The sequence below is a fragment of the Pseudomonas sp. C9 genome (assembly GCF_002000165.1).
GTDB lineage: Bacteria > Pseudomonadota > Gammaproteobacteria > Pseudomonadales > Pseudomonadaceae > Aquipseudomonas.
Window position 1 is genome coordinate 5,163,822 of record NZ_MPAK01000001.1, and the last position, 115,343, is coordinate 5,279,164.

General features: G+C 58.3%; 103 protein-coding genes and 5 pseudogenes (1 of these 108 only partly in view). 47 read left to right on the plus strand and 61 right to left on the minus strand.

The genetic code is table 11. The annotated features are described in order from the left end of the window. Positions 1-1,666, plus strand: the 3' portion of a protein-coding gene (locus tag BMS17_RS24175; RefSeq protein WP_077431940.1) for an alkyl/aryl-sulfatase. 371 nt of this gene lie to the left of the window's left edge; only the last 1,666 of its 2,037 coding nucleotides appear in the window; its start codon lies off the left edge, out of view; it ends in the stop codon at positions 1,664-1,666. Between the two features lie 218 nt (positions 1,667-1,884). On the opposite strand, the gene BMS17_RS24180 is transcribed toward BMS17_RS24175, so the two are convergent. The 7 genes from BMS17_RS24180 to BMS17_RS24210 form a co-directional block, all read right to left on the minus strand. Then, complete coding sequence (locus tag BMS17_RS24180) at positions 1,885-2,286, minus strand: hypothetical protein (RefSeq protein ID WP_077431941.1); 402 nt, start codon at positions 2,284-2,286, stop codon at positions 1,885-1,887. A 132-nt stretch (positions 2,287-2,418) separates the two neighbouring features. After that, on the minus strand, positions 2,419-2,991 hold the full coding sequence (locus BMS17_RS24185; protein WP_077431942.1) for a chorismate mutase: 573 nt from the start codon (positions 2,989-2,991) through the stop codon (positions 2,419-2,421). A gap of 154 nt (positions 2,992-3,145) precedes the next feature. After that, positions 3,146-3,574 carry a nuclear transport factor 2 family protein gene (locus BMS17_RS24190; protein ID WP_046030371.1) on the minus strand — a complete coding sequence of 143 codons (429 nt, stop codon included), beginning with the start codon at positions 3,572-3,574 and terminating at the stop codon, positions 3,146-3,148. 2 nt (positions 3,575-3,576) lie between these two features. Then, positions 3,577-4,284: an SGNH/GDSL hydrolase family protein gene (locus BMS17_RS24195; protein ID WP_046030586.1), complete on the minus strand. Its 708-nt coding sequence runs from the start codon at positions 4,282-4,284 to the stop codon at positions 3,577-3,579. Positions 4,285-4,517: 233 nt separating this feature from the next. After that, positions 4,518-5,405, minus strand: coding sequence for a DUF2950 domain-containing protein (locus BMS17_RS24200; RefSeq protein ID WP_046030369.1), 888 nt, complete (start codon positions 5,403-5,405; stop codon positions 4,518-4,520). Between the two features lie 26 nt (positions 5,406-5,431). Beyond that, on the minus strand, positions 5,432-6,949 hold the full coding sequence (locus tag BMS17_RS24205) for a DUF3300 domain-containing protein (protein WP_046030366.1): 1,518 nt from the start codon (positions 6,947-6,949) through the stop codon (positions 5,432-5,434). Positions 6,950-7,166: 217 nt separating this feature from the next. Then, positions 7,167-7,628, minus strand: coding sequence for a hypothetical protein (locus BMS17_RS24210; RefSeq protein ID WP_046030365.1), 462 nt, complete (start codon positions 7,626-7,628; stop codon positions 7,167-7,169). Positions 7,629-7,739: 111 nt separating this feature from the next. Between BMS17_RS24210 and BMS17_RS24215 the strand changes: the two genes are divergently transcribed. Both BMS17_RS24215 and BMS17_RS24220 read left to right on the plus strand, forming a co-directional pair. Then, positions 7,740-9,098 carry an MATE family efflux transporter gene (locus tag BMS17_RS24215; RefSeq protein ID WP_077431943.1) on the plus strand — a complete coding sequence of 453 codons (1,359 nt, stop codon included), beginning with the start codon at positions 7,740-7,742 and terminating at the stop codon, positions 9,096-9,098. Positions 9,099-9,192: 94 nt separating this feature from the next. Further along, positions 9,193-9,855 carry a phosphoribosyltransferase gene (locus BMS17_RS24220; RefSeq protein WP_046030362.1) on the plus strand — a complete coding sequence of 221 codons (663 nt, stop codon included), beginning with the start codon at positions 9,193-9,195 and terminating at the stop codon, positions 9,853-9,855. Positions 9,856-9,861: 6 nt separating this feature from the next. Here the strand turns inward: BMS17_RS24220 and BMS17_RS24225 are convergent, their stop codons facing one another. After that, on the minus strand, positions 9,862-10,605 hold the full coding sequence (locus tag BMS17_RS24225; RefSeq protein WP_046030360.1) for an SDR family oxidoreductase: 744 nt from the start codon (positions 10,603-10,605) through the stop codon (positions 9,862-9,864). 205 nt (positions 10,606-10,810) lie between these two features. Between BMS17_RS24225 and BMS17_RS24230 the strand changes: the two genes are divergently transcribed. Next, complete coding sequence (locus tag BMS17_RS24230) at positions 10,811-11,380, plus strand: YceI family protein (RefSeq protein ID WP_139348147.1); 570 nt, start codon at positions 10,811-10,813, stop codon at positions 11,378-11,380. 98 nt (positions 11,381-11,478) lie between these two features. After that, complete coding sequence (locus tag BMS17_RS24235; RefSeq protein ID WP_046030358.1) at positions 11,479-12,606, plus strand: diguanylate cyclase; 1,128 nt, start codon at positions 11,479-11,481, stop codon at positions 12,604-12,606. A gap of 12 nt (positions 12,607-12,618) precedes the next feature. Here BMS17_RS24235 and BMS17_RS24240 read toward each other — a convergent pair whose 3' ends face one another. The 3 genes from BMS17_RS24240 to BMS17_RS24250 all read right to left on the minus strand — a co-directional run bounded on the left by BMS17_RS24240 (position 12,619) and on the right by BMS17_RS24250 (position 17,363). Further along, positions 12,619-13,104, minus strand: a complete 486-nt coding sequence (locus BMS17_RS24240) for a DUF3592 domain-containing protein (protein ID WP_046030355.1) — start codon at positions 13,102-13,104, stop codon at positions 12,619-12,621. A gap of 167 nt (positions 13,105-13,271) precedes the next feature. Next, positions 13,272-16,670: an Ig-like domain-containing protein gene (locus tag BMS17_RS24245; protein ID WP_077431944.1), complete on the minus strand. Its 3,399-nt coding sequence runs from the start codon at positions 16,668-16,670 to the stop codon at positions 13,272-13,274. Between the two features lie 252 nt (positions 16,671-16,922). Further along, positions 16,923-17,363: a hotdog fold domain-containing protein gene (locus BMS17_RS24250; RefSeq protein WP_077431945.1), complete on the minus strand. Its 441-nt coding sequence runs from the start codon at positions 17,361-17,363 to the stop codon at positions 16,923-16,925. Between the two features lie 165 nt (positions 17,364-17,528). Here BMS17_RS24250 and BMS17_RS24255 point away from each other — a divergent pair, with 165 nt between their 5' ends. The 12 genes and pseudogenes from BMS17_RS24255 (at position 17,529) to BMS17_RS24310 (ending at position 30,657) form a co-directional block, all read left to right on the plus strand. Further along, the gene (locus tag BMS17_RS24255) at positions 17,529-18,164 is read left to right on the plus strand and encodes a TetR/AcrR family transcriptional regulator (protein WP_077431946.1); all 636 of its coding nucleotides are present in this window, start codon (positions 17,529-17,531) and stop codon (positions 18,162-18,164) included. Positions 18,165-18,189: 25 nt separating this feature from the next. After that, positions 18,190-18,900 (plus strand): annotated as a pseudogene (locus BMS17_RS24260) (GNAT family N-acetyltransferase). A 319-nt stretch (positions 18,901-19,219) separates the two neighbouring features. Next, the gene (gene mqo, locus BMS17_RS24265; protein ID WP_077431947.1) at positions 19,220-20,866 is read left to right on the plus strand and encodes a malate dehydrogenase (quinone); all 1,647 of its coding nucleotides are present in this window, start codon (positions 19,220-19,222) and stop codon (positions 20,864-20,866) included. Positions 20,867-21,281: 415 nt separating this feature from the next. After that, positions 21,282-22,973, plus strand: a complete 1,692-nt coding sequence (locus tag BMS17_RS24270) for an arylsulfatase (RefSeq protein ID WP_256577264.1) — start codon at positions 21,282-21,284, stop codon at positions 22,971-22,973. 293 nt (positions 22,974-23,266) lie between these two features. Further along, complete coding sequence (locus BMS17_RS24275) at positions 23,267-23,617, plus strand: metalloregulator ArsR/SmtB family transcription factor (RefSeq protein WP_046030337.1); 351 nt, start codon at positions 23,267-23,269, stop codon at positions 23,615-23,617. A gap of 68 nt (positions 23,618-23,685) precedes the next feature. Continuing rightward, entirely contained in the window at positions 23,686-24,690 is a 1,005-nt protein-coding gene (locus BMS17_RS24280) for an ArsJ-associated glyceraldehyde-3-phosphate dehydrogenase (RefSeq protein ID WP_046030336.1), read from the plus strand. Between the two features lie 11 nt (positions 24,691-24,701). Then, positions 24,702-25,931 carry an organoarsenical effux MFS transporter ArsJ gene (gene arsJ, locus BMS17_RS24285; RefSeq protein ID WP_046030334.1) on the plus strand — a complete coding sequence of 410 codons (1,230 nt, stop codon included), beginning with the start codon at positions 24,702-24,704 and terminating at the stop codon, positions 25,929-25,931. Between the two features lie 124 nt (positions 25,932-26,055). Then, entirely contained in the window at positions 26,056-26,460 is a 405-nt protein-coding gene (locus BMS17_RS24290) for a DUF6632 domain-containing protein (RefSeq protein ID WP_046030332.1), read from the plus strand. 452 nt (positions 26,461-26,912) lie between these two features. Beyond that, a complete protein-coding gene (locus BMS17_RS24295) occupies positions 26,913-27,191 on the plus strand; it encodes a DUF2790 domain-containing protein (RefSeq protein ID WP_046030330.1) in 279 nt (92 codons plus the stop codon). A gap of 280 nt (positions 27,192-27,471) precedes the next feature. After that, complete coding sequence (locus tag BMS17_RS24300) at positions 27,472-28,125, plus strand: hypothetical protein (protein ID WP_046030328.1); 654 nt, start codon at positions 27,472-27,474, stop codon at positions 28,123-28,125. Positions 28,126-28,208: 83 nt separating this feature from the next. Beyond that, positions 28,209-28,415, plus strand: coding sequence for a co-regulatory protein PtrA N-terminal domain-containing protein (locus BMS17_RS24305; protein WP_046030326.1), 207 nt, complete (start codon positions 28,209-28,211; stop codon positions 28,413-28,415). Between the two features lie 838 nt (positions 28,416-29,253). After that, positions 29,254-30,657, plus strand: a complete 1,404-nt coding sequence (locus BMS17_RS24310) for an MFS transporter (RefSeq protein ID WP_046030324.1) — start codon at positions 29,254-29,256, stop codon at positions 30,655-30,657. Positions 30,658-30,930: 273 nt separating this feature from the next. Here the strand turns inward: BMS17_RS24310 and BMS17_RS24320 are convergent, their stop codons facing one another. Beyond that, a complete protein-coding gene (locus BMS17_RS24320) occupies positions 30,931-31,950 on the minus strand; it encodes an AbrB family transcriptional regulator (protein WP_077431949.1) in 1,020 nt (339 codons plus the stop codon). Between the two features lie 205 nt (positions 31,951-32,155). Here BMS17_RS24320 and BMS17_RS24325 point away from each other — a divergent pair, with 205 nt between their 5' ends. From BMS17_RS24325 to BMS17_RS24345, 5 genes are all read left to right on the plus strand, one after another. Further along, positions 32,156-33,154, plus strand: coding sequence for a bile acid:sodium symporter family protein (locus tag BMS17_RS24325; RefSeq protein ID WP_077432219.1), 999 nt, complete (start codon positions 32,156-32,158; stop codon positions 33,152-33,154). Between the two features lie 34 nt (positions 33,155-33,188). Next, entirely contained in the window at positions 33,189-33,647 is a 459-nt protein-coding gene (locus tag BMS17_RS24330) for a metallophosphoesterase family protein (RefSeq protein WP_046030321.1), read from the plus strand. A gap of 168 nt (positions 33,648-33,815) precedes the next feature. Further along, the gene (locus tag BMS17_RS24335) at positions 33,816-35,060 is read left to right on the plus strand and encodes a DUF2235 domain-containing protein (RefSeq protein ID WP_046030581.1); all 1,245 of its coding nucleotides are present in this window, start codon (positions 33,816-33,818) and stop codon (positions 35,058-35,060) included. Positions 35,061-35,109: 49 nt separating this feature from the next. After that, a complete protein-coding gene (locus tag BMS17_RS24340; protein ID WP_046030319.1) occupies positions 35,110-37,332 on the plus strand; it encodes an AAA family ATPase in 2,223 nt (740 codons plus the stop codon). Further along, positions 37,325-38,134 carry an HNH endonuclease gene (locus BMS17_RS24345; RefSeq protein WP_052961885.1) on the plus strand — a complete coding sequence of 270 codons (810 nt, stop codon included), beginning with the start codon at positions 37,325-37,327 and terminating at the stop codon, positions 38,132-38,134. Before BMS17_RS24340 ends, BMS17_RS24345 begins: the two co-directional genes overlap by 8 nt. 179 nt (positions 38,135-38,313) lie before the next feature. Here the strand turns inward: BMS17_RS24345 and katG are convergent, their stop codons facing one another. Continuing rightward, complete coding sequence (gene katG, locus BMS17_RS24350) at positions 38,314-40,569, minus strand: catalase/peroxidase HPI (protein ID WP_077431950.1); 2,256 nt, start codon at positions 40,567-40,569, stop codon at positions 38,314-38,316. A gap of 410 nt (positions 40,570-40,979) precedes the next feature. Next, on the minus strand, positions 40,980-41,435 hold the full coding sequence (locus BMS17_RS24355) for a glycine zipper 2TM domain-containing protein (protein WP_046030315.1): 456 nt from the start codon (positions 41,433-41,435) through the stop codon (positions 40,980-40,982). A gap of 179 nt (positions 41,436-41,614) precedes the next feature. Here BMS17_RS24355 and BMS17_RS24360 point away from each other — a divergent pair, with 179 nt between their 5' ends. Then, positions 41,615-42,340 carry a DUF2238 domain-containing protein gene (locus BMS17_RS24360; protein WP_077431951.1) on the plus strand — a complete coding sequence of 242 codons (726 nt, stop codon included), beginning with the start codon at positions 41,615-41,617 and terminating at the stop codon, positions 42,338-42,340. On the opposite strand, the gene BMS17_RS24365 is transcribed toward BMS17_RS24360, so the two are convergent. Further along, entirely contained in the window at positions 42,258-43,118 is an 861-nt protein-coding gene (locus tag BMS17_RS24365) for a CAP domain-containing protein (RefSeq protein WP_077431952.1), read from the minus strand. The genes BMS17_RS24360 and BMS17_RS24365 overlap by 83 nt on opposite strands. A 219-nt stretch (positions 43,119-43,337) precedes the next feature. Between BMS17_RS24365 and BMS17_RS31075 the strand changes: the two are divergent. Further along, positions 43,338-44,093 (plus strand): annotated as a pseudogene (locus tag BMS17_RS31075) (MCP four helix bundle domain-containing protein); the annotation flags it as partial. A 132-nt stretch (positions 44,094-44,225) separates the two neighbouring features. Continuing rightward, positions 44,226-44,951: a methyl-accepting chemotaxis protein gene (locus BMS17_RS31080; RefSeq protein ID WP_371916737.1), complete on the plus strand. Its 726-nt coding sequence runs from the start codon at positions 44,226-44,228 to the stop codon at positions 44,949-44,951. Between the two features lie 63 nt (positions 44,952-45,014). On the opposite strand, the gene BMS17_RS24375 is transcribed toward BMS17_RS31080, so the two are convergent. The 3 genes from BMS17_RS24375 to BMS17_RS24385 form a co-directional block, all read right to left on the minus strand. Further along, a complete protein-coding gene (locus tag BMS17_RS24375; protein ID WP_077431953.1) occupies positions 45,015-45,455 on the minus strand; it encodes a hypothetical protein in 441 nt (146 codons plus the stop codon). Positions 45,456-45,559: 104 nt separating this feature from the next. Next, entirely contained in the window at positions 45,560-47,242 is a 1,683-nt protein-coding gene (ilvD, locus tag BMS17_RS24380) for a dihydroxy-acid dehydratase (protein WP_046030308.1), read from the minus strand. Between the two features lie 66 nt (positions 47,243-47,308). Further along, positions 47,309-48,205, minus strand: a complete 897-nt coding sequence (locus tag BMS17_RS24385) for a LysR family transcriptional regulator (protein WP_046030574.1) — start codon at positions 48,203-48,205, stop codon at positions 47,309-47,311. Between the two features lie 130 nt (positions 48,206-48,335). On the opposite strand from BMS17_RS24385, the gene BMS17_RS24390 reads away from it, so the two are divergent. Further along, positions 48,336-49,679, plus strand: a complete 1,344-nt coding sequence (locus tag BMS17_RS24390; protein ID WP_046030307.1) for an MFS transporter — start codon at positions 48,336-48,338, stop codon at positions 49,677-49,679. A gap of 134 nt (positions 49,680-49,813) precedes the next feature. Here the strand turns inward: BMS17_RS24390 and BMS17_RS24395 are convergent, their stop codons facing one another. The 6 genes from BMS17_RS24395 to BMS17_RS24420 form a co-directional block, all read right to left on the minus strand. Continuing rightward, entirely contained in the window at positions 49,814-50,662 is an 849-nt protein-coding gene (locus BMS17_RS24395; RefSeq protein ID WP_046030306.1) for a hypothetical protein, read from the minus strand. Positions 50,663-50,814: 152 nt separating this feature from the next. Next, complete coding sequence (locus BMS17_RS24400) at positions 50,815-51,474, minus strand: metalloregulator ArsR/SmtB family transcription factor (protein ID WP_046030305.1); 660 nt, start codon at positions 51,472-51,474, stop codon at positions 50,815-50,817. A gap of 18 nt (positions 51,475-51,492) precedes the next feature. Next, entirely contained in the window at positions 51,493-52,122 is a 630-nt protein-coding gene (locus BMS17_RS24405) for a hypothetical protein (RefSeq protein ID WP_046030304.1), read from the minus strand. 127 nt (positions 52,123-52,249) lie between these two features. Then, entirely contained in the window at positions 52,250-53,308 is a 1,059-nt protein-coding gene (locus tag BMS17_RS24410; RefSeq protein ID WP_077431954.1) for an acyltransferase, read from the minus strand. A 75-nt stretch (positions 53,309-53,383) separates the two neighbouring features. Further along, the gene (locus BMS17_RS24415; protein WP_046030302.1) at positions 53,384-53,617 is read right to left on the minus strand and encodes a hypothetical protein; all 234 of its coding nucleotides are present in this window, start codon (positions 53,615-53,617) and stop codon (positions 53,384-53,386) included. 137 nt (positions 53,618-53,754) lie between these two features. After that, on the minus strand, positions 53,755-55,233 hold the full coding sequence (locus BMS17_RS24420; RefSeq protein WP_077431955.1) for a family 16 glycosylhydrolase: 1,479 nt from the start codon (positions 55,231-55,233) through the stop codon (positions 53,755-53,757). Positions 55,234-55,256: 23 nt separating this feature from the next. Between BMS17_RS24420 and BMS17_RS31085 the strand changes: the two genes are divergently transcribed. Further along, positions 55,257-55,304 carry a hypothetical protein gene (locus BMS17_RS31085; RefSeq protein WP_371916738.1) on the plus strand — a complete coding sequence of 16 codons (48 nt, stop codon included), beginning with the start codon at positions 55,257-55,259 and terminating at the stop codon, positions 55,302-55,304. 8 nt (positions 55,305-55,312) lie between these two features. Here BMS17_RS31085 and galE read toward each other — a convergent pair. The 13 genes and pseudogenes from galE to rfaH form a co-directional block, all read right to left on the minus strand. Beyond that, a pseudogene (galE, locus tag BMS17_RS24425) lies at positions 55,313-56,317 on the minus strand (UDP-glucose 4-epimerase GalE); the annotation flags it as partial. A 29-nt stretch (positions 56,318-56,346) separates the two neighbouring features. Next, the gene (locus tag BMS17_RS24430; protein ID WP_077431957.1) at positions 56,347-57,765 is read right to left on the minus strand and encodes an oligosaccharide flippase family protein; all 1,419 of its coding nucleotides are present in this window, start codon (positions 57,763-57,765) and stop codon (positions 56,347-56,349) included. Positions 57,766-57,778: 13 nt separating this feature from the next. Further along, positions 57,779-58,732: a glycosyltransferase family 2 protein gene (locus BMS17_RS24435; protein WP_046030298.1), complete on the minus strand. Its 954-nt coding sequence runs from the start codon at positions 58,730-58,732 to the stop codon at positions 57,779-57,781. Positions 58,733-58,747: 15 nt separating this feature from the next. Next, on the minus strand, positions 58,748-60,061 hold the full coding sequence (locus tag BMS17_RS24440) for an O-antigen ligase (protein WP_046030297.1): 1,314 nt from the start codon (positions 60,059-60,061) through the stop codon (positions 58,748-58,750). Then, complete coding sequence (locus BMS17_RS24445) at positions 60,058-61,170, minus strand: glycosyltransferase (RefSeq protein ID WP_046030296.1); 1,113 nt, start codon at positions 61,168-61,170, stop codon at positions 60,058-60,060. The genes BMS17_RS24440 and BMS17_RS24445 overlap by 4 nt, the downstream gene beginning before the upstream one ends. Then, the gene (locus tag BMS17_RS24450; protein WP_046030295.1) at positions 61,167-62,249 is read right to left on the minus strand and encodes a glycosyltransferase; all 1,083 of its coding nucleotides are present in this window, start codon (positions 62,247-62,249) and stop codon (positions 61,167-61,169) included. The genes BMS17_RS24445 and BMS17_RS24450 overlap by 4 nt, the downstream gene beginning before the upstream one ends. A 2-nt stretch (positions 62,250-62,251) precedes the next feature. Continuing rightward, positions 62,252-62,956: a WecB/TagA/CpsF family glycosyltransferase gene (locus tag BMS17_RS24455; protein WP_077431958.1), complete on the minus strand. Its 705-nt coding sequence runs from the start codon at positions 62,954-62,956 to the stop codon at positions 62,252-62,254. A 13-nt stretch (positions 62,957-62,969) separates the two neighbouring features. After that, the gene (locus tag BMS17_RS24460) at positions 62,970-64,310 is read right to left on the minus strand and encodes a UDP-glucose/GDP-mannose dehydrogenase family protein (RefSeq protein ID WP_077431959.1); all 1,341 of its coding nucleotides are present in this window, start codon (positions 64,308-64,310) and stop codon (positions 62,970-62,972) included. Between the two features lie 30 nt (positions 64,311-64,340). Further along, positions 64,341-65,732: an undecaprenyl-phosphate glucose phosphotransferase gene (locus BMS17_RS24465; RefSeq protein WP_046030291.1), complete on the minus strand. Its 1,392-nt coding sequence runs from the start codon at positions 65,730-65,732 to the stop codon at positions 64,341-64,343. 180 nt (positions 65,733-65,912) lie between these two features. After that, positions 65,913-68,225: a polysaccharide biosynthesis tyrosine autokinase gene (locus tag BMS17_RS24470; RefSeq protein ID WP_046030289.1), complete on the minus strand. Its 2,313-nt coding sequence runs from the start codon at positions 68,223-68,225 to the stop codon at positions 65,913-65,915. A 2-nt stretch (positions 68,226-68,227) separates the two neighbouring features. Next, the gene (locus tag BMS17_RS24475; protein ID WP_046030287.1) at positions 68,228-68,761 is read right to left on the minus strand and encodes a polysaccharide biosynthesis/export family protein; all 534 of its coding nucleotides are present in this window, start codon (positions 68,759-68,761) and stop codon (positions 68,228-68,230) included. Between the two features lie 12 nt (positions 68,762-68,773). After that, on the minus strand, positions 68,774-69,958 hold the full coding sequence (locus tag BMS17_RS24480) for an outer membrane beta-barrel protein (protein ID WP_371916711.1): 1,185 nt from the start codon (positions 69,956-69,958) through the stop codon (positions 68,774-68,776). A gap of 13 nt (positions 69,959-69,971) precedes the next feature. Beyond that, positions 69,972-70,508, minus strand: a complete 537-nt coding sequence (rfaH, locus tag BMS17_RS24485; RefSeq protein ID WP_077431960.1) for a transcription/translation regulatory transformer protein RfaH — start codon at positions 70,506-70,508, stop codon at positions 69,972-69,974. Positions 70,509-71,117: 609 nt separating this feature from the next. Here rfaH and BMS17_RS24490 point away from each other — a divergent pair. Next, positions 71,118-72,095 (plus strand): NAD-dependent epimerase, encoded by a 978-nt coding sequence (locus tag BMS17_RS24490; protein ID WP_077431961.1) that lies wholly within the window; start codon positions 71,118-71,120, stop codon positions 72,093-72,095. Between the two features lie 2 nt (positions 72,096-72,097). On the opposite strand, the gene BMS17_RS24495 is transcribed toward BMS17_RS24490, so the two are convergent. Beyond that, positions 72,098-72,997: a bestrophin family protein gene (locus BMS17_RS24495; protein ID WP_077431962.1), complete on the minus strand. Its 900-nt coding sequence runs from the start codon at positions 72,995-72,997 to the stop codon at positions 72,098-72,100. 113 nt (positions 72,998-73,110) lie between these two features. Beyond that, positions 73,111-73,899, minus strand: coding sequence for an alpha/beta hydrolase (locus BMS17_RS24500; RefSeq protein ID WP_077431963.1), 789 nt, complete (start codon positions 73,897-73,899; stop codon positions 73,111-73,113). A gap of 132 nt (positions 73,900-74,031) precedes the next feature. On the opposite strand from BMS17_RS24500, the gene BMS17_RS24505 reads away from it, so the two are divergent. After that, positions 74,032-74,976 carry an aldo/keto reductase gene (locus BMS17_RS24505; protein ID WP_077431964.1) on the plus strand — a complete coding sequence of 315 codons (945 nt, stop codon included), beginning with the start codon at positions 74,032-74,034 and terminating at the stop codon, positions 74,974-74,976. Here the strand turns inward: BMS17_RS24505 and BMS17_RS24510 are convergent. After that, a complete protein-coding gene (locus tag BMS17_RS24510) occupies positions 74,973-75,641 on the minus strand; it encodes a glutathione S-transferase family protein (RefSeq protein ID WP_046030271.1) in 669 nt (222 codons plus the stop codon). The two genes, BMS17_RS24505 and BMS17_RS24510, sit on opposite strands and share 4 nt — an antisense overlap. 137 nt (positions 75,642-75,778) lie before the next feature. Here BMS17_RS24510 and BMS17_RS24515 point away from each other — a divergent pair, with 137 nt between their 5' ends. Beyond that, positions 75,779-76,150: a nuclear transport factor 2 family protein gene (locus BMS17_RS24515; protein ID WP_077431965.1), complete on the plus strand. Its 372-nt coding sequence runs from the start codon at positions 75,779-75,781 to the stop codon at positions 76,148-76,150. Positions 76,151-76,186: 36 nt separating this feature from the next. Here BMS17_RS24515 and BMS17_RS24520 read toward each other — a convergent pair whose 3' ends face one another. Next, a complete protein-coding gene (locus tag BMS17_RS24520; RefSeq protein WP_046030268.1) occupies positions 76,187-77,578 on the minus strand; it encodes an aldehyde dehydrogenase family protein in 1,392 nt (463 codons plus the stop codon). A gap of 100 nt (positions 77,579-77,678) precedes the next feature. Here BMS17_RS24520 and BMS17_RS24525 point away from each other — a divergent pair, with 100 nt between their 5' ends. Further along, positions 77,679-78,557 (plus strand): LysR family transcriptional regulator, encoded by an 879-nt coding sequence (locus BMS17_RS24525; protein WP_046030266.1) that lies wholly within the window; start codon positions 77,679-77,681, stop codon positions 78,555-78,557. 120 nt (positions 78,558-78,677) lie between these two features. Here BMS17_RS24525 and BMS17_RS24530 read toward each other — a convergent pair whose 3' ends face one another. Continuing rightward, on the minus strand, positions 78,678-79,589 hold the full coding sequence (locus BMS17_RS24530) for a LysR family transcriptional regulator (RefSeq protein ID WP_077431966.1): 912 nt from the start codon (positions 79,587-79,589) through the stop codon (positions 78,678-78,680). A 146-nt stretch (positions 79,590-79,735) separates the two neighbouring features. On the opposite strand from BMS17_RS24530, the gene BMS17_RS24535 reads away from it, so the two are divergent. Together BMS17_RS24535 and BMS17_RS24540 are read left to right on the plus strand one after the other, a co-directional pair. After that, positions 79,736-81,037 (plus strand): FAD-binding oxidoreductase, encoded by a 1,302-nt coding sequence (locus BMS17_RS24535; RefSeq protein WP_077431967.1) that lies wholly within the window; start codon positions 79,736-79,738, stop codon positions 81,035-81,037. 39 nt (positions 81,038-81,076) lie between these two features. Continuing rightward, on the plus strand, positions 81,077-82,165 hold the full coding sequence (locus tag BMS17_RS24540; RefSeq protein ID WP_046030261.1) for a polyamine ABC transporter substrate-binding protein: 1,089 nt from the start codon (positions 81,077-81,079) through the stop codon (positions 82,163-82,165). A 39-nt stretch (positions 82,166-82,204) separates the two neighbouring features. On the opposite strand, the gene msrA is transcribed toward BMS17_RS24540, so the two are convergent. The 13 genes and pseudogenes from msrA to BMS17_RS24600 all read right to left on the minus strand — a co-directional run bounded on the left by msrA (position 82,205) and on the right by BMS17_RS24600 (position 95,911). Further along, positions 82,205-82,714: a peptide-methionine (S)-S-oxide reductase MsrA gene (gene msrA / locus BMS17_RS24545; protein ID WP_046030259.1), complete on the minus strand. Its 510-nt coding sequence runs from the start codon at positions 82,712-82,714 to the stop codon at positions 82,205-82,207. Between the two features lie 39 nt (positions 82,715-82,753). Then, positions 82,754-83,206: an Ohr family peroxiredoxin gene (locus BMS17_RS24550; protein WP_077431968.1), complete on the minus strand. Its 453-nt coding sequence runs from the start codon at positions 83,204-83,206 to the stop codon at positions 82,754-82,756. 84 nt (positions 83,207-83,290) lie between these two features. Continuing rightward, a complete protein-coding gene (locus BMS17_RS24555; RefSeq protein WP_077431969.1) occupies positions 83,291-83,743 on the minus strand; it encodes an Ohr family peroxiredoxin in 453 nt (150 codons plus the stop codon). 526 nt (positions 83,744-84,269) lie between these two features. Further along, entirely contained in the window at positions 84,270-84,689 is a 420-nt protein-coding gene (locus tag BMS17_RS24560) for an organic hydroperoxide resistance protein (protein WP_077431970.1), read from the minus strand. Positions 84,690-84,903: 214 nt separating this feature from the next. After that, positions 84,904-85,281 (minus strand): DUF6124 family protein, encoded by a 378-nt coding sequence (locus BMS17_RS24565; protein ID WP_077431971.1) that lies wholly within the window; start codon positions 85,279-85,281, stop codon positions 84,904-84,906. Positions 85,282-85,866: 585 nt separating this feature from the next. After that, positions 85,867-86,262 (minus strand): DUF6678 family protein, encoded by a 396-nt coding sequence (locus BMS17_RS24570; protein ID WP_077431972.1) that lies wholly within the window; start codon positions 86,260-86,262, stop codon positions 85,867-85,869. Between the two features lie 452 nt (positions 86,263-86,714). Next, positions 86,715-88,570 (minus strand): annotated as a pseudogene (gene acs / locus BMS17_RS24575) (acetate--CoA ligase). A gap of 78 nt (positions 88,571-88,648) precedes the next feature. Then, a complete protein-coding gene (locus BMS17_RS31090; protein ID WP_371916739.1) occupies positions 88,649-89,362 on the minus strand; it encodes a methyl-accepting chemotaxis protein in 714 nt (237 codons plus the stop codon). A gap of 144 nt (positions 89,363-89,506) precedes the next feature. Beyond that, a pseudogene (locus BMS17_RS31095) lies at positions 89,507-90,532 on the minus strand (cache domain-containing protein); the annotation flags it as partial. Positions 90,533-90,648: 116 nt separating this feature from the next. Continuing rightward, on the minus strand, positions 90,649-92,169 hold the full coding sequence (locus BMS17_RS24585) for an aldehyde dehydrogenase family protein (RefSeq protein WP_077431973.1): 1,521 nt from the start codon (positions 92,167-92,169) through the stop codon (positions 90,649-90,651). A 75-nt stretch (positions 92,170-92,244) separates the two neighbouring features. After that, on the minus strand, positions 92,245-93,072 hold the full coding sequence (phnX, locus tag BMS17_RS24590) for a phosphonoacetaldehyde hydrolase (protein ID WP_046031519.1): 828 nt from the start codon (positions 93,070-93,072) through the stop codon (positions 92,245-92,247). 39 nt (positions 93,073-93,111) lie between these two features. Beyond that, positions 93,112-94,455 carry an MFS transporter gene (locus BMS17_RS24595; RefSeq protein WP_046031518.1) on the minus strand — a complete coding sequence of 448 codons (1,344 nt, stop codon included), beginning with the start codon at positions 94,453-94,455 and terminating at the stop codon, positions 93,112-93,114. Between the two features lie 295 nt (positions 94,456-94,750). Beyond that, positions 94,751-95,911, minus strand: coding sequence for a 2-aminoethylphosphonate--pyruvate transaminase (locus BMS17_RS24600; protein WP_077431974.1), 1,161 nt, complete (start codon positions 95,909-95,911; stop codon positions 94,751-94,753). 224 nt (positions 95,912-96,135) lie between these two features. Here BMS17_RS24600 and BMS17_RS30135 point away from each other — a divergent pair, with 224 nt between their 5' ends. The 3 genes from BMS17_RS30135 (at position 96,136) to alr (ending at position 98,973) form a co-directional block, all read left to right on the plus strand. Continuing rightward, the gene (locus tag BMS17_RS30135) at positions 96,136-96,390 is read left to right on the plus strand and encodes a hypothetical protein (RefSeq protein WP_139348121.1); all 255 of its coding nucleotides are present in this window, start codon (positions 96,136-96,138) and stop codon (positions 96,388-96,390) included. A 97-nt stretch (positions 96,391-96,487) separates the two neighbouring features. Next, positions 96,488-97,792 (plus strand): D-amino acid dehydrogenase, encoded by a 1,305-nt coding sequence (dadA, locus tag BMS17_RS24605; protein ID WP_046031517.1) that lies wholly within the window; start codon positions 96,488-96,490, stop codon positions 97,790-97,792. 107 nt (positions 97,793-97,899) lie between these two features. Further along, complete coding sequence (gene alr / locus BMS17_RS24610) at positions 97,900-98,973, plus strand: alanine racemase (RefSeq protein ID WP_046031516.1); 1,074 nt, start codon at positions 97,900-97,902, stop codon at positions 98,971-98,973. Between the two features lie 113 nt (positions 98,974-99,086). Here alr and BMS17_RS24615 read toward each other — a convergent pair whose 3' ends face one another. Both BMS17_RS24615 and BMS17_RS24620 read right to left on the minus strand, forming a co-directional pair. Beyond that, positions 99,087-100,478, minus strand: coding sequence for an FAD-dependent oxidoreductase (locus BMS17_RS24615; protein ID WP_077431975.1), 1,392 nt, complete (start codon positions 100,476-100,478; stop codon positions 99,087-99,089). Positions 100,479-100,523: 45 nt separating this feature from the next. After that, the gene (locus BMS17_RS24620; protein WP_046031514.1) at positions 100,524-100,874 is read right to left on the minus strand and encodes a RidA family protein; all 351 of its coding nucleotides are present in this window, start codon (positions 100,872-100,874) and stop codon (positions 100,524-100,526) included. Positions 100,875-101,021: 147 nt separating this feature from the next. On the opposite strand from BMS17_RS24620, the gene BMS17_RS24625 reads away from it, so the two are divergent. From BMS17_RS24625 to BMS17_RS24675, 11 genes are all read left to right on the plus strand, one after another. Then, positions 101,022-101,897 carry a LysR substrate-binding domain-containing protein gene (locus BMS17_RS24625; RefSeq protein ID WP_046031513.1) on the plus strand — a complete coding sequence of 292 codons (876 nt, stop codon included), beginning with the start codon at positions 101,022-101,024 and terminating at the stop codon, positions 101,895-101,897. Between the two features lie 310 nt (positions 101,898-102,207). Next, positions 102,208-102,984 (plus strand): transporter substrate-binding domain-containing protein, encoded by a 777-nt coding sequence (locus BMS17_RS24630; protein ID WP_077431976.1) that lies wholly within the window; start codon positions 102,208-102,210, stop codon positions 102,982-102,984. 64 nt (positions 102,985-103,048) lie between these two features. Further along, the gene (locus tag BMS17_RS24635; protein ID WP_027923846.1) at positions 103,049-103,726 is read left to right on the plus strand and encodes an amino acid ABC transporter permease; all 678 of its coding nucleotides are present in this window, start codon (positions 103,049-103,051) and stop codon (positions 103,724-103,726) included. Next, the gene (locus BMS17_RS24640) at positions 103,723-104,457 is read left to right on the plus strand and encodes an amino acid ABC transporter ATP-binding protein (protein WP_077431977.1); all 735 of its coding nucleotides are present in this window, start codon (positions 103,723-103,725) and stop codon (positions 104,455-104,457) included. Before BMS17_RS24635 ends, BMS17_RS24640 begins: the two co-directional genes overlap by 4 nt. Positions 104,458-104,477: 20 nt before the next feature. Continuing rightward, on the plus strand, positions 104,478-105,713 hold the full coding sequence (locus BMS17_RS24645; protein WP_046031509.1) for a cysteine desulfurase-like protein: 1,236 nt from the start codon (positions 104,478-104,480) through the stop codon (positions 105,711-105,713). 36 nt (positions 105,714-105,749) lie between these two features. Beyond that, complete coding sequence (locus BMS17_RS24650) at positions 105,750-106,619, plus strand: MurR/RpiR family transcriptional regulator (protein WP_077431978.1); 870 nt, start codon at positions 105,750-105,752, stop codon at positions 106,617-106,619. A gap of 54 nt (positions 106,620-106,673) precedes the next feature. Further along, positions 106,674-107,570 (plus strand): allantoinase PuuE, encoded by an 897-nt coding sequence (locus BMS17_RS24655; RefSeq protein ID WP_046031507.1) that lies wholly within the window; start codon positions 106,674-106,676, stop codon positions 107,568-107,570. 180 nt (positions 107,571-107,750) lie between these two features. Beyond that, a complete protein-coding gene (locus BMS17_RS24660) occupies positions 107,751-108,884 on the plus strand; it encodes an aminotransferase class V-fold PLP-dependent enzyme (protein ID WP_077431979.1) in 1,134 nt (377 codons plus the stop codon). Positions 108,885-108,998: 114 nt separating this feature from the next. Beyond that, the gene (hydA, locus tag BMS17_RS24665; RefSeq protein WP_046031505.1) at positions 108,999-110,435 is read left to right on the plus strand and encodes a dihydropyrimidinase; all 1,437 of its coding nucleotides are present in this window, start codon (positions 108,999-109,001) and stop codon (positions 110,433-110,435) included. Further along, entirely contained in the window at positions 110,432-111,178 is a 747-nt protein-coding gene (locus tag BMS17_RS24670) for a 2-keto-4-pentenoate hydratase (protein WP_077431980.1), read from the plus strand. The genes hydA and BMS17_RS24670 overlap by 4 nt, the downstream gene beginning before the upstream one ends. 395 nt (positions 111,179-111,573) lie before the next feature. After that, a complete protein-coding gene (locus tag BMS17_RS24675; RefSeq protein WP_221174460.1) occupies positions 111,574-111,735 on the plus strand; it encodes an efflux RND transporter periplasmic adaptor subunit in 162 nt (53 codons plus the stop codon). 45 nt (positions 111,736-111,780) lie between these two features. Here BMS17_RS24675 and BMS17_RS24680 read toward each other — a convergent pair whose 3' ends face one another. Genes BMS17_RS24680 through BMS17_RS24695 form a run of 4 tightly spaced genes read right to left on the minus strand, consistent with a single transcriptional unit; the run spans position 111,781 to position 114,836 of the window. Further along, the gene (locus tag BMS17_RS24680; protein WP_046031503.1) at positions 111,781-112,545 is read right to left on the minus strand and encodes an ABC transporter ATP-binding protein; all 765 of its coding nucleotides are present in this window, start codon (positions 112,543-112,545) and stop codon (positions 111,781-111,783) included. Between the two features lie 17 nt (positions 112,546-112,562). After that, complete coding sequence (locus BMS17_RS24685; RefSeq protein ID WP_046031502.1) at positions 112,563-113,273, minus strand: ABC transporter permease; 711 nt, start codon at positions 113,271-113,273, stop codon at positions 112,563-112,565. Next, the gene (locus BMS17_RS24690) at positions 113,270-113,998 is read right to left on the minus strand and encodes an ABC transporter permease (RefSeq protein ID WP_077431981.1); all 729 of its coding nucleotides are present in this window, start codon (positions 113,996-113,998) and stop codon (positions 113,270-113,272) included. Before BMS17_RS24690 ends, BMS17_RS24685 begins: the two co-directional genes overlap by 4 nt. Positions 113,999-114,053: 55 nt before the next feature. Then, positions 114,054-114,836 (minus strand): transporter substrate-binding domain-containing protein, encoded by a 783-nt coding sequence (locus BMS17_RS24695; RefSeq protein WP_077431982.1) that lies wholly within the window; start codon positions 114,834-114,836, stop codon positions 114,054-114,056. Positions 114,837-115,343: the final 507 nt, after the last annotated feature.

Genomic DNA, 115,343 nt, shown 5'->3' on the forward strand with positions numbered 1-115,343 from the left:
GAACATGGCCTATGGTTTGTACGAAGTGGTGCCGGACAAGATCTATCAGGTGCGCGGCTTTGACCTGGCCAACATCACCTTCATCAAGGGCGATACCGGCTGGATCGTCTTCGACACCCTGATGTCCAAGGAAACCGCCAAGGCCGCCTTGGATTTCATCAACGAAAAAATCGGCAAACGCCCGGTGGTCGCGGTCGTCATTTCCCATTCCCATGCCGACCATTTTGGCGGCATCCGCGGTGTCGTCGATGAGGCGGATATCCGCAGTGGCAAGGTTCCGCTGATCGCCCCGAAAGGTTTTATGGAGCATGCCGTGGCGGAAAACGTCTACGCCGGTAATGCCATGAGTCGCCGCGCCTACTTCCAGTATGGTTTGATGTTGCCGCACAGCCCCAATGGCCATGTCGACATGGCGATTGGTAAAAATGCCTCCATTGGCAACATGGGCCTGATCGAGCCCAATCGCTACATTGAAAAAGATTTCGAGACCGTGACCATTGACGGTGTAGAAATGGAATTCCAGAGCACCCCCGGCACCGAAGCCCCGGCGGAAATGAACACCTGGTTTCCGCAATTCAAAGCGTTCTGGGCCGCCGAAAATATTGTCGGCACGATCCATAACATCTACACGTTGCGCGGTGCGCTGGTTCGCGATCCGCTGGTGTGGTCGAAGAACATCAACAACGCCTTGTATCGCTACGGGCAACAGGCCGACGTCATGTTTGCCGCCCACAGTTGGCCACGTTGGGGCAATGAGCGAATTCAGGACGTCATGCGCGCACAACGCGATGCTTACGCCAACCTGAACAACGCCGTACTGCATGCTGCCAACGAAGGCGTCACCATCAACGAGATTCATAACGTCTACACGTTGCCCGACAGCCTTAAAAACAACTGGGCGACTCATAGCTATCACGGTTCGGAAGAGCACAACAGCCGGGCCGTAATCAACCGCTACCTGGGTTACTGGGATGCCAACCCGGCCACGCTGATGCCGCTGTCACCGAAGGATTCGGCGCCGCTCTATGTGGAAATGATGGGGGGCGCAGACAAGATCATGACCAAGGGCAAGGCCTTGTTCGATCAGGGCAAATACCGCGAAGCATACGAAATCCTCAATAAGCTGGTGTATGCCGAACCACAAAACACCCAGGCCAAGGACTTGCTGGCGGACGTCTATGAACAGGTTGGCTATCAGAAGGAAAGTGCCGGTGTACGCAACAGTTTCCTTGCGGCTGCGAATGAACTACGCAATGGCATGCCCAAGGGCGTACCGCCAAAAACCGCCGGGCCAGACATGATCCGTGGCATGAGCACGGAGTTGTGGCTTGAGTACCTTGGCATCGCCCTGGACGGCAGCAAAGTCGCGGACCAACACTTCGTGATGAATCTCAAGACGCCCGACAACGGGGAAGAGTTTGTGGTGGAGTTGAGCAATTCGACCCTGACTAACATCAAGGGGCAGCAAGCCAAACATCCTGATCTGACAATTACCCTTGATCGCGCTGTGCTCGAAGGTGTGATGGCAAGGCAAACCAGCCTTGCTCAACTCGTTGCGAGTGGTAAAGCCACCCTCGAAGGCGATCACAAACCCTTCCAGCAGTTGATGGCCGCCATGACGCCGTTTACCCCAGACTTCGAACTGCTGCCGGGCACCAAACAGTAATCGGTTTGGATTTATGGATCGTTGGATCGTTCCTACGCTCTGCGTGGGAATGCCTCGACGGACGCTCCGCGTTCGGCTTTGGAGGGACGCGGAGCGCCCCGGGCTGCATTCCCACGCAGAGCGTGGGAACGATCAGAACGCGAGATTTGTCTCGTGCACGAAAAAGCCCGGCTGATAAGGCCGGGCTTTTCTTTGAGTACCGCGGTAGAACCCCGCATTTATGCAGCGCGGCTTTCGATCAGACGGTCGGAGCCACCTTCGGCAACGCGGTTTTGCATCAGACGGTCGGAACCATCAGCGGCAACGCGGTTTTCGATCAGACGGTCGGAACCACCTTCGGCAACGCGGTTTTGCATCAGACGGTCGGAACCATCAGCAGCGACGCGGTTTTCGATCAGACGGTCGGAGCCATCAGCGGCAACGCGGTTTTCGATCAAACGGTCGGAGCCATCAGCGGCAACACGATTCTCGATCAAACGATCCGAACCCCCTTCAGCCACACGGCTTTCAATCAGACGATCCGAGCCGCCTTCAGCGACGACAGGTTGAGCAGAGGCAGCGGCAAAAGCGTTAACTGCGAAAACCGAGAAAGCGATGCTGAGAAGGGTTTGGCGTTTCATGATTGTGTGCTCCGGGGTGTAGTTGTTTGGTCTGGAGCCGATGTTACGCCGCGGATTTTTTAAGAGAACTTCATTGAGTTAATGGTGACTATTGACGCAAGCAATGGTTGCCTCAAATCGTCGGTTACCCGGTCATTGAGCCACGACACACAACTCGCCAGTGGCGCGGATCAGAGCCTGTCCATGCAGTTGATCCTTGATCAGGCCCGCTCGCTCGATCCCCAGCCAGTCCGGGCAGTCGGGGTCATTGCGATAGGGCACGAAGTCGGCGTATTGCTGCAACAGGCGGTTTTGCAGCTCATCCAGCCGAGGCCTGATTTGATTGACGAGGTCCGGCCGAGGCGTGTCCGGTGCCCTGTCCGCCGCGCGCCATTGAGCGAGCAGGCCGTACTGCACCAGTTTGTTGGCTTCGATCTGCGCGGCGATCAAGTCGGCGACGTCCTGCGGGTTCAGTTTCTGGCTTTCGGCCGTCTTCCTGGCACTGTCGATGACCTGAGCTTCCCGGGCCGTATCCTGGATCGGTTTGCGACTGTCCCATTTGGTCAGTGCCACGAGGTCCGCAATGTTCAAGCGCTCATTGATCGTCTCCAGCAGCGGTAACAAGCTGGCAGGTGCCGGCGATGGCGTACCGGCCTGGGCGCCGCAAGCGAGTGAGCCGAGCAAGGCAGCGGTCAGCAGTTGCGGCAAGCGAAGGGCGTGGAGCATGGGCAAACCTCATTGGGCGCAGGATTCACAATCAGGACTTATGTAACACAGGTTCGGCAGCCGCTTTAAGTGGGGTCTGAATTTTTTTGCGCACGAAAAAGCCCGGCGTGTCAGGCCGGGCTTGCTGTCGATTACCCCAACGCCTCGCCAACGATCAGCCTTTACTGGCCGCCAGATAAGCACCCAGGCGCTGTCCCATTTGCTCGCCCAAGGCCTGCAAACCGCTCAGGGGCCGGACCATCACCTCAAACTCAACGATTTTCCCCTGTTCGTTGAACCGGATCATGTCGATGCCCTTGATCTGTTTTTCGCCAACCTTGGCGCTGAACTCCAGAACGACGTTCAACCCGTCCGCCGTCGACAGTTCGCGGTGGTAGGCAAAGTCCTCAAAGACCTTGACGACCGTGTTGAGAATCATCGAGACCACGGCCGCGCCCGGATAAGGCGTGTGCGCCATCGGCGAGCGGAACACAGCATTGGCGTCCAGCAAACCGGGCAGGGTACTCAAGTCCCTCGTGCGGATCATGTCGTGCCATTGCTTCAAGGAATCAGCGGCGTTGGGGTGCAGGTTCAGTTCGGACATTTTTACTCCTGTATTTTTATTGTGTGTTCTGCGACATGGAGGGGCGCGGATTGGCGCCGTTGTTGGTCAATGACCACCGCCGCATCCTGCGCCCACTGACTGTATATCGCAGGTCCCGGATGGAAACCATCCCGCGCCATCGAACCGGCCACGGGGGCCAACCGGGTGGTCAGCAGTGTGCATCCCTCCGTTCGCCCGGCCAGGTCGGCAAGGTGTGCGTTGAATCCACTGGCCCGCAGCCCCAGGTACCAGCGCAGCGGTTGTGGAAGTGCGGGAAACAGGTGCATGGGTGGAAGAGGGGACACCACGATCAGCTTCGCCGCGTACTGGCTACGCAACAGGCTCATCAACCGTTGTTGCCGGGCGATCCACTGATCTGTCGCCAACGTGCTGGTGACATCGTTGACGCCAATAGACAACAGCACCACATCGAAGTGTTCCGGCGAATGTGCTTCAAGCAGCTCCAGCAGCGCTTGCGTGTCGAGACCGGACCTGGCCCAGAGTTTCCAGCAGACCCGGTAATCTTTGGCCAATAGCCTGACGAGTTGGCCGCTGAGCGCTTCCTCCTGAGTCGATGCACCGACCCCGGCGGCGGCGCTGTCGCCGACAATCAACAACCGCAAGGCATCGCCGCTGCCGGTGATCCCTTGGCGTTCGCCCTCTGCTTCCGGCAGCTTGGGCGTTACCCGGCGCGTGTAGATGCCCTGCATCAGCAGCAAGGGACCGAGCAGGATTTTGGTCAGCGCAGCCTTCAAAATGAGGTCATTGCGATTTTTTGGGGGGATAGTTGCCGCGCACGCCCCCGGACTTGTTGCCGGTTTTACCAGGAAGGCCAGGCACTACCGGACGGGACCGGGGCTGCGGGTTGGCGCGGCTACGGGGTTGAGGTTGTTTGCTCATCGTCCGTCTCCTGATGGTTCGCATCGGGCCTCAGTAGTGCTTGTTACTCTTCATTGTCCGGAACCTCTTCCCAACTGGCATCCGGATCAAAGTTCTTCATCGCCTTCGCCAGCTGTTCACTGTCGGGCCCCATGTCTTTCTCGAATACCTGCCCGTCATGGCTGATCATGAAACTCATGACGCCGGTATCGTTGTATTTCGCCGGCCAGGCGATCAGTGCAAAGCCTCGGGTCATCTTGTCACCGATGAGGTAGCTGTAGGCGCCACCCGGTGCTGAAGGGCCCTGGCTATGAAGGATGCGGAAGTGATAACCGTGCCACGGTTCACCCGCAATGGTTTTGCCGAACTGGAGACCCAACGGGCTGATCTGGCCGCTATTGTCGTCCCGCCAATAAAGTCCGTCGTGCTTGCCGGGGGCGCTGTAAATATTCTCTGCATACTCAAGTGCGCCGTCGCCGTCACGGTCCACGGATGCATAGTCCATCTGGGCGTCGTGATAGGCCCGCACTGACTGCAACGCGGCGAGTTCGTTGCGGCCAATTCGACGTGCACGAATTTCGGCACCACCGGCCTTGGTGTCGAAGTGCCAACCGCTTGCGCCTTTTACAATGGGTATAGGCAGAGTCCAGTGGTTAGTTCCGACGGACAGAACCGCCTTGTCCTCGCCGCTTTTTTCAATGGTGTTTTGCTCGTGGTACAGCTTCAGGAACGCATCGACATCCTCGCGCTCCGCGCCTTGGCTAGGGATGAAACTGCGCCATTGCTCACCCAGCAACTCTGCCAGCCGTTTGTGATCGGCTTGTTTCGTACCCAGTGCATCGACGAACGCTTGAGCGGCTTTTTCCGGCGTTGGAAATTCTTGCTGTGCCATCGCCATGAACGACCACGAGAGGCCGGCGGTCAGCGCCAAGGCCTGAAGGAATAAACCCATGAGTGCCTTCACTCCAGAATGGTAATTCACCGGCGGCCCCCCCCACTTCTTTGACGAGATGGTGGACTGGACGGCCGACTGACTTGGTGGCCAGCGGAACGCGAGGCACTGGGGCGCTGGGCGGAAGCCTGGCTGGCCCGGCCACGATTGGCTTGTGCGTTGATTTGGGACGGTGAGCGCGTGCCGGCAAATGCATTGTTGCGGGCAGCGCCCTTGTTGGTGGTCGTCGCGGCCGGGCGGTTTTGCGTGGTTTGGCGCGCCTTCGCGTTACCTTGTCCGCGTTGTTTCACGTCAGAGGTTTGTTTCCTCGGTTGCTGATTTTCACGGGTGTTTCTGGCCGTACCCTGACCTCTGTCAGCCGCTTTCGGTCTGTCCGCATTGGCTTGCATCCGATTGCCGGCCGAGACACCGGGTTCGGCCTTGCGCATTTGATTACGTGCTTCACGGTTGCTGGTGGCGGGGCGTTCGATGCCGGCCCTGTCCATTGAGCCGCGCGCGTTTTCACGCGCCTGGGCGCGCTGGGCACTGTCCCCTCGATAGGCCGAACGCTGATTGGCGCCGTTCAGTTGGCGGCCATACTGTTCGCGGCTCCTGTTGTCTCGATAAGGCACGCCATTGCGGTGAGCGGAGTTATGCTGCCACTTGTTCTGATTAACGTTGATCCGGTTGTTGCCATTGATGTTGTTGTAGCGTTCGACATCGATGTCGACATCGTTATTGCCCCAGTCACATTCACCCCACAACGCACCGACGATCGCCACACCGGTACCAAACGCCAGCCCGGCCATCAATGCCTGACCGGGATAGTAGGCTGGCGGCGGCGGATAGTACGCAGGCGGCGAGGCTGGATACGGCCAGGTGCCGTAGGTGGTTGTCGGGTTATAGGTGGGGACGTACACAACCTGCGGGTCTGCGGGTTGGATGATGATGGTCGAGGCGGGGGCCGCAGCAGCGGGTGCTGATTCAACGGCGGGTGCCGATGGCGGAATGTTCTGAATCGTCACGTTCTGATACTGGTTGCTCTGCAGGTTGCCTGCGGTTTGCGCCTGATGCCGTAAACGTTGCACGGCCCCCATGACATCGTCGGGCTGCGCCAGGAACGCATCACCCAGGCGTTGTACCCAGACGGGATCCTGCCCCAGCGTGACCAGGACCTGCGGGAAGGCGACCAGCGCCTGAACACTCGGATCCCACGGCTGGTTTGCCACTTGTCTTACCGCGTCATCGCCCGTGGCTTTCGGGTTGGCTTTAGACCAGGTCACCGCCTCGGCCACTTCGCCGGGGTACGTGGAGGCCATCAGCACCTGTGCCAGCAGCGGGTCCGGATAAAGCGCAATGGGCGCCAGCATTTGATCCAGCTGTTCCTGGGTAAACACCGGATCTTTCGCCAGCGGCGCGGCGGGCGCCGCACTGGGCGGGTTTGCCGGGGCGGCTGCGGGAGCAGCAGCGGGCGCGGGTACGGCCGCATCCACTGGCTGCGCTATGCAGAACGATCCGCTCAAAAAAATGACAGCTGACAGCGCGTGAAATAATGGAATGCGCATTGCAACTCCATGTGGTCAGGCAGGTTTGAAATGAGTGGATCAATGCCTGAGTGTGAGCGCCTGCGTTGCAGGCTACAGACCCTCGGCTTCGATGCCGCTCCCTAAGCGTAGCAAACAAAAAATTTCTGCCATTTATTTAAGGTCACTCAAACGCCTATCGAAACTCGCGAGCACTCGGGAGATTTTTTTCATCGCTAAAACGACTAACAATCACCGGTCACTGTGGAGGATTTGCCGCGCCAGCGTGTTTGATATCCCCACAAAAGATATCAACGTTGCCATCGGTCGCGGCCGTTCGCACGACGATGGAATACTCACCCGCCAGCAGCACCGACAGGGCGACAGGTGCGCTTCTGGAAAGCGTCCAGCCGCGTATGGGCTGGCGTTCGGTGTTGACCTGATCGTTCATGGCGTAGGCCACTGACCCGGGGTGTTGGCAACTGCCTTTATAAATGAACGTATAGAGACGCAAGGGCAGGGTGCCACCGCTGGGAACACCGCTGATAAAGAAACTGAGTCCGGTTTTATTGTCCCAGTCGGCCAACGTCACATTGCCGATCTGACCGGTGTTTTGCCGCGTGGCAACCAATGAAACGGACACCACCGGTTTTGATGATGTGGTGCAGCCGAATAGGGTGGCAGCGATCAATAGGGCGGTAAGTGCATGTGCGAGCTTCATGGCCAAGCTCCTGTGTTGAAAAACTGCGGGGGTGAATAGCGGTATAGCTGATTAATCGCCCTGGCGTAGAATCCCCCAAACCCGCGCGCGCCCATCCGAGACGGATACTCAATGCAAACCCCCACCCAATCCACCCCGCTCTGGAAAACCTACCTGCTTTTCCTTGGCCCGATGGTCCTGTCGAATTTCCTGCAATCCATGTCGGGCACCGTCAACAGCATCTACATCGGCCAGATGCTCGGTACCCAGGCCCTGGCTGCTGTCTCTGGCATGTTTCCCATCATTTTCTTCTTCATCGCGCTGGTTATTGGCCTCGGTGCGGGTGCCAGTGTGCTCATCGGTCAGGCGTGGGGCGCCCGTGAGCAGCATCTGGTGAAAACCATCGCTGCGACTACTTTGCTGCTGGGCGCCATGATCGGGCTGTCGGCGGCGGTGTTGGGCAGTGTGTTTGCCAGGCCCGCCTTGCAGGGGTTGGGCACGCCAGCGGATGTACTGGATGACGCGGTGGCCTATGCCCACGTGATGATGTGGATCATGCCGTCGCTGTTGGTTTACGTGCTGTTCACCCAACTGCTGCGCGGGGTCAGCGATACGGTGTCGCCGCTGATTGCGTTGGTGGTGTCGACGTGTATCGGGTTGGCGCTGACGCCGGCGTTGATTCGCGGTTGGTTCGGGTTGCCGCCGATGGGGATTCAGAGTGCGGCGTATGCCGGGTTGACGGGTAACTTGTCGGCGATGGGGTGGCTGGCGTGGCGGTTGATACGCAAAGGGCATCCTTTGGCACCGGATCGCGAGTTGTTTGCGGCGATGAAGCTGGACCTGGTGATTCTTGGCAAGGTGCTGCGCATTGGCCTGCCGACCGGTTTGCAGATGGTGGTGTTGTCGGTGTCGGAGCTGGTGATTCTGGCGCTGGTGAACCAGCACGGCTCGCAGGCGACGGCGGCGTACGGGGCGGTGACGCAGATCGTCAATTACGTGCAGTTCCCGGCGCTGTCGATTGCGATCACCGCGTCGATCCTCGGCGCCCAGGCGATCGGGGCAGGGCGTGTCGATCGCATGGGGCCGATTTTGCGCACGGGGCTGCTGATCAATGTGTGCCTGACCGGTGGTTTGGTGGTGTTGGGTTACGTGTTGTCGCACTGGTTGTTGGGCTTGTTCCTGACCGATGATTCCACCCGGGCGATGGCCGAGCACTTGTTGCACATCATGCTCTGGAGCCTGTTGGTGTTTGGTTTCCAGGCGATTGTCGGCGGCATCATGCGCGCCAGCGGTACGGTGTTGGTGCCGATGGCCGTGTCGATTTTTTGCGTAGTGCTGGTGCAGTTGCCGGTAGCGTATGTGCTGGACGGGCACTTTGGTTTGCAGGGTGTGTGGATGGCGTTTCCAGTGGCGTACCTGGGGATGCTGGCGTTGCAGACGGCGTACTACCGGTTTGTGTGGCGGCATCAGAAGATCGAGCGGTTGGTGTAAGCGGCACCGCTTGCTGTCGGCCATGGTCAGGCCGACAATTCTCGGGGACTGCGTGATGAAACCGGCGGGCGTGATCGCCTGAGGAGGTTTTCAGATGAGTCCCTCATCGCACTCTGTTTTGCAGGACCGGGTTGCGGCCGGTCGGCGTCTGGTGGCGCCGTTGCTCGCTTACGCTCATCGCCCGGACGTCATCGTCCTCGCATTGCCCCGGGGCGGCGTGCCGGTGGCCTATGAAGTGGCCACGGCGCTGGACGTTCGCCTCGACCTGATGCTGGTGCGCAAGCTCGGCGTGCCGTCCCACGAAGAGTTCGCCATGGGCGCGATCGCGAGTGGCGGCATCCAGATTCTCAATGAACAGGCATTGCGGGTGCACCCGATTGATAAGGACACGTTCGATGCCGTGGTCGCACGAGAAACCCGGGAGCTGCTGCGGCGCGAGCAGGCTTACCGGGGCGCGCGCCCGCCCGTGCAGCTCAAGGATCAGGTGGTGATTCTGATCGACGATGGCCTGGCGACGGGCGCCTCTATGATGGCAGCGATCCACGCCGTGCGGGTGCATTCGCCCGCTCGTATCGTGGTCGCCGTGCCGGTGGGACCACCCGAGACGGTCGAGGCGTTGCGCAGTGAAGTGGATGAGCTGATCTGCCCGCTGATCCCGGAGTGGCTCATGTCGATCGGTCATTGGTACATGGATTTTTCCCAGACCCCGGATGCCGAAGTCATCCGGCTGTTGCAACGGGCCTGGCAAAAAGCATGACGATGCTCAGGTGTTGAGCCAGATTTTAAACCAGGTCGTGCCGAGAATCGGATGCTCGCCTGGCGTCAGCGACTGGTCATCGATTGGCGCACCGAAGTAAGGCACCGTGACATCCGCGACGGTTCGGCGCGGGTCCTTGATGTGTTGCAAATACTCGCCAACAAACTCAACCAGTGGCCGCCGCTCAGGCCCGGCCACTTCCACGGTCTGATTACCGGGTGCTTGCAAGGCAATGTCTGTCAGTACCGCCGCGACGTCGATCGAGGCCACCGGTTGCAACGCCGCCGAGGCCAAGTGGATGGTGTCGCCGTCCTCGCGACCCGAGAACGCGATGGCGCTGATGAACTCGAAAAATTGAGTGGCCCGCAGGATGGTGTAGGGAATTCCCGACTTTTTGATCAGCGTTTCCTGCGCCATTTTTGCGCGGAAGTAACCACTGTCGAGCATTCGCTCGGTGCCGACGACGGACAGGGCGACATGATGTTTGACGCCGTCGAGCTTCTCCGCCGCGAACAGGTTGTGCCCGGCGGTTTGAAAAAAATGCAACGCGGCGTGGTCTTCGAAAGAGGGCGAGTTCGCTACGTCGACCACCACGTCGGCGCCTTTCAGGGCCTGCGTCAGCCCTTCGCCGCTGATGACATTCACCCCGGTACTCGGTGACGCTGCGTAGGCTTCATGGCCCAGTTCCTGCAGGTTTTTGCAGACCTTGCTGCCGATCAGGCCGGTTCCTCCGATGACGACGATTTTCATGTCTGTTTCCCGAAACGGTGAGTGCCACCCTCATTAAAGACCCGCTGGGAGGGGCGTATCGGGCGCTGAATCGGATTAACTGACAGGTGGTCGGAAGACTGCGCAACAAGTGGAATAAACGGTGGTTCTTTGCTTTAGTCCTTCTATCGCTGGTCCATGTGTGCGGGTGCCAGGCTCAAGTCAGGGGCCACGACCGGAGAATCCCATAATGTTTCGATTGCCGCGGCTTGCAGTACTGGCTGCCATGCTCATCTTTGGGTTTTTGCCCTGTGCCCAAGCGGTCCAGTACACCCAAGTCAATCAGACCGCCAGCACCATCTCCTTCACGTACAACCAGTTCGCCTCCAAGGTGTACGGCACGTTTGGCAAGTTCAAGGCGTCGCTGGATTTCGACACTGCCAAACCCGCAGCGGCCAAGGCGGCGCTCACTATCCAGCTCGACAGCATCAATGCCGGCAGCGATGACGCCAACGCTGAACTGCAAAAACCTGCCTGGTTCAATACCGCGGCGTATCCCGTGGCGACCTTTGAATCAGTCGGTGTGAAAGCGCTCGGCGACAACAAATACACAATCATCGGCAACCTGACACTCAGAGGCATTACTCGTAAGGTGAAAGTCCCTGTCTTGCTGACGACACACAACGCCATCGGGATTTTCGTCGGCGAGTTAACGCTCAAGCGCAGCGCCTTCAAGATCGGCGAGGGTGAATATGCCGATAACGTCGTTTCCGACGACATCAATATCCGGTTCAAGATGGTTGCGCCGCAGCAATAACGTGCCAGCTGCACTTTGAGCGTGTGATTCGATTGTTTGCCGGGGTGGCAGGGTGCCACAATCGGTTTTTGTCGCAGCATCATGATCAGGCGGATCAAATGGGTGGCCCAGGATTCAGGCACGACCAGGAGCTTTTTATCGCGGCGCAAGTGCGCAGCGATCGTTTGCGACAGCTATTCCACCAATCCGTGTCTGCGGTGTTCGGCAGTTTCCTGGCCGCGATCATGCTGTGCGGACTGTGCTGGGGGCGTGTTGATCACCGCATCATGTTCGGGTGGATTGGCCTGCTGAGTATCTCGTCGCTGCTGCGCATCCTGATGTTTGCCACCTATTTTCGCAGCCCGGACAATGAGCGCACGCCGCAACGCTGGGAGCGGACTTACTGGGTGACGTTGATGTTGTCGGCCGGTATCTGGGGTGCAGGCGCTTTGGCGATCATGCCGGCAAACGACCTGCTGGCCCAGGCGTTGGTCATGCTTTTTGCCGTCGGCATGTCGGTCAGCGCAGTGTCGTGTTACTCGTCCTACCGTTACATGACGCTGGCGTCGATTGGCCTGGTGCTGCTGCCGTGTACCACGTGGCTATTGTTTCAACCGTCGGCACTGCAAGTCGGGATGGCGTTCGCCGTCCTGGTGTTCGCCTCATTTGTCGCCAGCGCGACCCGCAAGCTGTCCGAAGCCCTGGAAACAGCGTTTCGTCTAACCCGTGAAATGGAGCAGGCGCACCACATTTCCACGCATGCCGCACAAACCGATGAATTGACCGGGCTGAAAAATCGCCGGGCATTTTTTGAGCGGGCGCAGCTATTGTTAAATGACTGCCAGAAAAAACGGTTGCCGCTGTGCGCCGTGATGCTGGATATGGATCACTTCAAGCACATCAATGACACCTATGGCCATCAGGTTGGCGATCAAGTGCTGCGACAGATGGGCGTCGTGATCAGCACCTGTTTTCGCGATACAGATGTCTGCGGCAGGATGGGTGGCGAGGAGTTCGCGATCCTGCTGCCGGACACGTCCATTGAGGTTGCCCTTGAAATCGCCGAACAGCTCATTCGGTCGATCAGCGGGGTAATGTCCGGGCCCGTTCACCGCATATCGGCCAGCGTCGGTGTCGCGGCAATGGAAATGCACGACAACGATCTGCAAAGCTTGATGAACAACGCGGACAAAGCGCTGTATCGGGCCAAGGCGCGTGGACGTAATCAGGTGGTGGTTTCGGAGTAGAGACGGGGATGACTAGTAAAACCGGTCTTCCTCTTTCATCCGGGCAATGCGCCCCAGCGTCCTGAACGATATCCCCAAAAACAACAGCGTCAGTAACACCCCGCCCATCATGATGTAAAACCCCGGACGGTTGCCGTTCAGTTCACGGGCAATGCTGCTTTGCCCCGGTAGCCAGCGGGAATAGATCAGGGGGATGCTGCCGCCGGTTTCAAAAGCGGTTTTCTGTGCGTAGCGCTCGTCGACATACTGATCGTCGTGCACCTGGTCGTCTTGATCGGTGTAGCGGTAGTGGATCACTTTGCCGTCGCGGTTCATGCGGATGTCGTCGAGTTGCGTCACCGTGCCGGTGGTCTCGATGGGGCCCAACTGGATGGCGGCATAGAGCATGCCCTCTTGCCGGGCCATGCCGGCGAGGAGCAGCACCACTAAACAGGCAACGGTCAGCAGGATCACCCGGTTGTACAGGTGATCTTTTTCAGCTTCGCGGGGGTAAAACATCTCACGGTCCTTCGTCGATTGGCTCACCAGCAGAAGTCGGCGGACCGCGAAGCAACTTTAGACGCGAGAAGATTATTTTTCGGTTATCGGTGTCCGTCCCTGGCCGAACCCGTAATCGACTGGCGCCCGGTCCGCAATGAACGGACCGGGTGCCAAGCGATACCGCTTTAGCGCACGGATATCGGCGCCGTTATCGTCTTGCCAAGTGCTGACTTGACGGTGATGGTCGGGGTTGCTGCCGGCCCGGCACCGGTGGTCGTCACAGTCAACCGCCACCGTCCGCCCGTGCCGACTTTCGTGAGCGTGGCGGTGCCCAGGTTAAGTGGCCCGGCGGTGGTGGCCGCGGTCACCGTTATGTTATTGCCGGCAAAGCGCGAGGTGGTCCCGGAAATATCCCAGGCGTAGCGATTGCCGATGCGAACGGTGACGGTAGCGCTGGTGACCAGCAGATCCTCGTTGACCGCTGCGGCGGAAACCGCCACCGAGACTGTCGCCGGATCCGACTTCGCGTCCTTGGCGTCGCTGGCCTGATAGATGAAGGTCGCGGTGAACGGCGCCGGGACGATGGCCGGTGGTGTGTAGACCACACGCACCCCGTCGGTGCTGACCGTGCCCTTGCCGGAGTCCGGCTGATTCAGCCCCACGACTTTGAGCGGCAGATTGCCGTCGGGGTCGGTGTCATTGGCCAATACGTTGATGGTCAGCGGCAGGCCATTGTTGCTGATGGCACTGTCAGGGTTGGCGATCGGTTTTTTGTTGTCGCCTTGGTTGTTGTTACCGTCACCGCCAGTGCGGAAGGTAGGCAGGCCCACGGAGTTCACGTAGGTGACGCCGTCCCAGCCAGGCAGGGGCGTTGGCATCAACTGGAACTGACCCGGGTGCTCGACATCCCAACGCAGCAACATCGAATTATCTTCATGTTGAGTGTTGTGACAGTGCTCCATGTAGGTCCCGGCGAATTCACGGAAGTGGATCGCCATTTCGACGTTCTCCGAACTTTCCACGCCTTCGCCAATGCGATAGACGTCCTTGCGTGCCCATTTTTCCCATTCCGGCGGTGCCTTGCCGTCACGGCTGAGGATCACGCCTTCTTCGAAGTGCACGTGGACAGGGTGGTTCCAGCCGTTGCCGCCATTTACGATTTTCCACACTTCGAGGGTGCCGTCTCCGGAGAACCCCGCATCTTTCGGTCCGTTGGCCAATTGCGGCGCAGCACTGAGCCGGCGAGGGTCCATGGTGTAACCGAAACCGCCGTCAGTCTTGATGGTCCAGGGGGCTTCGTCGGTGCCATCGGAGCGGCCGAAAATGAACTCGCGATGCCGCGCCACTGTGAGTTTTTGCTGGTCGTTGGGGTTGTCGCGGTCGATGGTCAGCGGGATCATTTTCTTGCCGGCAGCTTTGCCCGGTTTTGCCGGTTCATAGGCGACCGGGTCCATGCTCTGGTCCTGCCCGCTGTAAGGCTGGACAACCATTTGCATGAACTTGCCAACAGCGGGGTCACCCTCGTCCCATTTCGGGCCGGTGCTGGTTTGTTTGATCACCGCCTTGTACGTCCCGGACAACACGTCTGCCAGTGCCAGTTCTTCCTTTATCGGGCCCTTGCCGGTCTGGTGTGGCATCACGTTAACGAAGTACAGCTTGTCACCCACCGAGATCCCGTTTTTCGCGAAGTTGACGATGATGTCGAAGCGTTCGGCAATGCCTTGGGTTGGCAAAATTGCGTTGTTGTCCTGCGTATTACCGTCACCGTCCAGGTCCATGCTGCCGTCGAACGGTACGGCGTGCTCCATGATGTTGCCGTCGTTGCCGATCATGTGGAACGGCACCCGGGCGTAAGAAACCCCGGAACCGGCGGGCCCGGGAAACTCACCGCCATTGCCGGCAATTTCGCGCACCAGAGCCATCTTGAGGTAGCGCGACACCGAGCCGTTGAGAATGCGGAATCGGTAGGCGCGCGCGCGGACTTTCAGGCTCGGTTGATACTGCCAGTTGACGAGGATCTGGTCGCCCAGAAAACCATCGGTGTTGAACGGGTTGAACCACAACTGGCCATTGGCATCCCAGGCCTTGTCGGCGATCATCAGGTTCACGTCGTAGTCGCGGTTGCCCCACGGCAATCCTGAACCGCTGGGGAGGCGCAGGTTGACGCCATCCTCGATCGCTTCGTTGCCGCGATCGATGGCGCTGTAGTAGTTCATCATCGACGCATTGCCCTTGTAGACATTCTGCGCGGTGAAATCGAGCATGTGGTCATGAAACCAGTGGGTACTCATGGTCTCGCGCCAGTCGCCGCGAATCTTGATCGTGCCGTTGTCGCAGGTTTTCAGGCCTGGGCTGGTGTCATTGACGTACAACTTCTCGCCCGGTGCGCAGGGGAACGCGGCACGAGGGTCTTGCGCGGTGGTGTTGATGGTGTCGTAACCGGCCAGTTGCAGCGGCCAGCGATAATCATAGAACTGCCCCGGAAAGAAAAACGCGTTGGCATAGCCATCGCTTTCAGCCGGTGAGTGCCCATTGTGTTCGTGGGAGCTAAGGGTGTGCAGGCCAAAACCGGCGTTGGCTGACGGGTCGATCGGCAGGGCGTTGTAGTGACGCATCAGCACGGGCTGACCGTAACGCACCATGAGCAACTTGACTGGAAAAGTGCCGTCGAAGGTCCACAACGATTTGTGGTTTTGTATCGGCATTTTGGGGTGGAAGCGTGTGTCGATGCCTTTGGTGGTGCCTAACGTGGTCGGGATGTCCGAGGTCTGGTAATAGAGCCCGCCAGGGGCGAATTCTCCGACGGCATAGTGGTGCAATTGCTTGCTGTCACGCAGACCTTTGTTGATACGTGCGCCCACCTGCACGGTCTTGAATTGGACCTGAGGATAAAATTCGTTCCAGCGTTGATGCGACCAGCCTTTTCCCGGTGGCCGTCCTTCGGCGGGCGAGCCAACCGGATGGCGGTTGAGGAAAGCTTCGATCGGCGACTTCCACGGGTTGCGATCCAGCACATTGGAAAACTGCGTGGGGTACGGCGTCAGCCCCGGCTGCCGCATGAAATTGTCCAGCCCGGTAAGCGATGGGCCGCTGCGCGCGATACTGTTCGGGTCTTGCGCGGGTGCCGGGCCGGCAAGGGGGACGGGGAACGTCAACGTATAGGGCGGGGTGGTCGGGTCGAGTGTTTCCGGGCCGAATTCTTCGAACAGCAACAACTGCTGGGTGTACGGTTGGGCGCCGAACAATGGGCTGGGTTTGCCATTGGTGGGGTAGTTGAAAGAAGTCTGCAAGGCGGGCGGCAATACGTTATCGGTCCGGGTTGTGGCTTTGTCGCCATACACGCCATTGGGCAACGCAATTGAGCCCTGATTGGCCGGAGGCATGGTCTTCAATGCTTCCAGCGCCGCTGCCGGATCGGCTGGCTGGTTAGTGTACGCCGAGGGGTCCGTCGGTGGCGGTGGCCCGTAATCATCCAGTGGGGCGGCGTTGACGGCGGTCAGGCTGAACGTCATCAACACCATTGAGGTAATGCCCTGCGCCCCGAAGAAGCCGGGCGACTTGTTCACAGGAAATGAGTTTTTCATGATGGTTCTCGGGGGGGCATGCCTAAGTGGTGGCACTTGCATTTTGGCCAATGCATAAGTTGCGCCATCACCAGGTACACCTGAGAAACCAAGATGAATCATTGAGTTGTGAAAAAAATGTAAACGTGGGGCTGAATTGGGGAAAGTGGGGGGGACCGGGTGTAAGTCCTCATTGTCGGGGAATGGGGTTGTCTTTACGCGACAACCTGTAGCAGCCGGACGCAGGCTGCGCCAGCTGCTAAGGATCGGGGTTCAGGAAAGCTTCACATTCATGGTGATCCGCGCCGTGAACACTTTTTTGCCTTCAGCGTCATGAATGTCCACCGGGACAATCTTGTCGCCTTCAGTCTGCCAGTCGACCTCTTCACCGTTGGCCACTGCGGTCACGTCGCTTTTGGCCTTGGCGAGGTACTCCACGCTCATGCCTTTTGGAATCCAGCGCGCGCCAGCAGGGATGGACACGTCGGTCATCATTCCGGCGGCCAGCTCGGCGGCGTTGCACATCGCAATAGCATGGACCGTACCAAGGTGGTTGGTGATCTCCCGGCTGAAGGGCACCTGGACCGTGGCGTGATCTGGACGCAACTCCGAGACCAGCGGGTTGATGGTGCTGAAGTAGGGCGCCACCTGACAGGCCATTTGGCTGAACGCTTGCGGGCCTGCGCTGTTGAACATGCTGAGAAACTGACTCATGTTGAAGCCTCACTGCTGGGTTGGTTTTACAGAATGATGTTCCGTAACAGAATAATGTTCTGTTACGGAACAGTATTCTGTTGCCGTGAAATCTGTCAACCTAGCGCGGCTTGTTCATCGGCAGTCGTCTGCCTTGTCATGGACTTTTTTTGGCCTGTGTCCCGTATGGAAACCTCAGATTTACTTGAGCGCTGCTACCCCGGCAGAAGAGCCGAACTCAAACGCGATATCTTCAGAAAGGCCCTGGCCCTGTTCAATGAACAAGGGCTGGAAGCCACGACCATCGAGATGATTCGCGCCGAGTGCGACACCAGCGTGGGCGCGATCTACCATCATTTCGGCAACAAGGAAGGTTTGGTGGCGGCGCTGTTTTTCGCCGCGCTGGACGATCAGGCCCAGCTTCGCGACCGCTATTTGAGTGAAGCAAAGACCACCCAAGAAGGCGTACACGCGCTGGTGCACAGCTTCGTCGATTGGGTCGACAGCCAGCCGGAATGGGCGCGGTTCCAGTACCACGCGCGATTTGCCGTGACCAAAGGGCCGTTCAAGGACGAGCTTGTGGCCCGCAACAAGGCGCGTAACCAAAAGCTCGGAGAATGGCTGGCGGAACCCGGCCGGCGCGATGAGTTGCGAGCGGTTCCGGCTGAACTGCTGCTATCGCTGATCATTGGCCAGTCCGACAGTTACTGCCGCGCGTGGTTGTCGGGGCGGGTGAAGGGCAGTCCGAAGGCTTACCGGGAACTGCTGGCCGAAGCAGCGTGGCGATCAATCTGTGACAATAGCCTGGCCGATGCCCAGTAAGCCTTTTCCCGGAGTCAGAATTTCAATGCCGTCACTCACCCATTTCGACGCCCCGTGCCCGGAGCCCATCAACAGCCAGATCCTGCAAATGGTCGTCGATAACCTGACCGACATCAGCATGGTCGGCATCGGTCCGAGCAACCCGCTGTACAACGTGTACCAATACACGGTCGGCTTCGAGGTGCACCTGTACCTGGAAGCACTCGACGGCTCCAAGGGCATTGCAGTCGAGCTGATCGTCGCCACCGACGATGAAGACCCGTCGAAAGTCATCGGTTTTCTGCTTTACCTACCGATCAAGGACGACCCCGATGCGTGTGGCGTGGCCTACATGGCGGTCGACGCCGGCCATCGTCGCCGAGGTGTTGCGCGCGCCATGCTGCAAGACATGACCCGCCGCTACCCGCACGCCGAGTTGACCTGCGCCGTCGCCAAGGTGCCATGGTTCGAATCGATGGGGTTTCAGGTGCTGGGTGTGCGCAGCACCCAAGTGCTGATGAACACTCGCGACCACAGTAGCGAAGGCTTGATGGGGCTGCTGGATGTGGCGTCGATCTACGGTTCGCTGGAGGTTCGACAGATCCATGCCTACTTGCTGTAGAAACACGGCAAGCGCGCAATGATCGACGCCGAGAAGCAGCGTGACCGGCATTTGGACCAGATGATCCGCAACGCCAAGGTGTTTGTGCTGAATCGTTTGGGCCAGAACGCGGCGAACGAGCCTCGTCTGGACTAGACCCGTGAGTCCTTTCCGGAGCGCACGGTCGCCCGACCGTGATATTCTGCGCGCCAACTTGGTTTGACCTAATCAGTTTGCCCGTCCCGGAGACGCGCAGACAGGATCAATGTCGCTCAAGTAGCTGAAGCCAATAATGATAAAAAGTCAGTTCAGTAGGGACATATAACTGAGGTCGATGGAGACACATCGGCCTTGTGTGCCCACCCCTCCAATCCTCATGCATGAACACCCACGACATCCTGCCTGAATGCCGTGAACCAGGGGTTTTTGACATGAAGATGGAAGGGCGGATGGCGTTTTATCATAGGTGCTACAGATGTTTAAAAAAATGAACACGGCCCTGCTGGGGCTGGCTTTGTCGATGGGGATGACTTCCGTCCACGCGGAAGAGGCAAAGAAAGTCGATGTGCTGCTGATTGGCGGCGGCATTATGAGCGCAACGCTGGGTGTCTGGCTCAATGAGCTGGAACCTGGCACCTCGATGGAAATGATCGAGCGCCTCGACGGCGTCGCCCTGGAAAGCTCCAACGGCTGGAACAACGCCGGTACCGGTCACTCCGCCCTGGCCGAGTTGAACTACACCCCGGAAGACGAGAACGGCAAAGTCCAGATCCCGAAAGCCGTTGAAATCAACGAAGCGTTCCAGATCTCCCGTCAGTTCTGGTCCTGGCAGGTTCAGCAAGGTGTGTTGAAAAACCCGCGTTCGTTCATCAATTCCACACCGCACATGAGCTTTGTGTGGGGCGATGACAACATCAAGTTCCTGAAGAAGCGCTACGAAGCCCTGCAAGCGAGCCCGTTGTTCGCCGGCATGCAGTACTCCGAAGACCCGGCTGTGATCAAGAAGTGGGTTCCGCTGATGATGGAAGGGCGCGACCCGAACCAGAAAATCGCGGCCACCTGGTCGCCGATCGGCACCGACGTGAACTTCGGCGAGATCACCCGCCAGTTCGTGGCGCACCTGCAAACCACGCCAAAGTTCGACTTGAAGTTGTCTAGCGAAGTGCAAGACATCACCAAGAACGAAGACGGCACCTGGCGCGTCAGCTACAAAAACCTGAAAGACGGCACCAAGTCCGAAACCGACGCCAAGTTCGTGTTCATCGGCGCCGGCGGCGGTGCACTGCACCTGCTGCAGAAGTCCGGCATTCCGGAAGCCCAGGAATACGCAGGCTTCCCGGTCGGCGGCTCGTTCCTCGTGACCGAAAACCCGACCATCGCCGAACAACACCTGGCCAAGGCCTACGGCAAAGCCTCCGTTGGCGCACCGCCGATGTCGGTTCCGCACCTGGACACCCGCGTCCTGGACGGCAAGCGCGTCATCCTGTTTGGCCCATTCGCGACCTTCAGCACCAAGTTCCTGAAGGAAGGTTCGTACATGGACCTGCTGACCACCACCACCACGCACAACGTGTGGCCGATGACCAAGGTCGGCATCAAGGAATACCCGCTGGTCGAGTACCTCGCCGGCCAACTGATGCTGTCTGACGAAGACCGCATGAACGCCTTGAAAGAATACTTCCCGAACGCCAAAGCCGAAGACTGGCGCCTGTGGCAAGCCGGCCAACGCGTGCAAATCATCAAGCGCGATGAAGCCGCTGGCGGCGTGCTGAAGCTGGGTACCGAAATCGTTGCCTCCGCTGACGGCTCGATCGCCGGCCTGCTGGGCGCATCGCCGGGTGCGTCGACTGCTGCGCCGATCATGCTGACCGTGCTGCAGAAAGTGTTCAAGGACAAGGTGGCTTCGCCGGCGTGGCAGGAGAAGCTGCACCAGATCGTGCCGAGCTATGGCACTCAGTTGAACGGCAGTCCTGAGAAGGTTGCGCAGGAGTGGGCTTACACCGCGAAGGTGTTGGAGCTGACTCCGCCGCCGGTGATTCCGCAGTTGGCGGCTCCGGTTGTTGCTCCGGCTGAGGCTGGGAAGGCGCCGAAGACTAATGCTGCGAGTGATATGGCTTTGTAAGTAGAAGCTGAATTGGAAAGCCCACTGAACCGGTGACGGTCAGTGGGCTTTTTTGTGGGGAGTGATTTTCTGCGAGGGATAGATTCAACTCGTTCGCATTTTTGTAAACCTTCTTTCCCGAACCTTGTCATTTTCTCTCGGCCATCGACGCGAGTCTCATTTGTCAGGGCGACAACGTAGGGCAGCAGGGAGCGTCGTATTTGCCTTCGCCAAATAAGTGCGCTGATCCCTGTATTCGCCCCATCGTCTAGACTCATCCATCCACGAACTGACGTTTGCCGCACCGCAAGGCTGGAGGGTCATAATCATTATCCATTCGCGCTTTTCGAGGGAGGTGCAGCGGTAGTCAGAAGTAGCTGTACGCCTATATCAACAGATAGAGGAACACGCTATGAGACTTAAACAGATGGTGCTGGTGGGGTTGGCCACCAGCGGCATGATGTTGGGAGCGTTTTCACCAACGCTCACCCAAGCAGCCGACAAAAAGCCCAATATTCTGTTCATCATGGGAGATGACATCGGCTGGATGCAGGTCGGGGCTTATCAGAACGGACTGGGGTTTGATACGACACCCAATCTGGACCGAATCGCCAATGAAGGCGCCAAGTTCATGACTTACTATGCCGAGCAAAGTTGCACGGCTGGCCGCAACGCTTTTTTCACCGGCATGACCCCCTTGCGCACCGGCATGATTCCGCCGCAATTGCCTGGCAGCCCCTCTTACCTGCGACCAGGCACACCGGCACTCGCCAAGTTCCTGCTGGACCAGGGCTACACCACTGGTGAGTTCGGCAAGAATCACTTGGGAGATCACCCCGACGCACTGCCTACAGCACACGGCTTCCAGGAGTTTTGGGGCTACCTCTATCACCTGGATGCCATGCAGCAGGTCAGCTTTCCGGACATCAACAAAAGCCCTACCGAACAGGGCATTGCCCCACCGTGCCAAACGGAGCTCATTCCAGGGGTGCCGGGAGTGCCAGGAGCCGTCGCCCCCAAAACCACCGTTTGCCTGACACCACCGCGGCCTGTTTTGGCCTGTGCGTCCAAGGACGGCTCGTCAAAGAACCAGACGTGCAAGGATGAGGGGCCGCTCACCCTGGAACGCTCGAAAACGGTGGATGAAGAAATTTCAGCCAAGGTTATCGACTTCCTCGACCGCAACGACCCAAAGACGACCGACAAGCCCTTTTTTGTCTGGTACAACCCGGCGCGCATGCATGTAACCACCGTGTTCTCGCCCAAGTATGAGGCCATGCTGGGTGAACGAGGTGGTAACGACTGGGGTATCCAGGAAGTCGGCATGAAGCAGATGGACGACAATATCGGCCTGGTGCTGAAAAAGCTCGAGAGTATGGGGCAGCTGGACAACACCATCGTGGTGTTCACCACAGACAACGGTGCAGAAAGCCAGACATTCCCCGATGGTGGCATGACGCCCTTCAAGGCCGGCAAGCTGACGACCTGGGAAGGCGGCATGCGTGTACCGGCGCTGATCCGTTGGCCCGGTCAAATCAAGCCCGGTACGGTGTATGACGACATCGTTGCCTCCTACGACTGGATGCCGACACTGGTTGAAATCGCAGGCGGCCCGAAAGGCAACGAACTCAACGCGCAGATCATGGCCGGCAAGTACCCGGGCATCGTCAAAACCAAGCTGCAGGGCGTCAATCAACTGGACTATCTGACAGGCAAATCGAACAAGTCAGCGCGCGATACATTCTTGTACTACACCGGGGCTACACCCTCGGCCGTACGCTACAAGAACTGGAAGATTTACTTCACCATGGAAGGGTCATCCGGCGCTTCAGCACTGGCAGGCCCACAGCAGTATGGCTGGGCGCAGGTGCAAAATATTCGCAGGGATCCGTTCGAACAGGCCGTAGGCGAAGAGCAGAAGTCGGTGCTGTCTATCGGCGGTGCATTGGCGGCACCCAGCACGGCCTATCTCTACGATTGGAACCTGTTGCCGGTTGGCCAGCAATTATGGCTACAGGAACTTGAGTCCTTTGCCGAGTTCCCGCCCCTGCAATCGCCGGAGTCCTACAACCTCGTGCAGGTCCTGGATCAAGTCAAGGCGATGAGCAAGAAGGTACCAGGCCAGTAGGCGTGTGAAGCGAGAAAGCCAGGGCGCTCTGCCCCTGGCTTTCTCGGCTGCGGGTAATCAAATCAATTCCGATTGTATTGGGGGATGTGACGGCATAGGCGAAAAGCTGGGTTTGCTTGCCAAAACACCCGCTGCGGATCGATCGCGGCGCCAAAAACAGGCAACGATAGGCTAGAAGCAGGCACTGAAGGCGTTCATTAAGCATTGAATATTTCACTGGCATGCCAATGTCAGGTCTTTCTCAATTCATAAATATCCGTATATTCGTATGTTCATATATATGAGCCACTCCGATGAACCTCCTGCCTGCCACTGTCTTCAAATGCCTGGGTGATGAAACCCGCGCAAGGGTCATGTTACTGCTCTGCGCACAAGGTGAACTCTGCGTATGCGAACTGATCTGCGCACTCGGTGACAGTCAACCCAAGATTTCACGCCACCTGGCTCAGTTGCGTAGCTGCGGACTGCTCGAAACTCGCCGTCAAGGGCAATGGATTTACTACCGACTGAACGTTGAGCTTCCACAGTGGGTCATCGACGTAATCCAGGTCACGCTTGAGGCCAACCGCCACTGGCTGAGCCAGGACGAAAAACGCCTTGATCAGATGGGTGAGCGTCCCGAGCGCCAGGCAGCATGTTGCTGAGATAGCTGTTAATTCAATCAAACCATCTACTGCCCCTCCGAAGTCAGCACACGAAAGAGAACAACATCATGAGCATCAAAGTAGGTATCAACGGTTTCGGTCGAATCGGTCGTCTTGCATTGCGCGCCGCTTGGCACTGGCCCGAGTTTGAATTCGTGCAAATCAATGACCCTGCTGGCGACGCTACCACCCATGCGCACCTGATCAATTTCGATTCGGTGCACGGCCGTTGGCACAACGAAGCCAGCGCCGATGGCGATTGCGTGGTCATTGACGGTCGACGCATTCGGGTGACGGCCAACCAATCCATCGCCGACACTGACTGGTCCGGCTGCGATTTAGTCATCGAAGCCAGTGGCAAAATGAAGTCCGTTGGCGTGCTTCAGGCGTATCTGGAACAAGGTGTGAAGCGCGTGGTGGTCTGCGCACCGGTGAAGGAGCAGGGCGCGCTGAACATCGTCATGGGCGTCAATCAGCACCTGTTCGATCCGGCTCGGCACCGTATTGTTACCGCCGCATCCTGCACCACCAATTGCCTGGCTCCGGTGGTCAAAGTGATCCACGAAAACCTCGGTATTCGCCATGGTTCGATCACCACGATCCACGACCTGACCAATACGCAAAGCATCCTCGATCAGCCGCACAAGGACCTGCGTCGCGCCCGTGCTTCGGGCATGAGCCTGATCCCGACCAGCACAGGCTCGGCGACAGCCATTGCGGAAATTTTCCCGGAGTTGCGTGGCCGCCTGAACGGCCATGCCGTGCGCGTACCACTGGCCAATGCCTCTCTTACCGACTGCGTGTTCGAGGTGGAGCGTGCGACTTCGGTGGATGAAGTCAATGAGTTGCTCAAATCTGCGGCTGCTGGTCCGCTCAAAGACATCCTCGGTTATGAGGAGCGTCCACTGGTTTCGATCGACTACCGCACCGATCCGCGCTCCTCGATCATCGATGCGCTTTCGACCATGGTGGTGAACGGCACCCAAGTGAAGATCTACGCCTGGTACGACAACGAGTGGGGGTACGCCAACCGCGTTGTCGAACTGGCCAAACTGGCCGGCTTGGCCGGTTAACAGCGGTGGTCATGAAGGCGTCGTCAGCCCTTTCCCCGGAAGTTCGGCAGTACCTGCTGGTCACCGGCAACTACTGGGCCTTCACCCTCACCGATGGCGCACTGCGCATGTTGGTGGTATTGCATTTCCACACATTGGGCTACTCGCCGCTGCACATTGCCGCGCTGTTCCTGTTCTACGAAATTTTTGGCGTCATCACCAACCTGGTGGGCGGCTACCTGGGCGCTCGCCTGGGCTTGAATCGCACGATGAATATCGGTCTTGGCCTCCAGGTCGCCGCCTTGCTGATGCTCACAGTACCAGTCGCTCTACTGACCATTCCTTGGGTGATGGGCGCTCAAGCATTGTCCGGTATCGCCAAGGACCTCAATAAGATGAGTGCCAAGAGTTCGATCAAACTTTTGGTGCCCGACCAGCAGCAGGGCACGCTTTATCAGTGGATAGCCGTCCTCACCGGCTCAAAAAACGCCCTCAAGGGTGTGGGCTTCTTCCTGGGCGGTGCCTTGCTGGCATGGCTGACGTTCAGAGGGGCGGTGCTGCTGATGGCAACGGTATTGGCGCTAATCTGGATCGCGAGCCTGTTCTTGCTGCAAAAGGATCTGGGCAGAGCCAAGGCCAAGCCGAAGTTCCGCGAAATGCTCTCCAAGAGCCGAGCGATCAACATCCTCTCGGCGGCGCGGCTGTTTCTTTTTGGTGCTCGCGATGTGTGGTTTGTCGTCGCCTTGCCGGTGTACCTGAGTGAAGTACTGGGCTGGGACTTTTGGCGGGTGGGTGGATTTCTGGCAGCCTGGATCATCGGCTACGGCATCGTTCAGTCTCTCGCCCCGAACATCACCGGGAAGACGCGTGGCCATGTCCCGGATGGGCGAGCGGCCTTCATGTGGGCGGCTTCGCTGGCCGGCTTCCCGGCCACTATCGCCCTCGGCCTCTCGGCGGGCGGGTCACCCCAGGTTGTGCTCCTGGGTGGATTGATGATCTTCGGTGCGCTGTTTGCGGTGAACTCCTCCTTACACAGCTACTTGATCATCTCCTATGCAAAAGAGGACGGGGTATCGCTGGATGTGGGTTTCTATTACATGTCCAACGCATTGGGGCGGCTGCTCGGTACCGTACTGTCTGGTTGGATTTACCAAGCCTACGGACTGGAAGCTTGCCTGTGGGTTTCTACGGCCTTTGTCATGCTGGCCGCGCTGATTTCCATCGGCTTGCCCAAACACGCCAAAGCGATACCTTCGACATGACAAAAGGAAAGAGGACAGATTTATTTTCCGGAAATAAATCCATCCCCTTTTTCTGCTTTTTCTGTGAAGGTGTTATCACCCCACTTGGGGTCAATTTAGAGTTAGACCCAAAGAGGAGTCCGCCATGACCGTAGTCGATCGCCTCAGGTATTTGCGCGTCGTTCTAGTTTTGGCTGGCCTCGCGTGCCTTGCTCTCTACCCACTTATGTTGTTCTGGCCGTCCGGCTGGGCCTGGCACGTCGGTCACTCGGACTACCCGATAATGATCGTTGGCATCTACGCCACACTTGGCGTGTTCTTGATCCTGGCCGCACGTGATCCATTAGCCAATCTGAGCCTAATCTGGTTCACCGTGTGGTCTAGCGCCGTACACGGAGGAATCATGGCCGTCCAGGCGGTCACCCAGCCGGGGCAAATGGGGCACTTGGCAGGTGACGTGCCGGCGCTCTTCATCGTGGCGGTTGCCTTGGCCATCTTGACGCCCCGCTCGCAATTGGCCACTCGGCCCCGGACACACAATGGGGCCTAAGAGCAGGTTTGACTGTCAGGATCGGGACGAAAGTCGCGTTTCTACGCAAATTTTTGGTCTGCTGATCAACCAAATGCCGACAGATTTTACGTAGCAACGCAGTCTTCAAGACTGTGCCGCTTTTTTTCACAGCCTGGGGCGTTTTCTGCCTGTCACGAGAGCTTGAATTCGCCATCATTCGTACTCAGCTGACTGAATTGAAAGTACTGATTCACCTTGCGTAAAAATCCGTCATGACATGTTATGACCTCCTTCAAAAACGGACTTTGACCAACAAATACGGGGGTTAAAGGACGAATGGTCGAGAGGTGTCAAGCGCGGTGAGTTGCTGGGAGTTTGCAGCCACTACATGCTTTTCAGGCAGGCGCGTTCGTCGCGGGGAAGTGAACTTCATTTTCTTCACGTGTCACATTAGGTCCTCGTCAAGTGAACTTCAGCAGAGGTACAGCCTAATGAACATGGCCACAGTAGTCAGTGCCGTGATTTCGAGTCTCGCACCAAGTGTCTTTGACCAGAACGGCTTGCAAGAGCCCGGCGCGCATGTGTCAGCCGTCGATTACCACTACGGAATGGAAATCGATGTGAAGCAAGTACTGCGGCGCACCGATACATCCGATAAGACTGGCGTAGTACCAGTGACCCTGGTTTACCTGGACAGCCAAGGCGAGGTTCACAAACTTCGTTTCCTCGAATGGGGCGGAAGCCCGGCCAACCCCACCAGCGTGACCTGATCCGCTCACCGACAGGGTTCTGGGCCTCGCCTGCCCCCCCCCCAGAAGCGCAAGTTAAACCTCATATGTATTAAGTACGAATGAAGTTTTTGTTACCTTAAAATGGACATGATCGAATGATTAAAAGTTCATTCGCCAAAATCGCTATTATCTTGGCAGCGTATTACTGCAAGAGTATTTGATAATAATTATTGGATCCTAATTGCAATCAGCAACGGCAAACTCTAATTAAGTCGTGTCGTGAGTTATGTTGATTCACTATTGAAGTCAAGAGGTCACCATGGAACTTAGTATGCTTTCTTCGTCCACCGTGGAATATGTGCGTTTGGGTGTTGTGTATTTCCATCTTATCGCTTGCTGCGTAGCAATCGGGCTGGTGTTGACCAGTGACATTGCAATGGTCAAGCAACTCCTCAAAGGGGATGTGTCGGGTCACCATGATGACGCGCATATGGAAAGTCTTCAAAAGACCGTAGTGCTTGCACTTGTCGCTCTGTGGATTACGGGCATTGGTATTGTCGGGATAGATTATGCCGGCAAGGGAATGGAATATTTCCTCAATCCAAAATTGCAAGCCAAGATCGGGATAGTTGTGCTGTTGACCTTTAACGGTTTCCTCTTGCATAGCGCTGTATTGCCGGCCCTGAAAAAAGCCGGTTCGTTGCTGAAACTCTCCTTTAGCTTGCGGATGCTGGCGCTGTTCTCCGGCGCCCTCTCTGGCGTGTCGTGGTTCTATGCCGCCATGCTGGGTGTTGGTCGTCCGCTGGCCTGGAAGTACTCGCTGGTGGAGTTGCTGGCAGCCTATCCGGTTCTCATCGTCGGTGGATTTGGAATGATGGTGCTGCTCACTGCCTGGGCAAAAAACAGAGACGCTCAAGAGCGCATGGAGCAAGGCGCCTGGGGCGCCAGAAGCACCGCCCTGGCTGGATGGTGAAGCCCGGTTGAATAAGCAAGTTCAGCTTTAACAAATGAATTCCGTTGTTAACCGTTAATAAAATCTCACGTGAGGATACCCAAATGAAATCTATGAAAGCTCTCTTCGTAGTCGCCGCTTTGACCGCTTCTTCCCTGGCGATGGCCACAGGTGGCGGTGACCGAACCTTCACACGCATGGAGTCGGCCCGGAAAGTGTCGATGGAAGCCTTCCAGGTTGCGCAGAAACAGAAGGCTGAAGCCGCTGTAGCTCAAAGCAAAGCCAAGGCGACCGATCGCACCAACAGCTGATCTGTGTAGCGCGTTCCCGGGCAGGGCTGTCGGTAAACCTAATGTTGGATCAAGTAGATCTACAAGGGTAGGCGAGGGCGTTGTTCCAGCGTGGTGAGCAGTAAAAAGCCCCGCTCCCTTTTAAGGGGCGGGGCTTTATACATTTCAGCAATGTCGCAAAGACAAAGCGTCATGGTGAAAGGTGCTGACTTTGGAAAAGCTCCTTCCTGGGTACTCAAAACGGATTGAAGAGTCGCCATTCCGCCGTCTGTGCGGGGATATTGGTCGTCGTACAACGAGATTTTGTTTCGAATTCCCCACAACCTGCCATCAACACCCGTAACGCCAAAACGCCAACACTCCTGCAGCTAGCGCCGTCTGTACCCATCCGCAAATTTTATCGCAACCCCGTCACCCAGACCAACGGCCATCTTTCAGATTGACAGCCCAACCTCAATCTCGCTATAAAAGGCGCAGTTGTACGACGACAGACGAGACATCGACTGTTCATCCTAAAAATAAAAAAGCGTGTCGGCCCTCATCATGAATTCATCTAGCGTACTCAGCCCCCTCTACGTCGCTTCTTCTGGCCCGATCCTGTCTGCTTGCGCGCCCGCGCAATCGGCTGTGTTGCAGGCGACTGCCCCGTCAAACCCCTGCCAGCACTCGCGACACGTCTACCTCCAGCCGTAAAAAGATGCACCGGCGGCGGGGTACAGCATTCGAGTTAATCGAAAGTTACGGCTGAACCTGACCAGCCTCGACGTGGATTCCTCGCGTTTTGGCGATGCTTTACGACACACTTGATCTCGCTTGAAACCGAGAGATCATCACCATAATCCAATAATAAAGTGATGCCATGAATCTGAACGAGCCCATCAATGCGCAACGCGTCGGCCAAACGGTCGGCAAATATCGCTGGACGATCTGTGCACTGTTGTTTTTCGCCACCACCGTCAATTACCTGGACCGTCAGGTACTGAGTCTGTTGGCGCCGCAACTGTCGACGCAGTTTGGTTGGAGTAACACTGATTACGCCAACATTGCCGCGGTTTTCCAGTTCGTGTACGCGATTTCCATGCTGTTTGCCGGCCGCTTCGTCGACAAGATCGGCACCAAGAAAGCGTATATGTTCGCGATTGGTATCTGGTCCACGGGCGCGGTCATGCACGCCTTTGCGGTGCCAATGGGTGAGGGCATCGGTGCGCTGAGCAGTGCACTCGGCCTGGCGGTCATTCCGGTTTCGATTGCGGGTTTCATGCTGTCGCGCGCTGTGCTGGCGATTGGTGAAGCGGGTAACTTCCCGATTGCGATCAAGGCCACCGCCGAATACTTCCCGAAGAAGGAACGTTCTTTCGCCACCGGCATCTTCAACTCCGGCGCCAACGTGGGCGCAGTCCTGGCACCGATTTGCGTGCCGCTGATTGCCGGCATTTGGGGCTGGGAAGCCGCGTTTATCGTGATCGGTATGTTGGGCTTCGTCTGGGTCGCTGTCTGGATCGCACTTTACGAGAAGCCAGATCAGCAAAAGCGTCTGTCGGCTGAGGAACTGGCTTACATCCGCAGCGATGAAGGGGTGCAAGTGGCTACGCCTGAAGTGAAGGGTGTCGCGGCCAAAAAAGTATCGTGGTTCAAGTTGCTGACCTACCGTCAGACTTGGGCCTTTGCTTTCGGCAAGTTCATGACCGACGGCGTGTGGTGGTTCTTCCTGTTCTGGCTGCCGACCTATCTGTCGGCGCAATACGGCATGAAGGGCGCGGACATCGTGTTGCCACTGGCCGTGTTGTACAGCATGACCATGGTCGGCAGCATCGGCGGGGGCTGGTTCCCGAGCTACTTCATGGCGCGCGGCGACAAGCCGTATGACGGCCGCATGAAAGCCATGCTGGTGATCGCGCTGTTCCCGTTGGTGGTGCTGCTGGCGCAGCCATTCGGTTACATCAGCTTCTGGGTGCCGGTGCTGCTGATCGGTGTTGGCGCGTCGGCTCACCAGGCGTGGTCGTGCAACATCTTCACGACCGTGTCCGACATGTTCCCGCAAAAAACCATCGCTTCCGTGGTCGGCATTGGCGGCATGGCGGGTGGTTTGGGCGGTGTCGTGATGACGAAGGTGGGTGGTTACGTGTTCGACTACTACAAATCGATCAACGATATTCACACCGGCTACATGATCATGTTCGCCATCTGTTCGCTGGCCTATCTGGTGGCCTGGAGCGTGATGAAAACGCTGGTGCCACGCCATAAGGAAATCACCGATCTGTAAGCGGCGATTGATGCAATAGAAAGCCCCGTCCCACGTGAGTGGGGCGGGGCTTTTTCGTTTGCAGGATCAAATCTGATCCGTATTTTTCTGAGGAATCTGAATCTGTAATGCGCTCAGTTGCGGGCTCAGAATGAAGGCACGCAGCAACCTCACAATTCAGGAGGCCCCAATGGGCAAGATGGCACTCTTCCTCGGTGGATTTCTGGTGTTGACCATTCTGATTGGTGCACTGGCCACGATCTCTCCCGCTTAATCCTTTCCTGCGACCCCTGATCAAACATCTTCCCGCCAGCGCCGGGCCTGCACGATCAATGCGGGGGCGAAGTGCAGCACGACCATGCGCATCAGGTGGTGAGTGAGGATGAACACGACGTTCAGCCCGCCACTGAAGGCGACGATGGCGATGGTCTCGACAGCGCCCGGTATGTACGCCAGCCACAACGACAAGGGGTCGCTGCCCAGCACCCGACCCGCCACCCCGGCGAACGCCGCGGCGATCAGCAACATCAAGGCGACGGACATCAGTCCGGCGCGGCCGTGGTGCCATAGCTGCGCGAGGCTGATGTCCTTGAATTTCGAGCCAATCAACACACCAAGCAGGACCGCCGCCGAGTCGACACTCCAGGCGGGCATCTGGAATCCGTGGAGGTAGCCCAGCTTGACGTAGACGCCCGTGAGGACGATGGCCGTGAGCATGAACGGCGCCGGCACGCCGACGTTCAAGAGCAAACGCCCGAGCAACAAACACATGGCGATCAGCGACAGCAGGGTCAACGCCATGCTCATGTCCAGCGGGCTGCTCTGGGCAATCGCCAGGTGGGTCTGCCCGGGAATACAAAAGCTGACGAGGAGGGTGATGGACAGCAGTCGAACCAGATGCACGACGATCACTTTGCTGGACGCTCGTTCGGACTCCAGCAAGTCGAACACGGCGGCGAGGGCGCCGGGGTAGACGGCGAGGAGGGTGTCCTTGCGGTTCCAGCCGGCGACCTTGAGCAACGAGAAACCGGCCACGGTGCTTTGCACCACCAGGCACAAAAGCATCAAGCCCAGGCTGGGCAACATGGCGGCGACTGTCTGGCTGTCCCACGCGGTGAACATCAGGCCAGTCGCGATCCCCAATACGAGTTGCACGTAGCCGAGGCTGAAACGCACGGTGGGAGAGAATCGAAAACGGCTGGCGATGACGGCGGTTGCGAGTATCGAGCCCAATAACAGGCCATGAGGGATACCGGCGTGTTGCAGCGCGGTGCCGACGCCGGCGGCGATCAGCAAATACAACAGGGTTTTCATGAGTCGTCCTTGATTCGTGAGTGAGCCCGATACGTCCATCCGGGCCAGCCACGTTTTCCCACCTAACCGCATGAGGCGTCAAGAACGATGGTTGACTCATCAGTCATGTCCTTTAGGCGACATCTCCTGGCTTACTAGCGTTAGTCGGTAATCATCAGGCGCGTTAGAGTCGTCATCACGTTCCTGGCAAACCTGGATGATCCTGATGACGCGTCCCCGTTTCTTACCCGACAACTTCACCTTGACCCTGATTGGCGTCGTGCTGCTGGCCAGCGTGTTGCCCGCCAGCGGTCAGGTGGCGGTGGGCTTTGGGTGGCTGACCAACGTCGCCATCGCCCTGCTGTTTTTTCTGCATGGCGCCAAACTGTCACGCGAGTCGATCATTGCCGGGGCCGGGCATTGGCGCCTGCATTTGCTGGTGTTCAGCCTGACCTTTGTGGTGTTCCCGCTGCTCGGTCTGGCGCTCAAACCGGTGCTGTCGCCACTGATCGGTGATGATCTGTACATGGGCATGTTGTACCTCTGCGCACTGCCTGCGACGGTGCAGTCGGCCATTGCCTTTACCTCGCTGGCGCGCGGCAATATTCCGGCGGCGATTTGCAGTGCGGCGGCGTCCAGTCTGTTCGGGATCTTCCTCACACCACTGCTGGTGACGCTGCTGCTGAATGTGCAGGGCGATGGCGGCTCGACCCTCGATGCGATTGTGAAGATCAGCGTGCAACTGCTGCTGCCGTTCATTGCCGGGCAGATCGCACGCCGCTGGATCGGTGCCTGGGTCGGGCGCAACAAGAGTTGGCTGAAGTTCGTTGATCAGGGCTCGATTCTTTTAGTCGTTTACGGCGCGTTCAGCGAAGCGGTGACCGAGGGCATCTGGCACCAGATTCCGCTGTGGGAACTGGCCGGGCTGGTGGTGGCGTGCTGCGTGTTGCTGGGGTTGGTATTGGTGGCTTCCACGGTGCTGGGCAAAGCCTTTGGTTTCAACATGGAAGACCGCATTACCATTCTGTTCTGCGGCTCGAAGAAGAGTCTGGCCACCGGTGTGCCGATGGCGCAGGTGCTGTTCGCCGGCAGCACCATCGGCGTGTTGATCCTGCCGTTGATGTTGTTCCATCAAATTCAGCTGATGGTCTGTGCGGTGCTGGCCCAGCGCTACGCCAATCGCCAGGAATCGGTTGCTGAACTGATGGCGCAAGTAGATCCTTGATCGCGTCAGACCCCGACCTCAACGGGAGCGATGCATGAAGGTTGGCGTGATTTCCGATACCCACGGTTTGCTCCGCCCCGAAGCCCTTGCGGCCCTGGAAGGGTGCGAGCGGATCATTCACGCGGGCGACATCGGCAGCCCGGACATCCTCGATCAACTGGCGTCCATTGCTCCACTGCATGTCGTGCGCGGCAACAATGACGTGGACGCGCCATGGGCCGCGCATCTGGATGATCTTCTGCGTTTCGACCTGAAGGGTTGGGGCACTTTGCTGGTGCATGACATCGCCGATGTCCCGGCCGCGCTCGATGCCGGCATCAAACTGGTGATCACCGGGCACTCGCACAAGCCATGCATCGAATGGCGCGGCGATCAGCTGTTCCTCAATCCCGGCAGCGCGGGGCGGCGGCGTTTCAAGTTGCCGGTGACGCTGGCGTTGGTTGAGGTGTTGGAGACTTCAATTGAACCGCGCATGGTCTCGTTACTGAACTAGCTTTATGGCTAAGCGCCATTAACTCTGCTATGCCTTGGATAGCCCTCCACGATTTACCGCAGCAGTTGTCACGACACGGATGTGGGGCCACACCGTCCCTCGCTTGCCGACAGGAAGCGCGGGAACCCCACTTTGCCGGGCAACAAGATTGCGGAGAGCACACAGACCATGGCGCGCCAACTGATTCTCTGTATCGATGGAACGAACAACCGCTTCTGTGACAAACCCACCAATGTGCTCCGGGTGTTTCGGTCATTACCCAAGAACAGCAGTGAGCTTCTGAGCTATTACGATCAGGGTGTGGGCACGTTCGGGTTAAGTGAAACCCTGTTCGAATGGGAGAAGGTACCGTCGCGAATTGCCGGGCTGGCGTTTGGTTGGGGGATCAAGCGTAACGTGCTCAATGCCTACCGTTTTCTCATGGAGAACTATCAGGAAGGCGATCAGATTTTCATCTACGGTTTTTCTCGCGGTTCCTATGCTGCCCGGGTCCTGGCAGCCATGATTCATACGCTTGGGCTGCTACCGGCCCACCAGGCTCAACAACTGGACTTTGCCTGGTCATTACTGACCACACGAACACGTTCCGAAAAAGGTGCGCCCGAACCTTCCCTCAAGCGGCCGTGGAGCTATTTCTGGTGGCGCCTGACCGCGGACAAGCGACCGGATTTTTCCTTGATGACGCAGTTCAAGGAATCCTTTTCCCAGGATGTCGATGTCTACTTTCTCGGGTTGTTCGACACCGTGAGTTCAGTGGGTTGGGTGTATGACCCGTTGGTCGTTCCCTATACCGCAAACAATCCAAGCGTACGCACCATCCGTCATGCGGTGTCCATTGACGAGCGACGCTGTTTTTTCCGCCAGAACCTATGGAATGTCGCCAAGGCCGCGGACCTGAAACAGGTGTGGTTCGCCGGCGTGCATTGCGATGTCGGTGGCGGCTACCCGTTGGAAGAATCGCAGCTTGCCCTGATTGCCTTGCGCTGGATGATTGGGGAGAGCCTGGAGGCCGGGTTGAACATCGATGATGCATCGTGTCGTGGCGAACTCCATCCCAAGACCTGCCCGGTAGCGGATCCGCTGGCACAAGCCCACCAATCGCTGTCCCGATGGTGGATGATTGCGGAGTGGGTGCCGCGCTTGAGGTGGGACCCCAAAACTCACACTCGAACGCTCAAGTTTGGCTCGATGCCGCCATTCGGCAAACCCAGAGCGCGAGAGATTCCCCAGCCTGAGCCCGGGCAGAAAGTCTGGGTGCATGAATCCGTGATGGTGCGCCTGAACGGATCGTTGACCACCGGCCAGCCGTGGGGAGATCAGCTGAAATACGAGCCTGAAAACCTGCTGTGCATAGATCCAGCACTGATTGATCAGGTTTTCGACGCTCCGGACCTTGCTCCGCGTGGGTTATAGGATCAGAGCCCAAGTCGTGATATGAGTCGGGTGGACGCTGGAGGAACAGATGATCAGATACGAAGTAGGGCCTGCACCGACGTTTTTTTCGACGGCTGAAGCTCGCGAGCACTACGTCACTGCGAAAAAGTATTATCGGGAACTTTCAAGATCAAGACGCGGGCATGTTGTCGGTCCGGATGTGCGTGGGCCAGAGCTTACCAATCCTTTTTTCCGTGCGGCAGTCGAAGAATGGTTACGGCGAGGCGTTAACAAATGCGTCTATTGCGAGCAACAAATCAGCGCGTTGGTCGTCGATCTTTTCAGACCCAGACTGGTAAGTCCGGAATCCGGTTATGAATCTACAGGGCCTGCGTATTGGTGGCTCGCTTTTGAATGGACCAACTTCCTGCCGGCCTGTGTCGAATGCAGCACCCTGAAAGGGCAGAAGTTTCCGGTCTATGGTCCGCGCATGGAGTTTAGTGGTTCCGTGACCACAGAAGATGCACAGCTTCTGAATCCCGCTGATGACGAATTGGCCGATCGATTTGTTTTTCTGGAGGACGGTCGTATCGCCGGTCAGGGCGATAAGGCCAGGACAACGATTGATGTGATCGGATTGAATAGGCCCAGCCTTGTATCAATGCGTAAGGCTGAGTGGTCCGATCTACAGTCGATGGCTTCCGAGATTAATTTAAAGCGCTTGAATGCGAAGCAACTCAGATTGATCGAAGAGAAGTGCGGTGCAACTTATCCTTTTTCTGCTTTGCGTCGGCAGCTGTTCAAAAGCTGGGTCGCATTGCAGTCTGAAAATGACTCCGGCTTTTTGAGGAAACTGCAAAGAGCCTTAGGGGGGGCAGAGATTGACGATGCATCGACGCTAAGCTACTCGGTTGGGGATATGAGTAAAATTTCTGACGAGCTGGATCGCCAGACTGAGGAGTTCGAATCATTCTCGATTGAGGAAGTCGAGCCGCCCGTTCAGCTCTATCAAAAGACCCAATATATTGAACGGATAGAAGTTTCCAATATTCGCACCATAAAAAAACTGGATGTTTCTTTGAAACCCGCCAGTGACAGCGTCGGCTCATGGTTCATGTTTCTCGGCGAGAACGGCACGGGAAAAAGCACTCTGTTGCAAGTCGTCGCGGCCGCCCTGATTGGGCAAAGTGGTGTTGATGAACTGGGCATTACGGCCGATTCACTGCTGAAAAGCGACGCCGACTTCGGCACGGTACGTATCTATCTGACTGGGCTTTCAAGGCCTATCACCCTGAATCTTGAGCGCCAAGGTAACAGGGTCAGTGTTGATCCCCCCGAACCGAAGGTCATGGTCCTGGCTTATGGGTCGATTCGAGTCTTCGATGAGCAGCTTCTTGAAGAAAGCAGTTTCAGGGCTCGAAGCAAAGTCAGGAATCTTTTCAATCATCTGCATACTCTCGATGCGGGAAATCCTTGGCTGAATCTGTCTCCGGACGCCGAGTTCGAGAACATCGCCAATGCCCTGACCGCGCTGCTTCCAAGGCCCGATGGGGCACGGATCATCAGAAAAAACGGTGAAGTACTGGTTGAAAGTCCCAATGATATCGGTGGGCTGTCTTCGATCAGCAGCGGCTATCGAGCGATCATTTCTCTGGCCCTGGATATTATCGGCATCTTGCGACGGGGCGGCTGGCAGGACATTTCACAAGCCGAAGCCATCGTACTGATTGATGAAATAGACGCGCATCTGCACCCACGCTGGAAGATGAAAATAGTCCAGCGCCTGCGTGAAGTGTTTCCGCGTATTCAGTTCCTTGCCACCAGCCATGATCCGCTGACACTGAAAGGCTTGGATGCCAATGAGATAGCGGTACTGGCGCGCACCATCGATGGCGATGTAATGCAGCTGGACTTCTCCGGTGAAGCCTTGCCATCGCCTAGGGACATGCGGGTCGATCAGATCTTGTCCTCGGAGTACTTCGGGCTTAATACCACTGAAGACATGGAGATGGATCAGACGTTCGAGGACTATTACAAGTTGCTTGGGAAACCAAACAGGACTAGCGATGAAGACGTGGAGCTCACAAAGCTGAAAGAAGGTTTGGGGAGGTCGAGAAAATTCGGCGTAACCCCAAGGGAACAGTTGGTGTATGAATCGGCAGACCGATATGTCGCTTCACGGAAAAATCAACGAGAAAGCATGTCGGAGGGCGAAAAAGAGGCTGCCATCAAGAAAATGCAGGAGCTATGGGGCAGATTGCCGAGCCTGGAAGGCGAGGGTGACGGACTTGAGGGCGCGAACAATGATTAAAGTTTCAAAGCCCGTCAAGCCGCCCAAAAGTCTCGACGGCCCCGACTCCATCGGTGGCAAGGAAACACAGAAGGCGATCCAGTCGCTTGGCAAGGGCGTCACTTACAGCGCTTATAAAAAGCCTGATGTCGTTGCCGAGCTGCGCACGATATTCCACAAGAAGTGCGCTTACTGCGAGTTCAATTACAGTGCCGGTTCACCGACGGATATTGAGCATTTCAGGCCCAAGTCCGGCTACATCACCAAAGACAATAAAATGTCCGAAGGGGGATATTACTGGCTCGCCGCGGACTGGGATAACTTGCTGCCGTCCTGTATTGATTGCAATAGACGGCGCAAGCAACCTATCGGCAAGGAGCAGCAAAAGGTTACGGGTAAAGGCAGTCATTTTCCTGTCAGGAATGAGGCGTCAAGGTGGACGGACCACCGGGTTACGAACCAAGAGGAGCCTTTGTTGCTAAATCCCTGCGTTGACGATCCGTCGTTGCATCTCGAGTTTTATGGCGAAGGCTTGGTGCGTGCCAAAAGTAAAAAAGGCGAGGCCTCGATTGAGGTGTTTGGGTTGTTACGGCGCGACCTTGTCGAGGAACGGAATAAAAAGCGGGTCACGGTTGAGGCGGACATTTTGCGTGCTTTGGAACGGATTGACGAAGCCCTCCATGCAACAAATGCGGAGGAGCAGGCAAAGATGGAGCGTTTAGCAATGGATGAGCTCAATCAAGCTCGCTTTCATCTGAGTCCTGCATGCCCCTTCCTTGCGCAGACTCGGTCGATATTCCAGTTCTATCATCTCCCTGTTTGATCACAGCCCTGTTGGTTCAGAGCCATCGACGATTTGTTCCAGATATCTGATCACGTTAATACAAGCAGCAAGAACGGTAGGTCGGATGTTCTGGTCCAAATAGAGTAAGCCTTTAAAAGCCACCCCGACCCGTTTGATCGGGGCGGGGTGGTTCATTCAAGGCCTGACGGTTTACCCCGTCACTTCACATCAAACCGATCCAGGTTCATCACCTTGGTCCAGGCCGCCACAAAGTCCTTAACAAATTTCTCCTTCGCATCACTGCTCGCATACACCTCGGCCAGTGCCCGCAATTGCGCATTCGACCCAAAGACCAGGTCAACACGCGTCCCGGTCCACTTCACTGCACCGGATTTGCGATCGCGTCCTTCGAACTCTTCAGCGGCCTCGGAGGTGGGTTTCCATTCCACGCTCATGTCCAGCAGGTTGGTGAAGAAGTCGTTGGTCAGCGCTTCCGGTTGTTGGGTGAAGACGCCGTGGCGGGTTTGTCCGACGTTGGTGTTCAGCACTCGCAGACCACCAATCAGCGCGGTCATTTGCGGAGCGGTGAGCGTCAGCAGTTGCGCCTTGTCGATCAACAGTTGCTCGGCCGGTACGCGGTAGCGGGTTTTCAGGTAGTTGCGGAAGCCATCGGCAATCGGTTCGAGGAAGCCGAAGGATTCCACGTCCGTTTGCTCTTGCGACGCGTCCATCCGCCCCGGCGTGAACGGAACCGTCACGCTGTGACCGGCATTTTTCGCCGCTTGTTCGACGCCCGCGTTACCCGCCAATACGATCAGGTCGGCCAGCGAGACTTTCTTGCCGCCGCTGTTGAACTCGCTCTGGATGCTTTCGAGTTTCGCCAGGACGTTCGCCAATTGTTCTGGCTGGTTGGCTTGCCAGAATTTTTGCGGGGCCAGGCGCAGGCGTCCGCCGTTGGCACCGCCGCGTTTGTCGGAGCCGCGGAAGGTGGAAGCGGCTGCCCAGGCAGTCGATACCAGCTGCGAGACCGACAGGCCGGAAGCAAGGATTTTGCCCTTGAGTGCAGCGACGTCGCTGTCGCTGACCAAGGCATGATCGACCGCCGGGATGGGGTCTTGCCACAGCAGTACTTCGTTGGGCATTTCCGGGCCGAGGTAGCGGGAGAGGGGGCCCATGTCGCGGTGGATCAGCTTGAACCAGGCGCGGGCGAAGGCGTCGGCCAGTTGATCGGGATTGGCCAGGAAGCGTCGGGAAATCGGCTCATAGATCGGGTCGAAGCGCAGGGACAGGTCCGTGGTCAGCATGGTGGGATTGCGCCGTTTGGACGGGTCGTGGGCATCCGGAATGGTACCGGCACCGGCGCCGTTTTTTGCGACCCACTGGTGCGCCCCGGCTGGGCTTTTGCTTAGTTCCCACTCGAAGCCGAACAGGTTTTCCAGGTAGTTGTTGCTCCATTTTGTTGGCGTGGTGGTCCAGGTCACTTCCAGCCCGCTGGTGATGGTGTCCGCGCCTTTGCCGGTGCCAAAGCTGTTCTTCCAGCCAAAGCCTTGCTGTTCGAGACCAGCGGCTTCGGGCTCGGCACCGACATTGTCGGCAGGTCCGGCGCCGTGGGTTTTACCGAACGCGTGGCCGCCAGCGATCAGCGCCACGGTTTCTTCGTCGTTCATCGCCATGCGGGCGAAGGTTTCACGGATGTCCGTGCCTGCAGCGACAGGATCCGGATTGCCTTCAGGGCCCTCGGGGTTGACGTAGATGAGGCCCATTTGCACGGCGGCGAGTGGGTTTTCCAGATTTCGGCCCTGCTCGGTGCGGCTCTCCTCGTTTTTCCCAGGCTCAGCAACCAGCGGACCTTCGCCGGGCTCTTGCATAGGCTGGTTTTCTTTGCCGTAGCGGATATCGCCGCCCAGCCATTTGTTCTCGGAGCCCCAGTAAACGTCTTCGTCCGGTTCCCAAACGTCCGGACGACCACCGGAGAAACCAAAGGTCTTGAAGCCCATCGACTCCAGCGCCACATTGCCGGTCAGCACGATCAGGTCAGCCCAGGAAATGTTGCGCCCATATTTTTGCTTGATCGGCCAGAGCAACCGTCGTGCCTTGTCGAGGCTGACGTTGTCCGGCCAGCTGTTGAGCGGTGCAAAGCGTTGCTGACCGGAGCCGGCCCCACCCCGGCCGTCACCGGTGCGATAGGTTCCGGCGGCGTGCCAGGCCATGCGAATGAAGAGTGGCCCATAGTGACCAAAGTCCGCTGGCCACCAGTCTTGCGAATCGGTCATCAACGCCGTGAGGTCTCGTTTGACCGCTGCAAAATCCAGTTTTTTGTACGCTTCGGTGTAGTTGAAACCCTCGTCCGAGGGATCGGACAGAGACGAATGCTGGTGCAGGATGTTCAGGTTCAGTTGGTTCGGCCACCAATCGCGGTTCTTCGTGCCACCACCGGCGGCGTGGTTAAACGGGCATTTCGATTCATTTGCCATGTGCGAGCTACCTTTGGTCGTGTTCATCCGGGCTACCCGGCCCGTTGTGGGCTCGAAATAGCGACGAGCGAAAGCAATGACACAGGCTGCTGGGCCAGCAGTTCGATTCACTGATTGTTTTGATCACACGGGCATCGGTACAGCGCAGAACGAGGTGCAATCACGGTGGCCCACGGCAGGCTTAGTCATGTTTCTGACTCATTCCTGTCTCCTTATCAGCTCAAAACCGGCCGGCTCACGCCAGCGCTGGGATAAGGTTAGACGCCTATCTGCAAGTCAGCTAATAGGTGGAGTATTCGGGGCTGATAGGCAAAAGCTTTTATTGGGGCCTTTGAGATTGTCTGGGTTTAGAGGCCCTTGGAAGGAGACGGATCTATTGATAAACAAAAAATCCATCCCCTCATTTTTACTTAGCCCTGCGGCACCACCCGAGCTTCGTTTCCAGTGCCTTCGATATAAACGTTCATGCCTTTGTTCAGTCCAGGATTGATCGGCTGGGTCACCGACACCAGCACACCACTTTTTGTGCGCACGATGATCTGTTGAGCTTCCTGAGGCTGGTCATACTTTTTCTTCTCCGCGTAGTTGCCGCCTGCCGCACCCGCGAGCGCGCCGGCCACCATCGCCACGTCCCGTCCTGTGCCATGCCCGATCAAACTGCCAAGGCCGACACCGGCGATCCCGCCAAGAATGGCGCCGACACCACTGTCATGATTGGTTTGCATCTGCGTGAGGGTGATCTGCTCAATCTTGCCCGAGCGAATTTCCATTTCACCCGCGCCTCCGCTCCCGGCTCCAACGGCGGCGCAGGCGCTAAGCACAAGGCTCATCAGTGTGATCGTTATCCAGGAAACAGTGGTTTTCATCATTGAGCTCCAGCTTTCAGGAAGGGGTGTGTATCCAAACGCATCACCTCACGTTAGTGCAAAAAGCCTAGCACACGCTTTTAAGCCCATTGGTGTTCAGGAGTCCTGCCTTTTGTCGCTGTGCTTGAACCGGTTTTACGTTGAATTGATCTGATGTTTGTCACCCAGGAGCCCACGCCATGCAGCCAAAACCCTATGCGCGATACGACCTGACGCTGCTTTTGGTGTTTGTTTCAATCGTCGTGGTGCTGGGCTTTTCGCCGCACAGTCGGGTTGATTGGGCGCTGGAAAACCTGTTGGTGCTGTTGCTCGTGGGCACCTTGGTGGCGGCCTCTTACTGGTTTCGTTTGTCTGCGGTGTCCGTCACCCTGATTTTCGTTTTCCTGTGTATTCACGAATTGGGTTCTCACTACACCTACGCCGAAGTGCCCTACGACCGTTGGTGTGCGGACCTGGCCGGGTTCAGCCTCAACAAAGCCCTTGGCCTGCATCGCAACCATTTTGATCGGCTGGTCCATTTGAGCTACGGGTTGTTTTTGGTCTATCCCGTGCGAGAAGTGCTGCTGCGGCTGACCCCATTGCGGGGCATTTGGCTGCTGTTCGTGGCGATGAACATCATGCTGTCGACGTCAGCCATCTACGAATTGGTGGAGTGGATTGGCGGGGCCTATCTGGGCGACGACACGTCCCGCGCCTTCATTGGTGCTCAAAACGATCCGTGGGATTCACAGAAAGACATGGCGCTGGCGGTGACCGGCGCCTTTGTCAGTTTGCTGGTGATGTTCCTTTTCAAGGTAAAGAAACAGCGTTCAAGTCACCCGATCAAGGCGCCCCAAACAGCATCGTCCAATACACCCCTTCATCACTGCGGGCATCTGCCGCATAACCCGCGCCGACCTGAGTAAATATCGGGTTCATCAGATTCGCGCAATGCCCGGGACTGGCCAGCCATCCTGACATCGCCTTGCTCGGTGAACTTTGCCCGGCGGCGATGTTTTCGCCGGTCTGCCTGCCGCGAAAGCCGGCGGCCCGAGCCCGGTCGGCGGGCATATCACCGTCGGGGTCTCGGTGCGCAAAGTAGTTGCCGTAGGCCATGGCCTTGCTGTGCCCTTGGGCGGCGGCGCCCAAGGCGGTGTTCCAGCTCAGCGGCCGTGCGGCGGCGAAGCGCTGAGCGCCACACATCCGCGGTTTGGCCCGTGCCGCGTTGACTTGTGCCAACAGTGCCTTGCCGACGGTTCGCGAGTCGCCGACCTGACGGTCGAGTACCGGTTGCGCCAGCACCACTTGCCATTGCGATCGGCTGCGACTGACGCCGATGTCCGCGTACTGGCCGTCCAGCAGCGCACCGCAGTAATCGTCTTGCAACCTGTCAAAGGCTTCATCGGCATCCTGCGCACCGACCACCCGAATGCTTCGAACCGTGACCGCCGAATAGCCGGAAGCCTTCAGCCGATCGCGCAAACCACCGCCATAGCCGATGGGCAGCGCCAGGTTCGAGTTCAGCGCCAGCGGCGCCAGGCGTTGTGCTGGGCGCCTGTCGCAACGTTGCGGATGGGCACGGTAATCGTTGATCGCGGCCACCAGTTGGCGTTCGCCGCTGGCATGGGCAGGGGTGGCCATTAGAGCAAGCACAGGTAAACAACACAGCGAGGCGCAGCGCAAGGCGAGGACGGTGGGGTGCATGGGGCGGACAGCTCTGAGGAGATAATGACGAAAATGAGAATTTACGGCGCCTGTAAGACTGGCGACTGAACACTAGGTTCAGGAGGGAAGGGGGCAGAAAAGCGCGTTTTACCTACCGCATGTCGAAAAAGGTCAAAAGTACCGAGCCACTGTTAAACAAGTGGCTGCAGCGGTCGATAGCATTTTCACAAAACCGACTAGCCAACAGAGGGCTGCACTGTGTCGATAAAACTGCGATTACTGTTGTTGATTGGCACCAGCTTGCTCACCGCGCTGATCGTGAGTCTGGTCAGTTACGTAGGTAACACGCAGATGGCCGAAGCGGTGAATGAGAGCGAGGTCAGCATGACCGCGCTGCGCAATCACCTCGAAGCCGACATGATGCATGACGCCCTGCGCGCCGATGTGTTGTCGGCGATGCTGGTCGGCCTGGGCAAAAGCACCAGCAGCAAGGTCGAGGTGCACAGTTCAATCGAAGAACACACGACGCATTTTCGCGAAGTGCTGGGTGAAAACCTCAAGTTGCCGGTCAACGACACCCTCAAGGTTGCCCTGAACAAGGTCAAGCCGAGTCTGGACACCTACATCGCTGCGGCAGAGCGCATCGTTGGCCTGGCATTGGAAAACCCCGAAGCCGCGCAGAAAGAACTGGGCACCTTCAATGCCGCGTTCAGCCAACTGGAAGATCAGATGGCGGCCCTCAGCGAGCTGATCGAAACCAACACGCAACAGACCAGCCAAAATACCCAGCAAGCGATCCAGAGCGCCAACTTCACCCTCGGCGTCGTGCTCATCGCCAGCCTGGTGTTGCTGCTTATTCAGGGACGCTGGGTGATGCTGAGCATCATGGGGCCTTTGCAGACCGCTAATCGTATCGCCATCAGCATCGCCCATGGCAACCTCAGCGAACCGATTGTCGAGCCGACGCAAAAAGACGAAGCCAGCACCCTGATTCGCAGCCTCGCCACGATGCAGCGCGACTTGCGCGGCATGATCGAAGTGGTGCGCAGCAACGCTCACGGCGTGAGCGGCATGAGCGATCAATTGAGCAGCGGTTGCCATCAGGTCGCCGACAGCAGCCAGCAGCAAAGCGCCGCCGCCAGCACCATGGCCGCCGCCGCCAGCGAAATGACCGCGAGCATCGAGGAAATCACCCGCCACGCCGAACGCGCGCTGGACATGGCCAATCAGGCTGAATCACTGGCCAAGGATGGTGGTCGGGTGATCCATCAGGTCGTCGCAGACATGGACGGCATCGCCCGTTCCGCGCAGCAATCGGCCCAGGTGATTCGCACGCTGGACAAGGAGTCCGAAGGGATTTTCAGCATCATTCAGGTGATCAAGGGCATCGCCGACCAGACCAACCTGCTGGCCTTGAACGCCGCCATCGAGGCGGCGCGCGCCGGTGAGCAGGGCCGTGGTTTTGCCGTGGTCGCCGACGAAGTGCGTAGCCTCGCCGGACGCACCAGCGCCTCCACCCAGGAAATTGCCAGCATGGTCTCGCGCATCCAGCAAAGCACCCGCGAGGCGGTGACCAGCATGGAGGCGGGCGTGGCACAGGTGGACAAAGGCATGGCCGTGACGGCCGACGTTGAGCGCGCCATCCGTGAAATCCTCAGTGCGACGCTGAGTACCACGCAACTGGTCAACGACATTACCCGCACCATCGGCGAGCAAAGCCTGGCCAGCAACGAAATTGCCCATCAGGTGGACATGATCGCCGGTATGTCGGAGGGCAACAGCAAGGTCATCGGCCAGACCGCCTCGACTACCGATGAACTGTCGAGCCTGGCGGGCAAACTGTCGCAATCGGTGGACCGGTTTCGGCTCTGACAGCATCTGGTCGTTACGTCTTCCCGCTCCCACGCTTTTGCGTGGAAGCGGGAGGAGAGGTTCTTAGATAAGTTCACCGCAGAATATATCGTGATTGCCATCGGCCGGGCTATCGCGCACCACCAGCGAGTAATGGCCGGAGCGCAGCGTTTCGTATGGCAGAGGCACAGTCTTCTGGAGTTGGATTCCCTCTGTTTCGTTGAAGTTGTCAGTCACTACCTGGTTGAGTGAATAGGCCGGTTTCGGCTCATGCCGGGCACAGCTTCCCGAGTAGACATAGGTATACAAGTGCGCCGGAACTAAAGTGCCATCGGGTACACCACCCACGAACAATGAGAGTTCCGTCTCACCAGTGTTCAAGGGGGTTAGAACGGCCTGAGCGATATGTCCGGCATTGTAAGTAGTTGCGTTCAAGGGAACGGCGTCGATCTGCTGCGGGGTTGCTACAGCCACCGAGATGCAGCCAGCCGCGACCATCAACGCCAGCGAAGATACGATTTTCATCGTAAGCCTCCTGCCTTACAAAGGCGTGCTGAAGTGAGCCCCCTATAAATTTTAGTCGCCTATACACATCCAGGTGTTCTTCAGACGTTCGGGCCTCTGATGTTTTAGAGGTACTTATCCGTCACCGCGCCTTCCGAAGCACTGGACACGGTCTTCGCATATTTGGCCAGCACCCCGCGTTTGTACTTGGATTCCGGGCGGACCCAGCGGGTCTTGCGCTCGGCCAATACCGCGTCGGTCACGTCGACGGTGATCTGCCGGGTTTCGGCGTCGATGGTGATCCGGTCGCCGTCTTCAATCAGCGCGATTGGCCCGCCTTCAAACGCTTCCGGTGTGATATGCCCGACCACAAAACCGTGCGAGCCGCCGGAAAAACGGCCATCGGTAATCAGCGCGACGTCCTTGCCCAATCCCTTGCCCATCACCGCAGACGTGGGCGAGAGCATTTCGCGCATGCCCGGGCCACCTTTTGGCCCTTCGTAACGGATCACGATGACGTCGCCGGCCTTGACCTCCCCATTGAGGATGCCGGCCAGCGCACCTTCTTCACCGTGATAGACGCGGGCCGTCCCTTCAAAGCGCAGGCCTTCTTTGCCGGTGATCTTGGCCACGGCGCCGGTGGGCGAGAGGTTGCCGTGCAGTATCACCAGGTGCGAGTCCTTTTTGATCGGTTTGTCGAAGGGCAGAATCACGTCCTGGCCTTCGGGGTAGTCGGCAACGTTTTCGAGGTTTTCCGCCAGGGTTTTTCCGGTGACCGTCAGCACGTCGCCATGCAGCATGCCGGCGGCGAGCATGCGTTTCATCAGTGGCTGGATGCCGCCAATGGCGACCAGTTCGCTCATCATGTATTTGCCGCTGGGGCGCAGGTCCGCCACCACCGGGGACACCTTGCCCAGCTCGACGAAGTCGTCCAGCGTCAGTTCGACATCCACGGCATTGGCCATGGCCAACAGGTGCAGCACGGCATTGGTCGAGCCGGCGAGGGCGATGACCACGCGGATCGCATTTTCAAAGGCTTTGCGGGTCATGATGTCGCGCGGCTTGAGGTCCAGCTTGAGCAATTCCATGACCTGCTGACCGGCGCGAAAGCTGTCTGACGCCTTGTCGATGCCGACCGCTTCCTGGGAGCTGGAACCGGGCAGGCTCATACCGAGCGCTTCAATGGCCGACGCCATGGTGTTGGCCGTGTACATGCCGCCGCAGGAGCCGGGGCCGGGGATCGCCACTTCTTCAATCTGCTTGACCTGAATCTCGCTGATATCGCCCCGTGCGTGCTGACCCACGGCCTCGAACACCGAAATGATGTCGGTGTGGCCGGCGCCCGGGCGAATGGTGCCGCCATAGACGAAAATCGACGGCCGATTCAGCCGCGCCATGCCAATCAGGCAGCCCGGCATGTTCTTGTCACAACCGCCGACGGTCACCAGGCCGTCAAAGCCCTCACAACCGACCACCACCTCAATCGAATCGGCGATCACCTCGCGCGACACCAGCGAATACTTCATGCCTTCGGTGCCGTTGGCGATGCCGTCGGAGATGGTGATGGTATTGAAAATGACGCCTTTGGCACCCGCCGCGTTCGCGCCTTTTTCGGCTTCCAGGGCGAGTTTGTCGATATGCATGTTGCACGGCGTGACCATCGCCCAAGTGGAGGCGATGCCGATCTGTGGTTTCTTGAAATCCTCATCGGTAAAACCCACGGCGCGCAGCATGGCGCGTGCGGGAGCGGCTTCGACGCCGTCGATGACTTGGGAAGAGTATTTGCGCAGATCGTCGTTGTCGCTCATGGCGTTGGCTCACATCAGCAGACCGTATCGGCAAGGATTGAAGTCTAGACCCGGCTGCCGCAAAAATCAGTCCACCGTTGCACACACTTCACGCACACATTCGCGCAACCACCGATGCGCCGAGTCCGCGTCCATTCGCGGGTGCCAGAGCATGGAAACCGTGATCGCTGGAGTGGCCACCGGCAGCGGGAAACTGTGCAGTCCGGTGCGCAGGTTTTGCGTGTGCCGTTCGGGTACGGCAGCGATCAGATCCGAGGCGCGGGCCAGGGCCAGCGCGGCGGAAAACCCGCCGACGATGGTGACGATGTCTCGCTCAAGCCCCAGTGATTTCAAGGCGTCATCCATCGGCCCTTTATCCCGCCCGCGTCGCGAAACCAGAATGTGCCGGCCGGACGCGTAACGGGCGGGGGTGATCTCGCCCTCGCTCAACCCGTGCCCGACGCGTACCACTCCGATGAAGCGATCCTGAAACAACGCGCGGGTGCGCACTTCGGGGCTGGTGGTGTCGTCCACCACGCCAGTTTCCAGATCGACGGTGCCATCGCGCAGCAGCGTGCGGTCCTGATTGAGTTTCTGCACAAAATGCAGACGCACGCCGGGTGCTTGCTCGCTGATGCGGGCGATAAGAGCCGGCCCGAAGTTCTCGACGAAGCCATCGCTGGTGCGCAGGGTGAATGTGCGCACCAGGTGTTTGAGGTCGAGTTGCTCGGCAGGGCGCAGCACCGCCTCGGCGTGCAGCACCAGTTGACTCACCTGTTCGCGCAGTTCGAGTGCGCGGGGTGTCGGCACCAGGCCGCGTCCGGCGCGCACCAATAGCGGGTCGCCAGTGGTTTCACGCAATCGCGCCAACGCACGGCTCATGGCCGATGGACTCAGGCGCAAGCGTCGGGCGGCGCCCGCGACGCTGCCTTCGGTGAGCAGGGCATCGAGGGTAATCAGCAGGTTCAGATCAGGAGTAGTCATGGGGTGAACGCTAGCACGACTTTGCAGTGATGTGGCGTTGCGTGCAGGTATCAAGTGCAAGCCGTGCGTCTTCCGCCATGCCACGTCCGGCCATACGCTGGAGACCAACTTTTGATTCAGTGGCCAGGCAATGAAACTCATCACGCAATCAGGATCGGCCCGTTGGGCACTCGCCAGTCTTTCGCTGTCGATGTTGATGCCTTCACTCGACACCAGCATCGCCAATGCCGGATTACCGACATTGGCTCACGCCTTTGACGCAACGTTTGCGCAGGTCCAGTGGATCGTGCTCGCGTACTTGCTGGCGATCACCACATTAATCGTCAGTGCCGGACGGCTCGGTGACCTTGTCGGGCGCAAGCGCTTGCTGTTGAGCGGGATCGCGATTTTTACCCTGGCCTCGCTCGCCTGCGGGCTCGCACCTTCATTGGGCTGGCTGGTCGCGGCCCGCGCGGTGCAAGGCCTCGGTGCAGCCGTCATGTTGGCGCTCACCGTGGCGTTTGTCGCGGACACGGTGCCGAAGGCGCAGACCGGCAGCGCCATGGGCTTGCTCGGTACGATGTCGGCGATCGGTACCACGCTCGGTCCGGCACTGGGGGGCATGTTGATTTCCGGGGTTGGCTGGCAGGCGATTTTTTTGGTCAATGTGCCGGTGGGCGTTCTGAATTTCGTGCTCGCCTATCGCTGTTTACCGGCGGATCGTTCAGTCGCCCGGCCAGGTGGTTTCGATTTGCCGGGGACGCTGCTGTTGGCGCTGACGCTCGGCGCGTATGCGCTGGCCATGACGTTGGGCGATTGGGGTTCGCTCAACCTGGTGTTGCTGCTGGTTGCGGTGGTGGGTGCCGGGTTTTTCCTGTTCGTCGAAGCGAAAGCGTCATCGCCCTTGATCAGGCTGGCGCTGTTCCAGGATCGCCGGTTGAGTGCGAGCCTGGTCATGAGCGTGCTGGTGTCGACGGTGATGATGGCGACGCTGGTGGTCGGGCCGTTTTATCTGTCGGGCACGCTGGGGCTGAAGGCGGCGCTGGTCGGGCTTACGTTGTCGGTCGGCCCACTGGTGGCGGCGCTGGCCGGAGTGCCGGCCGGTCGTCTGGTGGACCGTTTTGGCGCGCAGCGCATGACGGTGTTTGGGCTGACATTCATGGCATTGGGTGCGGGGGTGTTGTCGATTATGCCGACTGGTTTCGGTATTCCCGGCTATGTCGCGCCCATCGCAGTCATCACCGCCAGTTATGCGCTGTTTCAGGCGGCCAACAATACGTTGATCATGAGCGGTGTCAGTACCGATCAGCGGGGCGTGATCGCCGGGTTGCTCAGCCTGTCGCGCAATCTGGGGTTGATCACGGGCGCTTCGGTGATGGGCGCGGTGTTTGCAGGCAATGGCATGCGTGTCACGTTTGCGCTGGCGACGGGGTTGATCGTGCTGGCGTTAGTCATCGCGTTGCCCGCTCGCAAACGCCAGCTCTCCGCTGCCTAAACAGCGCATCCACCGCAGTCCCCTTGTAGGAGCCGAGCTTGCTCGCGATAGCGCAGTGTCAGTCGATACAAATGTTGACTGATACACCGCCATCGCGAGCAAGCTCGGCTCCTACAGGGGTGGTGGTGGCGGGATCAGGAAACCTGCGTTTGAAGCGTGTCCAGAAGGTGGGCAAGCGGATCGGCCGTTTTGGCATCGTCGGTTTTTTTATCCGAGCCATCCGTCACTACACCCGCGAGGATTTCAGCCAGGTTGTGAAAATGCCCGGACTTCTTATCGGCGGGATCCGAGCCGGCGCTCTGGTTCAGTGCCGCTTCCAGCGAAAGGTGTTGGGTCAGCCATTGCGGCGTGTTCTTTTCTTCGGGGCTCATGTTGTCGAGAAAATCCAGGGCGGCATGAGCGCGGGCAACCGGGTCGTTGGCGAACGAGTCTTTCCAGTTTTTTTCCTGGTCCGCCGGGCCACTGTAATAACCGGTGGCGAGCCGGCCTTGCTGGCGCATCAAGGCTTGGGCCGACGCTTGTTCATCAGCGGTGAACTTGCCGCCTTCATTGGTGGCGACGGCGTTCAACGAACGTCGATCCAGGTCGCCAAACAGTGCATTACGGTCTTCATCCGTCTTGGCGTATGGCTGGCCGCTGGCGGTCATCTGCGCGTATTTTTCATCCATGCGCTTGCGCGCGTCGGCGGCCACTTCCGGGAAGGTCTTGTCCTTGGAACTGGAGACTGCGCCAGGCTTGGACGCGCCGAGCACCAGCGCATCGGCATTCATCCCCGCGCGGACCGGGAAGTACGGCGCATTGCCGACGATCGAGCTGTTGTAATCGGTGGAAGTGCTGGAGAGGCTCACCGAATCAGTGTTTGACGTCTGGATCTGCGCCGTCTCGTCTTGACCGACCTGCTGTCGGGTATTGGCAGACTTCGAATCGACAGCCGCCGCGTAGGCAGACATCGCCGCATTCGTTGAAGTTGAGACAGTGATCATTGTGCTTCCTTGGCGAGGACCGCTCACAAGTAGGAGCGTTGAGACGCTCGATGTCAGACACGGTACGTCGTATCCGTGACGCTTTCAGGTGTATCGGCGGCGACGCCCCCTACTTGAAGGCGCCGGTCGGTGGCCAGGGTTTCACCGATGATTCAAGGCGTCGGTTCCGGTTCTGTGGTCGCTTCAGCCTCTTCCTGAGGCTCACTCGGCCGCAGTTTGAACCGGCAGACATTTCCGCCCCGAACCATGCATTCCGTATGGTCGACCTCACCCCCCCCCAGCGCGCCGATCAAGGCCAGGTCCAGCTCGCAGACCACCGGATGCGCGGCGGCGAGGCGGTGGAAGACGCAGTTGTGCGCGACGATTTCCTTATCGTCCGAGCTGCGAAAGATCACCTCGGCTTCGTACCCGGCCTGATTCATGTGCTGCACGATGGTGCCTTCGTCCACCACGTGCTGTTCACGGTCCAGCGCCAGTTTACGACCCATGCTGCGCATCAGTGCCGCCAGGGCTTCGGGGCCGATGATGCCAGCCACTTCGTCAATCAGGACACTGGCCAGCAGCTGATACTGGCGAGGGAATTGCTCCTTCGCATGGTCGGTGAGCTGATACAACTGCTCCGGACGCCGCCCCGTCGGGCGCGTATCACCGCGCAGCACCAGGCCGGCACCCTCCAGCGCCGCCAGGTGCTGGCGAATCGCGGTGCGGGTGACGGCCAACTGCTCGGCCAGCTCGTCAATGCTCATGCCGCGTGCATGGTGCAGCAGCGCATTGAGCAAGTCCTGCTGGGTTCGGCCCAGTCCTTCAAGCATGGGGTGTCCTCGCGCGGGTCAGAATTTTTCCGGGAACTGTTTGACCAGCGCCGCCGTCAGTGCGTCGGCCAGCGCGAGTATGTGGGTGCGCATCATGTTCCAGGTGCTGGCTTCGCCGGCATAGTCGTGCGCGGCGATTTGATCGATCTGGCTGACATGGTGCCCGCCGTGGGCGGCCAGCATCGTCACCAGGGTGCTCTCCGGCAAGTTGGGGTTGGCCTTGGCCAGGAAGGCGGCGATGGCTTTGGCGTTGCTGGTCAAGTCAGCGACGGCGGCCTGCTTGCCTTTAGCATCCTTGGCGACGGTGGCGTCGCTGTAGTGTTTCACCGCGCCCCAGTGACCGGCAAGCAGCTTGAGCAACTGATCGGCAGCGGGCTGGCCGTAGAGCGGGGCGATGCTGTTGGCGATTTTGGTGGCGTTATCGACCACCTGATCGGCGGCGACTTTAGCCTGTGCCTTGTCGTGCTCCTGATTGGCAATGGCGTAGCTTCTGATCCAGAAAATATGCTCGACCCACAGGTCCCGCAGAGCGAGACGGGTGGTGAGTGCCGCGCTGTCGGCGGCGGGCGGTGAAGCGGGGGGCGTCTGGCTCCAGACGGGTTGAGCGCACAGGGCCAACAACAATAAAGCCAAGGTTTTGATATTCATCACGGCACCCTCTGTAGGTGGGATTGTTCGACAATATCAATTAAAGCATCAAAATATGTTTTTATTGGGCGTTAGCAAAAATTGCAGATCAACGGTCATGTCGTTGCGCTGCGGTGGAGGAGGCGCTTTATCGAGGCTTATTCGCCTCGACACGTTTGAAGGAGAATGAAAGGGCTTTTTTAATGTGCCTGGCAATGGGCGTTTCTATTTGTTTATGGATGACATGAGACGCACCGATCATCAACGCGATAGTGCCCCAGAGCAGGAGGTGTGGGTTTATCGCCGGATAGGCAATGTTGAAAATCATAAAGCCGATCATTTGATGCAGTAGATAAAGTGGGTAAGTCAGCGCGCCTAATGCCGTCCAGTTGAATGTCCCTACGGCTGCAGTCTTGTTGGTTGCGACCAGGAAGAATGTCATGAAGAACAGGATGATCATGCTGCAGACGATCAGGGGATCGAAGTCGGTTGGATATTTGGTTTCGAGCAATTCGGCCCAAACGATGGCGGTGAAGCAGGCCAATGCCAATGCCCCAGCCAAGAGCAGCACTCGTGTTTTGGTGATCCCCTTGGCCCAGATCATGAAGAACGTCGCACCCGCTATGAAATAGGCGGCGTAATCGGTAATTAATACCGAGCGCAACTTTTCGAAGGCGAATACTTCGGCACCGGCAGAGATCAGCAACCACCACACAAGACAGGTTTCTATTTTTTCTATTTTCTTGAAGGCCAGGAGAATGGAGATCATCAGGTAGAACTTTATTTCTACAAACAGCGACCAGTACACGCCGTCTATGGGCTCGACACCTACAAAGTCGCCCAGCAACGTCATGTTAATAATGTATTGATAAACATCAGCGGTGTATCGCGGCTGCCCAATGGCCAGCGTGATCAGAAAAGTCAGGGTGCAGCACACCCAGAAAGCAGGGTAGAGGCGAATGGCGCGGGATATGAAAAAGGCTTTGAGATTGTTGCCCGACGCGGTCATGAGAATGACGAATCCGCTGATCATGAAAAACAGTTCGACACCCAAGTAACCGTATTTGGCAGGCTCAGCCAACAGCGGGTAGGGCATTACAGACATGTCGCCTTTTGCATACCCGCGAAAAGCATAGTGAAAAAACACCACGGCGAGCGCTGCCAGGAAGCGCAGCAAATCCAGTTCATTCAGCCGGCGTTTGATCACGTACACGCTCCAGATGGGTTGGCGCTGATTGACAACTGACCTCCCTGCCGATTGAACGTTGATCCAGCGCGAACGCTAGAGCAGCAGTAGCGCCTCATGGACTTCAATTGAAGGGGTAACACCTTCCTTGCGTTGGCTCTCGAGCCAGTTTCTGGTTTTGATGACATCGAAGATCTGGCCTTGATCCATCAAGGTCAAAAGCAGCTCATCGGAAACCCGATAGCGCCCGCATTCCGGACAATCCCTTTCCTCCCATGGGCCGTGGCACTGAATGCGTTCCGCCACGCCGACACAAATCAGACAATTCACCGTTAGCCCCTCATTCTTGTTTTTTTAACCGCCGCCCGGGAGCCGGATGAGGCTGGAATTCTGTCGACCTGACTGCTCGAACGAAAGTTCAGGGGTAATCGGATGAACCTGACGGACAGATCCATGATTGAGAAACGCTACTGACTGCGTTGCCACACCTTGACGTAATCGACTCTGAAGGTAGAGGGCAGGTCAGCATCGTCCACCACTCCGAACCATTGCCACATGGCCTCACTGTCAAAGACGATCTGCATTGGAAAGAAGAAATTCGTATTCCTGGATTCCCGGACCAGCACGCCATCGACGTACCAGCGCAGGGTGTCGGGCTGCCAGTCGAAGCCGTAGACATGAAACGTACTCGCCAGGCGCCAGGGGCTGACCCAGATGCTGGCGCTGGCGACATGTTCGGTGCTTTGGGGCGTGGCCCACAGGTGGGCGTTCATGTTGTACAAGCGGTCGTAGGCAGCGTCTTTGGTCTTGCCGCCGATTTCGAAGATGTCGATTTCGGTGGCGTTATCTTCCATGCCCGTCCAGGCCAGCCAGAAGGCGCTGGAACCTGCCGAGTCCATGGGTTTGGCGCGTGCCTCGTAGTAACCGTAAAAACCGCGCTCGACCGTGCGAACCATGGCGGAAGAATAATCCTTGAAACCCAGTTGCACGTACTTCTGTGGCAAGGCTTCCTTGCGAAAGACGATGTTCAGGTTGCCGTTGGCCAAGAACGCATTGGCCGGCCTGAACAGCGCCGGCTTGCGGCCCAGGGATTCATTCCCCTGGGCATTGTTGACGTGCCAGCGCACGGTGTCGAGAACGTCGCCATCGAAGTCATCGGACAGTTTGCTGTCGAATATCCAGTTACCCGCATCGGCCTGATCGGACAGGGGCAAGCCGGCGTCGTCGAGTGTCGGCAAGGGGCCCAGCGGCCCGACCCGGGTCCAGGTATCAGCCTGCCGGGGAATGGCAACCGACCACTTGTCCGCCAGGTATTGATACGCCTCTTGTTGCTGCGCAAGGGAGGCAAACGGGCGGTCGTACACCAGCACTTCCGCGATATCGCCTTTGAAGTTGTCGGCGTTTCCGACCACGTTGCGCCCGACCGCGTAGGGCCCAATCGGCACGTCTTGAAGTTCGAGCACGGAGATGGTCGGCGCGTAGGCGTCTGCCTGTCGCAGGCTAATGGCAAAGTTGGGCAGCACATTGTCGTTATCGACGCTATTGGGGCGTGAGCTGAACAGCCGCTGCCAAGGGTCTGCCGGGCTCTGTTCGGGCAGACGGCGGGAGACGATCAGGAGGGTTGCCGGGCCATTGCCAACGCGGATTGTTTTGCCCAGAAACGCCGAAACGCCATTGAAACGCACCACCGCGTGGCCGTGCAAGGCGTTGGCCACGAGCTGCGGACCCGAGGGCCCAATGGCGTCGTCCACCGTGGCGTGGTTGGATTTGCCGGACTTGTCGTTCCAGTGCTGGAGGCGGTCCTGTGCGTCGATACTCATGGTCGATGCATCGGCCGCGTCCAGCCACAGCACCAGCCCGGCGGCTGGCGGACGGGAAGGCGCTGGCGCGGCGCTGCACGCCAGCGAAACCGACAACAGCAGTACCCACAGGCATTCTCTGAACATGTGCTTTCCTTACCGTTGGAACGATTGCTTACTTCACCGCAGTCAATGCCACTACGCCGAATGAGGATTGATAGCCCTGCGGATTGCACGACTGCCAACGCCAGGAATCCTCCATCATCTGATCCAGATCGCGTTGCGCGCTCCAGCCCAGATCCCGTCCAGCCCTGCTCGGGTCGGCCCACATTTGGGCGATGTCTCCGGGGCGACGCGGGGCGAAGCTGAAGGGGATGGTGATGCCGGTAACGTCTTCGAAACTGTGGATGATCTGGAGCACGCTATAGCCAATGCCGGTGCCCAGGTTCCAGGAATGAATGCCACCCATGTCTTGCAATGCCTGCAGCGCCTTCAGATGACCATTGGCAAGGTCGACCACATGGATGTAGTCGCGCACGCACGTTCCGTCCACCGTGGGATAGTCGCGGCCGTACACCGTGAGTTCGGGCATCCGTCCAATCGCGACCTGCGTCAGGCACGGCAACAGGTTGTTGGGGCGGCCCTTGGGGTCTTCGCCGATCATCCCGCTCTCGTGAGCGCCAATCGGGTTGAAGTAGCGTAGCAAGGCGATGTTCCAGCGCGAATCGGAGAGGCACAGGTCGGTCAGCAGCTCTTCGATCATCAGCTTGGTCCGGCCGTAGGGATTGACGGGTTTGCCAGTGCCGAGATCTTCGGCAATCGGTACTTGCGTGGGGTCGCCATACACCGTGGCCGACGAGCTGAACACCAGGTTGAACACTTCATGACGCACCATCGCCCGGCAAAGATTGAGTGTCCCGGCGACGTTGTTGGCGTAATAGTCCAGTGGCTTGCGGATGCTTTCTTCCACGGATTTGAGACTCGCAAAATGCACCACGGCATCGATGTCGTAACGACGGAAAATGTTGTCGAGCAAGATCGAGTCGCCCATGTCGCCATTGATGAAATCGACCCGGGTGTCGGTCAGTAGCTCAAGGCGCGCGATGCACTCTCGACAGCTGTTGCACAGGTTGTCGAGTATCAGCACGTGGTGTCCGGCGTTGATGAGCGCCAGGGCGGTATGGGAGCCGATGTAGCCGGCCCCGCCAGTGATCAGCGTAGTTTTGCGCATGGTGAGGTGTTCCTGTTTCGGGATTGAATTCAGCGAGCGGTGAAAACCGATTTGAATTCTTGCGGCCAGCGCGGGTGCATGACGCTATACGCCACGGCATAGCTCAGCGCGCCTGCCACGATGTTGCAGATCAGGTGCAAGTAACCTTCAAAACCCGATCGGGAAGAAACCAGGAGGACGAATGCGGCCATGACGAGCGAGGCAATCACGCTGCGATAGTTGGTGTCGAAAAACAGCCGCCAGTCATAGCCGATTGCGCTGTTCAAACCGCGGATTTGCAACGGTGTGATGATCGCCATCCGGGCCAGTAACGCCAGGGCGGCAGCCATGCCGCCATAGAGACTGCCGAAGCTATAGACCAGCGCCAGTGCCAGTACCGTGGTTGCCACTTCGGCCTTGATGGTCAGGTAACTGCGATTGACCGCGACCAGTGCGGTCGTGGCGTACATGGCGGTATTGCCGATGGCTGCCGTGCACGCAAGCACTTGCAGCGGCGCAATGGCCTCGGTCCATTTGGCGCCGAAGATCAACAGGATCACGTCGTGCGCCGTGAGTGCGATGCCGATGAACAAGGGCGTCAGCAGGAAGCCGCTGACGGCGGTCGAATCGCTGAAGATCGCGCGCAACCGTGATGGATCGGCGCTGCGCCGCGCGAACACCGGCAGCGCATAGCTCAGCAGGCCGTTGTAAATCGCGGTGCGGGGCAGTTCGATGATGCGCATCGCCATGTTGAACATGCCGACCGCATTTGCGCCGGCCGTCATGCCCAGGACCACGTTGACCCCACGCTGCAGCGTTTGCGAACTCAGCGCGTTGACGGCTACCGGTGCACCAGCCTTCAACAGTTCTCGCAAGACGGGGCCGTCAATATGAAAGGCGATGCGCTGCCGGTCTGCGCGCATCAATACGATGATGGACACGAACTCCATGATCAGTGCCTGGGCAATGACCGCCCAGGCCCCCAATCCCCAAAGCGCGACAGCGACGCCGCCGACGCCACCACACACCTTGCCCAGCAGCGTGCGCGACGCCAGCGTCTTGAAGTCGCCGCTACGGCGCATCTGCGCCACATAGACCCGCGCCATCATGGTGAACAGGATTTTCACCGAGGCCACCGCCGTCATCCATCGCAGCATCGGGTCAGGCGTGTACACAAGTACCGCGCCCGAGATGACGACGATGGACGCCAGACTGACGAGTACCGCCGCCCAGAAGGCCGTGGAGATGTGTTTGTCCTCCAACCGCTCGAGTCGTACCAGCGGGTCTTCCAGAACCGATGAATACACCAGGCCGATCAACTCGACGATGGCAATGATCACCGTGCCCACACCCAGCTCTGCGGGCGACAGCAGCCTGGCATACGCGACAAAGGTAATCATCGACAGGAAGATCAGGCCGAATTTCTCGGTGAATATCCAGATCAATGTAACCAGACGGTGATTGGCCATGGCGGATACCGGTTCAATGAGCGGTGGTTGACGCCGTTGCCTTGCGCAATGTTCGAACACAGGCATAGAGGTAGCGCAAGGTCGGTTTGCCGTTGGCGAAGATCAGCGTTTGCCAGGAATAGTCCAGCATTCGCCGGTAGACGCCGATCACGTCGGCATGCTCGCCTTTGCGGGAAAAGGCATTGAGAAAGTCAGTGTGGTTGCCCAGCACGAAATCGATCCGTTGCTGCTTGCTGAGCTGCGCGCCGTAGCGGGCGAGGTACACCTCGATGAACCTGATCTTGTTCGGGTAGTACTTCTTCGGTTGCGCGGTCATGTTGCCGGCATTGACCGTGCGCTCCAGCAGCACTTGCGGCACCGTGTGGATCTCCCAGTGTTCGGCGATCCGGGTCCACATGAAGCGGTCTTCGGAGTAACGCAGGCTGGCATCGAAGCCGCCGAGTTGCAGGATCACGTCACGCTTGACCAGCGCGGTGGATACGCCATTGAGGACGTTGGCGTGGATGAAATCGTAGAAATGCCGGCCGTTCTTGCGCAGATTGTCCATTTGCCGCCTGCCGTCGCTGTAATTGACCTGCGTGTAGCAGTCGATCAGCCCCACCGGCCGGCCTTGACGACTCAGTTCGTCATACAGGGCCAGCTGTAGCTCCAGCTTTTGCGGACGAAATTGGTCATCGGCATCGAGAAACGCCACAAACGTCTCCTCAGAGTGCCGCAGACCGTGGTTGCGGGCGCTGGCCTGGCCTTCGTTGGCCTGGTGCAACAGCGTCAGGCGAAACGGCGCCGCGAAGGCGTTGACCCGTTGTGGCCCGTCATCGGAGGAACCATCGTCGACGACGATGACGTGGTCGGGCAGTCGGGTTTGCCCGGCCAGGGACGCCAGTGTTTGCTCAATGCTGTCGGCGCCGTTGTACATCGGGATCACGACACACACTGTATGCGGTAAAGACGGGGCTTGGTCTGACACGGGTGTCTCTCCTTTTTACGCTTTGGCTGAATCGCGCGGTAATGCCCTGCCAGACGGACGCTGACGCAGGGTTGCCGGGGACAACTCGGGATAGGTCGCAGGGTGATGCCGAAAGGACAGGGCCAGGGTGCAGAACACCAGGAACTCGGCAGAGCGGTAGTTGGGAATCACGTACGCCACGTAATTGGTGACGGCGAACAGACCGATGATCACCAAGGCGCTGGCGCGAAACTGCGCAGACTGGTTCGCCGTCACGGCCCGGTACTGTTTGATCAGCGCTTCAGCGAGCAGCAGAGCCAGCGCGGTCAGTTGGATGATGCCGCCGTTGAGCAGGGTCTCCACGTAACCGCTGTGCGCGTTGCCGATGTAACCCCAACGCTTTATGAACGCGGCGGCATCGGGGCTGGACCAGAAGGCGCCGAAGCCATAGCCCTTGAGGTATTGATCGTCGACAAACGGCCCGAGCAGCTCCCAGATCATCGTGCGGTCGGTGAGTGACGGGTCACGACCGGCCATTTCCAGCAACACCGCAAAGTTGCTGTAGAGGAACAGGCACACCAGCAGGTAGAGGAGGGTGCAGCCGAGGAACAACAGCTGCGATCGGTTCATGCGTAAACGGATCAACGTCAGGAAATACCCGTAGCTGATCGTGCCGGCAATGACCAGCACCACCCCGGTCGCCGACTGGGCAAGCAAGATGGCAATCAGCGAGAAGAACGAGCAGAACAATGCCCAGCGGTTACGCTGGCGAATCATCGGCAGCAGCAACAGGATCGCGATGGCGTTGATCCGTGCGCCGGCATTCTTCTCCATGAAAATCCCTTTGAACGCGCCTTCGCGAATACCGCCGGAAACGAACGCGGCGCTGGGCATGACCAGCGCCAGGATCAAACCGATCAACGCCGCCACGCCAATGGCGCAACCGAGCATGAAGGTGATTTTTTCGAGGCTGTAGTTGTAGGCGATGAAACCGGCGAAAAACACCACGCTGATCATCGCGACAAATCGTTTTAGGCTGAGCATCGGGTCAGAGGACCAGCCGATGGAGGCGATCACGCAGAGTAGGAACACCAGCAGAAAGAAGTTGCCGCGGTAAAAGCTTTTGCTGAGGAAGACCTTATTGCGGATGAAGAAAAACAAGGGCACCAGCAACGTGATCAGGCCGCAGATCTGGTTGGTCACGTTGCCTTCGAGGTCTTTGTCGATGTCGTCGAAACTCGAGGCGCTGCCCAAACCGAGGACAAACGAAATCACCTGGATGTAAAACAGCACACCGAACAAGGTGAAGCCGTCACGCAGGGTGGAATAGCGGATCTCCAGTCGGTTCATGGCGAGGGACTCCCGAGCAGGGCGCTGAGGTAGGTTTTTACCGCGCTGGCATTCATGAAACGGGCGGCCGCGTCGAGGCGCGCCTGACGGTGTTCTTCTCGTGGGGTGGAGAGTTGCAGGGCAATCGCCTGCGCCAGGGCCATCGGGTCATCGACGGCCACGAGGGGGGCGACGACACCATTGATCAGGATGTCTTGCGGGCCATGCGGGCAACGGGTCGAAACCACCCGAGTCCCCGTGGACAACGCTTCGACCAGCGCATTGGGGCTGCCTTCGAAGCGCGACGACAACACGAAGCAATCGGCCGCCGCCACCTCTGCCATGGGCTCATGGGTGTAGCCCGGCAGGTCAAGCCGATGCCCCACGCCAAGCTTGCGAGCCTGTTCCAGCAATTGATCGCGCAAGACGCCTTCACCAAAAATGATCAGGCGCGCGTCGCGATTCGGCAGCGCGGCGAACGCGGTAATCAACGTATCGAAGCCTTTTTGCGGGGCTAGGCGACCTACGGCGACAATCACCGGGTTGGACGCTTCCAGCAGCCAGGGATGGCTGGGCGGTTGATGCGGTTTTTCCCGAAAGTCGTTGTCGAGCACCGGATTGTCGGCAATGGTCACGTCCTGGCGACGGGCAATGGTGGTGTCGATCAGGTCTTGGGCGACGCCGCGCGAGACGCAAATCACCGGGTTGGGAATCAGCCGATACAGCAGCGGCGCCACCGTGTAGGCGACGCGCACCATGAAGTCGGGGTTGACGTGTTTGTCGTGGGAGAACGCGTTGCGTTCGCTGACATGCAGCCGCGACAGCGTCCCCGACAACGCGGCGGCGACAATGGCGATCACGTTGACGTGAGTGAGCGCCGCCAGTTGCGCGTCGAAGCGGTTTTGTCGAAGAAAACGCACCAGTGCCGGTACGGCCCTTGAACTGCGCGGGCTGCGCAATTCGACCTTTTTTACCCGTGGGTCGAGGTACGCCGCGTTGACGCCACCGCCGGTGAGCATCAGCAGGGTCACGTCATTGCCCGCGTCCACCAGCGCCCCGGCCAGGCGCGTCATCATTTTTTCCGCCCCGCCTGCGCTGAGGTCGTGCAGGATAATCAGCAACTTTTTCATTGATTCCACACCTGGTAGTACGCTTGCGCGGCGTCCTGGCTGGTGTACTGACGGATCGCGTCAGAAATCATGCCTTCATTGACGGCGACCCGACCCTGCAAAAACAGGCTTTGCAGCATGCCTTCGGCCAGTGCCGGCGCATCGTTGACGTTGACCAGTTGGCCGAGGCGGCCGTTGTCCAGCAATTCTCTGGGCCCTGTTTCGCAGTCGCTGGCCAGCACCGGCGTACCCAGCGCCAAGGCCTCGATCAGCACCGTCGGCATGCCTTCATGCACCGAGCTGAGAATGAACAAACGTGCGTTCTTGAGCAGCGGATAGGGGTTGCTCAAGAACCCGGTGAAATGCACCCGGTGCGCGATACCCAAGCGATTGGCCTGTACCGCCAGCTCACCTCGCAAGGGACCGTCGCCGGCAATCACCAAATCCGGTACCGCCTCGCTGTGCAGGGCCATGGCATAGGCATCGAGCAGCAAGTCAAAACCTTTTGGCGCCACCAGACGGCCCAGGCCCAGCCAATAATTGCGCGGAATTTCAGTGGGCAACGGCGCCTTGGCGGCGTGCAGCAGTTGATCGTTGATGACTGCGTTCGGGCAATAGCGGATGCGCTGACTTCCCCACGGCATCATGTCAGCCAGGGATTGACGCAACACCGTAGACACCGTCACCACCTTGCCGCTGCCACACAGGTACAACGCGTAGAGCAGGCGCAGGCCGGCAGGGCTGGTTTTCTGCTCCGTGCAATCGAGTGTGGCGTGGCGGCTATAGATGACCTTGCAAGGGCTGCCGAGGGTGGCGAACCATGTGCAAAGGTTCGCCTGCTCCTTGGCGGAAATGAGGTGGGTGATGCCTTCACGCTGAATCAACCGGCGCAACAGAATGATCGATTTGAGCCATCCGAGCAGACCCCGACCGCCGCCGTCATTGAGGCTTTGAGCCCCTTGCGTGTCCGGCGTGTCGCCGTTGATGACGAAGAAACTCACGCGCTGGCCGTCCTTGAGAAACTGCTCGGACAAGCGCTGCTGGACGCGCTCGACGCCGCCACCCGACTTGAAATCCTTGAGGATGAACAGAATGTGCATGGTCATTCCCCGACACGGATGGTGACTTTGTGCCGAACGAGCATTGCCAGTAGTTGCAGGAAATTGCCGGGGTAGTCGACGAGGTAGCGTTTGATGGTGTGCGGCTCGCGGTACATCCGGTAGAACGCGCGCAAATGCAGGCGATTGATCACCTCGGGGTAGTACTGACACGTGGCCATGGCCTCCTGGCGAATGAACCCGCCACAGGTAAATGCCACACCGTGAAAGCCTGCGCGCTGCGCATCTTGTACGAACTGCTCTTGCAATCCGGCACCGAGGCCGACGATCAGGACATTCGCGTCGCTCTGGCAGATGTCGCGCCGGATGCCCTTGGCTTGCGCCACATTGAAGTAGCCATTGTGATAGCCGGCGATGATCAACTGCGGGTAGCGGGCCTTGATCTTGCTGATGAACAGCTCCAGTTCGTCCTGGTGGGCGCCGACGAAATACACCCGTTTACCCGATTGCTCGGCGCTGCCCAACACCGGGTCGGCGATGGATGTGAAGTCGAAGCTGACCCGGCCGATGCTGCGCCCGGTCACCTGCGACATGAACGCCGACATCAGCATGCCGTCGCAAAAGTAGGCGACGGTGCCCGGAGTGTCTTTGAAAAAACTGCCGATGGACGCGAAGTTGATGAAGGAGTACGCCTGATTGGCGTCGAGCAATTTCGGTGAGTAATGCCTGACAATCTTCAGCTTGATCATGGCCTGACTCCTTTCAGATGACAGCGCGGGTCTGTCGGCCGACGGACACGTAGGTAAAGCCGCGTTGGCTCAAGCGCTGCGGATCGAACAGGTTGCGCCCGTCAAAAATCAGCGGTTGTTTGAGCTGTTGGTTGATCAGGTCGAAGTCCGGCGCACGGAACGATTGCCACTCCGTGACGATGATCAGGGCGTCGGCATTTTTCAGCGCCGCTTCTTTGGTGCCCGCCAAAGTCAGGTCATCGCGTGATCCATAGATACGCTGGGTTTCTTCCATGGCTTTGGGGTCGAATGCCTGGACGTTGGCGCCGGCGCGCCACAGCGCTTCCATCAACACCCGGCTTGGGGCTTCGCGCATGTCGTCGGTGTTGGGTTTGAAACTCAAGCCCCACACGGCAAAAGTCTTGCCGCGAAGATCGCCGTTGAAGTAATCGAAAACCTTGGTGTACAGGCTGGCTTTCTGTTCGTTGTTGCGTGACTCGACAGCCTTGAGTACTCGTGCATCGATATCGATGCTGGTGGCCGTGTGAATCAGCGCTTGCACGTCCTTGGGGAAACACGAACCGCCGTAGCCCAGGCCCGGGTAGATAAACTGATAACCAATGCGCGGATCGGAGCCGATGCCGTGGCGGACCATTTCGATGTCGGCACCGAGTTTTTCCGCGATGTTGGCTATCTCGTTCATGAAACTGATCTTGGTCGCCAGCATGCAGTTGGCGGCGTACTTGGTCAGCTCGGCGCTACGGATGTCCATGACGATGATCTTTTCGCGGTTGCGATTGAACGGTTCGTACAGCTCGCGCATGACCGCTTCGGCGTGCGGGCTATCGGTGCCGATGACGATCCGGTCCGGGCGCATGCAGTCTTCTACCGCACAGCCTTCCTTGAGAAATTCCGGATTGGAGACCACATCGAACGTCAGGTCGCTGCGACCCTTGTCGGCCAGCACCTGTTCGATGTGCGCACGCACCCGGTCGCCGGTGCCCACCGGGACCGTGGACTTGTCGACGATGATCCGGTGGCCGTCCATGTTCAGGGCAATGGTGTGCGCCACGCTCAGCACATATTGGAGGTCTGCCGAGCCGTCTTCGTCAGGCGGCGTGCCCACGGCGATCAGCAGCACCTCACCATGGCGTACGGCGCTGGCCAGGTCGGTGCTGAATTGCAGGCGGCCGCTGTGGTAATTGTCGAGCACCAGGCTCCTCAGGCCGGGTTCGTAGATCGGCAAGGTGCCGTCCTTCAAGGCCTCGACCTTGGCGGCGTCGACATCCACGCACATCACCGTGTGGCCGACTTCCGCCAGCGCAGCGCCCTGGACAAGGCCCACATAACCAATACCGAATACGCTCACATTCATGGTCAAACCTCAGAGAGTCGAAGCAGGGCGTCAGTAGATGTTTTTCGAAAACAGCGTGAAGGGCGTCTTGATCAGAATCTTGATGTCCAGCCACAGCGACCATTGGTTGATGTAGTTGAGGTCTTGGGCGACGCGCAGCTGCATCTTTTCCACGGTCTCGGTTTCGCCACGATGCCCGGTGACCTGGGCCAGCCCGGTAATGCCCGGTTTCAGACGATGGCGCGCCATGTAGGCCTGCACTTTGCCGGTGTAGTAAATGTTGTGGGTGACGGCATGCGGGCGCGGTCCGACCAGGGCCATTTGCCCGAGCAACACGTTGAACAGTTGTGGCAGCTCATCGATGGAACTGCGGCGCAGGAAGCGTCCAACCGGGGTGACGCGGTCATCGTCACGAGTGGCCTGGCGTACCTCCTGATCGTCGTGGACGCGCATCGAACGAAACTTCCAGACCTTGATCACTTCACCGTTGCAACCGTGGCGGTTTTGCTTGAACAGCACTGGGCCAGGGGAGGTCAGCTTGATGGCGGCAGCGACCATCACCAGCAGCGGGCTGAGCAAAATGACGGCCGTCGCCGCCAGGCTGCGTTCAAACAGGTCCTTGCAAAACAGGCTGGCCGGGTGCGAGCTGATCAGGCTTTCGTTGAGGTAAATCGCCGGCATTCTCTCGATCTCGGAGATCGAGTGATTGAGCAGCACCATGCTGCCGAAATCCGGGATCCACACCACGTCGACATTCATGTCCAGCAGGTCGATGTACAACGCCTCGATAGTGGCGGCATGGGCCATGGTCAGGACGATGTAGACGCGCCGCACATGCAGGCGGGTGATGATTTCGCGAATCTCTTCGACGCGGCCCAGCAGCGGCAGGATGCTCGGCGCCGGGCCGATGTCGTCGGCGGTGGCGATAAACCCCAAGGCCAGTGCGCGGTTTGGCTGTGACAGTTTTTTCGCCAGTTCATGGGCGGTCGGGCAGGTGCCGATGATCACCGAACGGCGCTCCTTGCAGACCATGCGCGCGTGCAACCGTGCAAAGTAGTGCAGGGGCAGAAAGCTCAACGCCTGGACCAGAAAACCCAGGACCGCCCAGACCATGATGACCTGGCGCGAGTACTTCGCACTGGTCTGAGTGATGAAGGCAATGGCCCCCAGAACGGCCAGCAAGATCAGCCAGCCCGCGAGCAATCGACCGAGCCCGACCAACAGGCCGTGACGCTTGTGGTAGACCTGCATCAGGCTGTAAATCGGCACCGAACCGAGCACGGTCAGGATGATCAGAATGCGGTAATCGCTGGTCAGGCTGCCGACGCGCATCAACACGAGCAGCATCAGCAGCGAGGTGGTCAGCGTCATGGCGCACACCCACTGGGCCCAGAACGTCAGGCCGCGGCGGTGCGTCAGATGAGCGGTATAGAGCGGAGTCATGGGCTTGACCTCAAGGCAGCAGTAGTGCGCAAACGCTGGACGGGCAGACACGGCGTGGCTCCCGCAGGCTTTTCCGTAGCTCGGCAGAGGTGAAGCAGCTTTTTTGTTGTGTTTGAGGTGATGCAGCTTTTTGTTATGGCGGGGCGTTGTGGTGAGGGGGGAAAGCCCCCCTATCACTCATTACCGGGACGCGAAGTCGTAGTTGTAAAAGGTTCGGGAGTGGTTGTAGCCGTACTTGCGCGCCTTGCGCAGGTCGACCTGGTTGAGCACGGTGCCAAACACCGGTACGTGGCTTTGTTGCAACATGGCAATGCCCCTTTGCACCTGGCCGATTGACGTGCTGTCGGCCTTGACCACATAAATCACCGCGTCCGAATGCTGGGCCAGCAGCAGCGCATCACTGATCATCTCGGCGGGAGGGGAGTCGATGATGATGTGGCGGTAACGCAACTTGAGCGCTTCGAGCATGCGGGCCATGCGCGGCGAACTGAGCAAGTCCTGCGGTGGAGGCTGGCGCGCCGGATTGAGCGCATCGGCGGGAGACGGCAGGCGCGGCGCGGTGAACACATCCACCGAGGACGGCCCCATCTTTCCGGCCGGCAGCAAGTCCAGATTGCCGACCGACAAGATGCAGTCCTCGAGCCGGGCGGTGCCGGCAATCACGTTGGCCAGTCCAGGGCTGTCCGGCGGGAAATCAAAGTTCAGCGCCAGGGTGGGTTGGCGCATGTCGGCATCGATCAGCAGCACACGTTCAAGGGCGGTGAGCGAGCTGGCGAGGTTGTTGGCAATGGTGCTTTTGCCCTCGCCGGCGACGGTCGAGGTGACCAGCACGATCTGCGACGGCATGTCGCTGCTTTGCAGCATCAGCCAGGTGCGCAGGTTGCGAATGGTTTCGGAAAAACGCGGGTGGTCATTGTCCTCAAACAACCGAGCCAGTTGCCGGCGGCTTTTCTTCACGACCAACGGCACGACACTGAGCAATGGAATGTGGAGCATGCTCTCGATGGTTTCATCGGTCTTGAAGGTGTTGCTCAGGCTGTCGAAGAGCAGGGCCAGGGCCACGCCGATCACAGCCGCCAGCAACCCGACGATCCCCACAATCAAGGTTTTGCGCGGTTTGCTGGCTTCCACCGGGACAATCGCCGGGTCGACGATGCGCACCTTGGTCGAGTCCATGTCGGCGGTGGCGGCGGTTTCCTTCAAGCGGGTGACGAAGGTTTCATACAGCGCACGGGTGCTATCGACCTCACGCTGGAACTCGCGCAGCTGAAACTCCTTGCGGGCGATGTCCTGGATCTGCGCCTTGTTGCTGTTGAACGATTGGCGCAGCGAGGCTTCGCTGGCCGAGGCGAGCTGGTATTGCCGCTCGATCCCGGCAACCACCTGCTGCACTTGCAATTGCAGGCTGGTGGTGGCGGCGCGCAATTCAGATTGCGCGGAAATCAGGCTCGGGTGTTTGGGACCATAGCGCCCCGACAGTTCATCGACTTTCGCCTGGGCCTTGGCCCGGTCCGCCTGGAACTGCTGGACCAGTGGGTTGCTCAACACCGCGGGCACACTGGAGAGCCGGCTCAAGTCACCATTGCTCAAGGCTTTGGCCTGACGGTATTCGCTCTCGGCTTCGGCGCGGGTACGGCGGGCATCGACCATTCGGCTGCCAGTCATTTCCAGTTCGTTGGCGCTGATGGTGGCGACGCCGCCGACATCGACCAGGCCTTGTTCTTCGCGATAGCCCTGGAGTTTTTTCTCGGCCACGCGCAAGTTGTTGCGCAACTCGACCAGCCGCGTGTTCATCCAGGCCGTGGTGGACTGCGAAGACTTCTCGCTGGTGTCGATCTGGCTGTCAGTAAAGCCTTGGGCCAATGCATTGGCCGCTGCGGCGGCAAGATCCGGGTCGGGCAGTTCAACCTGGATTTCGAGCAGTTGGCTCTTGCCGACGAACTTGACCGTGGTGTGCAGCATCAGGTTTTGCGTGACCTGGTTGAAGACGTCTTCCTCGGTCGGGGTGTCCTTGACGGGCATCAAAATGGCCAGACCGGGGATCCATTGGTCGAGCTCCAGGGCCGCCAGCCACTTGCGCGGCGTGAACCAGGGCGCCGGTTGCTGGCGCGGGTCGGTGATCGGGTTGGTGGTGAGATTGAGTTTTCGCACCGCGCGTTCGGCCAGGTCCCGGGATTCGAGAAGGGCCTGCTGGGTCTGCAAGTAGTCAGTGGCGTTGGTGCTTGAGTCCTTGACTTGCTGGAAGGACATCAGCGGTGGTGTTTTTTCGTTGAACAGCAACGTGGTGCTGCCGATGTATTGCGGGGTAATGAGCGAAACCGCCACCGCCGCCAGGGCACAGCTAAACAGGATCAGCCAGCCGATTGTCCATTTTGCGCGCCAGATCACCCTCCACAGTTTGAGTAGGTCAATGGTGTCTCTGTCTTCGCTGTGCTGCTGATGCACGTGCGTTTGCAGAGGACGTTCGACGTAGGTGCTAGGGCTGTTGTCCATGATTAGAAAAAGCCTTGTGCAATGGAAATGGTGTCGCCGGGAGCAATCGTGGTGTTGCGGGTGACTTCATCGGTGAGCGTCGCACCGCCATCGCCGCGCACGATGGTCACGCGTTTGATCGAAGCGCGTTCCGTCAGGCCACCGCCCAATGCGATGGCTTTCTCCAGGGTCAGGCCGGGTATGAACGGATAGCTGCCGGGTTTTTGCACTTCGCCATTGATGTAGAACGAGCGGTACTCAATCTGGCTCAGGCTGACCTTCGGGTCGGTCAGGTAGCCCTGTTTAAGCCCGTCGACGATGATTTTTTCGACCTGGTTCGGTGTGAGCCCCTTGGCGGAAATCTCACCCAGGAACGGATAGGAAAACGTGCCGGCGTCACTGAGACGGATACGTTTGAGGCTCAATTCCGGTTCGCCAAATACCGTGATGCGCAAGACATCCCCGGCCGCCAGTTTGTACTGAGTACCGGAATCCGCTGCATGGGTCGTGGGGACAACCAGCAAAGTGAACAACAAGCCAAGAGTCTGTGAGTTCATGTCGAAACCCTCCTAAAGGCTTACGTTGAAGCTGATCGAAACAATGTTGCGGGTGAAACTTTCATTGTCGGCATCGGAATCGTTATCGCGGTAGCGATAGCCCAGTTCGATATCCAGCCAACGGCGCATGGCGTAAATCAAACCCAGGTTGTAATCCTGGAGATTGTCTGTACGGCTTTGGCCTTCGTAGACATACCGACCGTACCCGGCCTGGGCCACGGAGGTGATCCGTTCGGTCCAGCCATGACGCCAGCCGACCTGGGTGAAGGTCGACTTCACGGCATCGGCGCCATCGTCACCTTCGGCGAGGGCCTGGCGAGCGAGGAAGGTAAATGTCGAATAGGTTCGGGGTTTCCATTGCATGTCCACTTGCCAGGTGGGGTTGTCGAGGTCTTTGGATTGGCTGCTGTCGAAGTTCTTTTTCTCATACCCGATACGGACTTTGCCTGTCGTGCGTGCGGTGACGTCCCACGTTGCACCGGCGAGTAGGGCATCGGATTTACTGCTGCGCGGACTGTTGGCCAGCAGGTAATCAAAATCGGTGTGATCGTATTCCAGCAAACCGCGGGTATTACTGCCGATGCGGTGATACCAGGTGGTGGTCACACCGGTGGTATTACGTTCTTTGTCGTCGTTGACGCCGTCGGCATTGTCGTAACGAAGTTCTGCATAACTGGCACCGAAATCGATCTGGTTATCTGCACTTTTGGCGCCGTAGGTATATAAACCGCCGACCCGTTTGTTATTGAGCTTGTCATTGACGCCTTCGACAGCCGTCGATTCCGTGCGCTCCCATTTACGGTATTCAGCTTCAAGTTTCAGGCGGTGCCGATCGGTGAATTCCATGATGCTGTCCGCCCGCACGCGATGGGCCGTGTATGAGGCGTCCGACTCGTCGTGATAGATGTAGCGGGCGGGTTGCCAGATCAGGCGAGTGGCGCTGTTGCGGTCTTCGGCCTTGAGCTCGAAGGAGGGCGCCAAACGGGTGATCATGGAAGACTGCACATTGCTTTCTAACTCACGAAAGTTGTCATCGTAACTTTCAGAGACTAAAAAAGTCGGTGTGAAGTTGAAGCCGTAAACGTTTATGTATTGTGGGCGAATACTCCATGCCATCCCTGAATAAAGAGAGGCCGTGATCAGTGCAATAAGGCAGCGTGACTTCAAGGCCATGTTATAGCTCCTGAAAAAAAGCATATAAGGCAAGCGATTAGTTATTTATTTGTAATGGCGTGCTATGACGTTCGAGATCACTTCGCGGGACGCAAATAGTTTGTTCCCGATTAAGAAACTGCAACAGGATCATGACGCGCTCGGCGCCGAGCGAGGAAATGAAGACGCCTTCAAGTGGCGACAGCGGCCCTCGAATGATCTGCAAGTGTTCGCCGGGTTTCAGGTCGTGGTTGGTGTGCGGTTCCGCTGATTCAATACAGCGCGCACGCAGATGCTCGATGACGTGCTCGGCCACCGTCGCAGGACCATGATTGAATTCGACAATACGACTGACGCCGCGGGTAGAACGGATGGGCGCCCAATTGTCGCTACGGCTGAGATGGATAAACAAATACCCAGGGAAGAGCGATTCCAGCACCCGATGGCGTTTCCCGCGGATCACGCGTTCACTCACCAACTGAGGGTGGAAGATCACATAGTTTTGTTGAAGCAGGTTGAGATGGGCACGTTCGTCCTGACGTGGTTTGCATTGCAGGAGGTACCAATTAGACCGTTCGGAGCTATGTGCTGGCATGCTGGTAAACTCTGTGATTAGCGAAGTTTAGGCAGGCAGTGGCTCTAGTGAGGCCTATGAAGTGAAGTTGGACGCAGATATGTTTTTTTTATGTATGTATGTGCAGTAGTGTTTCAATACTGAAGCACATAGTGCTTCACGAAAGTGCAACGAATAACGTAATGCTCTAACGTGTAGCGCTTTGGGCATAAGACCGTGGCTCAACTTTGAAACAGACAAAGCTACCGCACGGTCTGCACATGGGACCCACAAAAAAATTGTTCTGAAGAGGTGGGTCTAAGGAACAATCGCCAATGCAGGCAATCTGCACTCGCGCTCTGTTCAAATAGACCGGTGTAGTTATCGACCACCCTAAGCGGTCTGTCAAACATTCCTTGTCAAAATACATGCCTTTTATCCATTGGTGATTTTGACAGTACGCAAGCATTTGTTTTTGTGGTTGATTTCCTTTTCGTCGGGTTGATTAAACTTTTGATGCCATTAATAGTCATCCCGGCCGAGTGCAGTCCCCGATGTTGGGGATAGTAAGTAGTGAGCTCCCAATCTGGACCCAATGCAATAGCAACGCTATAACTAACAACTCTTGTCTGAACAACGGAGCAAGGCACTATGACCGTTCTTGTGACTGGCGCCGCAGGGTTCATTGGGTATCACACGGTCAAACGGTTGGGCCTTCAAGGTCTGGAAGTGATAGGCATCGACAACCTCAACGACTATTACAGCGTGGCGCTCAAGCGCGCTCGGCTCGAACAATTGAGCGTGTTGCAGGGCTTCCATTTTCAGAAGATGGACATCGTCGACAAACCCGCCTTGATGGGGTTGTTCAACGAGTATCGCTTCACCGAAGTGGTGCACCTGGCGGCGCAAGCGGGCGTTCGTTACTCGCAACACAATCCGGATGCCTATGCACAATCCAACCTGGTGGGCTTCTTGAATGTGCTGGAAACCTGCCGGCACCATCCGCCCGCGCACTTGATCTACGCGTCAAGCAGCTCAGTGTACGGAGCCAACAGCAAACTGCCGTTCAGCGTCGATGACCGGGTCGATCATCCGGTTTCGCTGTACGCGGCGAGCAAGCGCGCCAATGAATTGCTCGCCGACAGCTACTGTCATCTCTACGGTCTGAAGGCCAGCGGCCTGCGCTTTTTTACCGTCTACGGACCGTGGGGGCGTCCCGACATGGCGTTGTTCAAGTTCACCGAAGCGATCCTCAAGGGCCAGCCCATCGATGTGTTCAACCATGGCCAGATGGCGCGCGACTTCACCTACATCGACGACATCGTCGAAGGCATCGTCCGGCTGCGTCTCAAGCCGCCACTGCCGAACCAGGCAGATGAGGGCGTCAACCGGATTTTCAACATCGGCCGTGGCATGCCGATTGCGCTGCTGGATTTTATCGAATGCCTGGAGTCGGCATTAGGGATCAAGGCGCAGCGCAATTACCTGCCGATGCAACCTGGGGATGTCATCAAGACCTGGGCCGATGTGTCGGCGCTGGCAGACTGGGTCGACTTCAGCCCGCAAGTGGCGGTTGAAGCCGGCGTGGCGCAGTTTGTGGCGTGGTATCGGCACTTTTATCAGGTGTGACGTCAGCTCAACACAAAGTCCACCGGCGCCAGCACCGGAGGCAGTTGTGTTTGCCCCATGGCGGTGAGAGTTTCGCGCTCGATGGTGCGCACGATCGCGTCGAGGGGCAGATCGTTTTCGTCGCGACCAAACGGGTCCTCCAGTTCATCGCCAATCGCGTCCAGACCGAAAAAGGTGTAGCTGACAATCGCCGTGAAAATCGGGGTCATCCAGCCCAGCGGCTCGGCCATTGCGAAGGGCAGCAGGAAGCAGAAGAGGTAGCTGGTTCGGTGCAGCAACAAGGTGTAGGCAAACGGCAGCGGCGTGTGTTTGATCCGCTCGCAGGCGGCTTGCGCCTGGGTCAGGTGCGCCAGGTGGCTGGCCATGATCGTGTAGCGCCATTCGTTGATCACCCCTGACTCACTGAGTGCCGAACACTGCTGCGTGACGTTCAGCAAAATGCTCCCGCTGAAGTCGGGCGAGTGGTCATTGGGGATCGGATCGAGCCAGCGGGCACTCGCCTCCTGCTCGTTTTCCTGGCGAAGTTTTGCGTTGAGCGCGTGGGCGAACCCGCACAGCTGACTCAACAGGGCGTTGCGCGTATTGGCGTCCTTGATGATCGTGGTTTCACGAATCATCGAACGAATCGCGACCATCACATCGCCCCAGGCTTTGCGGCCTTCATACCAGCGGTCATAACAGGCGTTGTTGCGAAAACTCATGAAGATCGACAGCGACAGGCCCAGCAGGGTGAACGGCGTTGCGCTGACTTTGGAAAAGTAGCTGGGGTGCCACGTCTCGACGAGCACGATGACTGACGCCAGCAGCATCACCATCAGGCTGCGCAAGGCAATCCGTTTGGCGATGGAGCCCTTGGTGGCGCTCAGTATATTGATGAAGTTCGGTTTGGGTCTGACGATCATCGTGTTCTGCCTTCAGGTGTATCGCGTCGCGCGCAGGCTAAGAGCTTGAGGGCGGCGAGTCCAATCACTCTCTGTGACCGGGTGATCGATGCTGTCTATGAGCACGCTATTTTTCATAATCCAGCGCCCATGAGCTTCAGGTAGTCGGGGCTGTCGGAGATGGAGTTATGGCCGACGCCCGGGATCACTTTCAGCGTGGCCACGCCGGGCGCGAAATGGCGGTAGAGCCGCTCGGTACTTGTGCGAGGAATAACCTCGTCGTGCTCGGCCTCGATCATCAGCGTCGGCACCGTGATGTGGGCCGCGTATCGCCATGATTCAAATCGATCCTTGAGCAGCCACCGCACCGGAAACCAGCGAAACCGTTGTGCCGCCAGGCCTTCGAGGCTGTTGTAAGGCGTAATCAAAATCAGCCGCGAGGCCGGGCGCTGGCTGGCCAGGCGCACGGCAACGCCTGAGCCGAGGCTGCGCCCTACAATTGCGATCTGTGGATGGCTGTCGTAGACCCTGTCAAACAACGTCAGGGCATCGCGCGCGAGGGCTTCTTCGGACGGCGACCCCGTGCTGCCGCCAAACCCTCGATAGTGCATCAGGTACAGCGCGTGCTCGGGGAACGCCTGAGAAAACGCCGGCAAATTGCGTGATACATCCTCGGCATTGCCGCCGAAATAAATCAGTGCCTTCGGGCCGGAGTGGGGGCGAACAGACACCTGAATGAGCGCGTCGTCGACGGTTAGCGTCAGTAACGAGGCGGGTGTTTCGAGGGCGGCCGGCTGCGGGAAGTAGATCAAGGCGCGCTGAAATACGAACAACGCCGCACACAGCGCCAGGTACAACGCGGCAATGATGACGACGAGAAGCGCCAGGGTTCGAAACATTCGACTAACTTTAGTGGACGGCATGGACGGCTCTGGGGCAGAAAACCGCGGACAGGTGATCGGTGTCAGAGTCTAGTCCACTGGCAGCAGGGCGCGCCGGCCTCGCCACGCCCCGGGCGACCATGGCAAACGGGATGGCGCCGGACGGACAAAACGATGAGCGGCACTGATGGATACACGCGTCGACAATTACTCACGCTGGCTGCCGGCGCTTCGGCGGTGCTCACCTTCGATCGGGCCTTGGCCGCATCTGCACCGTCGACGGACACAGGAGGCAAGACCATGCTGACCCGCGCCATCCCCTCCAGCGCCGAGCTATTGCCCATTGTCGGGCTAGGTACCTATCGCGGTTTCGATGTCGAGCCGGCCAGCCCCGCCTATAAACAACTGCCAGACGTGCTCGGTGCGTTGTTCAAAAAAGGCGGGACGGTCATCGACAGTTCGCCCATGTATGGCCGCGCCGAACAGACCACCGGTGAGTTGCTGTCTATTCACGAACCTCGCTCGCCGGCCTTTCTGGCCACCAAGGTGTGGACTCAGGGACGCGAAGAAGGCATCGCGCAAATGGAGCGCTCGTTCAAACTGCTGCAAACCGACCGCATCGACCTGATGCAGATCCACAACCTGCTGGACTGGCAAACCCATTTGCCGACTTTGCGTCAATGGAAGGAACAAGGGCGCATTCGCTACATCGGCATCACCCATTACACGGCGTCGGCCTATGAAGAAGTAGAAGCGCTGCTCAAGGCCGAGCCGCTGGATTTTTTGCAGATCAATTACGCACTGGATGATCGCACTGTCGAAAAACGCATCCTGCCGCTGTGCCGCGAACGAGGCGTGGCGGTGATCTGCAACCGGCCCTTCGGGGGCGGCGGTTTACTCGAGCGATTGAAGGGCAAGCCGTTACCCGGGTGGGCCGCACAAGTGGGGGTGACCAGTTGGGCGCAACTGGCATTGAAGTTCCTGTTGTCACATTCGGCGGTGACCTGTGTGATCCCCGGCACCGGTAATCCGCGTTACATGGCGGACAACGCCGGTGCCGGTTTCGGGCCGATGCTCACCGGCGCACAGCGCGAGCAATTGATCGATATCGTGGGTTAGGTGCGCTGGCGAAACCGCTGCGGGATGTCCTGCGCAAACGGAAAGAGTGAAAAGTACGGCCGCGCTTCGTCGATCACCCGTTGCACGGACGGTCTGTTCATCAGCCGATCAAAATAAGCGTTCAGGTGAGTGTGATCATCAGGGAACGGCTCAAGTGTACTGGCATAAAAAAGCGCCGGGGCCGCCGCGCAATCGGCCAGGCTGAACTCCGGGCTGGCCAGCCAGGTGCGATTCTCCAGTTGCCGGTCGAGCATGCCGTACACGGTCTGAAGTGTGGAGCGTTGTCGGGTCAGGTCACCCTCAGTTCCGAGAATGCGATCGAGAACAATCTGTTGCAGCGGTGTCTGCAGGTAGTTATCGCAGACACGGTCCCACTGGCGAACCTCCAACGCAGTGTCCCAGTCGGCGGGAATCAGCAGGTGGTGCCCAGCAAAATACCGATCCAGGTACTCGATGATAATCGTGGACTCAGCCACGTTACGCTGGCCTGCGTGGTCGCAGATGACCGGGAATTTGCCCAGTGGCCAGAGCGCCAGCAACTGTGCTTTCTCGCCGGCGTTGCCCAGATCAATGAGCCGTCCCTCGAAATCGATAGCGTGTTCATAGAGCGCGATCAGCACCTTATGGCAGTACGACGACAGCGGATGGTAATAAAGCGTCAGCATATTCGGGCTCCTGCGGGGGAGTGATCTTTACCAGCATAGTCGTCGTGCGCGGCGGTTCGAAATGCGGTGCTAGACTTTTCAGGTTGGATCGATCAATTCCACCGGCAACGCGAGGACGAGAAGGCTGGAGGTATGACATGACTGCTCAATCGCTGGATAGAGAACACATCAGCGTTGTGGTTCGCAATTATGTAGATGGCATGGTTTTCGCCGACGAAGTACTGCTGCGGCACGCGTTTTATCCCGATTGTCGCATCATCGGTCACTACAAAGGAAAGCTGGAGTGGTTATCGCTGAATGACTTTATCGGCGCAATCAAGGATGTGGGGCCAGCGGCCAAAGAGGTCAAACCGTTTTGGGAAACACTCAGCGTCGATATCACGGGGGATGCCGCCGTCGTCAAAGTAATTGATGACTACGCCGGCATGCGCTTCACGGATTATCTGTCGTTACTGAAAATCAATGAGCGCTGGATGATTGTTAACAAGCTCTATTATTTCAACGAATAAAAAAGCAGTGCCTGGGAAACCAGGCACTGCGTGCACTCAGCGGCGATCCAGCCACACCGTCTGCGCATTGCAGAACTCGCGTACGCCGAAATGCGAGAGCTCGCGGCCAAACCCGCTTTTCTTCACGCCACCGAAGGTCACGCGCGGGTCGGAAGCGCTGTAGCCATTGATGAACACACCACCGGTTTCCAGTTCGCCGGCCATCTGTTGGGCGAGTTCGACGTTGCCCGTGAAAATGGTTGCCGCCAGGCCGAACTCGCTGTCATTGGCCAGTTCCAGTGCGTGTGCTGCATCGCGCGCAGTGATGATCGACGCCACTGGGCCAAACAACTCCTGTTTGAACGACGTCATCTGATCGGTGACATTGGCGAACACCGTCGGCTCGTAGAAGTTACCCGGGCCTTCGGCCTTCTTGCCGCCCAGCAGCAATGTCGCGCCTTCCTTCAGGGTGGCGCGCACTTGTTGATCCAGTTCATCACGCAGATCAAAACGGGCCATCGGGCCGATGTAAGTGCTGGTGAGCAATGGATCGCCAACCACCAGCTTGCGCGTGGCTTCGACGAACTTGCTGGTGAACGCCTCGACAACGCCTTGCTCGACGATCAAGCGCTTGGCCGCCGCGCAGACTTGCCCGGTGTTCTGGTAGCGACCGATCACGGCGGCTTTGACCGCTTCATCGAGGTCGGCATCGTCGAGCACGATGAAGGGGTCGGAACCGCCCAGTTCCAGCACGCATTTCTTCAATGCTGCGCCTGCCTGAGCGCCGATGGCCATGCCGGCGCGCACGCTGCCGGTGAGGGTCACGGCAGCGATGCGAGGATCGGCAATCGCCGTGGAAACGCCTTCCGGCGTGACGTTCAGCACTTCGAAAACACCTTCCGGGAAACCGGCAGTCTTGAAGGCTTCCAGCAGCAAGTAAGCGCTGCCCATCACGTTGGGCGCATGCTTGAGCACGTAGGTGTTGCCGGCGATCAGGGTCGGAACGGCGCCGCGCAGCACCTGCCAGATCGGGAAGTTCCACGGCATCACGGCCAGGATCGGCCCGAGCGGACGGTACTCGATGCGTGCTTTGCCGCCTTCAACCAGCGTCGTTTCGGCGTTGAGCATGGCCGGGCCGTGTTCGGCGTACCACTCGCACAGTTGTGCGCACTTTTCGATTTCACCGCGCGCCTGGGTGATTGGCTTGCCCATTTCCAGGGTAATCATGCTGGCCGTTTTGTCAGCGTTGTCGCGCAGGGCCTTGGCCAGGGCGATCAACAACTGCGAGCGTTGCTCAACAGCCGTTTTGCGCCAGACGCGGAACCCGCCAGCCGCCCGGGCCAGAGCCGCTTGCAGTGCCGAGTCGGATTCAAAAGGGTAGTGGCCGATCTGTTCGCCGTTGAGCGGGTTGATCGAAATGGCGTGGGTAAGGCTGGAAACTTGCGTCATGGCACCGTCCTGCTAGGTGGGAATGTGCGCAGGTTACGGTGGTGTTAAATTTCTGGAAACTGAATAATACTGAGCATAACGTTCACGTTTGGAGAATGACTTGGATCTGGTTCAGCTGGAAATTTTCAAGGCCGTTGCCGAGCACGGCAGCATCAGCGTCGCCGCGCAGCACATCCACCGAGTGCCCTCCAACCTGACGACGCGGATCAAGCAGTTGGAGCAGGACCTGGGCGTGGACCTGTTTATCCGCGAGAAAAGCCGCTTGCGTTTGTCGCCGGCCGGCTGGAGTTTTCTCGACTATGCTCGACGCATCCTCGACCTGGTCCAGGAAGCCCGCGCCACCGTGGCAGGCGAAGAACCACAAGGTTCATTCCCCTTGGGTTCACTGGAAAGTACGGCGGCGGTGCGCATTCCCGAGCTGCTGGCGGCCTATAACCAGAAACACGCCAAGGTTGAACTGGACCTGTCCACCGGCCCCTCGGGGACCATGATCGATGGGGTGCTGTCGGGCCGGCTGGCCGCCGCGTTTGTCGATGGGCCGGTGTTGCACCCGGCACTGGAAGGCGTGCCGGCGTTTGAAGAAGAGATGGTGCTGATCGCGCCGCTCCACCATTCACCGATTTATCGCGCGCAGGATGTGAACGGCGAAAACATCTACGCCTTCCGCTCCAATTGCTCGTACCGGCACCACTTCGAAAGCTGGTTCACCAAGGACGCGGCGGTGCCGGGCAAGATCTTCGAAATGGAGTCCTATCACGGCATGCTCGCGTGCGTCAGCGCCGGTGCGGGCCTGGCGCTGATGCCGCGCAGCATGCTCGAAAGCATGCCGGGTTGCACCACGGTGAGTATCTGGCCGCTGTCGGAGTCTTTCCGCTATTTGCGCACCTGGTTGGTATGGCGCCGAGGCACGGTGTCGCAGAGCCTGACCATGTTTGTGCGTTTGCTGGAAGAACGTGGGGTGGTGCAGCAACAAACTTGAAACCACCCCATAACCCTGTGGGAGCGAGCTTGCTCGCGATAGCGGTGGGCCAGCCGAAATCAATGTTGAATGTAAGTCTGCTATCGCGAGCAAGCTCGCTCCCACAGGGATTTGTGTGGGTCAGAAGGGCTTGTTGGCACTCACCAGCCCCTCGGCCTGCCCGGCAAACCACTGCATGATCAGCGCGCACGCCGGATGGGACGCGGCCGAGGGTTGCAGGCACAACGAATACAGCCCTCGGGTCTTCAACGGGGCGCCGAACGGGACGACGAGCACACCACGCTCGATCGATTCCTGGGCCAGGGTCATGTCGGTCATCGCCACCCCCAGACCCCGTGCCGCAGCATCCAGCGCCAACTCGTCGAGGTTGAAGGGAATGTGCCGGTAGTCCTCCAGCGACTTGCCGCCATTGGCCGCCAGCCAATCGATCCACGCTTGTTTGTCGGCCGAACGATGCAGCAGGGCAAACCCGCTCAGGTCGTCCATCGACGCCAGCGGCCGGGTAGCGCTGGCAAGGCCGGGGGCGCACACCGGAATCAGCGCTTCTTCGAACAGGGTCAGGCACGCAGGATCGCTGGACGGCTCGGGCAGGTAGAGGATGTAGGCATCGCTGTCGCTGGCCGGCTCGACAATTTCGGTCGCCACGGTCTCGATCGACAGGGAAACATCCGGGTGATTTCGATAGAAGTCGCTCAGTTTCGGCAACAACCAGCGTACCGCCAGTGACACATGCATGCGGATACGGAACGGGCGTTTTTGCGGGGAGAGGCGGTCTTCGAGGGTTTTCAGTTGCTCAAGGATACTGCGCGCACTGGTCAGCACCAGTTCGCCCTCCGGCGTCAGTCGAAGGCTGCGGCTGCTGCGCACAAACAGCGGCACCCCGAAGTGACTCTCCAGTTGCTGGATTTGTCGGCTGACGGCGCTTTGGGTCAGGCAGAGCGTGTTCGCGGCTTGCGTGAAGCTACCGGCATCAGCGACTTCCACCAGCGCCTGCAAGGCCTGCAGGTTGGGCACGTGGCGAATTTTATCCATGCGTTTTCAGAATGGCTCAATGATTTTATAACGTTGGTTGTATCACCGAAGACCTAATAGATTCTAGCCCTGACGGCTGCCATCACTTATCGCCTATGCGATTCACGCATGAGCAGGCCGGGAATAAGAGTCTAGGCAGGTGACGCATGAAAAATGAATGTGGCTGGATCGCGCAAGCTCAAAGCGCTCCAGTACGTGATCGTCTGAAAGGGCCCCAAACAGTCGATTGGCTGGTGATCGGCGGCGGCATTACCGGCTTGAGCGCCGCCCACGCCCTCGCGCAATTGCACCCTCAGGCGCGCATCGTTGTGGTCGACCGCCAGCGCGCTGCGCAAGGTGCTTCGGCGCGCAATTCCGGTTTTGTGGTGGCCCATGAACACCCGGGCACCGATGAATTGATCGACAACCCCGGGTTCGCCGGGTTTGAGGTGGACACCACCATTTCACGTGCGGCCAATGCCGAGGTGCACGCGATGATTCTGCGTCACGGCATCCAGTGTGAGTTTCGCGATTCGGGCTACTACTTTGCCGTCAGCGATGCCCGCAAATTGACCGACGTCGAGGCCAAGTTGCAAACGCTGCGGGCACTCGGGGCAACTGCGCAGTATCTGGAAGGTGAACAACTGGCGCAGAAACTCGGCACCGGGCATTACCGCGCCGCGATCTGGTGCGGCAAGGGCAATGCGCTGCTGCAACCGGCCAAATACGTGCAAGGCTTGCTCGATGCGCTGCCGGAACGTGTGACCGTCTACGAAAACACCGACATCACCGGTCTTGAACGCCTGGCAAAAGGGCGTCTGCGGGCCAACGGCATCGAGGGCAGCATCGAGGCTAAGCAAGTGCTGGTGTGCCTCAACGCCTTCGTGCCTCGCGCTGGTATTCAGGGCAGCGGAACCTTTGCCATGGAACTCAGCGCCAGTCTCACACGACCATTAAGCGACGAAGAGTTTCGCAACATGGGCAGCGTGGAACCGTGGGGCGTTTTGTCGACCCGGCCGCTCGGCGCCACGGTACGGCTGACCCCTGATCGTCGGGTCATGATCCGCAACACCGCGGAATACCGTTCCCGGGATTTGTCCGCCAGCGAACTGTCGATCCGTCGCCAGCACCATGTGCTCGGCTTGCAACGGCGTTTCCCTTGGCTGGGCGAGCAAGACATCCAATACACCTGGACCGGACACCTGAGCGCCTCGCGCTCCGGGCAGCCGTATTTTTCGCAGGTGCAAGAGGGCGTGTACGCCGTGGCCGGCTGCAACGGTTCCGGCGTGGCGCGCGGCACGTTGTGGGGGCGGTTGCTCGCGGAACTGGCCTCAGGCATTGACTCGCCAATGCTCGATTCGGTGATGCAGCGCGCACAGCCGGGCTGGCTGCCGCCGCGACCGTTGCTCGACATCGGTGCCATGCTTCGGATGCGCGTAGAGACCATTCGGGCAAAGACAGAATTCTAGAAACCCGGTTATCACAAAAGAACAAAAAGGTGATTGAACATGCGCGTTAACACGATTTCCCTGATGGTCTTGCTCTCGACGGTGTCGGCAGTCAGCTATGCCGAAGAACAGGTCAACATTTCCAACTGGAATGGCTACATTGCCGATGACACCCTGGTCAACTTCACCAAGGAAACCGGGATCAAGGCCACTTACGATATTCACGACAGCAACGAAGTCCTGGAATCGAAGTTGATGACCGGCAACACCGGTTATGACGTAGTCAGCCCGTCGAACCACTTTCTCTCCCGCTTGATCAAGGCCGGGGCGATCCAGAAGCTCGACAAGAGCCAGCTGCCCAACTGGAAGAACCTCGATCCGGCGTTGATGAAAAAACTCGAGGTCAACGACCCGGGCAACCAGTACGGCTATCCGTACATGTGGGGCACGGCGGGTATTGGCTACAACGTCGAGAAAATCAAAGCGATCTTCGGCAACACGGACATCACCCATTCCTGGAAACTGTTTTTTGATGAAGACAACATCAAAAAGTTGAGTGCGTGTGGGGTGGCGATTATCGATAACCCGACGCAAGTCCTGCCAATCACCCTTAATTACCTCGGCCTGCCACCGCACAGTCACGAACCGGCGGACTACAAAAAAGCCGAGCAGGCGTTATTCAAAATCAGGCCCTACGTGCAGTACTTCCATGCCTCCAAGTACATCAGCGACCTGGCTAACGGCAATGTCTGCGCGGTGATCGGGTTCAATGGCGACGTTGTGCAAGCCGCCGCGAGTGCCAAGGAAGCCAACAACGGCATCGACATCGCTTACTCGATTCCCGACGAAGGTTCGACGCTGTGGTTCGACATGGTGGTCATGCCCAAGAGCGCGCCTCACGAGAAGAACGGCTACACCTACATGAACTACCTGCTGACGCCGCAAGTGATTGCCAACATCAGCAACAGCATCCATTACGCCAACCCTAACAGTGCGGCTGATGCGTACGTCGTGCCGGCCGTGAAGCAGGACCTGGCGATTTACCCGCCAAAAAGTGTGCTGGATAAACTGTTCACCGTAGAAGAACTACCGGCTGCCATTGCACGGTTGAGTACCCGGTTGTGGACCAAGTTGAAGACTAATACCTGATGAACGTTGGGTCCCGTTGCCGGGACCCAAGTCATTGATTCAGAGTGCACGTTTAGGCAGTTTCCAGTTCGGCCGAATGAAATGGCAGGTGTAACCATTGGGCACTTTTTCAAGGTAATCCTGATGCTCCGGCTCGGCTTGCCAGAACGGACCAGCGGGAACGATCTCCGTCACCACTTTGCCAGGCCACAGACCTGAGGCATCGACGTCGGCCGCGGTGTCTTCGGCGACGTCGCGCTGCTCCTCACTGAGATAGAAAATCGCCGAACGGTAGCTGACGCCGATGTCGTTACCCTGACGATTGGCGGTCGACGGGTCGTGAATCTGGAAGAAAAACTCCAGGATCTGGCGATAGCTGATCACCTGCGGATTGAAGACAATCTCGATCGCTTCCGCATGGGTGCCGTGGTTGCGGTAAGTGGCATTGGCCACATCACCGCCCGAGTAGCCGACGCGGGTAGACAGGATGCCGGGCATTTTTCTGATCAGGTCCTGCATGCCCCAGAAGCAGCCGCCGGCCAGGATGGCGGTTTCGGTTTGCGTGGTCATCGTGCTCACTCCTCAGTAGTAGCCAGTTGGATCAGGTTCTTACGCCGTCAGGACCTTGAGGTCCACATCAATGTTGCCGCGCGTTGCTTTGGAATACGGGCAGATTTGATCGGCAGTGTGCGCCAGTGTCCGTGCAATGTCGTCCGCAAGGCCAGGCACGCGCAGCGTCAATCGCGCCTGGAGGAAATAGTCCTGACCGGTCTGACCGACATCGACTTCGATGTCGACGGACAAATCCCCAGGCAGCACCACGTTCATGTCATTGGCCACCAGCCCGACAGCGGCGGTGTAGCAGGCCGACCATGCGCCGGCGAACAGTTGCTCGGCGGTCGGGTGCGGCTGGGTCGCGGCGAACACGTGTACAGGTGCGGTGTTGCCGGGCGACGAGAGCGCAATGTCGAGGCTGCCGTTATGGCCGCGCGACGTGTGGCCGGTGCTGCTGGCGGTGATGTGGGTTTTGCCGGTGGCCAGGACTTTTTCAATTTTGCTCATGAGGATTCTCTTGAATGTGTTCGGTTTGTTTCGCATGCGTGTTGGTCGCATGCGATATATAGGGGGCGTTTATAAGGCCGATCTTCAAGCCGTGAGGACGTTGATGGCCACGTCGATGTTGCCGCGAGTCGCTTTCGAATACGGGCAGATCTGGTCTGCTTCATGGGCCAGTTTGGTCGCAACAGCGTGATCCAGACCGGGTGCGCGCAGTGTCAGGCGGGCTTGCAGGAAGTAGGCGTTACCGGTTTGACCGAGGTCGACTTCGATATCCACCGACACGTCGGACGGCAGTTCGACTTTGTTTTGCTTGGCGGCGAGGCCGACGGCAGCGATGTAGCAGGCCGACCATGCACCGGCGAACAGTTGCTCGGCTTTTGGGTGCGGCTGGGTGGCTTCGAACACGTGTGCAGGCGCGGTGCTGCCTGGCGATGACAGCTGGATATCGAGGTTGCCGTTATGACCGCGCGAGGTAAAACCAACAGCGCTCAGGGTGGTGTGGGTTTTGCCGGAGGCCAGTACTTTTTCGATTTTGCTCATGGGGTGAATCCTCTACAGTTTGATTGTTGGTCGCATACGGTTATGTCGTATGCGATACAATAATAATCCTACAGACCCCAATGAGTGTCAAGGGGGAGAAGGGGGCCTCGGCGACGAGTGGTGCGAAGGTGTGGAGAGGACGGTGTTTTGTAAATGGCGGAAACGAAAAAGCCCGCACGAGGCGGGCTTGGAATTCGAGTAGGTGGCCAGTGCTGGTTTCTGGCTTACAAGGTTTATCAGGACTCTGACAGAACAGTGTTATGTACTTCTGCTTCACACGGCGTAAGGGCTGGATCTCAGCGCGGAGATCTTTCTAACCGTGTACCCTTCGGGACGTGCCCCACGTCTCCTTGCTATCCGCTTGCGCATCAGTCTGCGTCTTCACCTACATAAGTGAGCATAGCAAAGCATCTGCTGTGTAAAGGGCGCTTTTTAGACCGATTTCATCCTGGGAAAAGCGTCACAGGATGGAAAGCTAATATCGGCACAACCTGCCACCAAAGGCAGGCTGGCCGAGGGGTTGCGATCAAATCAGATTGATCTCGACATCGATGTTGCCGCGGGTTGCCTTGGAGTACGGGCAGGTCTGGTGGGCCGCGTCCACCACCGCACGAGCGACGGCCGGGTCCAGGCCCGGCAGGCTGACATTCAGACGTGCCTGAAGGAAAAAAGCGTTCTCGGTTTTGCCCAGGTCGATCTCGGTATCCACGGCCACGTTGCTCGGCAGGGTCACCTTCAGCGCGACTGCCGCCTTACCCATCGCACCGATGAAACAAGCCGACCAACCCGCCGCCAACAGCTGTTCCGGATTGGTGCCGCTGCCAGACGAACCGGGCGGGGACAGCTTGATGTCCAGGCGTCCATCCGAACTCTTGGACTGACCGTCGCGGCCGCCAATGGTGTGGGTCTTGCCGGTGTAAAGCACAGTCTCGATTTGATTGATCATGGCAGGTTCCTGCTGAGGGTTTGATGGCTTCATCGTTCAGGTCGCAGGGTCATGGACCTCCTGGCGACGTGGCGACTGTTACACCCTCATGTAGTGCCTGTGTGTCGTGAATCGGCCGTTGTGTATCGCTGTGTAAGATCACGGCAGAATCTACAGATTGATACAAATCCGCGCGTGAGCGAGGAGGGCAAGCCCCTCGCTAACGCGCGAGTGCTTACTTGGGCGGAACGAAGTTATCGAGCATTCGATTCACCGCCAATTCCCCCAGCATGATGACCTGCTGCAGCGCCAGCACGGTACTGCGGTGGGTGCCGTCTAACAACGCCGCCACGTTGCTGGCCATGACACTGGCCGATGCCAGGTTCTCGCAGGTTTGAACCAGCAAGGTTTCATGGTCGACGTCTGGCGCGACGATGTAGATGGTGCTGGGTTTGCGTGGGGTGTCGTTCATGAGTGCCGCCGGGTTGAGGTAGAAATCGAGGGCACGCTCGGCGGCGGCGTGGAGTTTTTTGGAATCGAGGGATGAGTAGGGGGAGGCTGGGTCGGTGTCTAGCGATTCGGTGTCTGGTGGATTGGGCGTTACCTTGAACATAGATGAAACTCCATATGGGATTATCGGAGCCATCACCTTCGCTACCAAACGAAAGGTGGTGGCCATACGAAGGTTGGTAGACCGGCCCACATGGAAAATCCGGCGCGCCCGAGGGCGCCCTGCGCATGGCCACCATAAAAACGAATGCCTAAAAAGCATCTGTAAAAGGTGACGTTATGCGACATGTGAAAGACGGGCTACCAAACCCGATCGCTGTTTTTCAGCGACCGGGAAACGATAAAACCCGTGCCATCGACGCACAAGCCGGCGGATTCTGGCTTAGCCGTAGGTAACGGCGCAAGGTTTTGTAGCCTTCGGGAAGTAACTTCGGATGTCTTTAAACAGGCGCCGTTAAACGCGTGAACGCCTTCCAGAAATCCAGGAAATGTCTGACATGTTTTTAGGGGAGGCTGGTCGAGTGGTGGTTGGAAACGCGGGCTGAATCTCGGCAGTTTCTGACATGTGCAGACAGTCGCCATGTTTCATGGTTACGACCGGCAGAGCGGCCCACTGCAGCCCCTGCGTCCAGATTAGACATTGCAATTACATGGTCGAAGGGTTTAGCGGACAGCTGATCTCAGCCTGTCATGCAGGTGGAAAGTCTTCATACGATTTTGGGACGTATCCCCAACTTCTCAGAACGTCTGCGCGCACGTCAAACTCGAATCCAATGTGTGCGACGACCTTCGATATTTCGTTTGCATGGTCAATGGTTGTACCTGCAAGCAGCCTTCCTTTTGAGGGGACTGCTTGCGACAAGCCAATGTCGAACCATTCGACATCCCATTCTGATACATATCCTGTGACGGACTTGGATCGGTAAGACGGACGCCAACCCTGAAGCTGGCGGAAATGGTTGATCAGCTCATCCCACTTGGTATTGTTCGATGCGCTTGCCAGGTTTCTCGCAGCTACGGCAGCATGGATTTTCTTCCTTGTTGCATCATCATGTCCCGCGCCGGACCTCGGTAGTTCGCTCATATTCAGTCCTATCGATTTTTTGGTGTTCAAGACTGGATGATCGCTTTTGGCTGCCTGTCGCGATGTGCAGTTGCCACCCCCCCATTTCAGATATTCGAGTCGCGTTCAAAATCCATATCTTATTTTTTGAAATAGGGGGGCATGAATCAAAACGGAATCTTCAGCGGGAAACTCCCTACTGAAAAAACAACGGAAACACCAGAAAAGCGCCTCTGAAAAACTCAGCGCTCGATGTGATCGCATACCTGGCCTACAGCGAAAATATTTGAACCTGAATGACTGTCTTGCCCTCAAGAGCTAACTGAGACAGCGCGTATCAAGATACTTTCCTTCATGCGATCAACCTTCAGTTGATAGATCAACTCTCCAACGGGCTTCGAAAAATCCAGCACACAAGCCATAAGCCGGATATTCCTTCCCCTCCGGTCGGAGCATGGATGAAGCCTGAATGATTAGGCCGCATTCATGCTGCGATGCGTGTCGATCAGCCGCATTACCACACCCGGATCGGCCAGGGTGGAGATATCGCCCAATCCATCGTACTCAGCGGCGGCAATCTTGCGCAGAATCCGGCGCATGATCTTGCCCGAACGAGTCTTCGGCAGCCCCGGTGCCCACTGAATCACATCCGGCGAAGCGATCGGACCAATCTCCTTACGCACCCAATTTTTCAGCTCCAGGCGCAGTTGCTCGCTCGGCTCTTCGCCACCGTTCAGGGTGACGTAGACATAAATGCCCTGCCCCTTGATGTCGTGCGGCACCCCGACCACCGCCGCTTCGGCGACTTTCGGGTGAGCAACCATCGCGCTTTCGATTTCCGCGGTGCCCATACGGTGGCCGGACACGTTGAGCACATCGTCCACGCGACCGGTGATCCAGTAGTAACCATCGGCATCGCGACGGGCACCGTCACCGGTGAAATACATGCCGCGGAAGGTCTTGAAGTAAGTGTCGACGAAACGGTCATGATCGCCAAACAGCGTACGTGCCTGGCCTGGCCACGAATCGAGAATCACCAGGTTGCCCTCGGCAACGCCGTCGATGATGTTGCCCAGGTTATCCACCAGGGCCGGCACCACACCGAAGAACGGACGTGCCGCCGAACCCGGCTTGAGGCCGTGAGCGCCCGGCAACGGACTCATCATGTTGCCGCCGGTTTCGGTCTGCCACCAGGTATCGACGATCGGGCAACGGGACTTGCCGACGTTCTTGTAGTACCAGTCCCAGGCTTCCGGGTTGATCGGCTCGCCGACCGAACCCAACAAACGCAAACTGCTGCCATCGGCGCCTTCAACAGCGGCGGTGCCCGAGGCCATCATCGCGCGGATCGCCGTTGGTGCGGTGTAGAGGATGTTGACCTTGTGCTTGTCGACGATCTTCGCCACCCGGGTGATGTCCGGGTAGTTCGGCACGCCTTCGAACAGCAACGTGGTCGCGCCGTTGGCCAGCGGGCCGTAGACGATGTAACTGTGGCCCGTGACCCAGCCGACGTCGGCGGTGCACCAGAAGATTTCGCCCGGACGATAGTCGAACACACGCTCATGGGTCATGGCCGCATACAGCAGATAACCGCCGGTGGTGTGCTGCACGCCCTTCGGCTTGCCGGTGGAGCCAGAGGTGTAAAGGATGAACAGCGCTTCTTCGGCACCCATCTCTTTAGGCGCGCACACGGTGCCCGCCACTTTCATCAGGTCTTCGTACCAGATGTCGCGATGCTGGTTCCACTTGATCTCGCCACCGGTGCGCTGGCACACGATGACCTTCTGGATGCTGCTGGTTTCCGGGTGGTCAGCGCGTCGTCGACGTTGGCCTTGAGCGGGATTTTCTTGCCGGCACGAACGCCTTCGTCAGCGGTGATCACCACTTTGGATTTGCAGTCGATGATGCGACCGGCCAGGGCTTCCGGGGAGAAACCGCCGAACACCACCGAGTGAATCGCGCCGATCCGGGTACAGGCCAGCATGGCGACCACGGCTTCAGGGATCATCGGCATATAGATAGTCACCACGTCGCCGCGGTGTACGTCCTGACCACGCAGGGCGTTGGCGAACTTGCAGACTTGTTCGTGCAGTTCGCGGTAAGTGATGTTGCGGCTTTCGGCGGGGTTGATGTCGACATGGTGATCGTCGAAGGAGGTCTGCTTCACCGTGGTGAAAGGCTTGATCCAGTCGAGGCGCTTGGCCTGTTCACGCCAGAAACCGTCCGGGTTGACGACCGATTGCTGGTACATGGCCTTGTAGGTCGCCTCGTCAGTCAGCGTATTAGCCAGAACCTCGGGACGAACGGGATACAGGGAAGCCGCACTCATCTTTCTTACCTCGGTGGAATAGTTGTTTTTGTGATCTGTAACGGGTCGGAAGCCCAAGCATTCGGGCGATTGCAAAACTCAAATCCGGAAGCGACCGAGAAGTTTGTCTTGATGGCCGACGTGCTCCACCATCGCTGAGCATTGATGAACCTGTTTGTCCGCACTGGCGGATACTTCAAGACTGATATCGCGGATGTTCGTCGTGTTGCGATTGATTTCCTCGGTCGTGGTGCTCTGTTCTTCAGCGGCAGCGGCAATCTGTAGGTTCATGTCATTGATGCGATAAATGGCCTCACGTATCCGTTCGAGCGTGTCATTGGCTGCATTGGCGTCCCCGGCAGTCTTGCTGGCCGTGTCACGGCTTTGCTGCATTCGCACTTGGGCGTGTTTCACACCTGTCTGCAATTGATCAATCATCAGGCGTATTTCCTGAGTGGATTGCTGAGTACGAAAGGCCAGGGAGCGCACCTCATCAGCCACTACGGCGAAACCGCGTCCCGATTCACCGGCACGTGCCGCCTCGATGGCCGCATTGAGCGCGAGCAGATTGGTTTGGTCGGCGATGCTGGTGATGACCGCCACGATCGATTCGATGCGTTGACTGAGCGTGGACAATTCATTAATCGCATGACCGGTGTCGTCCATCTCGTCAGCCAAACGCTTGATCGCCCCCGTTGACTTCGAGACCAGGGCCACCCCGTCTGCTGTTTCCTCGGTGGCAACGATCGCCGCCTCGGCAGCGGCTTGAGCATTGCGCGCCACGTCCTCGGCTGTCGAGGCCATCTCGGTCATGGCGGTGGCGAGTTGATCCAGTTCCTGTAATTGAATCTGTACGCGGTGGGCGGCCTGATCTGCTTCACATGACGTCGCTGTGGTGCTCTCGCGGACCTGCTGTGAACTACTTTTCACATCGCCAATGAGCGCTTTCAGGTTCTGCAGGAACTGATTGAACTCCCCGGCGACCAGCGCAATTTCATCATTGCCGACCACGGGCAATTGACGGGTCAGGTCGCCTTCTCCGCGATTGATGTCGGCCAACGAATCTTTGAGTTGATCCAGGGGGCGGAGTAGCCGCCTAACCAGCAGCCCCAACACCAACAGGCTAAGCAACACTCCAATCCCGGTGCCGATGACGGCTCGCCAACTCAGAATGTGAGCTGCAGCCATGACGATGTCCTGATCCAGGACCACTCCGATGTACCAATCCATGCCCTTAAGATCAGAGAGCGGAATGAAGGACACCAGGAGGGACTTTCCACCGTTGCGGACCTCCTGAAGCTGACTGTCGAGGGGCAAGACGTTTCCTGCGAACAGCTGGCTGTAGGGCTTGCCGTTCAGTTCAGCGTCCGGGTGGGAAATGATGTTGCCACTTTTACTTAGCAAGAACGCATAACCGGCTCCACCGAAATCCAATGTATTAATGGCATCGGCAACGTTAGTCAGGCTGATGTCACCGCCAAATACCCCGAGCACCTGACCTGCGTCGCTGATCCGCGCGACTGTCGAGATTAGAATTTCACCCGTAGTGGAATCTTTGTAGGGCTCGGTTAAAACGGCTTGGTGACTGGCCTTTCCGGCCGCGTACCAAGGACGGATGCGACCGTCATAATCAGGTTTTGGATTCCAGGAGGCCGTGTTCTTGATGGGTTTTCCATCAGACTCAAGGGCGCCGAATACCAACTTGAATTCATCTTTCAGGATGGGCGAATCGATGATTCGTTGGGTCGCCTGCACACTGTACTGGCGGTCGATCGCTTGGGATGCCAAATCCATCAGACGTAGTTTGCCGTTCAGCCAGTTTTCGATCTGACGTGCCACAGCATTGCTCGATTCGGAAATGCTCGCCTCTACCTGGTGACGCAAAATCGTACGTATCTGCTCTACCTGAGCCAACGATAGAAGACTGGTCGTCACGAACAGCACGCAAGCAGCCACAAGGCTCACCTTGTAACGGATTTTCATCGAGGACTCCGGAGGGTCTAGCAATCAATTCGTCGATCTGAGTTCAAGGCATCTCGACAACAAGGTTTGCTGTCGAGATGCCTGACTCGGTCTGTTACTGCAGCCGTGGCTGAGCTTTAAAAGAAGCCCAGCGGATTGATGTCGTAGCTCACCAGCAGGTTTTTGGTCTGCTGATAGTGATCGAGCATCATCTTGTGGGTTTCACGGCCGACGCCGGACTTTTTGTAGCCGCCAAACGCGGCGTGCGCCGGGTATAGGTGGTAGCAGTTGGTCCACACACGACCGGCCTTGATGGCGCGGCCCATGCGGTAGGCGCGGTTGATGTCGCGGGTCCAGAGGCCGGCACCGAGGCCGAACTCGGTGTCGTTGGCGATAGCCAGGGCTTCGGCTTCGTCCTTGAAAGTGGTGATGCTCACCACCGGGCCAAAGATTTCTTCCTGGAACACGCGCATTTTGTTGGTGCCCTTGAGCAGGGTCGGCTGGATGTAATACCCGGTCGCCAGGTTGCCCTCGAGTTTTTCTACCTTGCCGCCGGTCAGCAGCTCGGCGCCTTCGCCCTTGGCGATTTCCAGGTACGAAAGAATTTTGTCGAATTGCTGCTCGGATGCCTGGGCGCCGACCATGGTGTCGGTGTCCAGCGGGTCGCCACGTTTGATCGACAGGACTTTTTTCATCACGACTTTCATGAAGTCGTCGTAGATCGACTCTTGCACCACGGCGCGGGACGGGCAGGTGCAGACTTCGCCCTGGTTGAAGAAGGCGAGCACCAGGCCCTCAGCGGCTTTTTCGATGAAGGACGGTTCGGCCTGCATGATGTCTTCGAAGAAGATGTTCGGCGATTTGCCACCCAGCTCCACAGTGGACGGAATGATGTTTTCGGCGGCGCATTTCATGATGTGCGAGCCGACCGGGGTTGAGCCGGTGAAGGCAATCTTGGCAATGCGCTTGCTGGTGGCCAGCGCTTCGCCGGCCTCTTTGCCGAAGCCTTGCACCACGTTCAGCACGCCCGGCGGCAGCAGGTCGCCGATCAGCTCCATCAGCACGGTAATGCCCAGCGGAGTTTGCTCGGCAGGCTTGAGCACCACGCAGTTACCGGCGGCCAGGGCCGGGGCGAGCTTCCAGGCGGCCATCAGGATCGGGAAGTTCCACGGGATGATCTGCCCGACCACGCCCAGCGGTTCATGGAAGTGATAGGCCGCGGTGTGTTCGTCGATCTCGGCGGAGCTACCTTCCTGGGCGCGGATGCAGCCGGCGTAGTAGCGAAAGTGGTCGGCAGCCAGCGGGATGTCGGCATTCAGCGTTTCCCGTACGGCTTTGCCGTTGTCCCAGGTTTCAGTGACGGCCAGCAGTTCCAGGTTCTGTTCGATGCGGTCGGCAATTTTCAGCAGCACCAGGGAGCGGTTTTGAACTGAGGTTTTGCCCCAGGCCTCGGCAGCGGCGTGAGCCGCGTCCAGGGCCTTGTCGATGTCTTCGGCGGTGGAGCGGGGGAATTCTGCAATCGGTTGGCCATTCACTGGTGAGGTATTGGTGAAGTACTGACCTTTGATCGGCGCGACGAACTCGCCGTCGATGTAGTTACCGTAACGGGACTTGAAGGAAACGATGGCACCGGGAGTGCCTGGATGGGCGTAGTTCATGGTGGTGTTCTCTTGTTGTTTTTGGTTGTGGCCGCCCGTGGGACAGCCACTGTCATTTGAACGAGCCTTGCAGGGTCAGGAGCCCTGAGGGGTTTCTCCACGCGCGAGACGGGCATTGATGTCTTCAATGACGCCCGGCAACTCAACGATGGTGTCGATCAGGTAGTGCGGGCGAGAGCCTTCGAACATCTTGATGATGCGTGCGCGTTCCTCGGACAATTCCTCCAGGGATAGATCCTTGAATTCTTCATAGGTCAGCCCCAATGCATTGCCGGAGCAGGTCAATGCGACCGTCCACATGCCCGCGCTACGGCCTTCGAGAATGCCCGGCCAGGTGTCGTCGACCTTGACGCAGGCAGCCACATCACTGATGCCCAAAGCGATCACGTTTGCCAGAGCCTGAGCAGGGTGCGGGCGGCCATTGGGTACTTCGTCGGTAGCAACCACATGGTCAGTGACATAGCCGTTCTTGCGCGCCAGCTCTACGACTTTTTCCATGACTACGGCCGGGTAGCCTGAGCAAGAGCCGATTTTCAGACCCTTGTCGCGTAAGCCATTGATCGTATCAAGAGCGCCTGGGATCAGCGCCGAGTGCAGGGCGATCTTTTCGATCTGCAAAGGCATGAAGCGTTCGTAGAGGGCAGTGACATCATCATCGGTTGGCAATCGGCCGAAGGCGGCATGGTAGCGTGCGGCGATCTGTGGCTCATTGCACAAGGTGCGGATATGGTCCCACTTGCCCATGCCCATCGGGCCACGAGCTTCTTCCAGGGAAACGGCAACGCCGAATTCACCGAACGCTTCAACGAAAATCTGAGTCGGTGCGAAAGAACCGAAGTCAACGACGGTGCCCGCCCAGTCCAGGACCACTGCTTGCAGGTGGGAAGGTTTTTTGTAGTGCATGATGATCACTCCAGCGTAGGGTAGGTTGGTAGTACGAGTTCAGGGGGTGGTGCCGACGATGACCGGTTGTACCGGCGTCGATACCAACTGCGGGTTTTCCGCTGTTTTCGGGCGGCTGTTCCAAAATGGAACCAACATCAGGCTGGCCAGAAGTGCTGCGCCGGTGAAGACCAGGAACACGGTGAGGGTGTCGAAGTAACCCGGCAGCAAACCGCCGAGGACCGCACCTACCGACCCGCAGCCATTAACGAATCCAGCGGCGGAGGCAGCTCCATCTTTGCTGCCGAAGTCAATGGCAGCCGAGCCGCTGATCATCGAATCCGGCCCGTAAAGCGTCAGACCCATCATGAATAGCAGGCCGACCACCATGTACAGACTGCCGCTCTGCATGGCAGGAACGAACAGGCCAAGGCAAATAGTGAGGACAACCAGGCTAAGGACACAGGCCGGTATACGACGAGCGCCGAAGTACTTATCCGATGCGATACCGATGAGGATCGGACCGATCAGACCTGCCAGCTCGAAAGAGGTTGGGACGATGGCGGAGGCCACCTTGCCAATTTCGGGCATCCGTTCGTAGATAATTACCGGGCCCCACAAGAGGATGGCGTAGCGCGCGGGTTTGAGCATGAAATAGGCTAGGCCGAGCACCATCACGGTTCGGTTTTTCATTACGATGCGCAAGCCGGCCCACATGCTTTCGCGCGGAACGACGACATTGCTGACGGGTTCGATCTCGGTCTCGACAGGAGGCAGACCGACGTCTTCCGGCGTGTTGCGTTGCAGGAAGAAAAACAGCACCGCCACCACCAGCACCACGACAGCGCTGCTAATGAACGCGATGCGCCAGTCGTGGTAAGCGTTGTAGGCCCACCAACCGGCAAACGGCGTGGCCACCAGACCGCCGAAGGCGTAGGAGGTGCACCAGTAACCCAGTACGCGACCCCGTTCGCCAGTGGTGAAGAAACTGCCGACGTTCTTACATAGACCAGACCATCCGGTGGACTGGGCAAGGCCCTGGATTAGCATGCAGGAGGCGAAAATCGGTAAGGTGGCGTAGGTACCCATAAGCAGCGCGGCTAGCGCGGAGACGACGAGTCCGCTAAGTACCACAACCCTTGGACCGAATCGGTCAGAGAAGTTACCCCAAAGAAACTGTCCCACGGCGTACGCGGTTAGATAGAGGGCGTCGAGATTGGCCATCATGGCCTTTTCGAGCATGAAGTTCGGGTCTTCGCCGATACCTAGCTTGGCAACAGAAAACGCCTTGCGGGTAAAGTAGAAGGCGGCATAGGCCACCCAGGTAATGAGAAAAATTTGCACGCGCCAACGCTGGAGAGATTTCCAGCCGGTTGCGAGAGGGCTTGCTGCGTTCTTGTTCATGGTGTTCTGATCCCGTATGGGTTGCCGTACAGCGCAAAAAGTTGTTTTTGTTTTTGTTTTGGGTGCCGCAACCCAGTCCAAGCGAACTGAATAAATTGCAGTAGGCGAGGTTTATGGCTTGTGGCTTCTGGCGTCAGACATCAGATTTTTGGATAGGCGTATCGCTGGCTCCTGCTCGACGCTGCCGAGCTGTGAATGACCAGATCCATGGAAAAGAGGTCGCCGTAAAGAGGGTGCGATCCCAACACCCGCCCCGACACACCCAGAGTGGCGGCGACCCGAAAGGGGAAATCGGTTAGGTCGCTTCCATTTCCACGCCCATCGCGACGAGGCTGTCAGCGATAGCGCGTAGCAACTGATGGACGATGTGTTCGTCGATCTGGCCGATGCATCCGATGCGGAAACTTTCGGCCACGGTCAGCTTGCCTGGGTAGATGATGAATTGGCGGGTCTTGAGCTCATCGTAGAAACGCATGAACTCGAAGTTTGGATGCTCAGGGCAAAAGAACGTGGTGATGATCGGCGATAACCAGCAGTCTTCCAGCAAGGTCCGGAAACCCAGTTCACGCATACCGCTGACCAAGACGTCGCGGTTGCGCGTATAGCGCGCCAAACGACCATGCACGCCGCCTTCGGTCGCGTGCTGTTCGAGGGCTTTGTGGAAGGCTACAACGCTGTGGGTAGGCGGGGTGAAGCGCCACTGGCCGGTGCGTTCCATGTAAACCCACTGCTCGTAGAGGTCGAGGGATAGCGAGTTGGCGCGACCTTTAGCGGACTCCAGCACGGAGCGACGGATGATCACAAAGCCGAAGCCGGGGATGCCCTCGATGCACTTGTTGGCCGAGGACACCAGCACGTCAAAGGCGATTTCTTTGACGTTCACCGGCACTGCGCCGAAGGTGCTCATGGCGTCGATGATCAGGCTCTTGCCGTGCTCCTTCACCACGTCGGCGATCTCGCGCAGAGGGTTGAGGATGCCGGAGCTGGTTTCGCAGTGGACCACAAAGACGTGGGTCACATCCGGATTGGCGTTGAGCAGAGCGTCCACTTCATCGGGCTGCGGTGGCAGGTAGTCACCCTTGTCCAGAGTGATGTAGGCGCGGTTAAGGTATTCCAGCGTTTTGGTGGCGCGCTGGCCGTAGGCGCCGTTCATCAGCACCAACGCTTTGCCGTCACGCGGGATAGCGGTGGCCAGAGCCGCCTCTACCGAATAGCTGCCGCTGCCTTGCAGAGGCACACACGCAAAGCTATCGTCCTGCACGCCCGCCATGCCAAGAAGGCTCTGGCGAACTTCGGCGGTGACTTGGTTAAAGGCACCATCCCATGAACCCCAGTCGCGGAGCATGGCTTCCTTGGTGGCTTTGGAAGTGGTCAGTGGACCTGGGGTCAGCAGGTAGGGCTCACCCATGGCTGGCGTTGCCAGCGGCTGGGTAATCGGGAATTCGGCTTTGGTCATGATCTTCTCCGGCGGTGTTATTTTTGTGGGGAGTGATGCACGGATTGATAAAAACACCTGACGAAAAATAACTGAAATCGATTTATCACACTTCAGATACAAGCTGAGCTTATAAGTTGGATTGCGTCACTGCTGTAAGTCAGCCTCGATCTATCTATGCGTTCAATTCGGGTTTGTAAGTTCAAATCTCTTCCCATGACGATGCATCTCTTGGACTTACGTAAGTGCCCAAGTTGAGCTTGCGATTCGATGCCATCCCGGAAAATACCTTTCGCGCTTCGGGCGCGGACTCGCTCGGTACGGGGTCGAAAGAAGTACTTTTCTCCGCTGCTCGTTTGAGTGAGAAACCCCACCGCCTGCACGATTCGCAGGATTCTGCAGCTGATTTTGTTTCGCTCAGGCTTGCTTTAATTGTTGCTGCGAATAGGGGATACACCTCCGTAAAAAGCGTTTATTCCGATAATTATCGCCAAATATAAGTATTTATATAGTGAAAACCACTGGTTGTTCTTTCTTAGACTGCGCCGAACGAGACCTACAACAATTTCAGCGGTTAGCCACTTAGAGGGAATGAACATGCGCGTACTGGTGCTTGGTAGCGGTGTGATTGGTACCGCCAGTGCTTATTATCTGGCGCGTGCCGGATATGAAGTGGTGGTGGTGGATCGGCAGCCGGCTGCTGCCTTGGAGACCAGTTTCGCCAACGCAGGCCAGGTGTCGCCGGGTTATGCCTCGCCGTGGGCGGCGCCGGGTGTGCCGCTCAAAGCCATCAAATGGCTGTTGCAGCGCCATGCACCGCTGGCGATCAAGGCCACTGCCGATATCGATCAGTACCTGTGGATGGCGCAGATGCTGCGCAACTGCACCGCCAGCCGTTACGCGGTGAACAAGGAGCGGATGGTCCGCCTGTCCGAGTACAGCCGTGACTGCCTCGACGAATTGCGCGCCGAAACCGGTATTGCTTACGAAGGCCGCAGCCTCGGCACCACCCAATTGTTCCGCACCCAGGCTCAACTGGATGGCGCCGCCAAAGACATCGCGGTGCTGAAAGAGTCCGGCGTACCGTTCGAACTGCTCGACCGCGCCGGCATTGCCCGCGTTGAGCCGGCGCTGGCCAGCGTCACCGACATCCTCGCCGGCGCCCTGCGCCTGCCGAACGACCAGACCGGCGACTGCCAGATCTTCACCACCCGCTTGGCCGAAATGGCGGTGAAACTGGGTGTGGAATTCCGCTTCGGCCAGGACATCCAGAAACTCGACTACGCCGGTGATCGCATCAACGGTGTGTGGATCGATGGCAAGCTGGAAACCGCAGACCGCTACGTGCTGGCGCTCGGCAGCTACTCGCCGCAATTGCTCAAGCCGCTGGGGATCAAGGCGCCGGTGTACCCGCTCAAGGGTTACTCGCTGACCGTGCCGATCACCAACCCGGCCATGGCCCCGACCTCGACCATTCTCGACGAGACCTACAAGGTCGCGATCACCCGTTTCGACAACCGCATCCGCGTCGGCGGCATGGCGGAGATTGCCGGTTTTGACCTGTCGCTGAACCCGCGTCGGCGCGAAACCCTGGAGATGATCGTCAACGACCTTTATCCTCAGGGCGGCGATCTGGCCCAGGCCAGTTTCTGGACCGGCCTGCGTCCGACCACCCCGGATGGCACGCCGATCGTTGGCGCGACACCGTTCAAGAACCTGTTCCTGAACACCGGTCACGGCACACTCGGCTGGACCATGGCTTGTGGCTCCGGTCGCTTGCTGGCTGACCTGATGGCGAAAAGAACGCCGCAGATCAGCGCCGAAGGCCTCGATATTTCCCGTTACGACAGTGGTACATCGGAGCCAGCAGTGCAGGGCGCTCCAGCGCCAGTTCAACAATGAGCGAGAACGTATAAGCCAATTCGACACCAAGCGTTGCGCACGGCGAAATCGCCGTGTGACAGCGTCGGTTTTCATTTCTCATGAAACTGCCAATAAAGGCTGCCACCATGCGTCCTGCCCGTGCCCTGATCGACCTTCAAGCCCTGCGTCAAAATTACCAAATTGCCCGTGAAGTCACGGGAGCCAAAGCCCTCGCGGTGATCAAGGCCGATGCCTATGGCCATGGCGCGGTGCGGTGCGCCCAGGCGCTGGAAGCCGAGGCGGACGGGTTTGCCGTAGCCTGTATCGAAGAGGCACTGGAACTGCGCGCGGCCGGCATTCGTGCGCCGGTCCTGCTGCTGGAAGGGTTCTTCGAAGCTGACGAGTTGTCGCTGATTGTCGAGCATGATTTCTGGTGTGTGGTGCATTCGCTCTGGCAGCTTGAAGCCATCGAGAAAGCTTCGCTGAGCAAGCCGATCACGGTCTGGCTAAAGCTGGATTCGGGCATGCATCGGGTGGGCTTGCATCCAAAGGATTATCAGGCGGCCTATCAACGGCTGCTGGCCAGCGGCAAGGTGGCAAAGGTTGTATTGATGAGCCACTTCGCCCGGGCCGATGAACTGCACGAGCAGTCCAGCGCCGAGCAGGTTGCGGTATTTGAAGCGGCGCGTCAGGGTTTGTCGGCCGAGATCAGCCTGCGCAATTCGCCGGCGGTGCTGGGTTGGCCGCAGATTCCGAGCGATTGGGTGCGTCCGGGCATCATGCTGTATGGCGCGACGCCGTTTGAAGAAGCCAACGCAGTCGCCTCACGCTTGCAACCGGTGATGACGCTGGAGTCGAAAGTGATCAGTGTGCGTGAACTGCCGGCCGGTGAACCAATTGGTTACGGTGCGAAATTCATTACACCCAAGCCGATGCGTGTGGGGGTGGTGGCCATGGGGTATGCCGACGGCTATCCGCGTCAGGCACCCACCGGTACGCCGGTGCTGGTGGCCGGGCAGCGCAGCCAGTTGATCGGCCGCGTGTCGATGGACATGCTCTGCATCGACCTGACCGATGTACCGCAAGCCGGCCTCGGTTCGCCCGTCGAGTTGTGGGGCAAAGATATCCTCGCCAGCGACGTGGCGGCGGCCGCGGACACGATTCCTTATCAGATCTTCTGCAACCTGCGCCGGGTACCAAAACTCTATTGCGAAGATTAATCGAAGCGCACCGCGCCTGCGTCCTGAAAGTGTTGAAAACAGAAAAGCCGCCGGCCAATAGCCCGGCGGTTTTTTGTTGGCAAGCGTAAAGGTTTCGCTGTGTGATCGAGGCTTTACCCCTTGTCCGCCTTGCCGGCAGCCGCGGCGAATTTTGCCAGACGCACATCCAGTCGACCTGGCCGTTGATTGTGGTCTTCCGCTTGCTCCTTGCGGCGAACGGCGTTGCGCACCATCAGTGAGCCCAGGTAGCGAATAGGCTCCGGTGGGAAATGGCCGAGGGGGCCTTGCAATAGTGGCGAGCGTGTCCAAGGATTGTCCAACCCCAAAACCAGGGATGAGAGGATTTGCCCTCCCATATGACAGGGGCCGACGCCACTACCGGAATAGCCGAAACCATAGAAAATATTGCCATTTGTGCCCATACGGCCGAAGAAAGGCAGCCCCGTGACCGAGCGATCGGACGGGCCATTCCAGGTGGAGGCGATGCCAACATCGGCAAATTCCGGAAAGAACTCCGCGAGGGTGTTACGCAACAACCCCGCGTAGGGTGACGGTTGGTCGAATACCGGCAGCATGCGCCCGCCGTAGGCGAAGGTGTTACCACCTTTGCCGAGCATGATCCGGCCGTCCGGGGTGTTGTGGTAGTAGTGCACGAAGATCCGCGAGTCGAGCACGGTAACCCCGTTGGTCAGGCCGATGCGCTCGAGCAGATCAGGTCGCGGCTCGGTGATGATCATGTCGCTGGAGACGATGGCTACTGAACGTTCGAATTCTGGAAAAGCCCGTGCCATCCAGGCGTTGATCGCCAGCACTACGCGATCGGCGACCACTTTCCCGCCCTGAGTCTTGATGGTGGCCGGCAGCCCTTGTTCCAGGCCGGTCATCGGCGAGCCTTCGTAGATTCGCACGCCTAGATCCAGCGCGACCCGACGCAGACCGCGCACCAGCTTGCCCGGCTGCACACTGGCAGCCGCTGGCGAAAACCAGCCTTCAATGTGCCGGGTCGAACCCGCCATACGCTGCACGTCAGCTAGCGCGTATTTGGAGAAAGAGTTGATGCCATTGCGCTCCAACGCTGCGATCACCCCGTCGGTCGAGCCGACCTGGGCCTGGTTTGTCGCGGTGTAGAGCGTGCCATCGAGACGGTAGTCGGCATCAACCCCGTACTTTTCGCAAAAGCTGCCGATGGCGTAAATGCTCTGCTCCGATTCCTTGACCAGGCGTACCGCCTCTTCGACGCCAAATAAGCGCTCCAGGGTGAAGTACTTGGCCGACCAGGACAGCGCGCAGCCGCCGTTGCGCCCGCTGGCGCCGGCACCACAAATGTCGGCTTCGACGATGACAACGTCCAGTTCGGGGTTCTGTTCCTTGATCATGACCGCGGTCCACAAGCCTGTGTAACCGCCACCGACGATGCAGACATCGGTGCGGGTGTCCTGCTGCAGCGGCGGACAAGGCGTGGCGGATTGGTTTTGCAGAGCCTGGTCGAGCCAGTAGGGGCGCATTGGGTCATCTCCGTTGATTGATTCGGGGCAATAGTCAGGACGCAATCAGGCGCACGCGGCGACCACAATCATTTCCACGCGCCAACCGGGGTCGATCAAATCCGCCAGGGTGCAAGCTCGTGTGGGGGCATGGCCTTCGGGAAAGAACTCGTCCCAGACCCTGTTGAGCCCTGCATAGTCCTCGCGATGGGCGAGCAGGATGCGCACCGAAAGCACCTGCTTGCGGCTGCTACCGGCATTCAACAATAGCTGCTCGATACCGGCGAGCACCTCGTGAGTCTGTGCTTCGATATCGCCACTGAGGTCCGTGGCGACTTGGCCTCCGATGTAGAGATGGTTGTCGTACCGGACCATGTCCGAACGGCGTTTTATCGCGGCGAAACGTTCAATTTCCATCAAGCATTCCCGGTGGGTACGAGGGGTGGCACTGTTGAAGACAGTGCTCTGTGGACTTGCGAAAACCATGTTTGCAGTCCATCGTTTATAAATAAAATCGATTTAACGTATGCATGAATAAGTTGAACCTATGCAAAGACTTCCCCAATGACTATTTCCCATACCCAGCTCAAGGCTTTCCACGCCGTTGCAGTCAACGGCAGTTTCACGCGGGCGGCCGAACAGCTTTGCCTGTCTCAACCGGCGGTGTCCGACCAGGTTCGCAAACTTGAGGATTACTACGGGGTGATGGTGTTCTACCGTGACAAGCGTCTGGTGCGCTTGACGGAAGTGGGGGAACGGCTGTTCGGCCTGACCCGGCGTCTGTTCGATATCAGTGTGGATGCCCACGACATGCTGATGGACTACCGCACCCTCTCGACTGGAACCTTGAATCTGGCGGTGGATGCGCCGGTGCATGTGTTGCCTTATGTCGCACGCTTTTGCAGTCGCTACCCCGGTATCGATGTGAAGATTGAAACCGCCAATACTGATGAGGTGTTGCAACGGTTGTTCGGCCATCAGGCAGACATTGCCCTGCTGGGACGCAACATCGAAGATGAACGCCTTCAGACATTGCACCTGCGGAGCGATCCGATGCACGCTTTCGTTTCGCTTGACCATCCTTGGGCACAACGCCAATCAATCAGCCTCGCTGATTTGGATGACACGCCCCTGGTTCTCCGGGAAAAAGGTTCAGTCACCCGCCTATCCCTGGAGGAGGAAATGGCAGCAGCGGGCCTGCATATTCGCAAGGCGATCGAAGTGGAAGGGCGTGAAGCGGCACGTGAGGCCGTGGCGATTGGCATGGGCGTTGGTGTCGTGTCGGCGGCCGAGCTTGGCTCGGACTCGCGGCTTCGCGGTTTGCCCATCATCGATTGCCAGCGCTGCTTCACCGAGACTCTGGTCTGCCTGCGCGCGCAGAGTTCACGGCGTATCCTGACCACCTTCTTCGACATGGTTCGAGAAGGCTTGGTTGAGTGAGGTTACGTTTGATCACGTACGAACGCAGCTATCTATGGCGCCATGGGTGGCTGCACACGAAGGGCTGAACGGCTGCTTTTGGCCGTTTTTTGCCTGCCGCGAATTCTGCTGCGCGCGGCCACCTTGGTCGGTTCTGACCGTAACCAGCCCTTTGGACGTAACGCTTAAGGAAAACTAAAGATGGCTACGGAGTAAATAATTCACAGACAAGTGGTGTTGAAATAAATAATTCATTGATTTACTCTCGGTCCCACGTTGTACGAGATCAACCGCTGTTAGCACCTAAAAAAACAAACAATCGGGAGCAAACATGAAAACGAAAGTGATGTTGGGATTGTTCATGACGGCCGCAGTTTCTCTACCAGCCTGGTCCGCTGACTGGACCGTAGGTGCTAACGTTGGCAACGTGCCCTGGGAGTTTCAGGACGCCAAAGGTGAATTTGTCGGCTTCGAAGTCGATGTTGTAAAAGAAGTGGCCAAACGCGCCGGAAAAAGCGTCGAGTTCGTCAATATTCCCTTCAACGGCCTGTTCAGTGCCGTGCAATCCAAACGTGTTGAAATCGCTATCTCATCAATCACTATCACTCCGAAACGTCTGGAGTCGGTAGCCTTTGCGCAGCCTTACTTCGACAGCGACCAGTCGCTCACCGCACTGACCACTTCCAAGGTCAAAAGCCTGGCCGACATGAACGACAAGGTGGTTGGTGTCGACACTGGCTCTACCGGCGACATGTGGATCGGCCAACACAAGGACGAGTACAAGTTCGCCGATGTCTCGCGCTATGAAGGGCTATCGCCGGCCATGCTCGATCTGGCTTCCGGACGAATCGATGGCTACGTCAGCGACATTCCTGCGGTGCTCTACTACATCAAGGACAAACCGCAATACTCCATCGTGGCGCGTATTCCCACCGGTGAACGCTACTCACTGATGCACGCCAAAGGCTGGGCGATGAGCGATCAGGTCAACGACATCATCAGCAAGATGAAAGAAGACGGCACGCTCGGAAAAATCCACAAAGAGTGGTTCGGCGCCGACGCCGATAAAGATTCGAGCACCCTGAAAGTGACCGCCGTCCTCAAGTAAGCCCTGCTGCTGATGCATGTAAGTGGCGACGCCTGTTCGCCACTTGTATTGACCGAGGTATCCCATGGATCTTTTGCAGACATTCTTCAACTGGAACGTGCTCGTCGATTCGCTTCCGCTGATGATGCGCGGCTTGGGCGTGACCATTTTGCTTGGGGTGGTGAGCATTGCCCTGGGCCTGGTGGGCGGGCTTTTGCTGGCATTGCTGCGGTTGTACTCCTACGCACCTGTTCGAGCGCTTGCACGTATCTACATCGATATCATGCGCTCTATTCCACTGCTGGTTTTACTGGTACTCATCTATTACGCGCTGCCTTTTGTCGGCATTCGACTGTCGTCTTTTGCGGCCGCTGCCAGTGCGCTCTCGCTGGTCTCCTGCGCTTACAGTGCGGAGATTTTTCGTTCGGGCATCGAGGCCATTCCCCGTGGCCAATTCGAAGCGTCGGCTTCTCAAGGCATGAGTTTCTTCAACACCATGCGCGACGTAGTTTTGCCACAGGCCATCCGCATCGTGATGCCACCCATGACGAGCAACTGCATCAACGTCATGAAAGACACGGCGCTCGCTTCAGTCGTCGCCATGCCTGACTTGCTGAAGCAGGCAACCCAGGCGCAGGCACTGGCTGCCAACCCGACACCGCTGGTAGGGGCTGCCTTGCTGTATCTGTTGCTGCTGTTGCCGCTGGTACAAATGGTCAGCTGGGTTGAGCGTCGTAACGCCTCTGGAGGAAAAACCGCATGAGTACGTTGATTGACATCGAAAAACTCGACAAGTACTACGGCAGCTTCAAGGCGTTAAGCAATATCAATTTGCAGGTTGAAGAGGGTGAAGTGGTGGTCATTCTTGGCCCGTCTGGTTCGGGGAAATCGACCTTGATTCGCTGCATCAATCTGCTTGAAGACTACCAGCAGGGCGATATTCGCGTGGGGGGGGAGCGGGTTGAAAACGGTCCGCGACTGAGCGCCATCCGTAGTGAAGTAGGTATGGTGTTTCAGAGCTTCAACCTCTATCCGCACCTCACTGTTCTCGACAACGTGTCGCTGGCGCCGATCCGTGTTCGCGGGCTGAGTCGGCGTGATGCGCACTCCAGGGCCAAGGAACTATTGGTGAAGGTCGGCATGGGCGATCACGCCCACAAATACCCGAGCCAATTGTCCGGCGGCCAGCAACAACGGGTTGCCATCGCCCGAACCATGGCCATGGAACCTCGCGCAATTCTGTTCGACGAACCGACTTCGGCACTGGACCCGGAAATGGTTGGCGAAGTACTCGATGTCATGCAGAACCTTGCTCGCTCCGGCGTCACGATGGTTGTGGTGACTCACGAAATGGGCTTTGCCCGCCGGGTCGCCGACCGGGTGATCTTCATGGAAAGCGGACGCATTGTTGAGCAGAACATCCCTGAACCGTTTTTTACCGCACCTAAGGAACCTCGTACAAAAGCGTTCCTGCAGGCCATCTTGCACCATTGACTCAGGCTGGAGAAAGTAGAGTGAATCCTCTCGATATTGATTACGTTCGCAAGCAATTTCCAGGTCTGGCCGATGGTTATGCCTACATGGACAACGCCGGTGGTTCGATGGTGCTGAGTGCCGTCGCTGACCGGGTCACGGATTACCTGCTTAACAGCAGCGTGCAACTGGGCGCTTCTTACCAACCTTCCGTCGACGCTGGGGCGCGAGTGATGCAGGCACGGCACTCGGTGATGCAGTTGATCAATGCCGAGCATCCCGAAGAAGTGATCATGGGCGGCTCGACCACCCACTTGCTGCAAATACTGTGTCGCGCCATCGCACCGTCAATTGTCCAGGGCGATGAAATCATCGTCACCAATTGCGATCACGAGGCCAACATCGGCCCATGGGTCAAGCTTTGCGAAGACCGTGGTGCGACCTTGCGCGTATGGCAGGTCAACCGCGACAGCTGTGAGCTGGAGCTGGATGACCTGCAGGTCTTGCTCAATGACAAAACCCGTTATGTGGCCATGACCCACACCTCGAATATTCTCGGCTCGGTCAATCCAGTCGCCGAGGTTGCGCGGCGTGTCCATGCGGTGGGCGCCAAGCTGTGCGTGGACGCCGTCGCTTATGCACCACACCGTCTGGTGGATGTTCAGGCCAGCGGCGCCGATTTCTACGTCTATAGCTTCTATAAAACGTTCGGCCCGCACTTTGCCGTACTCTGGGGACGCCGCTATCTGTTGCTGGAATTGCCGAGTCTTAACCACTTCTTTATCGGTCAGGATGTGGTGCCTTACAAATTGCAACCGGGCAACGTCAACTACGAGTTGTCATTCGGTTGCATCGGCATTACCGACTATTTGCTCGACATCAGCACCCGGCTTGGCGCGCAAGGTAGCGAGCGCAAGTGCATGCAGGCTGCGTTCGATGCCTTCGAGGTGCAGGAGGATTTGCTCGCCGAGCGTCTGCTGGCATTTTTGCGCCAGCGCGAGGGCGTTCGGATCATTGGCAAAGCGAATACCAGCAATCGAGTGCCAACGATCAGTTTCGTGGTTGAGGGCGTTCAGTCAGAGGCTGTTGTGCGTAGGGTCGATGAGCATCGGATCGGCATTCGTTTTGGTGACTTCTATGCACGGCGACTTATCGAAGCCCTTGGGCTTGACCAGTTTGGCGGGGTAGTGCGGGTGTCGTTGGCGCATTACAACACGCTGGAAGAAGTCGACCGCCTCATCACTGCGCTGGATCAAGCAATCAATGCGTTGCGTTGACCGGCGTACACACTTCTAATTTTACGAGCCTTCATTATGGCCTTACCTGAAACCCTTGCAGAGCTGCGTGACTGTATAGCGGCCCAGCACGAACAACTGACCGGTCGTCTGCGCGATGCTGCCCGATTCCTGATCGACAACCCGCATGAAATCGCACTCAATACGGTAGCCGAACTGGGTAAGCGCTCTAGCATCGCGCCTTCCGCTTATATTCGGTTGGCTCAGGCGCTTGGCTTTGCAGGTTTCAAGGATTTGCAGCGGCTTTTCCGCGCACCGTTGCAACAGGCTGCCGACACCCACAGCGAGCGTATTCGGCACTACGGCGGTGAGACGTTGCTGGAGGACCCGAGTGACGTCGGCGGAATTCTGCGTGAGTTCAGCCAGGCCAATATCGTTTCTTTGGAACACCTGGCCGAAGGCGGCGAGCAGGCCAATATCGAAGCCGCCATCGCCCATCTGCAAGTCGCGCGCACTACCTTCGTCATCGGTATGCGCCGTGCCTTTCCGGTGGCGGCGTATCTGAGCTACGCGTTGAGTCGTGTGGGCCGGCGAACCGTGCACATCAGCGGTGCTGGCGGCACGTTGCCGGAGCAGGTCAGCGCCATTGCCGATGATGATTTGCTGATAGCCGTCAGCTTTCCACCGTACGCCAATGACACCGTTGAGGCTTGTCGTCAGGCGCGGGAAGCAGGCGTGACGCTGGTAGCGATCACTGACAGTGTTCTGAGCCCTATCGGGCAGATGGCCGATACGGTGATTGAGGTCAATGACGCCGAATTACTGGGATTTCGCTCGCTCACCGCTTCGTTCTGTATTGCGCAAACCCTGGCCATGGGGCTGGCCTTCAGCGAGTGGCAATCGGACACCACCTTTAGCCACGACCGGCTGAAAGATATCGACTGCTAAGTCGCGACTTTCACCACGTACTTATTTAACCAGTCACTTCAGGAGAATATCCCGATGGTTTCACCTGCACGCGATTTAGTGGGTTACGGAAGACAACGCCCGCAAGGCACCTGGCCGAATGGCGCACGTTTGGCCATCAGCCTGGTGATCAACTACGAAGAAGGCTCCGAACGCTCGCTCGCCATGGGCGACCCGGACCAGGAATCAATGACCGAATGGGGCAGCTATTCAATACCCGACGGCACACGCAATCTGGCGATGGAATCGATGTATGAGTACGGCTCTCGCGTCGGGATCTGGCGAATCCTGGATATTCTCGACCAGCAATCGGTTCGCGCAACTTTTCATGCCTGCGCAGTGGCTTTTGAGCAGAACCCTGATGTGGCTCGCGCCGCCGTCGCGGGTGGCCATGAGATTTGCAGTCACGGTTATCGCTGGGAGGAAGTGTTTCGCCTGACCGAGGAACAGGAGCGTGAGCACATACGCCTGGCAATCGAGTCATTCGAACGCACCTGTGGCAAGCGACCCGTTGGCTGGTATTGCCGGTATGGCGCCAGCGTCAACACCCGTCGGCTGGTCGCTGAGGAGGGCGGTTTTCTCTACGATTCCGATGCCTACAACGACGATGTTCCCTACTTTGTCGAAGTCGAGGGTAAGCGTCATTTGGTGGTGCCTTACACCGCCGACGTGAACGATTTCCGCTACTGGAACTCTCCGGGGCTGTCGCAGGCATCGGACTTTTTCGAATACATGAAAGAAAGCTTTGAGGTCCTTTATGAGGAGTCGGCTGAAGGACCACGCATGATGTCCATCGGGTTGCACCCACGTATGGTGGGCCGTCCCGGGCGGGTAAGGGCGATCAAGCAATTCATCGAGTACGCAAAACAACACGGCGGTGTCTGGTTTGCTACGCGCGAAGAAATCGCCCGTGCCTGGCTTGAACGAACTTGATTGCGTGGCAATCACGCCGGATCAAAAAATAAAGCGCTATTCCCCACTGTGTTGAAAGAGTTGAGGGGGAACAGCCAGCCGCTCGACAGAAGCCGCCATTCAATCCCGAGCAATCTTGTCATTTGCCAAGGCTTAAGGCAGGGTCGATACCACTGACATCTCTGCCAAAGGAGTCACCCCATGTCAAAGCTATATCCCAGTATCGATCCCGAGGGGCTGGTCGAGTACTCAGTGGTCTACACCGACCGCTCGCTCAACCACATGTCGCAGTCATTTCAAGGCGTGATGAAGAACATTTCCAAGACCTTGAAACAGGTCTACAACGCCCAGGCTGTTGCGGTGGTCCCGGGCAGCGGCACATTCGGCATGGAAGCGGTGGCGCGACAGTTTGCCACCGACCAGCAATGCCTGGTGATACGCAACGGCTGGTTCAGTTATCGCTGGAGCCAGATCCTTGAGATGGGCAACATCCCGGCGGCCACTACGGTGCTCAAAGCCCGACCGGTCGAGGCTGGTCGCCAGGCGGCCTACGCCCCGCCGCCTCTGGAGGAAGTGCTGGCCGCCATTGCGGCGCAGAAGCCGCAGATTGTCTTCGCCCCCCACGTTGAAACCTCATCAGGGATTATCCTGCCCGACGACTACCTGCGGGCCGTCGGCGACGCCGTGCATGCGGTGGGTGGCCTGTTCGTGCTGGACTGCATCGCCTCAGGCACGCTTTGGGTGGATATGCACAAATGCGCAGTCGACTTGCTGATCAGCGCACCGCAGAAAGGCTGGAGCGCCTCCCCTTGCTGCGCCCTGGTGATGCTCAGTGCTTTGGCCCTCGAGCGCATCGAGCAGACGCAAAGCAGCAGCTTCGCCTGCGACCTGAAAAAGTGGCTTCAGATCATGCAGGCCTACGAACAGGGCGGACATGCCTACCATGCGACCATGCCCAGCGATTCCCTCGCGCGATTTAACGAAGTGATGAAAGAGACGCAAGCCTACGGTTTCGACAAGGTCCGCGACGAACAACAGGCGCTGGGCGATCAGGTGCGCGCAATGTTGACCGGCAGAGGCATCAAAAGCGTGGCCGCAGCCGGCTTTCAGGCCCCCGGCGTAGTGGTGAGCTACACCGATGATGCCGACATCAAGAACGGCAAGAAATTTGCCGACCACGGCCTGCAGATCGCCGCCGGAGTGCCGTTGCAATGCGACGAACCGGCCGACTTCCAGACCTTCCGCATCGGTCTGTTCGGACTCGAAAAGCTGCGCAATATCGAACGCACGGTCAGCACCCTCGCGCAGGCTCTGGACGAGGTGATGGTTAACTAAGCTGGTATTCGACACCGTTACCACAGCGGTCTGGGACCTGTTGAAAACCAAGGGCGTAGACACGCGCCGCCTGATCGGCTGGGGCCGGTTACTTCTGGAAGAGGCCTGATTGATATGCAATCTTTTGATACGGTGATTCGCAACGCCCGCGTGGTAACCGCCGCGGACACGTTCACCAGCGATATCGGTATTCGTGATGGGCGCATCGTCTCCCTTGGCCTGGACCTGCCGCAAGGTCACCAGGAAATCGACGCGGCAGGCCGGCATGTCACCCCCGGTGGCATCGACAGCCACGTGCACCTCGACCAGCCGACTGGCGACGGCTCGGTGATGGCCGATGACTTCTTCAGCGGCACGGTCTCGGCGGCCTGCGGCGGCACCACCACCGTCATCCCGTTCGCCTGCCAGCAGAAGGGCGAAAGCTTGCGCTCTGCCGTCGATGACTACCATCGTCGGGCGGGTAACAAGCCGGTGATCGATTATGCCTTTCACCTGATCGTCACCGACCCCACCCCGCAGGTGCTGTGTGAAGAACTGCCGGCCTTGATTGCTGAAGGCTATACATCGTTCAAGATCTACATGACCTACGATGCGCTGAAGCTGGGCGACCGGGAGATTCTCGAGACCTTGTCGGTCGCGCGCCGTGAGGGCGCCATGGTGATGCTCCACGCCGAGAACAGCGATTGCATCGCCTGGCTTACCGAGCGACTACTGGCGGCCGGGCTGACTGCGCCGCGCTACCACGCCGCGTCGCGGCCGATGCTGGTGGAACGCGAAGCGACCCATCGTGCCATCGCCCTTGCCGAGCTGGTGGACGTGCCGATCCTGATCGTGCACGTGTCGGGTCGCGAGGCCGTGGAGCAGATTCGCTGGGCCCAGAGCCAGGGGTTGAAGGTGTACGCCGAAACCTGCCCGCAGTACCTGTTCCTGACCGCCGACTCGCTGGGGTGTGACGACAGCTTCGAAGGTGCCAAGTGCATCTGCAGCCCGCCGCCGCGCGATGCCGCAAACCAGCAGGTGATCTGGGACGGCCTGGAGAACGGCTCGTTCGAGATTTTCTCGTCAGACCACGCACCCTTTCGCTTCGATGGCCCGAATGGCAAGAAGGCCCACGGTGAAGAGGTGTCGTTCGACCAGATCGCCAACGGCATTCCCGGTGTCGAAACCCGCATGGCACTGCTCTGGTCCGAAGGCGTGCGCAGCGGGCGCATCACCCCGCAAAGCTTTGTTGCGCTGACCTCCACTAATGCCGCCAAGATGTATGGGTTGTATCCGCGCAAGGGCAGCATCGCTATTGGTGCTGATGCCGACCTGGTGATCTGGAACGAAGGTGAGTCGGTGCACCTGTGCAACGAAATGCTGCACCACAACGTCGATTACACGCCTTACGCCGGCATGACGCTGAGCGCCTGGCCGGCCATGACCCTGTCTCGCGGTGAGGTGGTCTGGGACGGCGAGCCGCGCGGTGAGGCGGGTCGCGGCCGGTTTCTGCCGTGCGAGCGCCCGGCACCCGCGCAACTGCGCCGACGCAAGACTGAGTTGCCATTGTGAGTGCGGTCGCGCAGGTGGCTGCCATCCTGATTCGTGGTTGGCGTGAGGGGCGCCAACAACCGTTGCCAACCCTGGAACTGGCTAACGAAGCCGAAGCCTATGCCGTGCAGCGCCAGGTAGCGGATGCCCTCGGCTGGTTCGCCTCCGGGCCGCCAGCGGTCTGGAAACTGGGCGGCGCTCCGGGAGGGTTGATCAGCGCCGCCGGGGTGCCGGCAATGGCGGTACACCCGTCGGGTTGGCAGGTTCCGCCGGGCGATGCCTTCGGTTTCGGGATCGAGGGTGAACTGATCGTGCGCCTGTCGCGCGACCTCGACCTGCACACTGATCTGGCCATGGCCTGTGCGGCGGTCGATGTGTGGATGCCGGGCATCGAACTGTGTGGCACGCGCTGGCTGCAGGGCGATCAGGCCGCGCCACTGCTTCGGCTGGCTGACCAGCAACTCAACCGCGCGCTGGTACTCGGTGCACCGCAAGCGCTGGGGGACATGCCGGATTGGTCAAGACAACAGGTGGCGTTGCGGGTGGCCGGGGAACCTGAATTCGTCGGCGTTGGCAGCCATCCATTCGGTGAGCCGCTGAGTTCGCTGCCGTGGCTGGCGCGTCACGCTGCAGCGCTGGGCAGCCCCTTGCGAGCCGGCGACCTGGTGGCTACTGGTAGCTGGACCGGTATCTACTGGGCGTCGGCCGGGGTGCAAGTGGAAGTTGAGTTTGCCGGGATAGGACGGGTTGCCTTGTCGACGTGATGCGTTTCAAAGGCTTGCTGATTTCCAGTTAACGGAGCCAGCCGGCGCATTGCTCCTGCTTAAAAGGCGTGGGCTTCTGAGGCTTGCCTCTGGGTATTCCCTCAGGCCCCTCTCCCTACGTTGGCTTGCGAGTTGGAAGCGCTCTGCAAGACACCGCACTGTTAGAGATACGCCAGCGGCCATTCCAATCAATCAGATCTTCGTTCGCCGTCATAGCCAACCTCTCAGTTCTTTAGTTTTAGAAGCGGTTGGTTGCCCCGCGCAGCAGAGGTTCAGCTATGCGCTCCACTTTACCTTTCGTAGCTTCTCTAGCTACCGGCCAATTCCTATCTGCCACGTCAGACTGAAATCGCCCCGAGTCGCTGACCACGGATTGAGAAAGCAATGCGGCGTTGGTGGATATCTTGGTTCCAGAGTGGGTGGCTGCTCAGACAGAGTTCCTTGTTTTGAAGCGAAGCGATCTGATCTGTTGGCCGCGGCTCGTCAGCGGCTACGGCATCACAGGGATGCCGGCAACACTGATTGCTCAGGTTGAACGTGGGCGTTTTGAGGGTTGAGCCAGCGCCTTCGAGCGTCCCTGCCGTCGCTCGAAGGCGCTCAGGTTACTTCAGGTTGCCGCTGAGGAATTGCTGCAGGCGCTCGCTTTTGGGGTTGCCCAATACGTCCTCGGGCGCACCTTGCTCTTCGACCCGCCCCTGGTGCAGGAACAGCACCTGGTTCGACACTTTGCGCGCAAAGCTCATTTCGTGGGTCACCATGATCATGGTGCGGCCTTCTTCGGCCAGCCCCTGGATCACCTTGAGCACTTCGCCCACCAGTTCCGGGTCCAGGGCCGAAGTCGGCTCGTCGAACAGCATGATCTCCGGTTCCATGCTCAGGGCACGGGCAATGGCGACCCGTTGCTGCTGACCACCCGAGAGAAACGCCGGATATTGATCTGCAACCCGTGCCGGCAAACCGACCTTGTCCAGGTAGCGCCGGGCGCGATCCTCTGCGTCCTTCTTGCTGACGCCCAGCACCCGGCGTGGGGCCATGGTGATGTTTTCCAGTACGGTCATGTGGCTCCACAGGTTGAAGTGCTGGAACACCATCGCCAGGCGAGTGCGGATGCGTTGCAGTTCATTGGCGTCGGCCACGCGCATTCCGTGGCGATCATGGACCATTTGAATCGGCTGGTTATCCAGGCTCATGGCGCCGTCGTTGGGCGTCTCCAGGAAGTTGATGCAACGCAGAAAGGTGCTCTTGCCCGAACCACTGGCGCCGATCAGGCTGATCACATCGCCGGTCTTGGCGTTTAGCGAAACGCCCTTGAGGACTTCATGGTTGCCATAACTTTTGTGCAGGTTTTCAACGGTCAGTTTGTACATGAACAAGCATCCTGAATTTAGTGAGCCGGGCCGAGGAAAGACAACCAACGGCGTTCAGCCAGGCGGAACAGGCCGACCAGGGAGAAAGTGACTGCCAGGTAGATCAACGCGGCGATCCCGAACGACTGGAAGGTCAGGAAGGTCGCCGAGTTGGCGTCTCGCGCGACTTTCAGAATGTCCGGAATGGTCGCGGTGAAGGCCACGGTGGTCGAGTGCAGCATCAGAATCACTTCGTTGCTGTAGTAAGGCAGCGAGCGACGCAGGGCGGACGGCATGATCACGTAGGTGTACAGCTTCCAGCCGGTCAGTCCGTAGGCTTTGGCCGCTTCGACTTCACCGTGGTTCATGCTGCGAATGGCCCCAGCGAAGATCTCTGTGGTGTAGGCGCAGGTGTTCAGGGCGAAGGCCAGGATGGTGCAGTTCATCGCATCGCGGAAGAACGCATCCAGTACCGGCTGAGCACGCACCGCGGCCAGGCTGTAAATGCCGGTGTAACAAATCAGCAGCTGAATATAGAGAGGCGTACCCCGAAACAGATAGGTGTAGAACTGCACCGGCCAGCGCACCCAGACATTGGTCGAGACCCGGGCGATCGACAGCGGGATCGACATCACGAAGCCGAAGAAGATCGAAGCACTGAGCAGCCAGAGGGTCATGGCCAGCCCGGTGATGTGATTGCCGTCCTGGAACAGGAAAGGTTTCCAGTATTCCTGCAGTAGCTCGATCATCGCACGGCCTCCCGGGTGCCTGCGGCGTAGAAGATTTCCATCCGGCGCAAGACGTAGTTCGAAACGGTGGTTATCACCAGATAGATCAAGGCGGCCAGCATCAGGAAGAAGAACAGCTGATAGGAGCTCTTGCCCGCGTCCTGGGCCACTTTGACCAGATCGGCCAGGCCAATGATCGACACCAGTGCGGTGGCCTTGAGGATCACCATCCAGTTATTACCGATGCCCGGCAGGGCAAAACGCATCATTTGCGGGAACACCACTAAGCGAAAGCGCTGAGCGCGGGTCAGGCCGTAGGCGGTAGCCGCTTCCATCTGCCCTCGCGGTACGGCAAGGATGGCGCCACGGAAGGTTTCGGTGAAATACGCCCCGTAGATGAAACCCAGGGTAATGACCCCGGCGCTAAAGGGGTTGATTTCGATGTATTCCCATTCCATGAAATCGGTAAACGAGGTTAGCCAGGTTTGCAGGCTGTAGAAGATCAACAGCATCAGCACCAGGTCCGGCACGCCGCGAATCAGCGTGGTGTAGGCCTGCGCAGGGACGCGCAGCAGTGCCGATTTCGAAAGCTTGGCGCTGGCGCCGATCAGGCCCAGGCCAACGCTCACCAGCAAGCACAGAAAGGATAATTTGACAGTCATCCACGAGCCTTGCAGCAACAGCGGGCCGAAACCCTTAAGGCTAAAGCCTGACAGCCCAAGAATCTGCAATAGGTTTTCTAGCATTGAGCAGCCCTACCTCAATCAATAAAGTGCCCATCCGGAAATGGGCGCAGGGTCATTATTTGCCGCTGTAGAGATTCAGATCGCCAAAGTGCTTCTGCTGGACGGCCGCATAGGTGCCATTGTCGTGCAGCGCCTTGATACCTTTGTTCAGCAAGGCCTGGAGCTCGGCGTTGCCTTTGGTGAGACCCACGGCGGTTTTGGCTGGCAGTAGCGGGCTTTCGACCGGCTCGCTGACTTGGAAGTCGGCGCCTGGTGGCGACTTCAGGAAGCCCAGTTCGGCTTGCAGCATGTCCTGGATCCCAGCGTCGAGACGACCGGAGATCAGGTCAGCGTACACCTGGTCCTGGTTGGCGTAGGCCAGGGTCTGTACCCCGGCCTTGTCCAGTACGGCCTTGGCGTAGGCTTCCTGAATGGTGCCTTGCTCGTAGCCGACTTTCTTGCCCTTGAGGGAGGCCGGATCGGTGCCGATGGCCGCGCCTTTCTTGAAGACCAGCGCGGTCGGGCCAGAGAACAGCTCGTTTGAGAAATCGATAACTTTCTCACGCGCTGGCGTGGCGGTCATGGAAGAAATCACGCCGTCGAACTTGTTGGCCTTGAGGCCGGGAATCATGCCGTCGAAGTCACTTTCGACCCATTTGCACTTGACCTTCAGCTCAGCGCAGATCGCGTTGCCCAAGTCGATATCGAAGCCCACCAGGCTGCCATCGGCGGCCTTGGATTCGAATGGCGCATAAGAGGGGTCGACGCCAAAACGCAACTCCTTGTACTCCTTGGCCAGCGCAGAACCGGCAGCCACACACAAAGCTAATGCAGAAAGGGTGAGAAATACTTTTTTCATTATTTTATTCCCAAGGACCATCGAAAGCGCTTGTGCCGCAAGAGCGCATGTACTGCGTGGCACAATGTCTTATGCACACGCAGATACTTGTACAGACAAGCATATGCAATCACCCGGCCAATTCGCGGATTGGACGTTTGAGAAAGCGCGTACAGCGCTCTGGTAAGGGCTTGGCAGGCAGGTGAGCGCAGGGAGTGAGGCAGCCTGCGAGGCTGTTACCAAAGCAGGTTTTTACACCCGGATGGGGTATGCGGTAACAAAGTGTGAAATTACGCGGCGTGCGCTCCAGCGGTTTACCCGAATTTTCGTTTCTACCGTCCTTCAACCCGTGAATCACGGCAAACCCCTTGCCGTCCGAATGGCTGCCCTCGGCTCGTAAGGGCGTTTACTTCGCGGGAGACCGAACGTGTTGCGACGTCGCAACGGGATGCAGTTTTTGCACCCCACCAAAGGTTGTTTTCGTCGTTGTGGGGAGGCTTGCCTGGTCGCTAAATACGGTCCCGGTTG

Excerpts from the sequence above, each read along its gene's own strand:
- BMS17_RS24180 (WP_077431941.1), bottom strand. The coding sequence starts at position 2,286 with ATGAAACGCCAAACCCTTCTCAGCATCGCTTTCTCGGTTTTCGCAGTT.
- BMS17_RS24185 (WP_077431942.1), bottom strand. The coding sequence starts at position 2,991 with ATGCTCCACGCCCTTCGCTTGCCGCAACTGCTGACCGCTGCCTTGCTC.
- BMS17_RS24190 (WP_046030371.1), bottom strand. The coding sequence starts at position 3,574 with ATGTCCGAACTGAACCTGCACCCCAACGCCGCTGATTCCTTGAAGCAA.
- BMS17_RS24195 (WP_046030586.1), bottom strand. The coding sequence starts at position 4,284 with ATGCAGGGCATCTACACGCGCCGGGTAACGCCCAAGCTGCCGGAAGCA.
- BMS17_RS24200 (WP_046030369.1), bottom strand. The coding sequence starts at position 5,405 with ATGGGTTTATTCCTTCAGGCCTTGGCGCTGACCGCCGGCCTCTCGTGG.
- BMS17_RS24205 (WP_046030366.1), bottom strand. The coding sequence starts at position 6,949 with ATGCGCATTCCATTATTTCACGCGCTGTCAGCTGTCATTTTTTTGAGC.
- BMS17_RS24210 (WP_046030365.1), bottom strand. The coding sequence starts at position 7,628 with ATGAAGCTCGCACATGCACTTACCGCCCTATTGATCGCTGCCACCCTA.
- BMS17_RS24215 (WP_077431943.1), top strand. The coding sequence starts at position 7,740 with ATGCAAACCCCCACCCAATCCACCCCGCTCTGGAAAACCTACCTGCTT.
- BMS17_RS24220 (WP_046030362.1), top strand. The coding sequence starts at position 9,193 with ATGAGTCCCTCATCGCACTCTGTTTTGCAGGACCGGGTTGCGGCCGGT.
- BMS17_RS24225 (WP_046030360.1), bottom strand. The coding sequence starts at position 10,605 with ATGAAAATCGTCGTCATCGGAGGAACCGGCCTGATCGGCAGCAAGGTC.
- BMS17_RS24235 (WP_046030358.1), top strand. The coding sequence starts at position 11,479 with ATGGGTGGCCCAGGATTCAGGCACGACCAGGAGCTTTTTATCGCGGCG.
- BMS17_RS24240 (WP_046030355.1), bottom strand. The coding sequence starts at position 13,104 with ATGTTTTACCCCCGCGAAGCTGAAAAAGATCACCTGTACAACCGGGTG.
- BMS17_RS24245 (WP_077431944.1), bottom strand. The coding sequence starts at position 16,670 with ATGAAAAACTCATTTCCTGTGAACAAGTCGCCCGGCTTCTTCGGGGCG.
- BMS17_RS24250 (WP_077431945.1), bottom strand. The coding sequence starts at position 17,363 with ATGAGTCAGTTTCTCAGCATGTTCAACAGCGCAGGCCCGCAAGCGTTC.
- BMS17_RS24255 (WP_077431946.1), top strand. The coding sequence starts at position 17,529 with ATGGAAACCTCAGATTTACTTGAGCGCTGCTACCCCGGCAGAAGAGCC.
- mqo (WP_077431947.1), top strand. The coding sequence starts at position 19,220 with ATGTTTAAAAAAATGAACACGGCCCTGCTGGGGCTGGCTTTGTCGATG.
- BMS17_RS24275 (WP_046030337.1), top strand. The coding sequence starts at position 23,267 with ATGAACCTCCTGCCTGCCACTGTCTTCAAATGCCTGGGTGATGAAACC.
- BMS17_RS24280 (WP_046030336.1), top strand. The coding sequence starts at position 23,686 with ATGAGCATCAAAGTAGGTATCAACGGTTTCGGTCGAATCGGTCGTCTT.
- arsJ (WP_046030334.1), top strand. The coding sequence starts at position 24,702 with ATGAAGGCGTCGTCAGCCCTTTCCCCGGAAGTTCGGCAGTACCTGCTG.
- BMS17_RS24290 (WP_046030332.1), top strand. The coding sequence starts at position 26,056 with ATGACCGTAGTCGATCGCCTCAGGTATTTGCGCGTCGTTCTAGTTTTG.
- BMS17_RS24295 (WP_046030330.1), top strand. The coding sequence starts at position 26,913 with ATGAACATGGCCACAGTAGTCAGTGCCGTGATTTCGAGTCTCGCACCA.
- BMS17_RS24300 (WP_046030328.1), top strand. The coding sequence starts at position 27,472 with ATGGAACTTAGTATGCTTTCTTCGTCCACCGTGGAATATGTGCGTTTG.
- BMS17_RS24305 (WP_046030326.1), top strand. The coding sequence starts at position 28,209 with ATGAAATCTATGAAAGCTCTCTTCGTAGTCGCCGCTTTGACCGCTTCT.
- BMS17_RS24310 (WP_046030324.1), top strand. The coding sequence starts at position 29,254 with ATGAATCTGAACGAGCCCATCAATGCGCAACGCGTCGGCCAAACGGTC.
- BMS17_RS24320 (WP_077431949.1), bottom strand. The coding sequence starts at position 31,950 with ATGAAAACCCTGTTGTATTTGCTGATCGCCGCCGGCGTCGGCACCGCG.
- BMS17_RS24325 (WP_077432219.1), top strand. The coding sequence starts at position 32,156 with ATGACGCGTCCCCGTTTCTTACCCGACAACTTCACCTTGACCCTGATT.
- BMS17_RS24330 (WP_046030321.1), top strand. The coding sequence starts at position 33,189 with ATGAAGGTTGGCGTGATTTCCGATACCCACGGTTTGCTCCGCCCCGAA.
- BMS17_RS24335 (WP_046030581.1), top strand. The coding sequence starts at position 33,816 with ATGGCGCGCCAACTGATTCTCTGTATCGATGGAACGAACAACCGCTTC.
- BMS17_RS24340 (WP_046030319.1), top strand. The coding sequence starts at position 35,110 with ATGATCAGATACGAAGTAGGGCCTGCACCGACGTTTTTTTCGACGGCT.
- BMS17_RS24345 (WP_052961885.1), top strand. The coding sequence starts at position 37,325 with ATGATTAAAGTTTCAAAGCCCGTCAAGCCGCCCAAAAGTCTCGACGGC.
- katG (WP_077431950.1), bottom strand. The coding sequence starts at position 40,569 with ATGGCAAATGAATCGAAATGCCCGTTTAACCACGCCGCCGGTGGTGGC.
- BMS17_RS24355 (WP_046030315.1), bottom strand. The coding sequence starts at position 41,435 with ATGAAAACCACTGTTTCCTGGATAACGATCACACTGATGAGCCTTGTG.
- BMS17_RS24360 (WP_077431951.1), top strand. The coding sequence starts at position 41,615 with ATGCAGCCAAAACCCTATGCGCGATACGACCTGACGCTGCTTTTGGTG.
- BMS17_RS24365 (WP_077431952.1), bottom strand. The coding sequence starts at position 43,118 with ATGCACCCCACCGTCCTCGCCTTGCGCTGCGCCTCGCTGTGTTGTTTA.
- BMS17_RS31080 (WP_371916737.1), top strand. The coding sequence starts at position 44,226 with ATGGCCGCCGCCGCCAGCGAAATGACCGCGAGCATCGAGGAAATCACC.
- BMS17_RS24375 (WP_077431953.1), bottom strand. The coding sequence starts at position 45,455 with ATGAAAATCGTATCTTCGCTGGCGTTGATGGTCGCGGCTGGCTGCATC.
- ilvD (WP_046030308.1), bottom strand. The coding sequence starts at position 47,242 with ATGAGCGACAACGACGATCTGCGCAAATACTCTTCCCAAGTCATCGAC.
- BMS17_RS24385 (WP_046030574.1), bottom strand. The coding sequence starts at position 48,205 with ATGACTACTCCTGATCTGAACCTGCTGATTACCCTCGATGCCCTGCTC.
- BMS17_RS24390 (WP_046030307.1), top strand. The coding sequence starts at position 48,336 with ATGAAACTCATCACGCAATCAGGATCGGCCCGTTGGGCACTCGCCAGT.
- BMS17_RS24395 (WP_046030306.1), bottom strand. The coding sequence starts at position 50,662 with ATGATCACTGTCTCAACTTCAACGAATGCGGCGATGTCTGCCTACGCG.
- BMS17_RS24400 (WP_046030305.1), bottom strand. The coding sequence starts at position 51,474 with ATGCTTGAAGGACTGGGCCGAACCCAGCAGGACTTGCTCAATGCGCTG.
- BMS17_RS24405 (WP_046030304.1), bottom strand. The coding sequence starts at position 52,122 with ATGAATATCAAAACCTTGGCTTTATTGTTGTTGGCCCTGTGCGCTCAA.
- BMS17_RS24420 (WP_077431955.1), bottom strand. The coding sequence starts at position 55,233 with ATGTTCAGAGAATGCCTGTGGGTACTGCTGTTGTCGGTTTCGCTGGCG.
- BMS17_RS24430 (WP_077431957.1), bottom strand. The coding sequence starts at position 57,765 with ATGGCCAATCACCGTCTGGTTACATTGATCTGGATATTCACCGAGAAA.
- BMS17_RS24440 (WP_046030297.1), bottom strand. The coding sequence starts at position 60,061 with ATGAACCGACTGGAGATCCGCTATTCCACCCTGCGTGACGGCTTCACC.
- BMS17_RS24445 (WP_046030296.1), bottom strand. The coding sequence starts at position 61,170 with ATGAAAAAGTTGCTGATTATCCTGCACGACCTCAGCGCAGGCGGGGCG.
- BMS17_RS24450 (WP_046030295.1), bottom strand. The coding sequence starts at position 62,249 with ATGCACATTCTGTTCATCCTCAAGGATTTCAAGTCGGGTGGCGGCGTC.
- BMS17_RS24455 (WP_077431958.1), bottom strand. The coding sequence starts at position 62,956 with ATGATCAAGCTGAAGATTGTCAGGCATTACTCACCGAAATTGCTCGAC.
- BMS17_RS24460 (WP_077431959.1), bottom strand. The coding sequence starts at position 64,310 with ATGAATGTGAGCGTATTCGGTATTGGTTATGTGGGCCTTGTCCAGGGC.
- BMS17_RS24465 (WP_046030291.1), bottom strand. The coding sequence starts at position 65,732 with ATGACTCCGCTCTATACCGCTCATCTGACGCACCGCCGCGGCCTGACG.
- BMS17_RS24470 (WP_046030289.1), bottom strand. The coding sequence starts at position 68,225 with ATGGACAACAGCCCTAGCACCTACGTCGAACGTCCTCTGCAAACGCAC.
- BMS17_RS24475 (WP_046030287.1), bottom strand. The coding sequence starts at position 68,761 with ATGAACTCACAGACTCTTGGCTTGTTGTTCACTTTGCTGGTTGTCCCC.
- BMS17_RS24480 (WP_371916711.1), bottom strand. The coding sequence starts at position 69,958 with ATGCTTTTTTTCAGGAGCTATAACATGGCCTTGAAGTCACGCTGCCTT.
- rfaH (WP_077431960.1), bottom strand. The coding sequence starts at position 70,508 with ATGCCAGCACATAGCTCCGAACGGTCTAATTGGTACCTCCTGCAATGC.
- BMS17_RS24490 (WP_077431961.1), top strand. The coding sequence starts at position 71,118 with ATGACCGTTCTTGTGACTGGCGCCGCAGGGTTCATTGGGTATCACACG.
- BMS17_RS24495 (WP_077431962.1), bottom strand. The coding sequence starts at position 72,997 with ATGATCGTCAGACCCAAACCGAACTTCATCAATATACTGAGCGCCACC.
- BMS17_RS24500 (WP_077431963.1), bottom strand. The coding sequence starts at position 73,899 with ATGCCGTCCACTAAAGTTAGTCGAATGTTTCGAACCCTGGCGCTTCTC.
- BMS17_RS24505 (WP_077431964.1), top strand. The coding sequence starts at position 74,032 with ATGAGCGGCACTGATGGATACACGCGTCGACAATTACTCACGCTGGCT.
- BMS17_RS24510 (WP_046030271.1), bottom strand. The coding sequence starts at position 75,641 with ATGCTGACGCTTTATTACCATCCGCTGTCGTCGTACTGCCATAAGGTG.
- BMS17_RS24515 (WP_077431965.1), top strand. The coding sequence starts at position 75,779 with ATGACTGCTCAATCGCTGGATAGAGAACACATCAGCGTTGTGGTTCGC.
- BMS17_RS24520 (WP_046030268.1), bottom strand. The coding sequence starts at position 77,578 with ATGACGCAAGTTTCCAGCCTTACCCACGCCATTTCGATCAACCCGCTC.
- BMS17_RS24530 (WP_077431966.1), bottom strand. The coding sequence starts at position 79,589 with ATGGATAAAATTCGCCACGTGCCCAACCTGCAGGCCTTGCAGGCGCTG.
- BMS17_RS24535 (WP_077431967.1), top strand. The coding sequence starts at position 79,736 with ATGAAAAATGAATGTGGCTGGATCGCGCAAGCTCAAAGCGCTCCAGTA.
- BMS17_RS24540 (WP_046030261.1), top strand. The coding sequence starts at position 81,077 with ATGCGCGTTAACACGATTTCCCTGATGGTCTTGCTCTCGACGGTGTCG.
- msrA (WP_046030259.1), bottom strand. The coding sequence starts at position 82,714 with ATGACCACGCAAACCGAAACCGCCATCCTGGCCGGCGGCTGCTTCTGG.
- BMS17_RS24550 (WP_077431968.1), bottom strand. The coding sequence starts at position 83,206 with ATGAGCAAAATTGAAAAAGTCCTGGCCACCGGCAAAACCCACATCACC.
- BMS17_RS24555 (WP_077431969.1), bottom strand. The coding sequence starts at position 83,743 with ATGAGCAAAATCGAAAAAGTACTGGCCTCCGGCAAAACCCACACCACC.
- BMS17_RS24560 (WP_077431970.1), bottom strand. The coding sequence starts at position 84,689 with ATGATCAATCAAATCGAGACTGTGCTTTACACCGGCAAGACCCACACC.
- BMS17_RS24565 (WP_077431971.1), bottom strand. The coding sequence starts at position 85,281 with ATGTTCAAGGTAACGCCCAATCCACCAGACACCGAATCGCTAGACACC.
- BMS17_RS24570 (WP_077431972.1), bottom strand. The coding sequence starts at position 86,262 with ATGAGCGAACTACCGAGGTCCGGCGCGGGACATGATGATGCAACAAGG.
- BMS17_RS31090 (WP_371916739.1), bottom strand. The coding sequence starts at position 89,362 with ATGACCGAGATGGCCTCGACAGCCGAGGACGTGGCGCGCAATGCTCAA.
- BMS17_RS24585 (WP_077431973.1), bottom strand. The coding sequence starts at position 92,169 with ATGAACTACGCCCATCCAGGCACTCCCGGTGCCATCGTTTCCTTCAAG.
- phnX (WP_046031519.1), bottom strand. The coding sequence starts at position 93,072 with ATGCACTACAAAAAACCTTCCCACCTGCAAGCAGTGGTCCTGGACTGG.
- BMS17_RS24595 (WP_046031518.1), bottom strand. The coding sequence starts at position 94,455 with ATGAACAAGAACGCAGCAAGCCCTCTCGCAACCGGCTGGAAATCTCTC.
- BMS17_RS24600 (WP_077431974.1), bottom strand. The coding sequence starts at position 95,911 with ATGACCAAAGCCGAATTCCCGATTACCCAGCCGCTGGCAACGCCAGCC.
- dadA (WP_046031517.1), top strand. The coding sequence starts at position 96,488 with ATGCGCGTACTGGTGCTTGGTAGCGGTGTGATTGGTACCGCCAGTGCT.
- alr (WP_046031516.1), top strand. The coding sequence starts at position 97,900 with ATGCGTCCTGCCCGTGCCCTGATCGACCTTCAAGCCCTGCGTCAAAAT.
- BMS17_RS24615 (WP_077431975.1), bottom strand. The coding sequence starts at position 100,478 with ATGCGCCCCTACTGGCTCGACCAGGCTCTGCAAAACCAATCCGCCACG.
- BMS17_RS24620 (WP_046031514.1), bottom strand. The coding sequence starts at position 100,874 with ATGGAAATTGAACGTTTCGCCGCGATAAAACGCCGTTCGGACATGGTC.
- BMS17_RS24625 (WP_046031513.1), top strand. The coding sequence starts at position 101,022 with ATGACTATTTCCCATACCCAGCTCAAGGCTTTCCACGCCGTTGCAGTC.
- BMS17_RS24630 (WP_077431976.1), top strand. The coding sequence starts at position 102,208 with ATGAAAACGAAAGTGATGTTGGGATTGTTCATGACGGCCGCAGTTTCT.
- BMS17_RS24635 (WP_027923846.1), top strand. The coding sequence starts at position 103,049 with ATGGATCTTTTGCAGACATTCTTCAACTGGAACGTGCTCGTCGATTCG.
- BMS17_RS24640 (WP_077431977.1), top strand. The coding sequence starts at position 103,723 with ATGAGTACGTTGATTGACATCGAAAAACTCGACAAGTACTACGGCAGC.
- BMS17_RS24650 (WP_077431978.1), top strand. The coding sequence starts at position 105,750 with ATGGCCTTACCTGAAACCCTTGCAGAGCTGCGTGACTGTATAGCGGCC.
- BMS17_RS24655 (WP_046031507.1), top strand. The coding sequence starts at position 106,674 with ATGGTTTCACCTGCACGCGATTTAGTGGGTTACGGAAGACAACGCCCG.
- BMS17_RS24660 (WP_077431979.1), top strand. The coding sequence starts at position 107,751 with ATGTCAAAGCTATATCCCAGTATCGATCCCGAGGGGCTGGTCGAGTAC.
- hydA (WP_046031505.1), top strand. The coding sequence starts at position 108,999 with ATGCAATCTTTTGATACGGTGATTCGCAACGCCCGCGTGGTAACCGCC.
- BMS17_RS24680 (WP_046031503.1), bottom strand. The coding sequence starts at position 112,545 with ATGTACAAACTGACCGTTGAAAACCTGCACAAAAGTTATGGCAACCAT.
- BMS17_RS24685 (WP_046031502.1), bottom strand. The coding sequence starts at position 113,273 with ATGATCGAGCTACTGCAGGAATACTGGAAACCTTTCCTGTTCCAGGAC.
- BMS17_RS24690 (WP_077431981.1), bottom strand. The coding sequence starts at position 113,998 with ATGCTAGAAAACCTATTGCAGATTCTTGGGCTGTCAGGCTTTAGCCTT.
- BMS17_RS24695 (WP_077431982.1), bottom strand. The coding sequence starts at position 114,836 with ATGAAAAAAGTATTTCTCACCCTTTCTGCATTAGCTTTGTGTGTGGCT.